The organism is Acidimicrobiales bacterium, from assembly GCA_016716005.1.
Lineage (GTDB): Bacteria > Actinomycetota > Acidimicrobiia > Acidimicrobiales > JADJXE01 > JADJXE01.
This window is the reverse complement of sequence record JADJXE010000001.1, coordinates 111698-227040: the sequence shown is the minus strand read 5'-3', so window position 1 is coordinate 227040 and position 115343 is coordinate 111698. Positions and strand designations below refer to the sequence as shown.

The 115343-nt window shown below is 74.3% G+C and carries 108 protein-coding genes (2 of these 108 running past the window's edge); 51 read left to right on the top strand and 57 right to left on the bottom strand.

Translation table 11 applies throughout. From position 1 onward, the window contains the following. Positions 1-722 carry the 3' portion of a DUF3459 domain-containing protein gene (locus IPM45_01120; protein MBK9178170.1) on the top strand. The gene continues 817 nt to the left of window position 1, outside the view, so 722 of the gene's 1539 nt are visible here — the last part of the coding sequence; its start codon lies beyond the left edge, outside the window; it ends in the stop codon at positions 720-722. A gap of 5 nt (positions 723-727) precedes the next feature. Here the strand turns inward: IPM45_01120 and IPM45_01115 are convergent, their stop codons facing one another. The 5 genes from IPM45_01115 to IPM45_01095 all read right to left on the bottom strand — a co-directional run bounded on the left by IPM45_01115 (position 728) and on the right by IPM45_01095 (position 4314). Then, positions 728-1900: an HRDC domain-containing protein gene (locus IPM45_01115; protein MBK9178169.1), complete on the bottom strand. Its 1173-nt coding sequence runs from the start codon at positions 1898-1900 to the stop codon at positions 728-730. A 79-nt stretch (positions 1901-1979) separates the two neighbouring features. After that, the gene (locus tag IPM45_01110; GenBank protein ID MBK9178168.1) at positions 1980-2537 is read right to left on the bottom strand and encodes a molybdenum cofactor guanylyltransferase; all 558 of its coding nucleotides are present in this window, start codon (positions 2535-2537) and stop codon (positions 1980-1982) included. 103 nt (positions 2538-2640) lie between these two features. Continuing rightward, on the bottom strand, positions 2641-3084 hold the full coding sequence (locus tag IPM45_01105; protein ID MBK9178167.1) for a DUF3151 family protein: 444 nt from the start codon (positions 3082-3084) through the stop codon (positions 2641-2643). A 10-nt stretch (positions 3085-3094) separates the two neighbouring features. Beyond that, the gene (locus IPM45_01100) at positions 3095-3919 is read right to left on the bottom strand and encodes an alpha/beta hydrolase (protein ID MBK9178166.1); all 825 of its coding nucleotides are present in this window, start codon (positions 3917-3919) and stop codon (positions 3095-3097) included. Between the two features lie 5 nt (positions 3920-3924). Next, positions 3925-4314: a VOC family protein gene (locus IPM45_01095; protein ID MBK9178165.1), complete on the bottom strand. Its 390-nt coding sequence runs from the start codon at positions 4312-4314 to the stop codon at positions 3925-3927. A gap of 62 nt (positions 4315-4376) precedes the next feature. Here IPM45_01095 and IPM45_01090 point away from each other — a divergent pair, with 62 nt between their 5' ends. Continuing rightward, positions 4377-5006: a histidine phosphatase family protein gene (locus tag IPM45_01090; protein ID MBK9178164.1), complete on the top strand. Its 630-nt coding sequence runs from the start codon at positions 4377-4379 to the stop codon at positions 5004-5006. Beyond that, positions 5003-5644, top strand: coding sequence for a DUF2889 domain-containing protein (locus IPM45_01085; protein ID MBK9178163.1), 642 nt, complete (start codon positions 5003-5005; stop codon positions 5642-5644). The genes IPM45_01090 and IPM45_01085 overlap by 4 nt, the downstream gene beginning before the upstream one ends. A 94-nt stretch (positions 5645-5738) precedes the next feature. Here IPM45_01085 and IPM45_01080 read toward each other — a convergent pair whose 3' ends face one another. Further along, complete coding sequence (locus IPM45_01080; GenBank protein MBK9178162.1) at positions 5739-6947, bottom strand: acyl-CoA dehydrogenase family protein; 1209 nt, start codon at positions 6945-6947, stop codon at positions 5739-5741. Between the two features lie 130 nt (positions 6948-7077). On the opposite strand from IPM45_01080, the gene IPM45_01075 reads away from it, so the two are divergent. Further along, on the top strand, positions 7078-7728 hold the full coding sequence (locus IPM45_01075; protein ID MBK9178161.1) for a DUF4214 domain-containing protein: 651 nt from the start codon (positions 7078-7080) through the stop codon (positions 7726-7728). A gap of 10 nt (positions 7729-7738) precedes the next feature. Here IPM45_01075 and IPM45_01070 read toward each other — a convergent pair whose 3' ends face one another. Then, the gene (locus tag IPM45_01070) at positions 7739-8317 is read right to left on the bottom strand and encodes a flavin reductase (protein MBK9178160.1); all 579 of its coding nucleotides are present in this window, start codon (positions 8315-8317) and stop codon (positions 7739-7741) included. 11 nt (positions 8318-8328) lie between these two features. After that, positions 8329-9135: a transglutaminase family protein gene (locus tag IPM45_01065; protein MBK9178159.1), complete on the bottom strand. Its 807-nt coding sequence runs from the start codon at positions 9133-9135 to the stop codon at positions 8329-8331. 72 nt (positions 9136-9207) lie between these two features. Here IPM45_01065 and IPM45_01060 point away from each other — a divergent pair, with 72 nt between their 5' ends. Beyond that, entirely contained in the window at positions 9208-10749 is a 1542-nt protein-coding gene (locus IPM45_01060; GenBank protein ID MBK9178158.1) for an AMP-binding protein, read from the top strand. Here the strand turns inward: IPM45_01060 and IPM45_01055 are convergent. Further along, a complete protein-coding gene (locus IPM45_01055; protein ID MBK9178157.1) occupies positions 10692-11039 on the bottom strand; it encodes a hypothetical protein in 348 nt (115 codons plus the stop codon). The genes IPM45_01060 and IPM45_01055 overlap by 58 nt on opposite strands. 62 nt (positions 11040-11101) lie before the next feature. Here IPM45_01055 and IPM45_01050 point away from each other — a divergent pair, with 62 nt between their 5' ends. After that, positions 11102-12121 carry an endo alpha-1,4 polygalactosaminidase gene (locus IPM45_01050; protein MBK9178156.1) on the top strand — a complete coding sequence of 340 codons (1020 nt, stop codon included), beginning with the start codon at positions 11102-11104 and terminating at the stop codon, positions 12119-12121. Positions 12122-12229: 108 nt separating this feature from the next. On the opposite strand, the gene IPM45_01045 is transcribed toward IPM45_01050, so the two are convergent. From IPM45_01045 to IPM45_01025, 5 genes are all read right to left on the bottom strand, one after another. Next, positions 12230-14701, bottom strand: a complete 2472-nt coding sequence (locus IPM45_01045; GenBank protein MBK9178155.1) for a penicillin acylase family protein — start codon at positions 14699-14701, stop codon at positions 12230-12232. 144 nt (positions 14702-14845) lie between these two features. After that, positions 14846-16012 (bottom strand): MFS transporter, encoded by a 1167-nt coding sequence (locus IPM45_01040; protein ID MBK9178154.1) that lies wholly within the window; start codon positions 16010-16012, stop codon positions 14846-14848. After that, positions 16012-16218, bottom strand: coding sequence for a hypothetical protein (locus tag IPM45_01035; protein ID MBK9178153.1), 207 nt, complete (start codon positions 16216-16218; stop codon positions 16012-16014). Before IPM45_01035 ends, IPM45_01040 begins: the two co-directional genes overlap by 1 nt. Positions 16219-16269: 51 nt before the next feature. Continuing rightward, on the bottom strand, positions 16270-16752 hold the full coding sequence (locus tag IPM45_01030) for an HNH endonuclease (GenBank protein MBK9178152.1): 483 nt from the start codon (positions 16750-16752) through the stop codon (positions 16270-16272). Further along, a complete protein-coding gene (locus IPM45_01025; GenBank protein ID MBK9178151.1) occupies positions 16686-17405 on the bottom strand; it encodes a DUF222 domain-containing protein in 720 nt (239 codons plus the stop codon). Before IPM45_01025 ends, IPM45_01030 begins: the two co-directional genes overlap by 67 nt. Positions 17406-18191: 786 nt before the next feature. On the opposite strand from IPM45_01025, the gene IPM45_01020 reads away from it, so the two are divergent. Together IPM45_01020 and IPM45_01015 are read left to right on the top strand one after the other, a co-directional pair. Then, on the top strand, positions 18192-18677 hold the full coding sequence (locus tag IPM45_01020; GenBank protein ID MBK9178150.1) for a DUF2384 domain-containing protein: 486 nt from the start codon (positions 18192-18194) through the stop codon (positions 18675-18677). A gap of 10 nt (positions 18678-18687) precedes the next feature. After that, complete coding sequence (locus IPM45_01015; GenBank protein MBK9178149.1) at positions 18688-19236, top strand: RES domain-containing protein; 549 nt, start codon at positions 18688-18690, stop codon at positions 19234-19236. Positions 19237-19405: 169 nt separating this feature from the next. Here IPM45_01015 and IPM45_01010 read toward each other — a convergent pair whose 3' ends face one another. Beyond that, positions 19406-20830, bottom strand: a complete 1425-nt coding sequence (locus IPM45_01010) for an aldehyde dehydrogenase family protein (GenBank protein ID MBK9178148.1) — start codon at positions 20828-20830, stop codon at positions 19406-19408. Positions 20831-21007: 177 nt separating this feature from the next. On the opposite strand from IPM45_01010, the gene IPM45_01005 reads away from it, so the two are divergent. Together IPM45_01005 and IPM45_01000 are read left to right on the top strand one after the other, a co-directional pair. Next, positions 21008-22288 (top strand): class I SAM-dependent methyltransferase, encoded by a 1281-nt coding sequence (locus IPM45_01005; GenBank protein ID MBK9178147.1) that lies wholly within the window; start codon positions 21008-21010, stop codon positions 22286-22288. Further along, on the top strand, positions 22285-23052 hold the full coding sequence (locus IPM45_01000) for a glycerophosphodiester phosphodiesterase (protein ID MBK9178146.1): 768 nt from the start codon (positions 22285-22287) through the stop codon (positions 23050-23052). Before IPM45_01005 ends, IPM45_01000 begins: the two co-directional genes overlap by 4 nt. A gap of 3 nt (positions 23053-23055) precedes the next feature. Here the strand turns inward: IPM45_01000 and IPM45_00995 are convergent, their stop codons facing one another. After that, complete coding sequence (locus IPM45_00995; GenBank protein MBK9178145.1) at positions 23056-24423, bottom strand: FAD-binding oxidoreductase; 1368 nt, start codon at positions 24421-24423, stop codon at positions 23056-23058. Positions 24424-24495: 72 nt separating this feature from the next. Between IPM45_00995 and IPM45_00990 the strand changes: the two genes are divergently transcribed. The 4 genes from IPM45_00990 to IPM45_00975 are packed head-to-tail and all read left to right on the top strand — an operon-like array spanning position 24496 to position 28807. Continuing rightward, the gene (locus tag IPM45_00990) at positions 24496-26034 is read left to right on the top strand and encodes a gamma-glutamyltransferase (protein ID MBK9178144.1); all 1539 of its coding nucleotides are present in this window, start codon (positions 24496-24498) and stop codon (positions 26032-26034) included. Positions 26035-26058: 24 nt separating this feature from the next. Continuing rightward, positions 26059-26838 (top strand): ABC transporter ATP-binding protein, encoded by a 780-nt coding sequence (locus tag IPM45_00985; GenBank protein MBK9178143.1) that lies wholly within the window; start codon positions 26059-26061, stop codon positions 26836-26838. A 23-nt stretch (positions 26839-26861) separates the two neighbouring features. After that, on the top strand, positions 26862-27671 hold the full coding sequence (locus IPM45_00980; GenBank protein ID MBK9178142.1) for an ABC transporter permease subunit: 810 nt from the start codon (positions 26862-26864) through the stop codon (positions 27669-27671). Next, positions 27668-28807 (top strand): ABC transporter substrate-binding protein, encoded by a 1140-nt coding sequence (locus IPM45_00975; GenBank protein ID MBK9178141.1) that lies wholly within the window; start codon positions 27668-27670, stop codon positions 28805-28807. The genes IPM45_00980 and IPM45_00975 overlap by 4 nt, the downstream gene beginning before the upstream one ends. Positions 28808-28819: 12 nt before the next feature. Here the strand turns inward: IPM45_00975 and IPM45_00970 are convergent, their stop codons facing one another. The 4 genes from IPM45_00970 to IPM45_00955 all read right to left on the bottom strand — a co-directional run bounded on the left by IPM45_00970 (position 28820) and on the right by IPM45_00955 (position 33262). Next, on the bottom strand, positions 28820-30385 hold the full coding sequence (locus tag IPM45_00970; protein MBK9178140.1) for an AMP-binding protein: 1566 nt from the start codon (positions 30383-30385) through the stop codon (positions 28820-28822). Between the two features lie 47 nt (positions 30386-30432). After that, complete coding sequence (locus tag IPM45_00965; protein ID MBK9178139.1) at positions 30433-31107, bottom strand: TIGR00266 family protein; 675 nt, start codon at positions 31105-31107, stop codon at positions 30433-30435. 77 nt (positions 31108-31184) lie between these two features. Beyond that, positions 31185-32129, bottom strand: a complete 945-nt coding sequence (locus IPM45_00960; GenBank protein ID MBK9178138.1) for a tetratricopeptide repeat protein — start codon at positions 32127-32129, stop codon at positions 31185-31187. Between the two features lie 311 nt (positions 32130-32440). Beyond that, positions 32441-33262: a polyphosphate kinase 2 family protein gene (locus IPM45_00955; protein ID MBK9178137.1), complete on the bottom strand. Its 822-nt coding sequence runs from the start codon at positions 33260-33262 to the stop codon at positions 32441-32443. 150 nt (positions 33263-33412) lie between these two features. Between IPM45_00955 and IPM45_00950 the strand changes: the two genes are divergently transcribed. The 7 genes from IPM45_00950 to IPM45_00920 all read left to right on the top strand — a co-directional run bounded on the left by IPM45_00950 (position 33413) and on the right by IPM45_00920 (position 41960). Further along, the gene (locus IPM45_00950) at positions 33413-35113 is read left to right on the top strand and encodes a hypothetical protein (GenBank protein MBK9178136.1); all 1701 of its coding nucleotides are present in this window, start codon (positions 33413-33415) and stop codon (positions 35111-35113) included. A 203-nt stretch (positions 35114-35316) separates the two neighbouring features. Continuing rightward, positions 35317-37020 (top strand): hypothetical protein, encoded by a 1704-nt coding sequence (locus tag IPM45_00945; protein ID MBK9178135.1) that lies wholly within the window; start codon positions 35317-35319, stop codon positions 37018-37020. Positions 37021-37052: 32 nt separating this feature from the next. Beyond that, positions 37053-38009, top strand: coding sequence for an ABC transporter permease (locus IPM45_00940; protein ID MBK9178134.1), 957 nt, complete (start codon positions 37053-37055; stop codon positions 38007-38009). Further along, positions 37990-39018 carry an ABC transporter permease gene (locus IPM45_00935; GenBank protein MBK9178133.1) on the top strand — a complete coding sequence of 343 codons (1029 nt, stop codon included), beginning with the start codon at positions 37990-37992 and terminating at the stop codon, positions 39016-39018. The genes IPM45_00940 and IPM45_00935 overlap by 20 nt, the downstream gene beginning before the upstream one ends. An 11-nt stretch (positions 39019-39029) precedes the next feature. Then, entirely contained in the window at positions 39030-40175 is a 1146-nt protein-coding gene (locus IPM45_00930; GenBank protein ID MBK9178132.1) for an ABC transporter ATP-binding protein, read from the top strand. 2 nt (positions 40176-40177) lie between these two features. Continuing rightward, the gene (locus IPM45_00925; GenBank protein MBK9178131.1) at positions 40178-41266 is read left to right on the top strand and encodes an ABC transporter ATP-binding protein; all 1089 of its coding nucleotides are present in this window, start codon (positions 40178-40180) and stop codon (positions 41264-41266) included. 25 nt (positions 41267-41291) lie between these two features. After that, a complete protein-coding gene (locus IPM45_00920; protein MBK9178130.1) occupies positions 41292-41960 on the top strand; it encodes a TetR family transcriptional regulator in 669 nt (222 codons plus the stop codon). Positions 41961-41988: 28 nt separating this feature from the next. Here IPM45_00920 and IPM45_00915 read toward each other — a convergent pair whose 3' ends face one another. Together IPM45_00915 and IPM45_00910 are read right to left on the bottom strand one after the other, a co-directional pair. Further along, the gene (locus IPM45_00915) at positions 41989-42774 is read right to left on the bottom strand and encodes a hypothetical protein (GenBank protein MBK9178129.1); all 786 of its coding nucleotides are present in this window, start codon (positions 42772-42774) and stop codon (positions 41989-41991) included. Between the two features lie 5 nt (positions 42775-42779). Further along, on the bottom strand, positions 42780-43583 hold the full coding sequence (locus IPM45_00910) for an enoyl-CoA hydratase/isomerase family protein (GenBank protein MBK9178128.1): 804 nt from the start codon (positions 43581-43583) through the stop codon (positions 42780-42782). A gap of 84 nt (positions 43584-43667) precedes the next feature. Here IPM45_00910 and IPM45_00905 point away from each other — a divergent pair, with 84 nt between their 5' ends. Then, entirely contained in the window at positions 43668-45323 is a 1656-nt protein-coding gene (locus tag IPM45_00905; protein ID MBK9178127.1) for an acyl-CoA synthetase, read from the top strand. A gap of 213 nt (positions 45324-45536) precedes the next feature. On the opposite strand, the gene IPM45_00900 is transcribed toward IPM45_00905, so the two are convergent. Together IPM45_00900 and IPM45_00895 are read right to left on the bottom strand one after the other, a co-directional pair. After that, complete coding sequence (locus IPM45_00900; protein ID MBK9178126.1) at positions 45537-46664, bottom strand: hypothetical protein; 1128 nt, start codon at positions 46662-46664, stop codon at positions 45537-45539. Continuing rightward, positions 46661-48211 (bottom strand): glycosyltransferase family 39 protein, encoded by a 1551-nt coding sequence (locus IPM45_00895; protein MBK9178125.1) that lies wholly within the window; start codon positions 48209-48211, stop codon positions 46661-46663. Before IPM45_00895 ends, IPM45_00900 begins: the two co-directional genes overlap by 4 nt. Positions 48212-48401: 190 nt before the next feature. Between IPM45_00895 and IPM45_00890 the strand changes: the two genes are divergently transcribed. Genes IPM45_00890 through IPM45_00865 form a run of 6 tightly spaced genes read left to right on the top strand, consistent with a single transcriptional unit; the run spans position 48402 to position 54811 of the window. Beyond that, positions 48402-49913: an NAD(P)/FAD-dependent oxidoreductase gene (locus IPM45_00890; GenBank protein ID MBK9178124.1), complete on the top strand. Its 1512-nt coding sequence runs from the start codon at positions 48402-48404 to the stop codon at positions 49911-49913. Between the two features lie 19 nt (positions 49914-49932). Further along, the gene (locus tag IPM45_00885) at positions 49933-51228 is read left to right on the top strand and encodes a glycosyltransferase family 39 protein (GenBank protein ID MBK9178123.1); all 1296 of its coding nucleotides are present in this window, start codon (positions 49933-49935) and stop codon (positions 51226-51228) included. Continuing rightward, complete coding sequence (locus IPM45_00880) at positions 51225-52364, top strand: acyltransferase (GenBank protein ID MBK9178122.1); 1140 nt, start codon at positions 51225-51227, stop codon at positions 52362-52364. Before IPM45_00885 ends, IPM45_00880 begins: the two co-directional genes overlap by 4 nt. Continuing rightward, positions 52361-53578, top strand: a complete 1218-nt coding sequence (locus IPM45_00875) for an acyltransferase (GenBank protein MBK9178121.1) — start codon at positions 52361-52363, stop codon at positions 53576-53578. The genes IPM45_00880 and IPM45_00875 overlap by 4 nt, the downstream gene beginning before the upstream one ends. Positions 53579-53621: 43 nt before the next feature. Further along, a complete protein-coding gene (locus IPM45_00870; GenBank protein MBK9178120.1) occupies positions 53622-54383 on the top strand; it encodes a glycosyltransferase family 2 protein in 762 nt (253 codons plus the stop codon). Beyond that, positions 54380-54811: a DUF2304 domain-containing protein gene (locus tag IPM45_00865; GenBank protein ID MBK9178119.1), complete on the top strand. Its 432-nt coding sequence runs from the start codon at positions 54380-54382 to the stop codon at positions 54809-54811. Before IPM45_00870 ends, IPM45_00865 begins: the two co-directional genes overlap by 4 nt. Before the next feature lie 16 nt (positions 54812-54827). On the opposite strand, the gene IPM45_00860 is transcribed toward IPM45_00865, so the two are convergent. Genes IPM45_00860 through IPM45_00840 form a run of 5 tightly spaced genes read right to left on the bottom strand, consistent with a single transcriptional unit; the run spans position 54828 to position 60196 of the window. Further along, positions 54828-55571: a class I SAM-dependent methyltransferase gene (locus IPM45_00860; GenBank protein ID MBK9178118.1), complete on the bottom strand. Its 744-nt coding sequence runs from the start codon at positions 55569-55571 to the stop codon at positions 54828-54830. Then, a complete protein-coding gene (locus tag IPM45_00855) occupies positions 55568-56410 on the bottom strand; it encodes a polysaccharide deacetylase family protein (GenBank protein MBK9178117.1) in 843 nt (280 codons plus the stop codon). Before IPM45_00855 ends, IPM45_00860 begins: the two co-directional genes overlap by 4 nt. Positions 56411-56412: 2 nt before the next feature. Beyond that, complete coding sequence (locus tag IPM45_00850) at positions 56413-57336, bottom strand: GNAT family N-acetyltransferase (protein ID MBK9178116.1); 924 nt, start codon at positions 57334-57336, stop codon at positions 56413-56415. Then, a complete protein-coding gene (locus IPM45_00845; protein MBK9178115.1) occupies positions 57333-58883 on the bottom strand; it encodes a glycosyltransferase family 39 protein in 1551 nt (516 codons plus the stop codon). The genes IPM45_00850 and IPM45_00845 overlap by 4 nt, the downstream gene beginning before the upstream one ends. Next, positions 58880-60196 carry a glycosyltransferase family 39 protein gene (locus IPM45_00840; protein MBK9178114.1) on the bottom strand — a complete coding sequence of 439 codons (1317 nt, stop codon included), beginning with the start codon at positions 60194-60196 and terminating at the stop codon, positions 58880-58882. The genes IPM45_00845 and IPM45_00840 overlap by 4 nt, the downstream gene beginning before the upstream one ends. Positions 60197-60264: 68 nt before the next feature. Between IPM45_00840 and IPM45_00835 the strand changes: the two genes are divergently transcribed. The 5 genes from IPM45_00835 to IPM45_00815 are packed head-to-tail and all read left to right on the top strand — an operon-like array spanning position 60265 to position 68796. Continuing rightward, entirely contained in the window at positions 60265-61542 is a 1278-nt protein-coding gene (locus IPM45_00835) for a glycosyltransferase family 4 protein (GenBank protein MBK9178113.1), read from the top strand. Next, positions 61539-65858, top strand: a complete 4320-nt coding sequence (locus IPM45_00830) for a DUF3367 domain-containing protein (GenBank protein ID MBK9178112.1) — start codon at positions 61539-61541, stop codon at positions 65856-65858. The genes IPM45_00835 and IPM45_00830 overlap by 4 nt, the downstream gene beginning before the upstream one ends. Next, positions 65855-67270 carry an MBOAT family protein gene (locus IPM45_00825; protein MBK9178111.1) on the top strand — a complete coding sequence of 472 codons (1416 nt, stop codon included), beginning with the start codon at positions 65855-65857 and terminating at the stop codon, positions 67268-67270. Before IPM45_00830 ends, IPM45_00825 begins: the two co-directional genes overlap by 4 nt. Next, positions 67270-68304 (top strand): hypothetical protein, encoded by a 1035-nt coding sequence (locus tag IPM45_00820; protein ID MBK9178110.1) that lies wholly within the window; start codon positions 67270-67272, stop codon positions 68302-68304. Before IPM45_00825 ends, IPM45_00820 begins: the two co-directional genes overlap by 1 nt. Positions 68305-68346: 42 nt before the next feature. Further along, the gene (locus tag IPM45_00815) at positions 68347-68796 is read left to right on the top strand and encodes a hypothetical protein (GenBank protein ID MBK9178109.1); all 450 of its coding nucleotides are present in this window, start codon (positions 68347-68349) and stop codon (positions 68794-68796) included. 21 nt (positions 68797-68817) lie between these two features. Here the strand turns inward: IPM45_00815 and IPM45_00810 are convergent, their stop codons facing one another. Continuing rightward, positions 68818-69777, bottom strand: coding sequence for a hypothetical protein (locus tag IPM45_00810; GenBank protein MBK9178108.1), 960 nt, complete (start codon positions 69775-69777; stop codon positions 68818-68820). A 137-nt stretch (positions 69778-69914) separates the two neighbouring features. On the opposite strand from IPM45_00810, the gene IPM45_00805 reads away from it, so the two are divergent. Beyond that, entirely contained in the window at positions 69915-71048 is a 1134-nt protein-coding gene (locus IPM45_00805; protein ID MBK9178107.1) for a prolyl oligopeptidase family serine peptidase, read from the top strand. A gap of 13 nt (positions 71049-71061) precedes the next feature. On the opposite strand, the gene IPM45_00800 is transcribed toward IPM45_00805, so the two are convergent. Continuing rightward, on the bottom strand, positions 71062-71844 hold the full coding sequence (locus IPM45_00800; GenBank protein MBK9178106.1) for a class I SAM-dependent methyltransferase: 783 nt from the start codon (positions 71842-71844) through the stop codon (positions 71062-71064). 120 nt (positions 71845-71964) lie between these two features. Here IPM45_00800 and IPM45_00795 point away from each other — a divergent pair, with 120 nt between their 5' ends. Beyond that, a complete protein-coding gene (locus IPM45_00795; GenBank protein ID MBK9178105.1) occupies positions 71965-72186 on the top strand; it encodes a hypothetical protein in 222 nt (73 codons plus the stop codon). 6 nt (positions 72187-72192) lie between these two features. Here the strand turns inward: IPM45_00795 and arfB are convergent, their stop codons facing one another. After that, positions 72193-72612, bottom strand: coding sequence for an aminoacyl-tRNA hydrolase (arfB, locus tag IPM45_00790; GenBank protein ID MBK9178104.1), 420 nt, complete (start codon positions 72610-72612; stop codon positions 72193-72195). 30 nt (positions 72613-72642) lie between these two features. On the opposite strand from arfB, the gene IPM45_00785 reads away from it, so the two are divergent. The 3 genes from IPM45_00785 to IPM45_00775 all read left to right on the top strand — a co-directional run bounded on the left by IPM45_00785 (position 72643) and on the right by IPM45_00775 (position 75766). Beyond that, positions 72643-73329, top strand: a complete 687-nt coding sequence (locus tag IPM45_00785) for an alpha/beta fold hydrolase (protein ID MBK9178103.1) — start codon at positions 72643-72645, stop codon at positions 73327-73329. Between the two features lie 59 nt (positions 73330-73388). Next, a complete protein-coding gene (locus IPM45_00780; GenBank protein MBK9178102.1) occupies positions 73389-74375 on the top strand; it encodes a threonylcarbamoyl-AMP synthase in 987 nt (328 codons plus the stop codon). A gap of 800 nt (positions 74376-75175) precedes the next feature. Continuing rightward, positions 75176-75766: an HNH endonuclease gene (locus IPM45_00775; GenBank protein ID MBK9178101.1), complete on the top strand. Its 591-nt coding sequence runs from the start codon at positions 75176-75178 to the stop codon at positions 75764-75766. Here the strand turns inward: IPM45_00775 and IPM45_00770 are convergent. From IPM45_00770 to IPM45_00760, 3 genes are read right to left on the bottom strand one after another with little or no spacing between them, the layout of a single operon-like run. Next, on the bottom strand, positions 75758-76450 hold the full coding sequence (locus IPM45_00770) for a nitroreductase family protein (GenBank protein MBK9178100.1): 693 nt from the start codon (positions 76448-76450) through the stop codon (positions 75758-75760). The two genes, IPM45_00775 and IPM45_00770, sit on opposite strands and share 9 nt — an antisense overlap. 9 nt (positions 76451-76459) lie before the next feature. Beyond that, a complete protein-coding gene (locus tag IPM45_00765; GenBank protein ID MBK9178099.1) occupies positions 76460-77242 on the bottom strand; it encodes an enoyl-CoA hydratase/isomerase family protein in 783 nt (260 codons plus the stop codon). A 39-nt stretch (positions 77243-77281) separates the two neighbouring features. Then, positions 77282-79087 carry a glycoside hydrolase family 127 protein gene (locus IPM45_00760; protein ID MBK9178098.1) on the bottom strand — a complete coding sequence of 602 codons (1806 nt, stop codon included), beginning with the start codon at positions 79085-79087 and terminating at the stop codon, positions 77282-77284. Positions 79088-79173: 86 nt separating this feature from the next. On the opposite strand from IPM45_00760, the gene IPM45_00755 reads away from it, so the two are divergent. Next, complete coding sequence (locus tag IPM45_00755; protein MBK9178097.1) at positions 79174-79884, top strand: histidine phosphatase family protein; 711 nt, start codon at positions 79174-79176, stop codon at positions 79882-79884. A 4-nt stretch (positions 79885-79888) separates the two neighbouring features. Here the strand turns inward: IPM45_00755 and IPM45_00750 are convergent, their stop codons facing one another. Next, positions 79889-80974, bottom strand: coding sequence for a Zn-dependent alcohol dehydrogenase (locus IPM45_00750; GenBank protein MBK9178096.1), 1086 nt, complete (start codon positions 80972-80974; stop codon positions 79889-79891). Between the two features lie 81 nt (positions 80975-81055). Here IPM45_00750 and IPM45_00745 point away from each other — a divergent pair, with 81 nt between their 5' ends. Then, positions 81056-81313 (top strand): NifU N-terminal domain-containing protein, encoded by a 258-nt coding sequence (locus tag IPM45_00745; protein ID MBK9178095.1) that lies wholly within the window; start codon positions 81056-81058, stop codon positions 81311-81313. A 20-nt stretch (positions 81314-81333) separates the two neighbouring features. Here the strand turns inward: IPM45_00745 and IPM45_00740 are convergent, their stop codons facing one another. Beyond that, a complete protein-coding gene (locus IPM45_00740) occupies positions 81334-82314 on the bottom strand; it encodes an aminoglycoside phosphotransferase family protein (protein MBK9178094.1) in 981 nt (326 codons plus the stop codon). Between the two features lie 87 nt (positions 82315-82401). Here IPM45_00740 and IPM45_00735 point away from each other — a divergent pair, with 87 nt between their 5' ends. Further along, entirely contained in the window at positions 82402-83331 is a 930-nt protein-coding gene (locus tag IPM45_00735) for a nitronate monooxygenase (protein MBK9178093.1), read from the top strand. A 6-nt stretch (positions 83332-83337) separates the two neighbouring features. Here the strand turns inward: IPM45_00735 and IPM45_00730 are convergent, their stop codons facing one another. Continuing rightward, entirely contained in the window at positions 83338-84258 is a 921-nt protein-coding gene (locus tag IPM45_00730; GenBank protein ID MBK9178092.1) for a heme A synthase, read from the bottom strand. Between the two features lie 58 nt (positions 84259-84316). Between IPM45_00730 and IPM45_00725 the strand changes: the two genes are divergently transcribed. Beyond that, positions 84317-85429 carry a hypothetical protein gene (locus IPM45_00725; protein ID MBK9178091.1) on the top strand — a complete coding sequence of 371 codons (1113 nt, stop codon included), beginning with the start codon at positions 84317-84319 and terminating at the stop codon, positions 85427-85429. 29 nt (positions 85430-85458) lie between these two features. On the opposite strand, the gene IPM45_00720 is transcribed toward IPM45_00725, so the two are convergent. Together IPM45_00720 and IPM45_00715 are read right to left on the bottom strand one after the other, a co-directional pair. Further along, positions 85459-86172: an SDR family oxidoreductase gene (locus tag IPM45_00720; GenBank protein ID MBK9178090.1), complete on the bottom strand. Its 714-nt coding sequence runs from the start codon at positions 86170-86172 to the stop codon at positions 85459-85461. Between the two features lie 68 nt (positions 86173-86240). Then, on the bottom strand, positions 86241-87341 hold the full coding sequence (locus IPM45_00715; GenBank protein MBK9178089.1) for a methyltransferase domain-containing protein: 1101 nt from the start codon (positions 87339-87341) through the stop codon (positions 86241-86243). A gap of 110 nt (positions 87342-87451) precedes the next feature. Here IPM45_00715 and IPM45_00710 point away from each other — a divergent pair, with 110 nt between their 5' ends. Beyond that, a complete protein-coding gene (locus tag IPM45_00710; protein ID MBK9178088.1) occupies positions 87452-88981 on the top strand; it encodes a cell wall-binding repeat-containing protein in 1530 nt (509 codons plus the stop codon). A 52-nt stretch (positions 88982-89033) separates the two neighbouring features. Here IPM45_00710 and IPM45_00705 read toward each other — a convergent pair whose 3' ends face one another. Continuing rightward, positions 89034-90488: an aldehyde dehydrogenase family protein gene (locus tag IPM45_00705; GenBank protein MBK9178087.1), complete on the bottom strand. Its 1455-nt coding sequence runs from the start codon at positions 90486-90488 to the stop codon at positions 89034-89036. Positions 90489-90533: 45 nt separating this feature from the next. Between IPM45_00705 and IPM45_00700 the strand changes: the two genes are divergently transcribed. After that, on the top strand, positions 90534-91958 hold the full coding sequence (locus IPM45_00700) for an NAD(P)/FAD-dependent oxidoreductase (GenBank protein MBK9178086.1): 1425 nt from the start codon (positions 90534-90536) through the stop codon (positions 91956-91958). Positions 91959-92045: 87 nt separating this feature from the next. Here IPM45_00700 and IPM45_00695 read toward each other — a convergent pair whose 3' ends face one another. The 3 genes from IPM45_00695 to IPM45_00685 are packed head-to-tail and all read right to left on the bottom strand — an operon-like array spanning position 92046 to position 94040. Beyond that, a complete protein-coding gene (locus tag IPM45_00695) occupies positions 92046-92423 on the bottom strand; it encodes an SDR family oxidoreductase (protein MBK9178085.1) in 378 nt (125 codons plus the stop codon). Between the two features lie 55 nt (positions 92424-92478). Next, the gene (locus IPM45_00690) at positions 92479-93693 is read right to left on the bottom strand and encodes an aromatic ring-hydroxylating dioxygenase subunit alpha (protein MBK9178084.1); all 1215 of its coding nucleotides are present in this window, start codon (positions 93691-93693) and stop codon (positions 92479-92481) included. Continuing rightward, positions 93693-94040, bottom strand: coding sequence for an NIPSNAP family protein (locus IPM45_00685; protein ID MBK9178083.1), 348 nt, complete (start codon positions 94038-94040; stop codon positions 93693-93695). Before IPM45_00685 ends, IPM45_00690 begins: the two co-directional genes overlap by 1 nt. A 162-nt stretch (positions 94041-94202) precedes the next feature. Between IPM45_00685 and IPM45_00680 the strand changes: the two genes are divergently transcribed. Genes IPM45_00680 through IPM45_00670 form a run of 3 tightly spaced genes read left to right on the top strand, consistent with a single transcriptional unit; the run spans position 94203 to position 96767 of the window. After that, positions 94203-94961, top strand: coding sequence for an SDR family oxidoreductase (locus IPM45_00680; protein MBK9178082.1), 759 nt, complete (start codon positions 94203-94205; stop codon positions 94959-94961). 4 nt (positions 94962-94965) lie between these two features. Further along, positions 94966-95733, top strand: coding sequence for a ThuA domain-containing protein (locus tag IPM45_00675; GenBank protein MBK9178081.1), 768 nt, complete (start codon positions 94966-94968; stop codon positions 95731-95733). 2 nt (positions 95734-95735) lie between these two features. Next, on the top strand, positions 95736-96767 hold the full coding sequence (locus IPM45_00670; GenBank protein ID MBK9178080.1) for a zinc-binding dehydrogenase: 1032 nt from the start codon (positions 95736-95738) through the stop codon (positions 96765-96767). Positions 96768-96779: 12 nt separating this feature from the next. Here IPM45_00670 and IPM45_00665 read toward each other — a convergent pair whose 3' ends face one another. The 7 genes from IPM45_00665 to IPM45_00635 all read right to left on the bottom strand — a co-directional run bounded on the left by IPM45_00665 (position 96780) and on the right by IPM45_00635 (position 100537). Continuing rightward, positions 96780-97274, bottom strand: coding sequence for a hypothetical protein (locus IPM45_00665; protein ID MBK9178079.1), 495 nt, complete (start codon positions 97272-97274; stop codon positions 96780-96782). Further along, positions 97267-97746, bottom strand: a complete 480-nt coding sequence (locus tag IPM45_00660) for a hypothetical protein (protein MBK9178078.1) — start codon at positions 97744-97746, stop codon at positions 97267-97269. Before IPM45_00660 ends, IPM45_00665 begins: the two co-directional genes overlap by 8 nt. A gap of 80 nt (positions 97747-97826) precedes the next feature. Beyond that, positions 97827-98357, bottom strand: a complete 531-nt coding sequence (locus IPM45_00655; protein MBK9178077.1) for a hypothetical protein — start codon at positions 98355-98357, stop codon at positions 97827-97829. A gap of 81 nt (positions 98358-98438) precedes the next feature. Further along, positions 98439-98945 (bottom strand): hypothetical protein, encoded by a 507-nt coding sequence (locus IPM45_00650; protein MBK9178076.1) that lies wholly within the window; start codon positions 98943-98945, stop codon positions 98439-98441. 30 nt (positions 98946-98975) lie between these two features. Then, entirely contained in the window at positions 98976-99488 is a 513-nt protein-coding gene (locus tag IPM45_00645; GenBank protein ID MBK9178075.1) for a hypothetical protein, read from the bottom strand. Between the two features lie 36 nt (positions 99489-99524). Next, complete coding sequence (locus tag IPM45_00640) at positions 99525-100091, bottom strand: acyltransferase (GenBank protein MBK9178074.1); 567 nt, start codon at positions 100089-100091, stop codon at positions 99525-99527. 149 nt (positions 100092-100240) lie between these two features. Then, entirely contained in the window at positions 100241-100537 is a 297-nt protein-coding gene (locus tag IPM45_00635; GenBank protein ID MBK9178073.1) for a hypothetical protein, read from the bottom strand. Between the two features lie 364 nt (positions 100538-100901). Here IPM45_00635 and IPM45_00630 point away from each other — a divergent pair, with 364 nt between their 5' ends. After that, the gene (locus IPM45_00630; GenBank protein ID MBK9178072.1) at positions 100902-101477 is read left to right on the top strand and encodes a hypothetical protein; all 576 of its coding nucleotides are present in this window, start codon (positions 100902-100904) and stop codon (positions 101475-101477) included. Between the two features lie 101 nt (positions 101478-101578). Next, on the top strand, positions 101579-103093 hold the full coding sequence (locus IPM45_00625; GenBank protein MBK9178071.1) for a carboxylesterase/lipase family protein: 1515 nt from the start codon (positions 101579-101581) through the stop codon (positions 103091-103093). Positions 103094-103184: 91 nt separating this feature from the next. Here IPM45_00625 and IPM45_00620 read toward each other — a convergent pair whose 3' ends face one another. Together IPM45_00620 and IPM45_00615 are read right to left on the bottom strand one after the other, a co-directional pair. Beyond that, on the bottom strand, positions 103185-105053 hold the full coding sequence (locus IPM45_00620) for an ABC transporter ATP-binding protein (protein MBK9178070.1): 1869 nt from the start codon (positions 105051-105053) through the stop codon (positions 103185-103187). Further along, on the bottom strand, positions 105050-106831 hold the full coding sequence (locus IPM45_00615) for an ABC transporter ATP-binding protein (protein MBK9178069.1): 1782 nt from the start codon (positions 106829-106831) through the stop codon (positions 105050-105052). Before IPM45_00615 ends, IPM45_00620 begins: the two co-directional genes overlap by 4 nt. A gap of 95 nt (positions 106832-106926) precedes the next feature. On the opposite strand from IPM45_00615, the gene IPM45_00610 reads away from it, so the two are divergent. Continuing rightward, positions 106927-108132: a cytochrome P450 gene (locus IPM45_00610; GenBank protein MBK9178068.1), complete on the top strand. Its 1206-nt coding sequence runs from the start codon at positions 106927-106929 to the stop codon at positions 108130-108132. Positions 108133-108271: 139 nt separating this feature from the next. Then, entirely contained in the window at positions 108272-109804 is a 1533-nt protein-coding gene (locus tag IPM45_00605) for a hypothetical protein (GenBank protein ID MBK9178067.1), read from the top strand. 359 nt (positions 109805-110163) lie between these two features. Here the strand turns inward: IPM45_00605 and IPM45_00600 are convergent, their stop codons facing one another. The 4 genes from IPM45_00600 to IPM45_00585 all read right to left on the bottom strand — a co-directional run. Beyond that, entirely contained in the window at positions 110164-110715 is a 552-nt protein-coding gene (locus tag IPM45_00600) for an SDR family oxidoreductase (protein MBK9178066.1), read from the bottom strand. Next, entirely contained in the window at positions 110703-111860 is a 1158-nt protein-coding gene (locus IPM45_00595) for a cystathionine gamma-synthase (protein MBK9178065.1), read from the bottom strand. The genes IPM45_00600 and IPM45_00595 overlap by 13 nt, the downstream gene beginning before the upstream one ends. After that, positions 111857-113224, bottom strand: a complete 1368-nt coding sequence (locus IPM45_00590; GenBank protein ID MBK9178064.1) for a cystathionine beta-synthase — start codon at positions 113222-113224, stop codon at positions 111857-111859. Before IPM45_00590 ends, IPM45_00595 begins: the two co-directional genes overlap by 4 nt. Positions 113225-113576: 352 nt before the next feature. Further along, positions 113577-115343, bottom strand: the 3' portion of a protein-coding gene (locus IPM45_00585) for a hypothetical protein (GenBank protein ID MBK9178063.1). Its footprint extends 201 nt past the window's final position; the window shows 1767 of its 1968 coding nt (coding positions 202-1968); the start codon falls outside the window, past its right edge — the gene reads right to left on this strand; the stop codon is at positions 113577-113579.

The following is a 115343-nucleotide window of genomic DNA, read 5'->3' as shown; positions in this document are numbered from 1 at the left end:
GCGACGAGCTCCACCTGGCCTTCAACTTCCCGCCCCTCTACGCGCCGTGGGACGCCGCGGCCTGGCGGATCCGCATCGACGAGGTCGTCAGCGAGCTCGACCCGCGGGATGCCTGGCCCACGTGGGTCCTCTCCAACCACGACAACCGACGCCATCGCACGCGGTACGGCTCCGAGCCCCGGGCCCGCGCCGCAGCGGTGCTGCTGCTCACGCTGCGGGGCACCCCGTTCCTGTACGCCGGTGAGGAGCTGGGGCTGGAGGACGCCGTCGTCCCGCCCGGGCGCGAGGTGGATCCCGGGGGCCGCGACGGGTGCCGGGCCCCCATCCCCTGGACCGGTGACCCCGGCCACGGCTGGCCCGGCCCAGCCGAACCGTGGCTGCCCTGGTCGCCCGACCCCGACCATCGCAACGTGGCCGACCTCCGCGCCGACCCGGCGTCGATCCTGCACCTCTACCGGCGGCTCCTGGCCGCCCGCCGGGGCTCTCGGGCGCTCCGCCTCGGCGCCTTCGCCCACGTCGACGCCCCGGACGGGGTGCTGGCGTACCGGCGGGAGGCGCCCGGCGACGAGCGGGTGGTGGTCGTGAACTTCGCCGGGGAGGACCGACCGGTCGCGCTCGCGGGGAGCTGGACGGTCGAGGTGGCAAGCGACGGCACCGGTGAGGGCGCGGCCTACCGGGGCGCCGTGGGGCCCGACCAGGCGGTGGTGCTGCGGCCCGGCTGAGCCGGTCAGCCCTGGAGCGGGCGGGCCGAGCGGGCCTCCAGCACGAGGTTGCCCCGGCCGTCGAAGGCGAGCGCGGCCTCGCCGCGCACCAGCTTGCGCACCGCCTCGCCCGCCAGCTCGGCGCGCCAGCCGTGGGTGAGCCGCCCCGAGGGCGGATCCCCGAGCAGCTCGACCAGGTCGCTGCGGGTGGCCAGGAGGGCGGTGTCGAGCTCGGCGTCGCGGGCCAGCTGGCTCACCCAGGCCGAGACCAGGGTGACCGCAGGGCGCAGGTGGCGAGGGAGATCCTCGCCCCTCGACTCCTGCACCTGGTCGGCCGGCAGGCGGAGCCCCTCGGCGACCGCGGCCAGCAGCTCCTCGCCCACCGGACCCCGCGTGTGGCGACCATCGAGGCCCCGCACCTGCTGGAGCTCGGCGAGGGTCCGGGGCGGGCGTTGGGCGATGCTCACCAGCGCCAGGTCGGGCAGCACCTGACGCACGGGCTGGTCGAGCCGGGCGGCCCGCCGCTCCCGCCACGCCGCCACCGCCTGGGCCACCCCCCTGCTCGTGCCCCGCAGGTGCCGGTGCTCCTTCAGCCGGAGCCAGGCCTCCTCGGGCACGGCACCGCCGACGGGGCGGAGCCGCAGCTCGTCGCACTCGTCCAGCGCCCATCCGAGGCGGCCCCGCTCCTCGAGGCGCTCCACCAGGCGCCGGTGGAGGGCGAGGAGGTGGGCGACGTCGGACGCGGCGTAGGCGCGCTGGTCGGCGGTGAGGGGCCGGCGCAGCCAGTCGGTGAGCCGATCGCCCTTGGGCACCTTGACCCCGAGCTCGCCCGACAGCAGGGCCACCAGCGACGGGGTGCCGTAGCCCACGAAGCCGGCGGCCACCTGGGTGTCGAACAGGTGCGTCGGCACCGTGCCGCACGCCCGGTCGAGCACCTCGAGGTCCTGCCCGGCGGCGTGCATCACCGCGGTGCCGGAGCCGTCGAGCAACCGGCCGAGTGGGGCCAGGTCGACGGCCAACGCGTCCACCAGGGCGACGCCCCGGGGGCCGGCCAGCTGCACCAGCGCCACCTTCGGGAAGTAGGTGCGCTCGCGGTGGAACTCGGTGTCGACGGCGTAGGCGGGCTCGCCGAGCAGCGACTCGACCACCTCGGCCAGCTGCTCCGGCCGGTCGACCCAGCGATGCTCGGTGCCGCTCACCCCGGCACCCGGCCGCTCCGCGGCCCGCTGTCGCTGCTCACCTCGTGGACCTGCACGGCTCCCTCCCGGGGGCAGGAGGCTACGGCAGGTCGTCGGGCCGGTTCACGTTCCGGAGCCACCCCGGGTCCGACAGGGACACCCGGCGGACCGCGAGCCCCGCCAGGGCACGGCGAGGCGCGCGCTCGCCGGCTGCGAAGGCCCGCTCGAGCACCGGGCCGCAACGGCGCCGGTACGCGGCGTGGAGCGGCTCGAGCCGGCCGCGGAGCTCGGGCACCGCGGCGTCGTCGGCCGACCCCAGGGCGGCGACCACCTCTCGGATCCCGGCCGCGTCGACCATCGCCAGGTCGCAGGCCAGAACCACGACCGGGTCGTGGGCGGCCACCCGGAGGGCCGTCAGGATCCCGCCCAGCGGCCCCTCCCCGGGATGGTCGTCGGGGAGCGCGGCCAGGCCGAGCCCCTCCAGCGCGCCCAGGTCGCCGCCCACGGCGAGCACCTCGGCCGCGCCGGCGCCGGCCAGGGCTCGACCGGCCAGCACGGCCATGGGCACGCCCCGCACCGCCAGCAACCCCTTGTCGGCACCCATCCGCGAGCTCCGCCCGCCGGTGAGCACCACCCCGGAGAAGGGCGCCGGGCTCACCCCCGCTCGCACGTGCCACGGCGCCGCGGTTCTCCGTCCCGATCGGCCCGCACAGCGGTCCGTCCCGGACGGGAGACGCGGGATGCCGATCCCCGTGCGGGCGTCACGGGGCGTCGCCGCGCCCGTCGGGGTCGAGCTGGCCCAGGAAGGTGGCGCACCGCTCCTCCTCGTCGCGCTCGCCGATGGCGGCGGCCGCCCGCCGCAGACCGTCGAGGGAGCGCAGGAAGCCGCGGTTCTCCTCGTGCCGCCACCGCACGTAGCCCGACCCGCGCCAGCCGCTGGCCCGCAACCGGTCGAGCCCGCGGTGGTAGCCCACACGGAAGCACGCGTAGCACTCGACGTCGTCCCGTCCGAGCTCGCCCAGGCGCGCCCACCCGTCGAGGAACCGGGGCCAGCGCGCGACCACGGCCGCCACCGCGGCCCGGCGCTCGGCGGCGGGCGCCGCCATGGCGTCGGCCAGCGCGGCCAGCACCTCGGGCGGCTCGGGGTCGAGCACGGTCTCGGGCGGGCCCTCCGACGAGAGGGTGACGGGTCGTTGATCGGCCATGGCCGCAAGCCTACGGAGACGCCCGGCCGGGCCCGTCGACAGGGAGCAGCTGCTGCACGAGGTGCGCCAGCGCGGCGGCGTGCGTGAGGTGAGCGCCGTGGTGCGCCCCCGCCACCTCCACCACCCGCCCGTCGGCCACGTGCTCGGCGATCCAGGTCACGCCCTGGCGGTGGTGCCCGCGCCCCTCGGAACCGCAGGCGGCGATGACCGGGCAGGCCACGTCGGCCGGGTCGAACGGCGCCGGGCCCTGCCGCAGGAAGCGCAGCTCGGCGACCAGGGCGGCCCCCTCCGACCGGCGCTCGGCGCGGGTCCGAGCCGGCAGGCGCTCCCAGCGCTCGTCGCCGATCATCCTCCGGAGGAACCGCTCGGCCGCCTCCTCGGGCCGGGCCGCTGCGGCGAGCACGGTCGCTCCTGCGGTCCCCTCCGGGTACCACGGGAGCCAGGACAGCGGGGGTTCGAACACGACCACGCCGGTGACGAGCTCGGGCGCCCTGGCCGCGGCGGCGAGGGCGATCACCCCGCCGTAGCTGTGCCCCAGCACCACGGCCTGCCGACCGTCGAGCACCGCCACCAGGTCGTCGACGTGGTCGTCGAACCGCCCGGCCGGGCGAGCCCGGCGCGACCGGGCGTAGCCGCGCCGGTCGTAGCGCACGACCGTGCACGCGGCCAGGTGGCGGGCGACCCGCGCCATGCCGGCCGATCGGTCCATGGAGCCGTGCACCAGCACGACGAGGGGCGAGCCCGGTGGTCCGTCGTGGACGACGACGTGCAGGTCCTCGGGCGGGGGTGCCGGTGCCGCCGCGTCGCCACGACCCTCGCCCGCTCGGGACGGCACGCCGGTCAGACCCGCCGCCGCAGGGGATGGTCGTCCGGCACCTGGACCAGCACGAGGCGGTTGCCGGCCGGGTCGGCGACCCAGCCCTCGCGGAGGCCCCACGGCCTGGTCGCCGGCGGCTCGAGCACCTCCACGCCGGCTGCGGCCAGCCGCCCGACCTCGGCGTCGACGTCGGGCACCTGCAGCCAGAGGGTGACGGGGCCCGGCGTGGCCAGCGCGGTGGAGCCCCGGCCGATCTCGAGGAAGCCGCCGCCGAGGAAGAACACCACCCCGGTGACCCTGCCCTCGGCCCCGAACTCGCGGTAGATCCGCAGACCCACCACGTCGCGGTAGAAGCCCACGAGCCCGTCGACGTCGGCCGGGTGGATCAGGACCCGGCTGGAGAGCACCTCCACGGCGGCCACCCTACGCGGGGACTCCGGCGGGCGGGCCGAGCGGGCCCCGTATGCTCCGGCCGATGGAGCTGCTCCTCATCCGCCACGCCCTGCCGATCAGGGTCGAGCACGACGAGGGTGGTCCGCCCGCCGACCCCGAGCTGAGCGAGGTCGGCCGCGACCAGGCCCTCCACCTGGCCGCCTGGCTGCGCGACGAGCGCATCGACGCCGTCTTCTCCAGCCCCATGCAGCGCGCCCGGGAGACGGCGGCGCCGCTGGCGGCGGCCCACGGCCTGGAGGTCGTGGTCGACGACGAGCTGGCGGAGTACGACCGCAACGCCCACTTCTACGTGCCGGTCGAGGAGCTGAAGGCCACCGGCGACCCGCGCTGGAAGGAGGTGCTGGAGGGCACCTGGACCGACGGCGAGGTCGACCCGGCCACCTTCCGCGCCGTGGTGGTGGAGGCGGTCGAGCGGGTGATCGAGGCCAACCCGTCGCGTCGCGTGGCGGTGGTGTGCCACGGCGGGGTGATCAACGCCTACGTGGCCCACGTCCTCGACCTGGGCGATCGCTTCGAGACGGGCTTCTTCTATCCCGTGTACACGAGCATCAGCCGGGTGATGGCGGCCCGGTCGGGCGAGCGGAGCGTGGCGTCGTTGAACGAGACGGCCCATCTGCGGGGCACGGGCCTCCACACGGGGATGGTCCCGTGACCGACGACGCCGACGGGCCGGTCCACCGTCGCACCTACGAGGTCGACGCCTTCGACGAGGGAGACGGGCGGGTCCGCCTGCGCGGCCACCTGCGCGACGTGCGCCCCCGTGGGCTGATCCCCGGCGACCCCGACCCTCTCGTGATCCACGACATGACCGTCGACCTCGTCGTCGACCTGGCCACCTTCGCGATCGTCGAGGCCGTGCCGGTGATGGACGTCCGGCCGAACCTCGAGTGCGACGCCATCCTCCCCCGGTACGACCGGCTGGTCGGCCTGTCGATCGCCCGCGGCTTCACGCACCGGGTGCGCGAGCTGTTCGGCGGTCCGCGCGGGTGCAGCCACGTCACGGCGCTCCTGCAGGCCATGGCGCCGGTGGCCGTCCAGTCGGCCTACACGCTCTCGTGGGGCTCCGACGACGGGCCGGGCGAGGCGCGCCTTGCCGACCCGGCCGAGCGGCGCGAGCGGGCCCGCGAGCGCTTCGAGCGCAACCGCAACACCTGTCACGTGTTCGCGGACGACGGCCCGATGGACGCCAGGGCCGCACGGGGCGACCCCTACGAGCCCCCGATCTGGGCCGCGGAGCGCCTGCGCCGGCTGGGCCGCGACCCCGAGGACTGGATCGAGTTCCTGCGCTGACCCCAGCCGCTCGCGTTCTGTGCACGGCAGGGTTCGGTTTCCGACCGATCCGGTGCACAGAACGGCGAGCCCGAGCGGGCTCGGCCGGCTGGGACTAGTTGCGCGGCACCTTGGTCCAGGGCAGCTCCTTGTCGACCCGCACGTCGCCCGGCAGGCCCAGCACGCGCTCGCCGAGGATGTTGCGCATGATCTCGGAGGTGCCGCCCTCGATGGAGTTGGCACGCGAGCGCAGGAACGCCTTCTGGAGGCTGTCGGCACCCATGGCCGTCTCCGGCCGCAGCATCTCGTAGCTCGAGTAGAGCATCCCGTCGGCACCGAGCAGGTCCATGCAGAGCTCGTAGATCCTCTTGTTGAGCTCGGCGAAGTGGAGCTTGCCGGTGGATCCCTCGGGCCCCGGCACGCCCTTCTGGCGGTTCTGCGAGGCCCGCAGGTTGGTGAGCCGCGACACCTCGGCCTCGCTCCACAGCTGCATGAGCCGGTCGAGGGTGGTCTCGTCCTTGCGCTCGGGCGGCAGGTCCTGCCAGAGCCTCACCGCCGCGGCGATGGGCCCCGAGCCCCTGGGCATCACCGTGCCGCCGATCGACACCCGCTCGTTCATCAGGGTCGTGAGCGACACCCGCCAGCCCTCGCCCACCTCGCCGAGGCGCTCGGCATCGGGGATGCGGACGTCGGTGAAGTAGACCTCGTTGAACTCGGCCTCGCCGGTCATCTGGCGGAGCGGCCGCACCTCCACGCCAGGGGCGTGCATGTCGACGACGAAGTACGTGAGGCCCTTGTGCTTGGGCTGCTCCGGGTCGGTGCGGGCGACGAGCATGCCCCACCGCGACAGATGGGCCAGCGTGGTCCACACCTTCTGGCCGTTGACGACCCACTCGTCACCGTCGCGCACGGCGCGCGACGACAGGCTGGCCACGTCGGAGCCGGCACCGGGCTCGCTGAACAGCTGGCACCAGATCTCCTCGCCCGTGAACAGCGGGCGCAGGTAGCGGCGCTTCTGCTCCTCGGAGCCGTGGGTGACCACGGTGGGGGCACCCATGCCGTGACCGATGGGGTTCCGGTAGTACGGGTTCGGCCCCCCGGCGGCGAAGACCCGTTCGTTGATCGTGCGCTGGAGCTTGGGGCTCAGCCCGAGGCCGCCCGAGCCCTCGGGGAAGTGCACCCACGCCAGCCCGAGATCGAACTGGGCACCGAGGAAGGTCGCCGAGTCGGTGCTCGTCGGCGGGTGCCCCGCCAGCAGCTCGTCGACGAGCTCGACGACGCGCTGCTCGTCGGCGCCGATCGTGACGTCGGTGACGGCAGTCATCAGAGTCCACCCCCCAAGAGACGGTCGGCGGATCCTACCCGAGCGCCGTGCCGGGCCGTTCGGCCCTTCCGCCTCGCCCGGCGCAGTGGCACCCTCGAGGGGCAGGTACCTGCGCGAAAGGGGCACCGAGATGCGACGCACGATCGCCGCGGCCGTCGCCGTGGCCACCCTCCTCGTCGGGCCGGCCGTGACGGGCGCGGCCGCGGCCCCGTCCGGCCCTCGCTCGGCGCCGCCCACTGCCAAGTACTGCGCGCCCGACGAGGGCTCCGTCGCCCGCCTCTACCAGGCCTTCTTCTTCCGGGCCCCGGACTGGGACGGGTTCTGGTACTGGATGGGCGTGTACGACCGCGGCGTGCCGCTGGGTCAGATCGCCGACGGGTTCACGTACTCCGCCGAGTTCCTAAGCACCTACGGAGGCCTGTCGAACGAGGACTTCGTGTGGCTCGTGTACCTGAACGTGCTGGGCCGCGACCCCGACCCCGGCGGCTACGGCTACTGGGTCGACCAGCTGTACCGGGGCCTGCCCTGGGGCTGGATGATGGTGGAGTTCTCGGAGTCGCCCGAGTTCGTCGGCTTCGCCGGGCCGTGCCCGGGCATCGACACCGGGTGGTCGCTGGGTGACCTCATGGACGCGTGCGCGTACGGCGACATGCTCGCCTGCGACTACGTCTACTGGGTGACGCCCAGTGGCAGCGAGGCCGAGTACTACGGGATGACCTGCGGCTACCGCGTCGACCCCGATGCGGGCTACTGCGTGTACCGCTTCGGTCGGTGGTGGTGACCGGGACGGCTCACCCCTCGTCGGCGGGCTCGGGCCCGGCGGCCTCGTAGCCGGCGGCCTCCAGCCGGGCCAGCAGCCGGTCGCGCACCGAGTCACCCGGTTCGCGGGCCTTCTCGCCGGTGACCCGCCAGCCGAGGCGTGACGAGTACAGGAGGGGCGGCTCGCCCAGCCTCCCCTCGCCCACCCCGACGACGCGAGCGAAGAAGAGCTCGTGGTCGATCATGGGCTTGCGGTCGAACACCTCGCAGGCCAGCCAGGCGATGCAGCCCGGGACCACCGGGAGGCCGTCGACCAGCTCGAGCCACTCCGAGGCCACGTGGTGGAAGCGGCGCCCCGGGTACGAGAAGTACTGGCCGACGTCCACCTGGTCGCCCGCCAGGATCGACACCGCGAACCGCCCGGAGGCCTCGATGAGGGGGAACGTGTCGTGCCTCGGGGACACCGAGGCCATCACCACCGGCTCGGCGAAGGCGACCTGGCACACCCAGTGCGAGCAGTAGGCGCGCACCACCCCGCCGTGGGCGGCCCCCACGACCTGGACGCCCTTCATCATCTGTCCCAGGCAGCGCTTGGTTCGCGGGTCGATCACTCCGGTCCTCCTCAGTTGAGCCGGGCCCGCAGGCGGCTCGCCTCGCCGAGGAGCTCGTCGGGCCGCAGCCCCTGGCGACCGGCGTCGGCCGCGGAGGCCACGTCGACGACGAGGACCTCGAGCTGCTCGGCGGCCTCGTCGAAGCGACCGAGCGCGGCCAGCACCCGGGCGAGCAGCTGGCGGTCGGCCGGCGCCGCTCCCGGCATGCGGACGGCGAGCCCGAGCACCCAGGCGAGGGAGCGCCGGTCGCCGGCGCGCAGGTAGATGCTCTTGAGGTTGGCGAGCAGGCGGACGAGGATCGCGCGGCGCCCGATGGGCTCGAGGAACGCCTCGTCGAACTCGGCGTCGGGGCCCAGGACGTCGTGGAAGCGGGCCCGGCACTGGCGTCGGGTGAGCTGGCGGCCACCATCGAAGGCGTCGACGAACACCTCGGGGTCCCAGGTGCGCAGCAGGAAGTGCCCGGGCATCCCCACCCCTGCGAGGGGCACGCCGATCCGGCGCCCCACCTCCATCGTGAGCAGCGACAGCGACAGGGGGATCCCGGTGCGCCGATCGAGGATCTCGTCGAGGAACGAGTTCCTCGGGTCGTAGTAGTCGGCCCGGTTGCCGTGGAACCCCTGCTCCACGAACAGGTGGCGGACGAGGGCGTCGAGCGTGGGCGCCCAGCAGGCGCCGGCGAGGTCGTCGATGCGGGCCAGCTGGGCGGGCACGTCGAGGCCCGGGCGGAGGTGGCTCGCCACCAGGAGCGCCGCCTCGTCCAGCGGGAGGGCCGCCTCGGGCCCCTGCACCAGCTCGCTGAAGCGGGCCACGGGGTCCACGACCGCCACGGTAGCGGCGCGGCCGGTGGTACGGTCGCACGAAGCCCGCTGCTGGTGTTTGGGAGGAGACCCGTGTATCCCGGAGCTCACGTCGCGACCACGCCCGACAAGCCGGCCTACATCATGGGCGGCACCGGACAGGTGGTGACCTACCGCGAGCTCGACGCCGAGGCCAACCGCCTCGCCCGGTTCTTCCGCGACCTCGGGCTGCAGCCCGGCGACCACGTGGCCTTCTTCATGGAGAACAACCCACGGTTCCTGCAGATCGCGTGGGGTGCGCACTACGCCGGGCTGTACTACACGGCGATCAGCTCCCGCCTCACGCCCGGCGAGGTCGAGTACATCGTCAACGACTGCGGCGCCAAGGTGTTCATCGCCTCGTACGACAAGCGGGACGTGGCGTGGGAGGTGCTCAACGGCATCCCCGACTGCAGGGTCCGGCTGATGCTCGACGGCGTCGTCGACGGCTTCGAGAGCTTCGAGGCCACGGTGTCCCGCTTCCCCTCGGAGCCGCTCCCCGACGCCGTCGAAGGCGTCGACATGCTCTACAGCTCGGGCACCACGGGGCGCCCGAAGGGGGTCAAGGTCCCCCTCCCCGCGGTGCCGCTGGGCACGGCGCCCACCCTGCTGCTCCTGGCGCAAGGCCTGTTCGGGTTCGACCAGGACACCGTGTACATCTCGCCCGCGCCGCTCTACCACGCCGCGCCCCTGCGCTTCACCATGGCGGTCAACCGGGTGGGCGGCACGGCCGTGGTGATGGAGCACTTCGACCCCGAGGAGGCGCTCGCGCTCATCGAGCGCCACCGGGTCACCCACTCGCAGTGGGTGCCCACCATGTTCATCCGGATGCTCAAGCTGCCCGAGGAGGTGCGGGGCCGCTACGACGTGTCGAGCCTGGCGTGCGCCATCCACGCGGCCGCGCCGTGCCCGGTGCCCGTCAAGGAGCAGATGATCGCCTGGTGGGGCCCGGTGATCCACGAGTACTACGCCGGCACCGAGGGCAACGGCTTCGTCTACTGCAACTCCACCGACTGGCTCGCCCACAAGGGCACCGTCGGCAAGCCCCTCTTCGGCGAGCTGCACGTCCTCGACGAGGAGGGCAGCGAGGTCCCCACCGGCGAGTCGGGGACCATCTTCTTCGGCAACGGCGGGGAGTTCGAGTACCACAACGACCCGGACAAGACCGCCGGTTCCCGCAACGACAAGGGCTGGAGCACCCTCGGCGACGTCGGCTACCTCGACGCCGACGGCTTCCTCTACCTCACCGACCGCAAGGCCTACATGATCATCTCGGGCGGGGTGAACGTCTACCCGCAGGAGGCCGAGAACGTGCTGGCCATGCACCCCAAGGTGATGGACGTGGCCGTCTTCGGCGTGCCCAACGAGGACTTCGGCGAGGAGGTGAAGGCGGTCGTGCAGCCCGCCGACCCGGCCGAGGCCGGACCCCAGCTCGAGCGGGAGCTGATCGAGTACTGCAAGCACCACCTCTCGGCGATCAAGTGCCCGCGCACCGTCGACTTCCGCGACGAGCTCCCCCGCCACCCGACCGGCAAGCTCTACAAGCGGCTGCTGAAGGACGAGTACTGGAAGGACCACCAGAGCCGGATCATCTGACCGGCGCCGCGCCCCCGTTCGACCAGGCACCAGCTGGACTGGCGGGGGTCAGGTGGTTGGTGGAGGTCGGGTCGCAGGGCAGGCCGGCCGATGAGCCGCCCGCGCTGGTCTCGCCACTCGAGGCGGTGGTCGGCGTTGTCGGTGAGGGTGAAGCCGTCGAGGTGGATGCGCTGGTGGTGGTGCCAGCACAGCCCGGCCAGGTTGGCCTTGCCGGTGGGCCCGGCGAGCTCGACGTGGTGGACGTGCCCGTCGGGGCGGTCGACCCCGGCACCCGGCATGCGTGGTCGCACCGGGCGCTCCGCCCGTGACACGGTTGACTGTGGGTGTGAACGCCGGTGCCAGCCTGCTCGCCGTGGCGCTCGCTGCAGCCCTGCTCGTGGCGGGCGCCTGTGACGACGAGGGGGCCCGCGGCCCTGGTGCGCTGGCCGAGGTCGACCGCTGGCTGTACCTGCTCGCCGTTCCCGTCGAGCCCGACGTCGTGGAGGCGATCGCCGCGTCGAGCCACGACCTGGTGGTGATCGACCCCGCCGTCACCGAAACCGACAGCGCCGACGTACCTGTGCGGGCCATGGTCGAACGGCTGCACGACGCCGGGAAGACCGTCGTCGCCTACGTCGACGTCGGCGAGGCAGAGTCGTACCGCACCTACTGGCAGGAGGGCTGGGGGATCGGTGACCCGGCGTGGATCCTGTCCGAGGACCCCGACGGGTGGGCCGAGAACTACCCGGTGGCCTACTGGGACCCCGAGTGGCAGGCGCTCTGGTTGGACGACGGCGGTCTGGTGGACGTGGTGGCCGGGCTCGGCTTCGACGGGCTCTACCTCGACTGGGTGGAGGGCTACAGCGACGAGGTGGTGGCGGAGGCCGCCGACGCCGACGGGGTCGACCCGGCCGAGGAGATGGCGGTGTGGGTGGGCGCGCTGGCCGACCGGATGCGGGAACGCCGCCCCGGCGCGCTGGTGATCCAGCAGAACGCGGCGGAGCTGGCCGCCACCCGGCCCGACCTCCGGGCCGTCATCGACGGGCTCGCCCAGGAGCAGGTCTGGTTCGACGGGGGTGCCGACGGCGACCCGCCCGGCGACTGCCCCCTCCCCGCCACCGAATTCGACGTCGACGGCGAGGCCTACGTGGAGAGCCTCTCGCCGGCGTGCCGGGCAGAGTGGGAGGAGCACCCGGACTCGACGCTGCACGTGTCGAGCGAGTCGTACCTCTCCGAGCTCGAGGCCCTGCACGCCGAGGGGCTGCCCGTGCTCACCGTCGACTACGCCACGGAGCCGGAGCACGTCGCCTTCGTGCTGGCCGAGTCGCGGGCGCGCGGCTTCGTACCGTTCGTCGGCGTCCGCAGCCTCGACCGCTGGGAGCCACCCCGCTGACCCCGTCCGTTGGAAGGACTGGGCGCGCAAACCGCGCGCAGGCGTCCGACAAGGCGTTGCCGCCGCTGGGGCGACGCCTCCGGCCCGGTCCGCCGGGCCCCGGGGCCGTCAGCCGCCGGACACCTCGATCGTCTCCAGCTCGGGGTCGGCGAGGACGTCCTCCTCGGTGAACAGGACGGGTCGCCACTCCTCGACGGAGAACATGGCTGTCTGGTCCGCGAAGTGGGGCGAATCCGGGTCCTTCGACTGGGAGTAGGCGGCGATGCCCTCGGCGACGGGGCCGTCCTCGGTGAGCTCGATGGCCAGCACGATGGCGGGTCCGCGGTCGCCGCGGTACCCGTCGACGGTGAGGCCGGACGGCGAGAGCCGGTCGGGCTCCGGGTAGGGCTCGAGGGACGACACGAACAGCGCCTCGAAGGTGAGGATGTTCTGGACGCCGTCCGTCCACACGCCGCCGCCGGCGGGGATGCGCTCGTCGCCCTTCTCGATCCACTGGGCGTCGCCGAGCGGCGTCTCCGGGCCGAAGCCGGCCTGCTGGAGCACGAGCACGGCCCGGGCCAGCTTCTCGAGCACGGGGTCGGGGCCCTCGGGTGGCGCCGGGGCGAGATCGCGGGGGGTGCCGAGGGGATCGGCCGGGTCGAAGGGCACGGCCCAGGGGAGCCCGATCTCGGCCGTCGAGTTGACCGTCTGGCTGGTGGAGGTGGTCACCAGCTCCCGCCACACGAGCGCACCCCGGCTGTCGACGTCGAAGCGGCCGTCCCAGACGGCGAGGGCTGCGCAGGCTGGCCCGATGTCGACGGTCTGGCCTTCGACGCTGACGGGCGCAGCTCCCTCGCACCGGGCCACCACCTGGTCGAGGAGCCGCTCGGCGGTGCTCGAGGTATTGGAGAAGTACATCTCCAGCAGCTCGGCGCGGGTGAAGCGCCCGTCCGCGCCGGCCGGCCCTGCAGGGCTGGTGTCCTCGACTTGCGCCACCGCCACCGATCGGGGCAAGAGGGCCCAACCCTCCTCGCCGAACATGGGCGAGTAGCCCTCGAGCCGGGTTGCGGTGTTCACGATCCAGTGGCTCTGGTTGGCGTTCCACACCAGGTCGGTGCGCTCCACCTGAGGCTTCTCGGCGAAGGGCACGAGGCCGGGGTCGCTGGCGGCGGGGTCGTCCACCCACTCGTTGCGGCTGTCACTCCCGTCCAGGAGCACCACGTTCTGGGTGGCCAGCAGCCCGGCGAGGGGGTCGGACGCCACGGCCTCCCGCCAGCCGGCGATCGTGTCCGCGCTCAGGTTGGGGGTGGCCGAGGCGTCGACGTACCACGCCCGGCCATCCGCCGATGCCGCCATGGTGTTCACCCAGGGGATGCCGTCCACCTCGGCGAACACGGCCTGGAACTCGTCCATGCTCGTGGACGTGTTCATCCCGAGCCACTGACTGATCGCCTGGTCGTTGTCACTGTTGGCGTCTCGGTAGGTGAAGGCCTGCTCCGCCGTCCACTCGGCCACGCCGGGGATCTCGGCGACCGGGCCGTAGTGGCTCCGGTAGAGGGTGCGGGTGACGGCCTCGGTCGACCCGTCGGGCCGGCGGACGTCGATGGTGACCTCGACGGGCTCGAGGGCGCGCACCTCGTCGTCGTAGCGGTACGAGAGCGGATCCCCCGGGACGAGGTCGAGGGAGTAGACGGTGAAGCGGCGACCGTTGCCGGCGACGGTGTGGGTCCAGGCCACCGCCTCGTTGAAGCCCACCTGGATACCGGGCATGGCGCCGAACGAGCCACCGTACACGTCGACCTCGCCCGGGATGGTGAGGTGGTTCTCCCGGAACTGGCTGGGCCCCCACCAGCCGAACTGGGGGTTGGTGAGCACCATGCCCCCGCCGCTCTCGGTGCGGTCGGCGCCGAAGGCCCAGCCGTTGCTGGCGTGCACCTCGACGAGGTCCGAACCCGGCGGCGGCAGGTCGGCCAGGGACTGCTGGTCGACCACCGTGGTGTCGACGGGTGAGCCGGGCGGCTGGGCGTTGCCCACGTACTCCGCCAGGGAGGCGCCGCTGCCGTACAGGACGGCGTCGCGCAGGTAGGCGTAGACATCGACGGCGCTGACGGGCCGGATCCACTCGGCGCCGGCGCACCAGCCGGGGAAGCCCTCGGGACCGGCCTCGTCGAGGTACGCGTTGTACCCAGCGGCGTATCCCTCGAGCATCGCCCGCTCGCGGGCCGGCAGGTCGTCGAAGCCCGCCTCGGCCAGCCCGTGCACGTCGAACACGGCGTAGGCGAAGTCGCTCGTGACGTTGGCGTCCCCCTCGCCCGGACCGAGGAAGGCGGCGCGCTCGCCACGCACCTTGAGCACCTGGTCGGCCAGGATGCGGCCCCGGTCCTGGGCCATGGCGTACGCCTGCCCGAAGCCGGCGCTTCCCCAGTCGTCGGCCACCACGTGGGGGATCCCGTACGAGGTGCGGTGGATCGTGGCGCGGTACGCCGCCTCGGCGCCGGCGCCGGCGTCCCCGTCGGCGGTGCAGGCCGCTCCGATCGTCCCGCCCAGCAGCGCGACCGCCGTCGCAACCGCTGCGCCCAGCCTCGTCCGACGGTTGGCCACGACTCCCCCTCTGCAAGCACCACTTCTCGCCGATCACGTGCCCGCGCACCGTCGACTTCCGCGACGAGCTCCCCCGCCACCCGACCGGCAAGCTCTACAAGCGGCTGCTGAAGGACGAGTACTGCAAGGACCACCAGAGCCGGATCATCTGGGGCGCGATCGCAGGCGGCGACGACCCACCACCATCGCCGCTGCGGACGCCAGCGAGCAGATGGCGGCCAGCACCCAGGACCACTGGTACGAGGTGGCTTCGGCGACCACGCCGAACGCCAGCGGGCCGGCCACCGCACCGATGTACGTGCCCGTCTGCGTGATGCCGGTGGCCGCCCCCGGGGCCTCGGGGAAGCGCCGGACGATGGCCAGGTTGAACAGCCCGGGCCACCCCCAGCCGGTGGCGAAGGCGAGCGGCGTGGCGACCAGCATGACGGGCGCCGAGGCGGTGGCGAGGAGCACGAACGCCCCGGCGCCGAGCACCAGCATCACCGCCACCACCCGTAGGTGGCCGCCCTCGCGGCGGTCGGCCCGCACGCCCGAGAGCAGCCGCACCACCAGGCCCACGGCGCTCCCGCCCGCAACCACCAGCCCCGCCGTGCCGTCGGCCAGGCCGGCCGCCACCAGCGCGCTCACCAGGAAGGTGCCCAGGCTGCCGGCCGCGGCCGCCCCCAGGCCGATCCCGAGGCCCAGCACCACCAGGGCGCGCACGTCGGGCCGGGGGCGGTCGCCGGCGGCACCGCGGCCGCGGCGGGGCTCCAGGCCGGGCACGCTGGCGGCGGCGCCCACGGCCAGGACAGCTCCCCCCACGTAGGCCCAGCGCCAGCCGACCGTGAGGGCCACCGCCGGCACCGCCAGGCCCCCGAGCAGGATGGCGGTGGGGATCGCCGACTGCTTCACGCCGAAGGCCAGGCCCTGGCGGGTGGGCGGCACCGACCGGGCGAGGAAGAGGTTCGCGGCCGGCTGGGCCAGGGCGTTGGCCAGGCCGGCCAGCGCCAGCAGCCCGACCAGGGAGGCGAGCGACCGAGCGGCCACCGACACCAGGGCGAGGGCGCCGGCGCTGGCCAGCGCCGCGGCTCGCAGCGAGCGGGTCGAGCCCAGCCGCTCGGTCGCCCGCCCGAAGGCGACCGAGGCGACGCTGGCCGTGGCGAAGAAGGCGCCGACGGCCAGCCCCAGCCCGGCGGCGCCGAACCCCAGGTCGGCCTTCACCTGCACGGCCAGTGCCCCCGTGAGGAACGAGGGCAGCACCCCCACGGTGGTGACCGCGATGGCCGCGAGCAGCGCTCGTACCAGGGTGGGCGCCGGGGCTCCGCCGTTCATCAGGCGCGGAGCTGCTCGCCCATCGCCACCGTGGCGTTCACCCGGTCGTCGAGGCGGCGCTCCACCACCCGAAGGGCAAGGCCCCACGGCAAGCAGTCGACCACCGGGCCGAGGGCGACCTCCTGCCGCGGGCGGAGCTGCGACCAGCCGAGCGTGTTCACGACGTGGTGCACCACCGCCGGGTGCAGCCGGTCGAGGCTCGTCACGGTGGCACCTCCCCTGCCCATTCAACCAGGCACCGGCTTGGCCGGTGGGGGTCAGGTGGTGGGTGGGGGGCGGCCGAGGAGGCGTTGGTGCAGGGCGGGTCGGGTGGTGCCGATGAGCCGCCCGCGCTGGTCTCGCCACGCGAGGTGGTGGTCGGCGTTGCCGGTGAGGGTGAAGCCGTCGAGGTGGATGCGCTGGTGGTGGTGCCAGCACAGCCCGGACAGGTTGGCCTTGTCGGTGGGCCCGCCGTGCTCGTAGAACTCGACGTGGTGGAGGTGCACGGCGGGGCGGTCGCAGCCCGGCACCCGGCACCTGTGGTCGCGGTCGAGCACGGCGCGGGCCAGCCACGCGGGGACGTTGCGTGACGCCCGGCCGATGCCGATGGGCCGGCCGGTCAGCGGGTCGTCGACGTGCACCTCGAGGTCGCCGTCGCACAGCAGACCCGACAGGACCTGGCGAGCCAGGGGGGTCAGGGTCTCGGCCAGGGTGGCGGGGGTGTCGGCCTCGCCGGTGAGCTGGTCGGGGGTGGCGTGCACGACGATGGTGGCCCGCCGGGCCCTGGTCCCCTCGGGGGCTGCTGGGCGGCCCGTTGGCAGAGCGCGTCGGCCATCCGGGCGCCCCAGTGGTCGAGGGTGTCGGCCACCGCGTCGGCCGCCACATCGGCGGCCAGCGGCTCGAGCAAGGCGCGCAGCAGCGCCCCCTCGGCCACCGGGACACGGCCGGTGATGCGGGTCTCCTGGTCGTCGTCGCGCAGGCGCAGGCACCGGCGGGCCCGGGCGTCGACCAGCTGGGCCCTCGACGGGGGCCGCAACGACCGGGCCAGGGCCTCGAGCTCGTGGACGGACCGTCCGACGGCCCCGTCGGCCCACGCCCGCTCGGTGTCGGGGGTGACGAACCGCACCAGCTGGGCGACCTGATCGAACGACAGCACACCCGACCCGAAGGCGTCGGCCACGCCGGGCAGCCCACCGAGGGCCACGGCCACGTCGACGTGCCGGCGGGCGGTGGGCCGCGAGCAGGTGGTGGCCATCATCAGCCAGTCGACCGGGGCGGCGCAGCCATCGACCACGTGCCCGCAGCGGCGGGCCAGCTCGGCCACCGCGGCCAGCTGCTCGCGTCGCAGACCGGCCATCGCCGCCTCCAGCCGGCGGATCCCATCGGCCAGCTCGTCGAGCGTGCCGCGGCCCAACGATCCTCGGGCCCCTCACCCAACGCACCCCAGACGGGACCGCCACCCGGATCGCCCGACCCGGCACCGTCGAGGAGCGGGTCGTGCACACCGATCGCCATGCCAGCACCTCCCGGGGCGCCCACCAGCACTGAACAGGCCAGGCGAACCCAGCGATCAGGGAAGCACCATCACCCTACGACCCACCTGTGTCACCCACCCTCGGAGCCCACCGCCGCTCGGCACGCACGTGGAGGCACACCCGTCGGCCTGCATCGGGAGCGCGTCGATGGGGTTCCTCGCCAACTCCTTCCCGTCGGTCCTGGAGCGATACAGCGCGGCGAGGACCCCCGAGCGCGTCGAGACGCTCCTCCGGGGGCGCCTCGGCCACATGCAGCGCCTCACAGGTCCCGCTCGATGTCGTCCACCCACGACGCGGCGCGGGCGTTGCGCTCCACGTCGGTGAGCTCGCTGTCGACGATGGTGAGGCGGTGGTCGCGTCGGGGGTCGAAGTCCGGGTACTGCTCGACCCGGTCGAGGACCTCGCCGACCAGCTCCTTCAGGTGCAGCCGCGGGTGACGCCAACCCTGTGGCCGAGAGCGGGGGCAAGCGCTGGACGCTGGCGGGCCACCGCATGCGCCACGACCTCGATCGTAGGCACTCGACGGGGCATCGGGAGCGACGCACCGGCTGCGCAGGCCGCGGCCACCCCAACCAGTCGGGTGGAACGCCGGCCACGACGGCCCCACTGCCCTACACTGATCGTTGGGCAGTCGCGCCGGGAGGGACGGCAGTGGAGGGTCTGCGGTGACGATCGAGAGCGCTCGGGAGACGTCGACCACCGGCCTCCCCCCGTCGTCGGGCGGCTCGCCCGGCCGAGCCGGCCGGGCCACGACAGCGAGAGCCACCCCGCACACCAAGGCGCCGAAGGCGCGTGCCATCGCCGTGCGCAGCGGGGCCGCCGACCTGTACCCGGTCCCCGAGGAGGTCGATCGGGTCGTGCGGATCCTCGGATCCAACGCGGTCGCCGACGTCCTCGGCGTGGCCCGCTCCCAGCCCTCCCGGTGGCGATCGGGCCGCGAGCGCATCTCGCCGCCCAACCGGCGACGCCTGGCCGATCTCGACCACGTGCTGCACCGGCTCCTCCTGGTGCTGTGGCCCGAGCAGGCCAGCGGCTGGCTGACGGCCGACAACCCCCACCTCGGCGGCCGCCCCATCGACGTGCTCGCCCTCCGCGGCGCCGGGCCCGTCATCGACGCCATCGACGCCCTCGACCAGGGCGCGTACGCCTGAGCCCCGGCTCGTGCTGCTGTACCGGGTGGTCCCCTGGCTCCCCGACGCACGGGTCGGCGCCCCCGGACATCCCGCCCACGTGCCGCCGGGCGGCGCCGGGCGGGTCGACAACCCCGACCGGTACCAGTGCCTGTACCTGTCCGACGCCGCCGCCGGCGCCGTCGCCGAGGTCTTCTGGTTCGAGCGCGTCTGGACGTCGTCGATGCTGCGGGGACGGCCCTCGCTCCCGGGGAGCGTGCAGGCGATCGCCACCTACGAGCTCCCCGACGACACCCCGATCTGCGACCTCGACGACGCCCACCGCCTCGTCGACCTGGGTCTGCGGCCCTCGCAGGTCGTGACCCGGGACCGGCGGGTCACCCAGGCATGGGCACGGGCGATCCATGCACAGAGCCGTTGGCACGGCGTGTCGTGGTGGTCGTACCACGATCCCCGATGGTCCAGCCACGGGATCTGGCACCTCGACGGCCTCACCCCGATCGAGGTCTCGGCGCTCCGCCTCGACCACCCCGGGCTCCTCGAGGCCGCCGACGTGCTCGCCCGCCAGGTCGAGGGCTGACGGCCACCGGCATCGCCGCCGACGCCGCGCCCGGCGTCACCCCGCCGCCGGCTCGCCCGGGTCGAGGCGCCGGTGGGCGCCGACCACCGGCGCCTCGGCGTTCGACGTCGGCGACCACCGCCCCGTGCTCGCCCTGGAGCCGGGAGGCGGCGGGGGGCTGCCGCCGGGATCAGGGCTGGATGACCACGAGGCGCGCCTCGGTCATCTCGTGCACCGCGTAGGCGGGGCCCTCACGGGTGTTTCCGCTGTCGCGGATGCCGCCGTAGGGCATCTGGTCGGCCCGCCAGGTGGGCACCTCGTTCACCAGGACGCCACCGAAGTCGAGGGTGCGCACCGCCCGCAGCGCGGTGGCCAGGCTGGCCGTGAAGATGGCCGCCTGCAGCCCGTACTCGGTGTCGTTGGCCAGGGCGAGGGCCTCGCCCAGGTCGTCATAGGCCTGGATGGCCACGACCGGTCCGAACACCTCCGTGCGGCACACGCTCATGGCGGGCGAGACGCCGGCCAGCACCGTGGGCTCGAGCACGCCGTCGGCGCGCACGGTGCCGCCCGCGAGGAGCGTGGCCCCGCCGGCCACCGCCTCGTCCACCAACGACACCACCCGCTGGCGCTCACCGGTGGAGATCAGCGACGAGACGTCGGTGGCCTCGTCGAGCGGATCGCCCACCACCAGCGACCGCACCCGCTCCACCAGGGCCTGCGTGAACTCGTCGGCGATGTCGCGGTGCACGTAGATCCGCTGGGTGGAGATGCAGGACTGCCCGGCGTGGCTGAAGCCGGCCACCCTGATCTTGTCGGCCGCCGTGCGCCAGTCGCCGTCGGGCTCGAGGATCACCGGCGAGTTGTTGCCGAGCTCGAGGCTCACCTTCTTGCGGGGGGCCCTCGACGTGATGCCCCACCCGACCGGCGGCGACCCCGTGAAGGTGATCATGGCGACGTCGGGGTGGTCGACGAGGGCGTTGCCGACCACGCCGCCCGAGCCGGTCACCACGTTCAGGTGCCCGGCCGGCAGCCCGCACTCGTCGAGGAGCAGCTCGGCCAGCGCGAGGGCCGACAGCGGTGTCTGGCTGGCGGGCTTCAGCACCACCGGGCAGCCCGCCGCGATCGCGGGCGCCACCTTGTGGGCGACCAGGTTGAGCGGGAAGTTGAACGGCGAGATGGCGCCGACCACGCCGATGGGCACCCGCAGGGTGAAGCCGAGCTTGCCCTCGCCCGGCGAGCTGGCCTCGAGCGGCACCATCTCACCGCTGAGCTTGCGCGCCTCGACGGCCGAGAACGTGCACGTCAGCGCCGCCCGCTCCGCCTCGGCCCGTGCCGTCCGGATGGGCTTGGCCGCCTCCTGGGCGATGATCCGGGCCAGCTCCTCGCGCCGCTCGACGAGCAGCCGCGCCGCGGCGTCGAGGATCTCGGCCCGGCGCCAGGCGGGCAGCGGATCGTCGAGGGCGGCCCGCGCCGCGGCGACGGCACGGTCGACGTCGGCCGGGGTGCAGGCCGGCACCCGGGCCAGCTCGGCGCCGTCGTACGGGGCCCGGACGGGAAACGTCTCGACCCCCCGGTGGCGCTCGCCGCCGATGGGCACCGCTCGGGCCTCGACCATGCCTGGACCTCCTCGTCCGCACCGCGGGCTCGTCCGCCCCCCGGGCTCGTTCCCGGCCCGGGCCGTCGACCCTGTCGGCACCGGATTCTCGCCCATCGATCGGAGCCCCGCGGATACGGTGCGCGACGACGGCCGCCGGCGCCGGCAGCGGCGCCCCGACGAGCGGGGAGGTGACCCATGGCCATGACCGAGGCGATCGAGGAGCTCCTCGGACCCGACCTGCCCATCGCCCTGGTGAGCTACGACGGCGGGCGGATCGGACCGGCCGATCCACCCGCCACCATCGTCGTGCGCTCCCCCGACGCCCTGAGCCGGCTTGTCACCGCGCCCGGCGGGCTGGGCCTCGCCCGTGCCTACGTGGCCGGCGACATCGACATCGAAGGCGACATCTACGCCGTCGTCGCCCTCCGCGACCGCCTCCACGGGCTCCGCCCCACCCCGGGGCAGTGGGTGAAGGCGGCTCGCCTGCTGGCCGCGGCCGGGCTCCGTCGCCTCCCCCCGCCGCCCGAGGAGGCACGCCTGCGTGGCCGACCCCACTCGCGCCAGCGGGACGCAGCGGCGATCGCGCACCACTACGACGTCTCGAACGCCTTCTACCGGCTGGTGCTCGGCCCGTCGCTCACCTACTCCTGCGCCGTGTTCGAGGATCCCGACGACCCGCTCGAGCAGGCGCAGGCCAACAAGCACGAGCTGATCTGTCGCAAGCTCGGCCTCCGGCCGGGTCAGCGCCTGCTCGACGTGGGCTGCGGCTGGGGAGGGATGGTGCTGCACGCGGCCCGCCACCACGGCGTCGAGGCGGTCGGGATCACCCTGTCGGCCCGCCAGGCCGAGCTGGCCGCCGCACGGATCCGCGACGCGGGGCTCACCGGCCGGTGCGAGGTGCGCCACCAGGACTACCGCGAGGTCGCCGACGGGCCCTACGACGCCATCAGCTCCATCGGCATGTTCGAGCACGTGGGCCTGGCGAGGCTGGGCGAGTACCTCGCTCGCCTCCACGGCCTGCTGCGGCCCGAGGGACGCCTCCTCAACCACGGCATCGCCCGGCCGGCCGACACCCGGCCCCGCCTGGCCCGGCGCGGCTTCGTCAACCGCTACGTGTTCCCCGACGGCGAGCTGCACGAGGTCGGCGCGGTGGTGTCGGCCATCCAGCAGGCCGGCTTCGAGGCCCGCCACGTCGAGAGCCTGCGCGAGCACTACGCCCTCACGTTGCGCCGGTGGGTCGCCAACCTCGAGCGGAGCTGGGAGCAGGCCGTCGCCGAGGTCGGCGCCGGCCGCGCCCGCGTGTGGCGCCTCTACCTGGCCGGCTCGGCCGCCAACTTCGAGACCGGGCGCTACCAGATCCACCAGGTGCTCGCGGTGAGGCCGGCGGCGGGCCGCGGCGGCCTGCCGCTCCGCCCCTCGTGGGAGCGTCAGCCGCTGGCCGCCGCCCGAGCGGCGGCGGTCGCAGGGCCGGCGTGAATCCCGGCTTCTCCTACCTCGACCACGCCGGGCCCATCCCCTTCGCCCACCGGGGGGGCGCCGGCGAGCACCCGGAGAACACGCTCCCGGCCTTCGCGGCCGCCGTGGCCCTCGGGTACCGCTACCTCGAGACCGACGTGCACGTCACCGCCGACGGCGTGCTGGTGGCCTTCCACGACCACGTGCTCGACCGGGTGACCGACCGCACGGGGGTGGTCGCCGAGCTGCCCTGGCGGGAGGTGCGCCGGGCGAGGGTGGGTGGGGCGGAGCCCATCCCGCTGCTCGAGGACCTGCTCGGCGCGTTCCCCGACGCCCGCGTCAACATCGACGTGAAGCACGACGCCGCCGTCGAGCCGCTGGCCCGGACGCTCGGCCGCACCACCGCCCTCGACCGGGTGTGCATCGGCGCCTTCTCCGACGCCCGGCTGGCCCGGCTGCGACGGCTGGGCGGCCCCCACCTGTGCACCACCCTCGGCCCGGCCGAGGTGGCACGCCTGCGGCTGGCGAGCCTCACCCACCGGGGCGTGGCCGCCGGCCTGCGGGGCGCCTGCGCCCAGGTGCCGGTGCGCCGCGGTCGCCTCGTCATCGTCGACGAGCGCTTCGTGCGGACGTCGCACTGGGCCGGCATCCCGGTGCACGTGTGGACGGTGGACGACCCCGGCGAGATGCACCGCCTGCTCGACCTGGGCGTCGACGGCCTGATGACCGACCGGCCGGCCGTGCTGAAGGCCGTGCTCACCGAGCGGGGCACCTGGTCGGGCTGAGCCTCACCCCTCCGGCAGGAGCGCGTGCGGGTTGAGGGTGCTCCGCGGGTCGAGGGCGTGCTTCACGGCCCGCATCACCGCCACCTCGTCCGCGCTCCGGCACAGGTGCAGCCACCGGCGCTTGGCCACCCCCACGCCGTGCTCGGCGCTGATGCTCCCGCCCAGGCCGGCGGCCAGCCGGAGCACCTCGCCGTCGACCTCGTCGGGAGGTTCGCCGCCCGGCGCCAGCACGTTCACGTGGACGTTGCCGTCGCCGACGTGACCGAAGAGGTACGTGGTCGCCGCGGGGGCCACCCCGGCCACCACACCCGGCACGGCCCGCACGAACTCGGCGAGGCGGGCCGCGGGCAGGGTGACGTCGAGCTTGTGCGGCACCCCGAGGGCGGCGATGGCCTCGGCGGCCGCGTCCCGGACTCGCCAGAGGCGCGCCCGGCCCACCGGATCGACCGCCACCGCGGCCGCCTCCAGCGACACCCCGGCGGCCGCGAGCGCGGCCCCGAGCGGGCCTGTCTGGTCCTGCTCGCCACCGCTCTCGACCAGCAGGTGCACGGGGCCCCCGCCGCCGGGGGGAGCGAGCAGCCCCAGGTGCCGGCACACCAGCGAGGTGGTGGGCTCCACCAGCGCCTCCACGGCCTCCAGGCCCGCGACGCCGGCGCGGAGGGCGGCCGTCGCCCTCACCGCCGCCTCGATGGACGGGAGGCCGACGAGCACCGTGGCGCGCACCGGCGGCTCCCCCACCAGCCGCAGGCGGGCCGCGGTGACCACCGCCAGGGTGCCCTCGCTCCCCGTGAGCAGCCCGGCCAGGTCGTAGCCGGTGTTGTCCTTCAGCAGCCCACCGAGGTGGACGAGCACCCGACCGTCGGCCAGGACGGCCTCCACCCCGACCACCTGGGCCCGCATCGGACCGTGGCGCACCACGTGCGTGCCGCCGGCGTTGGTGGCGACCATGCCACCGACGGTCGCCGAGTCGCGGGCCGACAGGTCGACCGCGAACCGCAGCCCGGCCGCCGCGGCGTGGGACTGGAGCGCCCGCAGGGTGACGCCCGCGCCGGCGGTCACCTGCGCGGCCAGCGCATCCACCGGGCCGAGGGCGTCGAGGCGGCGCAGGCTCAGCACCACCTCGCCGGCGAGGGGCACGCCCCCGCCCACCAGGCCGGTGTTGCCGCCCTGGGGCACGACGGGCACGCCCTCCCGGTCGCACAGGGCCAGCACGGCGGCCACCTCCGCCGTGCTGGCCGGGCGGACGACGGCCGGGGTCGCCCCGTGGAAGCGACCGGTCCAGTCCACCGCGAACCCCTCGGTGAGCGCGGGCTCGGTGAGCACGTGGGCGGGGCCGACCACCGCGGCCAGCGACCGGATCAGGGCGTCCACCCGGGTAGCGTGCCACCGGTGGCCCGCCCGCCCGCGCTCGCCCCGGCCCTCACCGCCCGCGGCACCGCGGGCATGGTGTGCTCCGCCGACCAGCTGGCCTCGTCGGCGGGGTTGGGGGCCCTCGACCGCGGCGGCACGGCCGCCGACGCGGCCATCGCCGCCAACGCGGTCCTGGCGGTCACCGCTCCCCACCTGTGCGGGATGGGCGGCGACCTGTTCGCCATCGTGCACGAGGGCTCCGGCCGGCCGCACGTGCTGAACGCCTCGGGCCGGGCCGGGAGCGGCGCCGACCCCGAACGCCTCCGTGCCGAGGGGCACCGGTCGATGCCGTTGCGGGACGACGTGCGGGCCGCGCCGGTGCCCGGCTGCGTCGACGGGTGGGTCGCCCTCCACCAGCGCCACGGCCGCCTGCCCCTGGGCGAGGTGCTGGCACCGGCCCGGCGCCTTGCCGCCGGCGGGTTCCCGGCCTCCACCCTGCTGGCCGCGGCCGCACCCCTGCTGGCCGGCGTGGCGGGCGCCGGCGACCTCACCGCCGGGGCGCCCTACCCGCCGGGCCACGTGGTCCGCCGTCCCGGGGTCGCCCGGGTGCTCGACCTGGTGGCCGCCCTCGGTCGCGACGGCTTCTACGGCGGCGAGGTCGGTGCCGCCCTCCTCGAGGCGGGTGCCGGCGAGTACGCCGAGAGCGACCTGGCCCGCCCGCAGGCCGACTGGGTGGACGCCCTCGGCCTGCGCGCCTGGGGCCACGACCTCTGGACGGTGCCCCCGAACTCCCAGGGCTACCTGACCCTGGCCGGGGCGTGGATCGCCGACGGTCTCCCCCTGCCCGACGACCCCGACGACCCCGAGTGGGCGCACCTGCTGATCGAAGCCGCTCGCCAGGCCGGCCACGACCGCCCCGCCGTGCTGCACGAGCACGCCGACGGCGCCGGCCTGATCGCCCCGGAACGGCTGGCTCCGAGACGGGCCGCCGTGGACCCCGCCCGGGCCGGTCCCGGGCCGGCACCCACCGCCGCCGGCGACACGACGTACCTGTGCGCGGTCGACGGCGCCGGCACCGCCGTGTCGCTCATCCAATCGAACGCGTCGGGCTTCGGCTGCCACGTCGCCATCGGCGACACCGGCGTGCTGCTCCACGACCGCGGCATCGGCTTCTCGCTCGAGCCCGGCCACCCGGCCGAGTACGGCCCCGGGCGCCGCCCGCCCCACACGCTCGCACCGGCCCTCGTCACCGGCCCCGACGGCGGGCTGCGCCTCGTGATCGGCACCATGGGCGGTGACAGCCAGCCCCAGATCCTGCTCCAGCTCATCGCACGGGTGCTGGTGGCCCGTCAGTCCCCCGCCCGGGCCGTGACGGCCGGGCGGTGGGTGCTCGCCGGCACCGGCTCCGACGGCTTCGACACGTGGCTGCGACCCGACCGGGTCCGCGTGCGGGTCGAGGCCAACGCCCCGCCGTCGTGGGCGGGCGAGCTCGAGCGCCTGGGCCACACGGTCGAGCGCCTCCCTGCGTTCGACAGCCGGGTCGGCCACGCCCAGCTGATCGACGCCGGCGGGGCGTCGCTGGCCGGGGCCGCCGACCCGAGGTCCGGCGCCGCGGCGGCGCTCGGCCGCTGACGGGCCCTCGGTAACGTCGCAGGCGTGGCCGTCGAGCTGGACGCCGAGCCGAGCACCGCCCGCCACGCCGTCTCCCTCGTCGGCGTCGGCGTGGTCTTCCCCGACGGCACCCACGCCCTCGACGCCGTCAGCCTGTCGGTGGCGCCCGGCGAGATCGTGGCCGTGGTGGGGCCGTCCGGCTGCGGCAAGTCGACCCTGCTCCGGGTGGTCGCCGGGCTCCAGCGCCCGTCGGGTGGGCGCGTCGACCTGGGCGCCAGCCGGCTGGGCTTCGTGTTCCAGGACCCGACCCTGCTGCCCTGGCGCACCGTGCTCGGCAACGTCGAGCTCCCGGCCGAGCTGCGCCGCCTCCCCCGGGCCGAGCGGCGCCGGCGGGCCCGGTGGGCGCTCGACCTGGTGGGCCTGGCCGACGTCGCGCCCGCCCACCCGCGGGCCCTCTCCGGGGGGATGCGGATGCGGGTCTCCCTGGCCCGGGCCCTGGCCCTCGCACCCGACGCGCTCCTCCTCGACGAGCCCTTCGCGGCCCTCGACGAGCAGCTGCGCGAGCGTCTCGACGCGGAGCTGCTGGCCCTGCAGCAGTCGCAGGGCTTCGCCGCTCTCCTCGTCACCCACTCGGTGGTCGAGGCCGTGCACCTGTCGAACCGGGTCGTGGTGCTGTCCGCCCGGCCCGCGCGTCCCGTCGCCGTCGTCGACGTGCCCTTCGGGCCCGATCGGCCGCCGGAGATCCGCTACGAGCGCGCCTTCGTGGAGGTGGCGCGAGAGGTGTCCGCCGCCCTCCGGGCCGGTTCGGGAGGGCAGGCACCGTGACCGGGCCGGGTCCCTTCCCCACCGTGGACCGCCGCTCACGGACCGGCCGGGCCGTCCGCGCGGTCGTCCCTCCCCTGGTCGCCCTGGTGGCGCTGCTCCTGCTGTGGGACCTGGCGAGCCGCTTCCTGCTCGACCCCGATCGCCGATTCTTGCTCCCACCGCCGTCGGCCGTGCTGCGCGAGGGGTTCCTGCGCTGGGAGCACCTGCACCCGCTCCTCGACGCGCTGTGGCTCACCGCCCGCGTGGCCATGGCCGGGCTGGCGCTGGCCACCCTCGTCGGCGTGGGGGCGGCCGTCGTGATGAGCCAGGCGCCGTGGATCGAGCGCTCCGTGTACCCCGTCGCGGTCGCCGTGCAGGCCGTCCCCGTGCTCGCCCTCGTGCCCCTTATCGGGCTGTGGTTCGGCTTCGACTTCGCCAGCCGGGTGGTGGTCTGCGTGCTGGTGGCCGTGTTCCCGATCCTGGCCAACACCCTCTTCGGGATCGTGTCGGTCGACCGGGCGCACCACGACCTGTTCACCCTGAACGGCGCCGGGCGGCTCACCAGGCTCCGGAAGCTGCAGCTGCCGGCCGCGCTCCCCGCGCTGCTCGTCGGCCTCCGCATCGCCGCCGGTCTCGCCGTGGTGGGGGCCATCGTCGGCGACTTCCACTTCCGCCGGGGCCAGCCCGGGCTGGGGATCCTGATCGACACGTACCGCGCCCGCCTCCAGTCCGAGCAGCTCTTCGCCGCCGTGATCCTGGCGTCGCTGCTGGGCATCGCGGTGTTCTGGGCCTTCGGGGTGCTGGCCCACCGGCTGGTCGGCTCCTGGTCGGAGACCGGCCGGCCGGAGCCGTGAGCCACCGGCGTATCGCCGGGCCGGCCACGCTGGCCCTGCTGCTCGCCGCGTGTGGGGCGGGCGACGACGGCTGGTCCGCCGCCCGCCACGGGCCGCTCGCCGGGGCGTGCCCCGACCCCGTCGTGATCCAGACGGAGTGGAACCCCGAGGCCGAGTACGGCGCCGTCTACCAGCTGGTGGGTCCGGACCCCGTGGTCGACGCCGGGGCCAAGCTGGTGCGGGCCCCCCTGGTCGACGGCGGCCTCGACACCGGCGTCGACGTCGAGGTGCGCGTGGGCGGCCCGGCCATCGGCTTCCAGTCCGTGTCGGCGCAGCTCTACGAGGACCCCGACGTGCTGCTGGGGATGGTGAACACCGACGAGGCCATCAGGCACGCCGGCGACCTCCCCACCGTCGCCGTGATGGCCCCCTTCGACGTCAACCCGATGATGCTGATGTGGGACCCGGCCGCGCACCCCGGCGTGCACGGCATCGCCGACCTCGGCGTCGAGGGGGTCACCGTCGTCTACTACGAGCCCGACACGTACATGCTCTGGCTCGTCGGCGAGGGCTACCTCTCCGCCGAGCAGCTCGACGGGGGCTACGACGGCACGCCGGCTCGCTTCGTGGCCGAGGGCGGGGCGATCGCCCAGCAGGGCTTCGCCACGGCCGAGCCCTACATCTACGAGCACGAGGTGCCCCAGTGGGGTCGCCCGGTGGCGTTCGAGCTGGTCGAGGCCACCGGCTACGAGCCGTACCCCTTCGCCCTGTCCGTCCGCCGCGACCGCCTCGAGGAGCTCCGGCCGTGCCTGGGGCTCCTGGTGCCGGTGCTCCAGCGGGCCCTGGTCGCCTTCCTGGCCGACCCCGGGCCGACGCTGGAGCTGATCGTGGACCTGGTGGATCGCTACGCCACCGGGTGGGTGTACTCGGCCGGCGTGGCCGAGTACTCGGTCCGCCAGCAGCTCGAGCTCGGCCTGGTGGGCAACGGGGGCGACGCCACCGTCGGCGACCTCGAGGCCGCTCGCGTGGACCGGCTCGTCGAACGGCTGGTGCCGCTGCTGGAGGCCGACGGCGACGACGTGCCCGACGGCCTCGACGCCTCCGACCTCGCCACCGACGAGTTCATCGACCCGTCGATCGGCCTCCCCGGGGGCTGACCGGGGGTCGCCTCAGAGGACGCGGCTCTCGTGACCGACCCAGAAGGGCGCCCGGAGCTCCCGCTTCAGGATCTTGCCGGAGCCCGTGCGGGGCAGCTCGTCGATGAACGACACCGAGCGCGGCACCCGGTAGTGGGCGAGGTGCTCCCGGGCGAAGGCCACCACGTCGGCCTCCGAGAGCCCCGACCCGGGCCGGGGCACCACCACCGCGTGCACCGACTCACCCCACTCCTCGCTCGGGATCCCGAAGACGGCCACGTCGAACACGTCGGGGTGGTGCTCGAGGGCCGACTCGATCTCGGCCGGGTAGATGTTCATCCCTCCGCTGATCACCATGTCCTTCTTGCGGTCGCAGATGAACAGGTAGCCCTCGGCGTCGCGGTAGGCGATGTCGCCGACCGTCGTCCACTCGCCCCGGCGGTCTGCGGCCGTCTTGTCGGGAGCCTTGTAGTACTCGCTGAACACGCTGGCCGAGCGCACGAACAGCTCGCCCGTCGCCCCTGGCTCGGTGACCTCCACGCCGTCGTCGTCGAACAGGGCCACCTCGACGAGCGGCGCCGGCTGCCCGCACGAACCCGGCTTGCGGAGCTGGTCCTCGGGCCGCAGGACCGTGTTCACGCCCAGCTCCGTCGACCCGTAGACCTCCCACAGCGAGTCGGCCGGGAAGTCGGCGACGAAGGCCTGCTTGAGCGTCGACGACCAGGGCGCGGCGTTGGCGACCATCACCCGCATGCTCGACCGGTCGTAGCGCGACATGACCTCCCGGGGCAGGTTGCAGACCAGCCGGATCGGCGTCGGCGCCGAGAAGGTCGTCGTGACGCGGTGGCGGTCGACCAGCCGCAGCCAGTCCTCGGGGTCGAACTTGCGCTGGGTGACGGCGGTCATGCCCAGCGCGTGGGCGATGCCCAGCCAGCCGCCCGGTCCGGAGTGGTACAGCGGACCGGTCGTCAGGTACACGTCGTCGGCGGTGTAGCCGAACACGCCCAGCAGGGCCGCCGTCTGCTGGGGGCTGCCGACCCCGCGTCGCACCGCCCCCTTCGGCTTCCCGGTGGTGCCCGACGTGTAGATCATCGTGGCCGCGGCCCCGCCCGCGGCCGGCGGCGCCGGTGGGGTGGCGGGCGCCTCGGCCGCCAGCGCGTCGGCGTCGAGCATCCCGTCCGGGGCCGGCCCGTCGAACACCAGGTAGGCGCGCACCGCGTCCAGGTCGGCCCGGATCCGGTCGAACAGCCCGGCGAACTCGGCGTCGACGTACACCAGGGCGGCGTCGGAGTTGTCCACGACGTACGCGGCCTCCTCGGCCGACAGGCGGTAGTTGAGGGGGACCGCCGTGGCCCCCACCTTGCGGGCGGCGTGCACCATCGCCACCACGCCCGGCGAGTTCTGCCCGCACCACACCACCTTCGTGCCGGGCCCGGCGCCGAGGTCGACGAGCACGTGGCCGAGGCGGTTGGCCCGCTCCTCGAGCTCTGCGAAGGTCCACGTGGTCACCGCCCCGCCCGGGCGGTCGTCGATCACGGCCGGCTTGTCCGGGCGCGCCAGGGCGTGGACGGTGAGGATGTCGGGTGTCGGGTCGGCCACGTTCGTTCCCCCCTGGTGTCGGCGTGGCGTGCTGGAGAGGTGTGCCGCTACGACCGCTGGGTCGGGAGCAGCGGCGTGATCCAGTCGATGAAGCCCTGCGGGCTGCGCGTCTGGATGTAGATCCGTCCGGGTCCGGTGAGCTGCACCACCAGGCCCTCGCCGCCGAGCAACGTCGACTTCCAGCCGCCGAACTTGTTCACCGCGTACTGCACGGTGTCGGCGAAGGCGACGACGTGCCCCGAGTCGACCGTGTAGGTCTCGCCGGCGGCCAGGTCCCTGGCCTCGATGGCGCCGTAGCTCGAGACGAGCAGCGTGCCGGCGCCGGTCACCTTCAGCAGGAACAGGCCCTCGGCGCTGAAGAAGGTCTTGGCGCCCCCCCACTTGGTGTCGACGTCGACCGTCGCCGCCGACGCCAGGTAGCAGCCCGACGTGAGCAAGACGGTCTGACCCGACAGCTCCCACACCACGATGTCGCCGGGGAGCGCCGGCGCGAAGGTGATCTCGCCCGCGGTCGACGCGGTGAAGGTGTTCATGAAGAAGCTCTCGCCGCCGAGGACCGAGCGCTTGAGGCCGGCCATCACGCCACCCCGGCTCTGGGTCTTCACCTCGACGCCTGCCGACATGCCGACCATGGCGCCGGCCTCGGCCACGACGGACTCGCCGGCATCCAGCCGGACCCGAGCGAGGGCGAACGCCGGGCTGTAGCTGATCTCCGTGTGCACGGCTCCACCTCCGGGACCGACCCGCGCCGAGCCCGGCGCACCCTAGACCAGCGACCCGGCGGACCGCCCGGAGGCGCTCAGGTGCCCGACGGGGCGCCCACGCCCGCCGCCGCAGCGGCCCGGCGGTGGGCGTCGGCCTCGTCGTCGCGACCGAGGCCCCCGAGCACGATGGCCAGGTCGTGGTCGCAGGCCGCCGCGTTCCGCGGCCGGCCCGACGCCGCGAAGACGGCGCGAGCTGCCTCGAGGCGCGGCACCGCCTCGTCGGGGCGGCCGTCGTCGGCCAGGGCCACGCCGAGGTTCTGGTCGCACCCGGCGGCCTCGATCTCCTGGCCGGTCGCGGCGAAGATCGACCGGGCCTCGAGCAGGCGCTCCACCGCGTCGTCGTGCCGGCCCTGGTCGTGCAGCACAGTGCCGAGGTTGAACGCGGTCACCGCGACCTCGCGGCGGCGCCGCCGCTCGAGGAAGATGCGCCGGGCCTCGAGCAGCTGGGGCTCGGCCTCGTCCGGCCGGTGCAGGGCCGCCAGCACCAGGCCCAGATCGTGGCGGCACGCGCCGGCCGCGACCACCTCGTCGGCCTCGAGGTACGCCTCGGCCGCGGCGAACAGCCGGTCGGCGGCGTCCTCGAGGTAGCCGAGGCCGCGCAGCACCGTGGCCAGCTGGGCGTGGCACCGGGCCCGAGCGGTGGGCGAGGCCAGCGCCGCGTCGAGCGCCGCGCTGGCCTCCTCCAGCCGGTCGCAGGCCTCCTCGGGATGGCCCAGCTCGACCAGCAGCCGCGCGGCCAGACGGTCGCAGGCTCCGACCTCCTCGGGCGCCTCGAAGTCGCCGTAGAGCACCCGCGCCGCCTCGACCGTGTCGAGGGCCTCGCCCGGCTCGCCCCGCTGTCGCAGCGCCAGGGCCAGCTCGACGAGGGCGCGGGCCTGCTCCCAGGCATCGCTCGCGGCCTCGGCCGCGGCCCGTCGGGCCGCCAGCTCGGGGTCGTCGCCCGGTCGTGTCTGCACCTGTCTGTTGCCGGTGTCGGCCATGTCGCCCCCGTCGGCGCCGCCCCGCCCGGTCGCTTCCTCCCGGGTGGAACGGCCGGCGCTCCGCTCGCCACCCGGCAGTCTCGCGCCACCAGGGGGGTCCGTCGCCAGCGACCGCCACGGCCGTCGGGGTCGCGCCGCCGGTGCCCGGCTGCCACAGCCCCACCGTCCCGATCGCGCGCACGGCTCCCGACGCGTCGCCGGCGCGATCGAGACGGCGGCCGTCCGCTCTCGATCGCGCGCACGACTCCCGACGCGTCGTCGGCGCGATCGAGACGGGCGGGGGCGGGGGCGGGGGCGGCCGGGGCGCCGCTTCAGTCGATCACGACGCCGGAGAGGTCCTCCGGGTTCGCCGGGATCTGCGGGTCGAGCCCGCGGAGCGCGTGCACGAGCAGCGACCCGACGGCCACGTTGCGAACCCACTTGTGATCGGCCGGCACCACGTACCACGGGGCCCACGCCGTCGACGTCTCCTCGATCGTCTCCTCGTAGGCCCGGGTGTAGTCGTCCCAGCAGGCCCGGTCGTCGAGGTCGCCGAGGCGGAACTTCCAGCGCTTCTCCGGGTCGTCGAGGCGCGCCTGGAGCCGCTCGCGCTGCTCGTCGCGCGACAGGTGCAGGAACACCTTCACGGTCGACGTGCCCTCGTCGGCGAGCATCCGCTCGAACTCGCGCACGTGACGGAACCGCCGTCGCCACACGTCGTCGGGCACCGACCCGCGCACGCGCCCGGCCACGATGTCCTCGTAGTGGCTCCGGTTGAAGATGCCGATCTCGCCCCGGGCCGGGCACACCGCGTGCACCCGCCACAGGTAGTCGTGCGCGAGCTCGGCGCCCACCGGCACCTTGAACGACGCCACCCGGCAGCCCTGCGGGTTCACGCCGCTGAACACGTTGCGGATCGTGCCGTCCTTGCCCGACGCGTCGAGCCCCTGCAGCACCAGCAGCAGGCTCCGGCCGGCCTCCGCCCAGAGCCGGTTCTGCAGCAGGGCCAGCTCCTGGCGGTGGCCCTCGAGCAGCTCGGCCGCCTGCTCCCTGCTCTCGAGCCCGAGGCTGTCGCTGGGGTCCCGCCGTTGCAGCCGTGGCGGTTCGCCCGGCTGCACGAGGAGATCAGCCAGCCCGTCGATCCCGGCGCCCATCGGCGCCGACCGTAGTGCCCGGGGCGCGTCGGCCAGGGGCTCGGGCCGTCGCGGGGAGCCGGGCGCGACTGCTACCTTCCCCGCACCGCATGTGCCACATGTCACGTCCGGCCGTCGGGCAGTGGCAGCGGCGGGAGGAGGGGGAACGCGATGGGCAAGCGGATCCGTCCGGGGTCGCACGCGCTGGCCTGGAGGATGCTGGCCGCACTGCTGGCCCTCGGGCTGGTCGCGGCCGCGTGCGGCGGCGATGACGACGACGACGGCAGCGCCGGCACCGACGCCACAGCCGGCGGCGGGACCACCGCGACCACCGAGGTGGCCGGCGAGCCCGTGCCCGGGGGAACCCTGGTGTTCGGCCTCGAGGCCGACACGTCGAGCCCCTGGACGCCGGCCAAGTCGGTGATGGCCGTGTCGGGCCATGCCGTCGCCCGGGCCGTCTACGACCCGCTCATGCTCCTCGCCGAGGACGGCACGCCGGTGCCGAACCTGGCCGAGTCGGTCGAGCCCAACGACGACTACACCGTCTGGACGATCACGGCCCGGCCCGGGATCACGTTCCACGACGGCACGCCCTTCGACGGCGCGGCCATCGCCGACAACCTCACCCGCCAGAAGGCGAGCTTCCTCACCGGCAAGATCCTGGCCGACGTGCAGACCGTCGAGGTCGACCCGGCCGACCCCATGAAGGTCGACGTCACCATGAGCCGGCCGTGGGTGGCGTTCCCGATCTACCTCACCGGGCAGGTGGGCTACATGGCATCGCCTACGTGGCTGGCGGCGGCCGACAGCGACCCGGGCCTCGAGGGCCAGCCCGTCGGCACCGGCCCGTTCGTGTTCGACTCGTACCAGGTCGGCCAGAGCTTCAAGGCCACCAAGAACCCGGACTACTGGCGGGAGGGCTACCCCTACCTCGACGCCATCGAGTTCCGCATCATCCCCGACGGCAAGACCCGCCAGAACGCCCTGGTGGCCGGCGACATCACCATGATGCACACGGGCGGCGGCGAGGTCATCGACTTCTTCCGGGGCCAGCCCGACCAGTACCCGATGCCCGAGATCACCAGCTGGGCCGAGACGACGTACACCCTGCTGCACGTCACCCAGGAGGGCTCGCCCCTCACCGACCAGCGGGTGCGGTGCGCGATGGCGTACGCCCTCGACACCCCGACGATCAACGAGGCCACCGGCGCCGGCGTCGCGCCCATCGCCAACGGCCCGTACTCGCCCGAGCGCCCCGGCTACCTGGAGGACACCGGCTTCCCCACGTACGACCCCGAGCAGGCCCAGGCCCTCGTCGACGAGTACGAGGCCGAGAACGGGCCCATCCAGATCACCTACACCGTCACCACCGACACCACCGGCCTGCTCACGGCCCAGCTGGTCCAGCAGTACCTGCAGGACGTCGGCATCGACGTCGAGCTGGGCCAGATCGAGCAGGGCCAGTTCATCGTCACCGCCCTCCAGGGCGACTTCCAGGCCTTCGGCTGGCGCAACCACGGTGGGCCCGACCCCGACCAGGACTACATCTGGTGGCACTCGTCCACCGCGCTCCCCGTGGGCCAGCTGGCCCTCAACTTCGGGCGCATCAAGGACCCGGTGATCGACGAGAACCTCGACATCATCCACGGCGACCCCGACCCCGCGGCCCGCACCGCGGCCGCCGAGGCGATCAACCGCCAGTTCGGCGAGCAGTGCTACGACCTCTGGGGCTCCTGGACGGTGTGGGGCCTGCCCCACGTCCCCGAGGTGATGGGCATCGACGGGTTCAGCGCGCCCGACGGCACGCCCACGGCGGTGAGCGCGTGGTTCCCGGGGGCGATCAACCCGCAGAGCGTGTGGCTGGCCCAGTGACGCCCCGTCCGGGCCGGTGGTGGGCACGCGCCACCGGCCCGGCCGTCGAGCGGTGGGGCCGCCGCGCGGCTAGTTGACAGGATGGCAATTGCGCCCTACGGTCGCCGGTGCCGGCTGTGCCGGCCGTCACAGGCGGCCGGGAGGCGGTCTTGAGTGCAACGCCGGGGCAGGGCGCCCCGGCCGGATTCCTTCGGGGGGAGTGGATGCCGGTGCGGTCACGCTCGGGGTCTCGCACGCTGGTCTGGCGGTTGCTCGCCGTGCTGCTGGCGTTGGGTTTGGTCGCGGCTGCCTGCGGCGGTGACGACGACGACAGCGGCGGCGGGGGAACCGACACCACCGCCGGCGGGGGCGGCACCACCGAGACCACCGAGGCGGCCGGCGAGCCGACCCCGGGCGGCTCGCTGGTGATGGGCATCGAGGCCGACACCTCCAGCCCGTGGACGCCCTCCAAGGCCGTGTGCGCGGTCTCGTGCCACGCGGTGATGCGCGTCGTCTTCGACCCGCTCACGCTGATCGACGAGGACGGCAACGTCATCCCGAACCTGGCCACGGTGGAGCCCAACGCGGACTTCACCGTCTGGACCATCACGGCCCGTCCGGGTGTCACGTTCCACGACGGCACGCCCTTCGACGGCGCCGCCATCGCCGACAACCTCACCCGCCAGCAAGCCAGCTTCCTCACCGGGAAGGTGCTCAGCGACGTCACGGCCATCGAGGTCGACCCGGCCGACCCGATGAAGGTGAACGTCACCATGAGCCGCCCGTGGGTCGCCTTCGACTACTACCTGTCCGCCCAGATCGGCTACATGGCCTCGCCCACGTGGCTGGCGGCCGCCGACAGCGACCCGAGCCTCGAGAGCCAGCCGGTCGGCACCGGCCCGTTCGTGTTCGACTCGTACCAGGTCGGACAGAGCTTCAAGGCCACCAAGAACGCCGACTACTGGCAGGAGGGCTACCCCTACCTCGACTCGATCGAGTACCGGATCATCCCCGACGGGAAGACCCGTGAGAACGCCCTGCTGGCCGGCGACCTCGACGTGATGCACACCACCACGGGCGAGACCATCGCCACCCTGCGGGAGCAGGCGGCCGAGTACCCCATGATCGAGGCGGCCCGGTGGGGTGAGACCGGCTACTGGCTGATGCACGTCACCCAGGAGGGCTCGCCCCTCACCGACCAGCGGGTGCGGTGCGCCCTCGCCTACGCCACCGACGTCGAGACCATCCGCCAGGCCACCGGCGCGGGCGTCGCGCCCATCGCCAACGGCCCCTACTCCCCCGAGCAGGTCGGCTACCTGGAGGAGACCGGGTACCCCACCTACGACGTGGAGCAGGCCAAGGCCCTCGTCGAGGAGTACGAGGCCGAGAACGGGCCGATCGAGCTCGCCTACGCCACCACCAACGACGCCACCAACCTGCAGACGGCCCAGCTGATCGAGCAGATGTGGAAGGACGCGGGGATCGACATCTCGATCGACCAGATCGAGCAGGGCCAGTTCATCGTCACCGCCCTCCAGGGCGACTTCCAGGTCTTCCTGTGGCGCAACCACGGGGGGTCCGACCCCGACGGCCAGTACGTCTGGTGGACGTCGGACAACGCCCTCCCGGTGGGCCAGCTCGCCCTCAACTTCGGGCGCATCAAGGACGACGTGATCGACGAGAACCTGGACATCATCCGCACCAACCCGGACCCGGCCGCCCGCCAGGCCGCTGCGGAGGCGATCAACGAGCAGTTCGCCGAGCAGTGCTACAACCTCTGGGGCACGTGGACCATCTGGGCCATCCCCCACACCACCAGCGTCATGGGCATCGAGGACTACGTGAGCGTCGACGGCACGCCCGTGGCCGACGCGGTGGGCACGACCTCCGGGTCGTTCTTCCCGCAGTCCGTCTGGATCCAGCAGTAGCCCGCTAGCGGCGTCGAGGCCGAGGTCCAGCCATGCGCTACGTCCGCCAGAAGGTCATCCAGCTCGTCGTCGTCCTGCTGGTGGTCAGCTTCCTCACGTTCCTCATGATCAACCTCCTGCCAGGCGACCCGGCCCTCACCATCACCGGGCCGGGCGCCTCGCAGGAGCAGATCGACCAGGTCCGCGAAGACCTCGGCCTCGACAAGCCGCTGCCCGTCCGCTACCTGACCTGGCTGGGCAACGCCCTCCAGGGCGACCTGGGCGACTCCTACGCCAGCAAGGTGCCGGTGTCGCAGCTCATCCAGGAGCGGCTCCCCATCTCCATCCTGATCATGGCCTACGCCATGCTCATCGCCCTGGTCGTGGCCATCCCGCTGGGGGTGCTCACGGCGTACCGCTCCGGCGGGGTGTTCGACCGCTCGTCCAACACCATCACCTTCGGGCTGCTCGCCATCCCCAACTACATCCTGGGCGTGCTGCTCGTGTACCTGTTCGCGCTGCAGCTGAACTGGTTCCCGGCGCTGTCGAGCTACGTCGGCTTCTTCGACGACCCCGTCGAGCACGTCCGCACCATGATCCTGCCCGCGCTCACGCTGGCCCTCGGGCAGATCGCGGTGTACCAGCGGCTGCTGCGCACCGACATGCTGGCCACCCTCCAGAACGACTTCATCACCATGGCCCGGGCCAAGGGCATGCCCACCCGGCGCATCCTGCTGTTCCACGCCCTGCGGCCCTCCAGCTTCTCGCTGCTGACGGTGGCCGCCGTGAACGTGGGCGCCCTGATCGGCGGAGCCGTGATCGTCGAGCAGATCTTCGGCCTGCCCGGCATGGGGAACCTCATCGTCACGGCGATCTTCCAGCGCGACTACGTCGTCGTGCAGGGCGCGGTGACCGTCATCGCCATCGGCTTCGTGCTCGTGAACTTCCTGGTCGACATGCTCTACGCCGCCCTTGACCCGAGGATCCGCCATGCCCGAGCCATCGCCTAGCTCGACGTCGGACGAGGAGGTCCTCCTCCAGCCCGACGGCCCCGACGGCCCCCTCGAGGACCAGCTGCGGCCGACCTACGAGGACGAGCGCCTCGAGCCCGAAGGCGACATGGAGGGGCCCGAGGCGATCTTCAACGAGCCCGCCGGCGTCTACCGCGTCGAGGCGGTGGCGAGCGGTGGCATCCAGCCCAGGAAGAAGCGCGTCAAGGTCACGTTCTGGATGGCCGCGGCCTGGCTGGTGGTGCTCACGCTGGTGGCCGTCTTCGCCGACGTGCTGCCCTTCGTGAAGAGCTACCAGAAGATCTCCGCCGACCTGGCCCAGGCCCCGTCGGCCGATCACTGGTTCGGCACCGACCAGCTGGGCCGGGACATCTTCAGCCGGGTGGTCTACGGCGCCCGCGTGTCGCTCAGCATCGGCTTCGTCGCGGTGTTCTTCGGCATCATCATCGGCGGGCTGCTCGGGCTGGTGGCCGGCTACTACCGGGGCCGGCTGGAGTCGACGATCGTCTCGGCCATGGACGTGATGCTGGCCTTCCCGGCGCTGATCCTGGCCCTCACCATCGTCACCTTCCTCGGTCGCAGCACCTGGAACGTGATCATCGCCCTCAGCATCCTCGCCATCCCGGCCCTCACCCGGATCGTGCGGGCGAACACGCTCGTGTTCAGCCAACGCGAGTTCGTGCTGGCAGCCAAGTCGCTCGGCGCCAAGAACGGGCGGGTGATCTTCCGCGAGGTCATGCCCAACGTGGTCCCGCCCATGATCTCGTTCTCGCTGATCGCCATCGCGGTGGTGATCGTGGCCGAGGGCGCCCTGGCCTTCCTCGGGCTGTCGGTCCAGCCGCCCACGCCCACGTGGGGCTTCATGATCAACGAGGGCCGCGAGGAGCTGTCGGACGCGCCCTGGATCTCGCTGATCCCCGCAGCCGTGATGTTCGTGACGATCCTCTCGCTCAACCTGCTCGGCGACATCTTCACCGCCCGCTTCCAGATCAAGGACACCGGCCTGTGAGCCGCAAGCAGATCCTGGCCACCTTCGCCGGAACGCGGGCCCCCACCTCCGGCCCGCTGCTCACGGTCGAGGACCTCCGGACCCACTTCCACACCGACCGGGGGACCGTGCGGGCCGTCGACGGCGTGTCGTTCACCCTCGACCGGGGCCGGACCCTCGGGGTGGTGGGCGAGTCGGGGTCGGGCAAGACGATCCTGTCCCGGTCGATCATGGGCTTGCTCCCCCGCCGCAACACGATCCGCTCCGGCAAGGTCGTCTACAAGGGCGTCGAGATCAGCGCCCTCTCCGTGTCGGAGATGCGCCAGGTGTGGGGCACCGAGATGGCGATGGTGTTCCAGGACCCGATGACGTCGCTGAACCCGGTGATGAAGATCGGCCAGCAGATCACCGAGTCGCTCACCCACCACCTCGACATGCCGAAGGACGCGGCCAAGGAGACGGCCCTCGCCCTGCTCACCTCGGTCGGGATCCCCGAGCCGTCCCGACGGCTCAACGAGTACCCGCACCAGCTGTCGGGTGGCATGCGCCAGCGCGTCACCATCGCGATCGCCCTGGCCTGCGGCCCCAACCTGCTGTTCGCCGACGAGCCCACCACGGCCCTCGACGTCACCGTGCAGGCCCAGATCCTCGACCTGCTGGGCGATCAGCAGCGTGATCGCAACATGGCGATGATCCTCGTCACCCACGATCTCGGCGTCGTGGCGGGCCGCGCCGACGAGATCGCCGTCATGTACGCGGGCAAGGTCGTGGAGAAGGCGCCCACCCCGGTGCTGTTCTCGGAGATGCGGATGCCGTACACCGAGGCCCTCATCAACTCGATCCCCAAGATCGGCGACCCCAGCCACACCCGGCTCCTGGCCATCGGGGGCCGGCCGCCCGACCTGGTCAACCCGCCGCCGGGCTGCGCGTTCAGCCCCCGCTGCCCCTATGCGCAGGACAAGTGCCGCCAGGAGGCGCCACCCCTGCGCGAGGCCGAGACCCCCGGGCACACCTTCGCCTGCTGGTTCCCGGTCGGCACCCCGGAGGGTCACGAGGCCTTCGACCGCAACGTGGCCGCCCGCGTGCCCGCGGCGCTCGCCCTCGCCGACGGCAGCGGGCCCCGGCAGCACCCCGGCTCGCCGGCGCCGGCGCACGCGGCCGAGCCGGTGGTGGTGTAGCCGTGGCCGGCAGCGGCACCGCCCACCTCCGCGACCCGCAGGACGCCCTCCTGCGGGTCGAGCACCTCGTCGTCGAGTTCCCCGTGGGCCGCACCGGGCTCAAGGTGAACGCGGTGTCCGACGTGAGCATCGACGTGCTCCCCGGCGAGACCCTCGGCCTCGTCGGCGAGTCGGGCTGCGGCAAGTCCACCACCGGGCGGGCGATCATGCAGCTCCCGCCACCCACCGGCGGCAAGGTGTTCTTCGAGGGCACGGAGGTCACCGGCCTGAAGGGTGAGCAGCTCCGCGCTCTCCGCCCCAAGATGCAGATGATCTTCCAGGACCCCATCTCGTCGCTCAACCCGCGGCGCAAGGTGGGCGACATCGTCGGGGAGCCACTGAACATCTGGGGCGCCCCCAACGGCGCCTCGAAGGCCGAGCGGGTCCGGGAGACCCTGGAGGCCGTGGGCATCGACCCCGACACCGCCTCCGACCGGCGGCCACACCAGTTCTCGGGCGGCCAGTGCCAGCGCATCTGCGTGGCCCGGGCCCTGGTGCTCGACCCCAAGGTGATCATCTGCGACGAGCCCGTCTCGGCTCTCGACGTGTCGGTGCAGGCCCAGATCCTCAACCTGCTCGAGGACATGAAGGCCCGCTACGGGCTCACCATGATCTTCATCGCCCACGACCTGGCCGTGGTGAAGAACGTGTCCGACCGGGTCGCGGTGATGTACCTCGGCAAGATCTGCGAGGTGGCGCCGCCGGACCTGCTGTACAGCGAGCCGGCCCATCCCTACACGGAGGCGCTGCTCAAGTCGATCCCGGTCCCGGATCCGTCGGTCGTGCCCGATCCCGAGGCCGTGATCCAGGGCGAGCTGCCGTCGCCGCTGTTCCCTCCGAGCGGGTGCCGGTTCCGCACCCGCTGCCCGAAGGCCCAGGAGCGCTGCGAACAGGAGGAGCCGCAGATCCGGCAGGTGGGCGACGGCCACTTCGTGGCCTGCCACTTCCCGGTCGGGAGCGAGACGCGCGCCGAGCCCGCCGTCACCCCGCCGGTGCCCACGGACCCACCAGCGGCCGGCGTGGGCGGCCCGCCGGCTGCGCCCACGCCGTAGCGCGGCCGAACCCGGGCACCGTTCGTTGGACCGCACCGTCCGCAGCCGCACCCGGCTCGACCGGGAGACGCGACGGGAGCAGATCGTGGAGGCGGCGGTGGTGGTCCTGCACGGCCGCGACCCCGCCGACGTCACCTTCGAGGAGATCGCCGAAGCCGCGGGCGTGTCACGGGCCCTCGTGTACAACTACTTCGGCGATCGGCACGGGCTGATCGCCGCGGTGTACCTGCGCAACGTCCGCCACCTGCAGGCCGAGATGGGCCGGGTGCTGGACGGCACCGAGACCATGCACGACGCGGTGGCCAAGATCGTGCGCGCCTACCTGGTGTACGCCCGCTCGCACCACCTGGCGGCGACCGAGACCATGGGCGCCGCCCTCACCCACCCGGCTTCGTCCCCGCTCCCCGAGCTGCGGGTGGGCCAGGAGGAGAGCCTCCGCCTGGTGGCCGACCGCCTGGGCGGCGGCGCCGAGGCCGAGCTCGTCGCCCGCGGGGTCATCGCCCTGGTGGAGGCGGCCGTGCTGGGCTGGGTGGAGCAGCCCCAGATGGAGCTCGACCGGGCCGCGGAGCTGATCGTGGCCCTGGCCTGGTCGGGCCTGGCCGGCCTCGAGCAGCTCGGGTGGCACCTGCCCTCGCAGTGGGGCGACGCCGGCGTCCCGGCCCCGGCCCCGGCCCCGGCCCCGGCCGGCTCCTGAGGCGACCGCCCGCCACGCCGCTCCCCGGCTAGCTCCCTCCGGACGGCGCGCCGTCGTCGGAGAGCGAGATCACCGAGCCGGGCGGCACCGAGCGCTCGGTCGAGGTGACCTGGGACACGGCCCCGTCCCTCGCCACCACGGTGGTGTTGTCGCACCCGCCGTCGACCCGCGACTGGTACGTCACCGTGAGCCGCTCGGGGCGGCGGACCTCGCCCGCCGCGGTGCGGCCCTCGAACCCGCTCCAGCGCACCTCCACCGACGGATGCTCGCAGCGGGCGAACACCTCCGACCAGACCACCGGCCCGGTCAGGCGGTCGCCGGGGGCGACGAGGTCGCGGACGACCACCGGCACACCGCCCACCTCGTCGATCACCTCGCCCCGCCACGCTCCCGCGCCGGCCGGCGAGATCCGCAGCCGGTAGGGCCGGCCGGGCTGCCAGGCCAGGTCGCGGGTGTTCGGGTTGCGGGTGGCGCTGGGCAGCGCCGACGGCAAGCTCCCCCGCAGCTCGCCGCCGCCGTCGAGCGGGTCCCGGTAGCCGCCCCAGTTCACGGCCCGGCTCCCCGGGTGCGACGGGTGCCACTGGAGGCCGAGGTGCGCAGCCCCCCGAGGGCGGTGCCCGTCGTGGAACCCGGCCTGGAGCGCCCAGAAGTAGAGCCGGGGCACCGCGGGGGCGACGACCACCTCGAGCCGGACGCTCACCTCGACGAGGGGCTCGGCGCCGAGCGGTCCCCACCAGAGGTGGAACGACGACGCCCCGTTGGCCGACCGGGGGTCGCCCGAGACCCGCGGGCCGCCGACGCGCCACCACCGCACGGGGATCAGCGGTCCTCGAAGTGGGGCGGGCGCTTCTCGAGGAAGGCGGCCACCGCCTCGCGCATGTCGGCGGTGAAGGTCGTCAGGATCTGGGTGCGGTTCTCGAGGTCGATCCCGGCGTGGAGGCTGGGCACCTCCAGGTTCGACCACATGACCTCCTTCGTCATCCACACCCCGAAGGGGCTGTTGGCGCAGATCTCCTCCGCCTTGGCCAGCGCGGCGTCGACCACCTGCCCGTCGGGCACCACCTGGGTGACGAGCCCGATCCGCTCGGCCTCAGCGGCGTCGATGAGCCGGCCGGTGAGCAGCAGCTCGTGGGCCCGAGCGGCCCCGACCAGCCTGGGCAGCAGCCAGCTCACCCCGATGTCGCAGCCGGACAGCCCGATGCGCACGAACGCCACGTTGAACCGGGCCGACTCGGCCGCGATCCGGATGTCGGAGCCGAGGACGAGCGCGAAGCCCCCGCCCGCAGCCGGGCCGTTCACGGCGGCGATCACCGGCTGGGGCAGGGCCCGCAGATGGGGGATCAGCCGGGCGATGTGCTGCTGGGCCCGCATGCCCGACTGGGGAGTGCCGAGCCCCTCGATCCCCGGGGCCTGACCGGACCCCTTCAGGTCGAGTCCGCTGCAGAAGCCACGGCCGGAGCCGGTGAGCACCACGGCCCGGCAGGCTCGGTCGTGGGCCACCTCGTCGAGCGCGGCGTGCAGCTCGGCCACCAGCTCGTGGCTCATGGCGTTCAGCCGCTCGGGTCGGTTGAGCGTGCAGACGGCGATCTGCGGGGTGACCTTCTCCAACAGCACGGTGGGCACGGGCGGCTCCTCCTGGGCGGGTCGGCTCAGCCTCGCGCGGGGTCGGCGCGTCCGCCCGGCCGGGGCCCGTACGCTCTGCTCCCCGTGGAGCTGAACCTCCCCCTGCTGCACGAGGCCGTGGCGGCCGAGGTGCCCGAGCGCGAGTGCCTGGTGTGGCGCGACCGAAGGCTGTCGTGGCTGGCGTTCACGGAGCGGTCGCGGCGTGTGGCGGCCGTGCTGCACGCCCACGGGCTCGGGTGCCGGCGGGAGCGGGCCACCCTGGCGGGTTGGGAGGCGGGGCAGGACCTGGTGGCGCTCTACCTGCACAACGGCACGGAGTACCTGGAGGCCATGCTCGGCGCCATGAAGGCGCGGGCGGCGCCCTTCAACGTCAACTACCGCTACACGGCCGAGGAGCTGGCCTACCTGCTGGGCGACGCTGCCGCCGCCGCCGTCGTGTTCCACGGCACCTTCGCCCCCACCCTGGCCACCGCGCTGGCGGGGTCCGAGCCCCCCCGGCTGCTGCTGCAGGTCGACGACGGCTCGGGCGAGCCGCTGCTCCGCGGGGCGATCCCCTACGAGGACGCGCTGGCCGGCGTGTCACCTGCGCTGCCGCCGGCCCTGGAGGCCTCGTGGTCGCCCGACGACCTGTACGTGCTGTACACGGGGGGGACGACGGGACGCCCCAGAGGGGTGCTGTGGCGCCAGGCCGACTTCCTGGTGGCCGCACTGGGCGTCCGCCGCCGTGACGGCACCGACATCGAGACGGTCGCCGAGGTCGCCGACGCAGCACGGCGCGGGGGGCCGCGGGCGCTCCCGTCGCCTCCCTTCATGCACGGCGCCGCCCAGTGGAACGCGATGAGCGCCTGGCTCGCCGGCGGCACGGTGGTGATCCAGGACCGCACCGACCGCTGGGACGCCGGCGACGTGCTGGCCACGGCCGAGCGTGAGCGGGTCACGTCGCTGCAGATCGTGGGTGACGCCTTCGCCCGGCCCCTGATCGACGCGCTGCGACGCCGCCCCTACGACCTGTCGGCGCTGCGGCACCTGACCAGCGGGGGCGCCGTGCTGTCGGCGTCGACGAAGCAGGACCTGCTCACTCTCCTCCCCCAGGTGGCGGTGGTCGACATCGTCGGGTCCTCCGAGTCCGGCCGCCAGGGCATCACCACCAGCACGCGAGAGGCCGGCGCCCGCACCGGCGTGTTCGATCGCTCGGCCGGGGCGTGCGTGGTCGACGCCGACCGCCGGCGCATCCTCGAGCCCGGCGACCCGGAGGTCGGCTGGCTGGCCCAGTCGGGCCGGGTGCCCCTCGGCTACCTCGGCGACCCGGCGAGGACCGACGCCACCTTCCCGGTGATCGACGGCGCCCGCTGCGCGGTGCCCGGGGACCGGGCCCGGCTGCTGGCCGACGGGAGCATCGAGCTGCTGGGCCGCGAGTCGGTCACGATCAACACCGGCGGCGAGAAGGTCTTCGCCGAGGAGGTCGAGCACGCCCTCAAGCACCACCCGGCGGTGTACGACGCGCTGGTGGTCGGCCGGCCCAGCGACCGGTGGGGACAGGAGGTGGTCGCCGTGGTCCGGCTCCGGCCCGGTTGGGCGGCCAGCCCGGAGCTGGAGGGCGACCTGCGGGCCGAGTGCGGACGCCACCTGGCCCGCTACAAGCTGCCGAAGGCGTTCGTGTACCGCGGCCACATCGCCCGGAGCCCGAGCGGCAAGCCCGACTACCGCTGGGCCCGCGCCCAGCTCGACGAGCCCGCCTGATCCCCCCGCACGCCCGCGTCTCGAACGCGCTCACGCCGTCCCACACGCCGCCGACGCGACGCAGACCCCCACGCCCGCGTCTCGAACGCGCTCACGCCGTCCCACACGCCGCCGACGCGACGCAGACCCCCACGCCCGCGTCTCGAACGCGCTCACGCCGCCCTACACGCCGCCGACGCGACGCGAACGCGGGCGCGAGCGCGAACGGAGCCGCTAGGGCACGTAGGCGCCGGTGAGCGCCAGGGCCGTCAGCCCCACCAGGCCCCCGGCGCACACGAGGTACGCGACCTGCTCGGCCAGCGGGCGCCGGGTGAGCACCGCCAGCGCCAGCACGATCGGGAACGCGTTCATGGCGTAGCGCTCGAGCGAGTTGAGGTTGTCGGCGCTGAGGGCCATCACGAGCACCGCGGCGGAGTAGAGGCCGTACGACACCGGCAGCCACCGGAACACCAGCACGACGAGGACGACGAAGGCGATCGCGAACGGGAGGTGGAGCCCGTCGCCGAGGCGCTCGGCACCGAACAGGTCGCCGATCCCCTGGCCCAGCCGGGTCACCGGGTCGACGGCCTCACCCCGGAACTGCTCCTGCACCCGGAGCGGCTCGAGCCAGTCCCCGAACCGGGCACCGGCCCACGCCAGGTACGCCACGGTGCCCACGGCCGGCCCGGCCACCGCCGCCGCGCGCGCCGGCCAGCCTCGCCACGCCACCCCTCGCGCGCCCCGCAGCACCTCCACCAGGGCGGGCAGCACGAGCAGCAGGCCGATGGGCCGGCTCACGCCGGCCAGCGCGCCGAGCAGGCCCGCCACCCACCAGCGCTCGCGCCGGAGCGCCAGGAAGGTGCCCATGGCCAGGGCCAGCATGAGGGCCTCGGCGTAGGCGAAGGCGAGCACGAACGCCGGCGGCAGCAGGGCCAGCAGCCAGACGGACCGCCTGGCCACCGCCCGGTCGCGCAGGTCGAGCAGGGCCAGGCGGTGCAGCACCAGCCCGGCCGCCACCGCGGCCGCGTTGGCGACGACGACGAGACCCACGGCCGGGCGGCCGGCGGCGAGCAGGCCGACCAGGCGACCGAGGAGTGGGTAGAGGGGGAAGAAGCGCAGCGCCTCGGCCGGCAGCGTGCGGTAGCCCCCCTCGGCGATCTGGCGGTACCACTCGCCGTCCCACATGAACAGCCCCTGGTGCAGCTGGAGGGGCCGATCGCCGGGCACCAGCCGGTCGGCGATCACCACCGCCACCAGGGCACCCACCGCGATCAGCACGCGGGCGACGGCCCACGACCAGGCGGTCTCCCGCAGCCCTCCTTCCTCCCACCAGCCGCGGAGGGAGGCGCTCCCCCGGCTCACGGCCCCGAGAACCGGGTGAGGGTGGCGGGCTCGAACACCTCGCCGTCCGCCGCCACCACGGTCTCGACCGTGGGCTTGCCTGCCGCCAGCGCCCGGAAGAGCGCCTCGCAGTCGTCGCCGAACGTGCGGTAGCCGCCCTGCCAGACGAGCCAGACCGCGTTGTCGGGCCCGGCCAGCTGCAGGAGCTCGTCGGCGAAGGCCGCCGGGTCGGCCGCCTCGTTGCGCGCCGCGTACTCCCGCCAGTCGACCAGCCCGGGCGCGTCGCCGGTGGGGTACGCGAGCGCGGCCACGTCGTCGCGCAGGCCCCGGCTGAACGCCGGGCCGAGCTGGTCGGGGCAGTACGCGACCACGTCGCCCGCGGCGGCCCCGGCGTCGATGGCGGCGACGACGTCACCTCCCTGGGTGCGGTCGTCGACCACGTTGCGGTAGCCGCCCAGCAACCCGAAGGTGGCGGCCACGGCCAGGACCGCCACCCGCACCCAGGGCGCCCGGAAGCGGGTCACGCCCACACCGGCGGCCAGCACCACGAGGGGGAACACCACGGCGGCGTAGCGCGAGGCGTACGCGCTGGACGTGACGTAGGCGGCCACGACCGCCAGGACCAGCGTCGTGGCCACCACGGCCAGCTCGGTGCGCACCTGGGGCACCGTGCGGAGGTCGACCTCGATGGTCCGCCGGTCGACCGCCCGACCGAAGAGGGCGAGGAGCACGAGGACGACCACCACCACCCCGAGCAGCTGCCCCTCGCTGTCGGGGCCGCCGCCGAAGTCGACGACGGTGACCATCAGGACGGCGGTGGGGCGCATCGGGCCGGCCCACGGCGTGCCGGTGTTCTGCGCCTGGCTCCAGAAGCTCGGGAGCCACGGGAGGATCATCAGCGCCGCGCCGACCGCCATGGCCGCCAGCGCCCGCAGGGAGGCCCGGCGGGAGCCCGGGCGGCGGGCCCGCCCCAGCAGCACCAGACCCACGGCGGCCAGCAGGTACGCAGACCAGTAGTGCGTCAGCAGCAACGACCCCGCGACCACGGCCAGGCCGGCGAGGCGGGGCCACGTCGACCGCTCGAGGCACGCCCCGAGGAGCAGGTAGCCGGCGAGCACGAGCGCCATCACCAGCGCGTACATGCGCACCTCGGTGGCGTAGCGGATCGCGTACGGCGACGACGCCAGGAGGATCGTGGTGGCCCACGCCGCGCTGGTGCCGCCGAGGCGCCGGCCCGCCAGCCACGCCAGGGGCAGGCAGGCGACGGCGGCCAGGCCCGAGAAGGCCCGCACCGCGGCGTCGCCGCCACCCACCATCGCCGACCAGCCGTGCAGCAGCACGTAGTAGAGCGGGGGGTGGCCGTCGCGGCGGAGCGCCTCGGGGATGTCGCCGAGCGGCAGGCGGGCGATGTTGACCGACAGCGCCTCGTCGAGCCACAGGGGCGACCGGGTGAGGAAGCGCAGCACCAGCCCGGCCGCCAGCACGACCCCCACCGCGACGGCCACGAGCACCACGGGGGGCGACGAGCGCCGCGAGGTCGCGACGTCGGTGCCCCGGGTCGTGCGCACGACCGGTGATCGTAACCCTGCCGTCACGGCCGCCTCCCGCCCTGGGCGGGACCGGCGGGAGCCGGCCCGGCCCGGGCCCCTGCGGGGATTCGGCCCGGCCAGGGGGCCCTCACTATCCTGGGTGGTACCCGGACGCGGGCCAGACGGCAGCTCGTCTCTCTCCGCGCCCAACGATCGCTGGAGAGACCGCATGGCCGACCCCACCGGCACCACGTCGGGCCCCGCCCGGGGCAGCAACGTCGTGATCATCGGCGCCGGCCCCGCGGGGCTCACGGCTGCGTACAAGCTGGCCCGGCGAGGCGTCACGTCGACCGTGCTCGAGGCCGACTCCGTCGTCGGCGGGATCAGCCGCACGGTCGAGCGCGACGGCTGGCGCTTCGACATCGGCGGCCACCGCTTCTTCACCAAGGTGCAGCCGGTCGAGGACCTGTGGCACGAGATCCTGCCCGACGAGGACTTCCTGATGCGCCCCCGGATGAGCCGCATCTTCTACCGCGGCAAGTTCTTCGACTACCCGCTCAAGGCCATGAACGCCCTCGGCGGCCTGGGCATCTGGGAGTCGTTCCTCTGCGTGATGTCCTACGTGTGGGTGCGGATCAAGAAGCCCAAGGACATGACCACCTTCGAGGGCTGGACCGCGTCACGGTTCGGCTGGCGGCTCTACCGCATCTTCTTCAAGACGTACACCGAGAAGGTCTGGGGCGTTCCGGCCACCGCGATCCAGGCCGACTGGGCCGCGCAGCGCATCAAGAACCTCTCGCTGTTCAACGCCATCGTGAACTCCCTGCTCCCGAAGCGGAACCAGAAGGACATCACCTCGCTGATCGAGGAGTTCCAGTACCCGAAGTACGGGCCGGGCCAGATGTGGGAGGTGTGTCGCGACAAGGTGGAGGCGGCAGGGACCAAGGTGCTGATGAACACCGGCGTCGTGAGCATCCACCACGCCGGCGGCAAGGCCGTGGCCGTCACCGCCGAGACCGACGGCGTGACGACCCGCTACGAGGCGAGCGACATCGTGTCCTCGATGCCCATCAACTCGCTGGTGAAGGCCATGGATCCCGCACCTCCCGCGCACGTCCTGGGCGCAGCCGACGGCCTGAAGCACCGTGACTTCCTCACCGTGGCCCTCGTCGTACCCGAGCGGTTCGCGTTCCCCGACAACTGGATCTACGTCCACTCCCCCGAGGTGAAGCTGGGCCGGGTGCAGAACTTCGGCTCCTGGTCGCCCTACCTCGTGAAGGAGGGGCGCACCTGCCTCGGCCTCGAGTACTTCGTGAACGTGGGCGACTCGGTGTGGGAGATGGACGACGACGACCTGGTGGCCATGGGTGCCCAGGAGCTCGCCCGGCTCGGCCTCATCACCGACACGTCGATGGTCGAGGCGGGCTACGTGGTCCGCATGCCCAAGGCGTACCCGGTCTACGACGCCAGCTACCGCGACAACGTCGACGTGCTCCGCGAGTGGCTCGGCCACCACGCCTCCAACGTCTACCCCGTGGGCCGCAACGGCATGCACAAGTACAACAACCAGGATCACTCCATGCTCACGGCCATGCTCTCGGTGGAGAACATCCTCGACGACGCCGGCCACGACGTCTGGATCGTGAACGTCGAGCAGGAGTACCACGAGGAGGGCGAGTCGGTGGAAGGCGGTCCCCGGGAGACCGGCACCGGTCGTGCCGCTCCCGTGATCTCCGCCTGACGCGGCGCCCGTCGGCGACGTGGGCCGGGGGGGCACGTTCGAGAAGCGCCTCGCGCTGATCGTCGTCGGCGCGCTCGCCCTGCGGGTCCTCTACGTGCTGCTGGCCAAGCGCGACGAGCCGGTGATGGGCGACGCCATCTTCTACAACGCGGCGGCCAACACCCTGGCCGACCTCAAGGGCTTCGTCGATCCCTTCCACCCGGGACGGCAGGCCGCCGACCACCCGCCCCTCACCATCGTGTTCCTCGCCCCGGTGTCGCTGCTCAGCGGTGACAGCCTGCTGGCGCAGCGCCTCGCCATGGCCACCGTCGGCGCCGCGGGCGTGGCGGCCATCGGCCTCCTCGGGCGGCGGGTCGCCGGTGAGCGGGTCGGGCTGCTCGCAGCCGCCGTGGCGGCCGTCTACGCCAACCTCTGGATGAACGACGGCCTCGTCATGTCGGAGTCCCTCGCCACCGTCGGCGTGGCCGTGGTGCTCCTGTGCGTCTACCGCTTCCTCGCCCGGCCCTCCGCCAGGGCTGCAGCCCTGCTGGGGCTCGCACTCGGGGTCACCGTCCTGGCCCGGGCCGAGGTGGCGCTGCTGCTCCCCCTGGTGGTGCTCCCGGCGGCCCTGGGGGCACGGGAGCTGAGCCGCGCCGAGCGCTGGCAGCGGCTGGCGATCTCCACCCTCGTGGCCGGCGCGGTGGTGGCGCCGTGGGCGCTGTACAACCTGGCCCGGTTCGAGGAGCCGGTGGTCATCTCCACCAACGACGGCCTCACCCTGGCCGGCGCCAACTGCGAGTCGATGTACTACTCGGGCGGCATCGGCCTGTGGGACCTGCGCTGCGCGCTCGACCTGGTGCCGGGGGGCGACGAGCGCGCCTTCGGCGACCAGAGCCAGGTGTCGGCCCACTACCGGGATCACGCGGTGGCGTACCTCCGGGACAACCTCGACCGGCTCCCGGCCGTGCTCGCGGCACGCGTCGGGCGGGTGTGGAGCGTCTACGAGCCCGGCCAGATGGTCTGGTACAACCAGGGCGAGGGGCGGGAGGCCTGGGCGTCGCGGCTCGGCCTGTGGCAGTACGGCGCGCTGCTGCCCCTGGCCGTGGCCGGCGCCGTGGTCCTCCACCGGCGAGGCGTGGCGATCTGGCCGCTCGTGGCCACGGTGGTGCTGGTCACCCTCACCGCGATGGCCTTCTACGGGCTGGCGCGCTTTCGCGTCCCAGCCGAGGTCGCCATCTGCGTGCTCGCCGCCGCCGCCCTCGACCAGGGCTGGCGACTGCTCGAGCGCCGACGGGCCGCCGGCCGGCGCGCCGACCGGGAGCCGGCGGTCGTATGAGCGATCAGCGGGACGGGCAGGGCGCGGCCCCCCGTGCCTTCCACCTCGGCTACCGCCCCGAGCTGGACGGGCTGCGGGCCGTGGCCGTGTTGGCCGTGATGGCCTTCCACGCCGGGCTCTCCTTCGCCGCCGGGGGGTTCCTCGGCGTCGACGTGTTCTTCGTGCTCAGCGGCTTCCTCATCACCAGCCTGCTCCTCGAGGAGCGCCAGGTGCGCGGGGGCATCGCCCTCGGACGCTTCTACGCCCGGCGGGCCCTGCGTCTGTTCCCCGCCCTGGTGCTGGTGGTGGTGGCCTGCCTGCTCTGGACCGGGCTGGCCGAGAGCTCGGCGGTGTTCGTGCAGACCGCCAAGGACGCGGGGATCACCGCGGTGTACGCCATGAACTGGATCGCGGCCCTCACCGACCGACCGCTGCTCGGGCTCCTCGAGCACACCTGGTCGCTGGCGATCGAGGAGCAGTTCTACCTCGTGTGGCCCCTCACCCTGCTGGTGCTGCTCGGCGGCCGCCGCACCCCCCGGGCCGTGCTCGTCTTCTGCACCGTCGCACTGGTGGGGGCGCCGCTGCTGCGGTTCGCCCTGCTCGACGGGCCCGGCACCTACGCACGGGTCTACAACGGGCTCGACACGCGAGCCGACGCCCTGCTCGCCGGTTGCCTGGTGGCCACCCTGTACACGCTGCGGCTGCTCCCCGGCCCACGGGCCCTGCGGCCCTGGCTGCAGGTGCTGGGCGGCGCCGCGGCCGTCGCCCTGCTGGTGCTGTTCCGCTACTCGGCCCGCGACCTGTTCCTCTACCGGTGGGGGCTCACCCTCGCAACGGTGTCGGCTGCGGTGCTGATCGCCGCCCTGGCCGCAGCCCCGGGCGGGCTGCTGGCCCGCCCGCTGCGGCTGCGGCCCGTGGTCTGGGTGGGGCGTATCTCCTACGGCCTGTACCTCTGGCACTGGCCCGTCTTCGTGATCGCGAACCAGGGGCGACTGGGCTGGGGCCTGTGGCCCACCACCGCGCTGCGCGTCGCGCTCACCTTCGCCTTCGCGACGGCGTCGTTCTACCTGTGGGAGCGGCCGTTCCTGCGCCTCAAGAGCCGCCTGGGCGGCACCGCGTCGGCCAGCGGCCGCCCGGCCGTGGCGGTGGCCGCGTGAGCCCCACGCCCCCGGTCGACACCCCGGGCGTGGTCACCCACTTCCCGAACCTCGACGCCTACCGGGCCATCGGCATGACCATGGTGCTCATGGCCCACACCGCCTACGCGACGGGGTGGAGCTTCAAGCCCGGCATCGGCCCAGTGCTCTCCCGCATGGACGTCGGCCTGCCGCTGTTCTTCGTCATCTCGGGGTTCCTCATCTACCGGCCGTTCGTGACCGCCGACCTCCGCGGGCGGTCCCCCGTCGCCAACGGGCGGTTCTACCGGCGCCGGGCCCTGCGCATCGTGCCCGGCTACTGGTTCGCCCTCACCGTCGTCATCGTGTTCTTCGGGCTGCAGATGCAGAACCTCGGCGACTGGCTCGTGTACTACGGCTTCGCCCAGACGTTCGACCCCGACCGCGCCTTCGGTGGCATCACCCAGGCCTGGAGCATCGGCGTGGAGGTCACCTTCTACGCCCTGCTCCCCCTGTGGGCCTGGCTCACCCGCAGGGTGACTCGGGGCCTGGCGCCGCTGCGCCGGAGCCAGGTGCTGCTGGCCGGCGCCGCCCTGCTCTACCTGGGCGGGGCCGCCTTCCGCGTCGCCGTGGTGTGGTCCGACCCCTCGTGGGCGCCGCGATCGGTGTTCTGGCTGCCGATGCACCTCGACTTCTTCGCCATCGGCATGGCCCTGGCCGTGGTGAGCGCCCGTGAGGCCCTCGGCCTGCCGGGCTGGCGGTTCACCGACCGGTTCGCACGCATGCCCGCGGTGTCCTGGCTGGTGGCGCTGGGCTTCTTCGCGGTCGTCACCCGGTTCCAGCCGCCGCCCCAGCCGGGGGTGATCGCCGGGAAGGAGTACGTGTCGCGCCAGCTCCTGTACGGGGCGGTGTCGCTGTTCTTCCTGCTGCCGGCCATGTTCGGCGAGCAGCACCGCGGGGGCGTGCGGGCCTTCCTGCGCCTCCGCCCGCTGGTGTTCCTGGGCACGGTCTCGTACGGCTTCTACCTGTTCCACCTGGCCGTGCTCGAGAAGGTCCAGGACGCGGTGGGCGCCGGCCCCTTCCAGGGGAACGTCTGGCAGATCACGGCGCTCACGTTCGCGGGCAGCCTGGTGCTGGCCTCCGTGAGCTTCTACCTGGTGGAGCGGCCGTTCCTGCTGCTGAAGGATCGGCGCCTCCGCGAGGTGCTGCGCTTCGGCCCGTGGGCCCGGCGCGCCGAGGTGCTCAACGAGGCCTGACGGCGGAGGTCCCGACCAGACGGGCGCCTACGCTGGTCGGGCCATGCCTCCCTCCGACACGTCCGCCACCCCGGCACCCCGCGGCACCGGTCGCACCCTGGTGATCATCCCCGCGTGGAACGAGGAGGAGGCCCTTCCCGCCGTGCTGGCCGACCTCGCCCGGGTCGTGCCCGACCTCGACGTCGTCGTGATCGACGACGGGTCCGCCGACCGCACCGCCGCGGTGGGCCGTGCCGCCGGCGCCACCGTCCTCCAGCTGCCCTTCAACCTCGGCATCGGCGGCGCCCTCCGCACCGGCTTCCGCTACGCCGTCGACCAGGGCTACGAGCGGGGCGTGCAGTTCGACGCCGACGGCCAGCACGATCCCCACGAGATCGCCAGCCTGCTGGCGTCCCTCGACAGCGGCGTCGACATGGCCATCGGGAGCCGCTTCGCCGGCAAGCCGACCACCTACGACGTCGGACGGGTCCGCCGTCGGGCGATGGGCGTGCTGCGCTTCGCGGTGAAGCAGTTCTCGGGCCAGAGCTTCACCGACACCAGCTCGGGCTTCCGCGCCTTCTCCCGGCCCGTGCTCGAGTTCTTCGCCCGCACCTACCCGTCCGAGTACATGGAATCCGTGGAGGCCCTGCTGCTGGCCTGCTCGGCCGGGTTCCGGGTGGCCGAGGTACCCGTGCACATGCGGGGCCGCGACGCCGGCGCGCCCTCGACCAGGCGCTTCCGGCTGGCGTACCACTACGTCCGGTTGCTGCTCGTCATCGTCGTGAGCGCCCCTCGCCGGCGCCGCCTGCAGGAGATCCCCTCATGAGCGACCGCGCCCACGTGCTCGTCATCCTCGTCACCGCCCTGACGCTGCTGTTCATCCTGCGCCTCGTGCGCCACCGCCAGATGCGGGCCAAGTACGCCATGCTGTGGCTGCTGGTGGGGATGGCACTGCTGGTGCTCGCCATCGCACCGTGGCTCCTCGAGCCCGTCTCCCGGGCCGTCGGGATCGCCTACCCGCCGGCCATGTTCCTGCTCGTGGCCATCGCGTTCCTGTTCGTGGTCGTCGTGCACTTCAGCTGGGAGCTGTCGCGCCTCGAGGATCGGTCTCGCAAGCTGGCCGAGGAGCTGGCCCTGCTGCGCACCGAGCTGGCCCGGCGCGACGTCGCCGAGGACGCCGAGGCCGCCGCGTCCGTGCCGATGTCGGCCGTCGCCAAGGGTTCTGCGTCCGAGATGGCCCGGGAACCGGACTGATCCGGCCGCGGAACCCTCAGCGGGGGCGGCCGGTCACCGGCCGGGCGACCACGATCAGCCCGTCGGCACCGAACGGGGCACCCAGGCGGCCGAGCAGGCGTTCGAGGCCCAGGACGGTCCGGGCGGCCAGGACGAGGGCCCGGGCCCGCGCCCCCGGTGCCGCCAGCTCCTTCACGGCGGGCACGTAGGTGGCCGTGCCGACGGTGTCCCAGCCGTGGCGGGCGAGGAGCGCGGTGAGCGTGCGCCACGTGAACATCACGACGTGGTCCGGGTGGTTCACCTCGAACCCGGCGAGCGAGGCGGCCACGTTGAGCAGGCCGTAGGCGTTGGGCGTGCTGAGCACCAGCACCCCGTCGGGGGCGACCAGCTCGTGGACGCCCTCGAGGAACGACCCCGGGTCGTCGAGGTGCTCGATCACCTCCCCGGCCAGGACCACCTCGGCCTTCGCCAGCCCGAGGGCCCGGAGCGCCGCCGGGTCGCGGCAGTCGGCCGTGTGGGCCTCGAAGCCGCGGGACCGGGCGTCGGCGACCCCGTCGGCGTCGAGGTCGATCCCCACCAGGCGGTCGGTGACCCGGGCCAGGTGCCCGTGCAGCCACGTGCCCGCCTGCTCCTGCACGTTCCGACAGCCGGCGTCGACGAAGCCGATGTGCACCGTGCTCCGCCCCCTGGCCAGCGCGCAGAGGTAGGGGATGCGATCGACGACCCGCGCCTGCGGGAGCCGGTGGAGCATCTGCTGCTGGGTGAACTCTCCGGTGCTCACGGGCGCTCCTGCGGGCCGAAGGCGGTCTGCGGGGCGGCGGCCGACCCGACCCGCTCCCCGAGCGGCGGCCCGGCCCGCCCGGCGAGCAGCCGCTCCACCCTGGTCAGCATGCCCCGCCGGTTCAGCCACAGCAGCCGGCTCCCGAGCCGGCCGGCGTCGGGGACCACCCAGTAGGGCTCGCCCGCGTCGAAGTCGTAGGGGTGGCAGTAGATCCACGGGGTGGGGCCGGCCGAGCCCGAGGCCAGGCCGGCGCGCACCACCGCCCACGGCAGCACCCGCAGGTACACGCCACCCAGGAAGGGCACGGCCAGCGGCCCGGCCCGCAGCAGCGGGCACGGCAGCTCGACCAGGCCGCTGGGCCAGGTGAACGGCACTCGGGGGGCACCGGGCCAGCCGAACAGCGGGTTGCGGGCCGCCAGCACGCTGGAGGAGTACGTGAACCCCACCTCGCGCAGCACGTCGGGGGCCCATCGCGACCCTGGCACCAGCGAGAAGGTGGGCGCCCGGAAGCCGAGCACCGGCCGGCCAGCCAGGTCCTCGAGCAGCGCCCGCCCCCTGGCGGCGTCGGCGCGGAGCTCGGCCGGGTCGAGGGTGGTCAGCGGGACGTGGCGCCAGCCGTGCAGCCCCAGCTCGTGACCGCGGGCCGCCACGTCGCGCACCAGGCGCGGCTGCTCCTGGGCCACCTCGCCCACCACGAAGACGGTCGCCCGCACCCCGAGGTGGTCGAGGTGGTCGAGCAGCCGCCGGGTGACGTCGGGGAACCGGGCCGGCACGTCGGCCGACGGGCGGTGGTCCTCGAGGTCGAGGGTGAACGTGATGGCGGCGCCGGACTGAGGCACGGTCAGTAGGCGTCGAGGTCGAGGAACTCGAAGGTGTCGAGGGCCAGGGCGTCCTGGTCGACGTCGGCGGCCAGGCCCCGCAGGATCAGGTTGAGCGGCGACGGCTGCAGCCGCCGGGGCGGCCGGACCCCGCGCACCGCGACGTGGGCGTTGAACCCCGCGTACACGGCGTAGGGGGCGCGGTGGTGCCGGCAGATCGCGGCGATCATCTGCCGGGTCGACGAGCGGGCGGGCGGGCGGGCGCGGGGCAGCAGCTTGAGCACCACCGCGGCCGGGATCCCGAAGCCCTTCGACCGGGTGCTCACGGCCAGCAGGTCGGGAGAGGCGTGCACCACGTAGCTGGTGTGGGGGCACGAGAGCCGCCAGCGCAGGTACTCGGGCGTCCAGCGGTTGGCGGGATGGGTGGCGGGGAGGCTGTCGAGGTCGGCCGCGAAGGCGGCGAAGGCGGGCGACCCGAGGAAAGCCGGCGTGACCGGGTGGTGCGTGATGCCCCGCGTCCGGGTCCCGAGCGGCGCCACGACCCGCACGGGCAGGGGCCCCCACAGGCGCCACCCCATGTACTTGACGACGGCCCCGACCGACTTGTCGTTGGCCACGCCCACCACGAAGCGGTAGCCGCGCGCCGCCGCCTCCTCGTAGATCTCGAGGCCGATCTGGGTGAAGTAGCCCTTGCGCTGGGTGCCCGACCGGACGACGGCGTTGAGCGAGAACACGCAGGGCACGGACCCGTCGGCGTCCCGGTACTCCTGCGGGATCACCGCGTAGTGGGCGACGCGCACCCCTGCGTCGTCGATGCTGCGCTGGATGGCCGTCCCGTGGGGGTTCTCCTCGTAGAGCCAGCGCAGGTAGGCCTCGTCGGCGAAGCGCGGGTCGGGCAGCTCCGCGTCGAGCAGCTCGGTGCTGGCCCGCAGGTCGTCGGCGGTCACGGCTGCACGCCCACTGGTTCCTCCCCACGCTGCGACACGGCCTCGGGAGACGCCGAAGACCCCTCGCCCGGCCCGGTCCGCGCCGGCCATCGGCGGCGCAGGATCGCGTCGATCCCGACCGCGGCGGCGGCCACCAGGGCGACGTCGGCGGGCAGGCGGTACCGGAGGATCCCGAAGCTGGTGGCCGCGGCGATCGTGACCACGGCCGCCATGCCGAGCAGCGGGCTGAGCGGGAGCCTGCGCCGACGCAGCACGACCAGCCCGTAGACGGCGGGCGCGAGCAGCGCGTAGTACGCGACCAGACCCAGGCGGGTCGGCCACACCCCACGGCCCTCGATCTCGGCGTCCCAGCGGATGGTCTGCAGCGGCCGGTAGACGTTCCAGAGGCGCCCCACCCGCGCGGCGACGACCACGGGGAAACGGGCGAGGTGGTCCCTGGTGTACTCGATGGCCTGCCGGCGGGGGATGGCGTCGCGCTCGCTCTCGTCGAGCTCCAGGGGATCGGGCCAGGGCCCGGTGAAGCACGTGGCCCAGTAGCCGGTGTACTCGCCGTAGAACGCGGTGTCGCAGCTGGCGGCCGACAGCACCGCCCCCGTCGAGGAGGTGAGCAGCACCGGTTCCCGGAACCGGGCGAGGTTCCAGCCGACCCACGGCGCCATCACGGCCGCGCCCACCGCGCCGGTGACGGCCACCAGCGCGACGCGCCGCCGCCAGTCGAGCTGCTTCAGCCCCAGCAGCACCAGCGGGAGCACCGAGAAGGCATACAGCAGGACGGTCTCGGCCCGGGTGAGGGCGAGCACGGCGATGGCGCCGCCCAGCATGCCGGCGCGCAGGAGGGTGGGCCGGTCCCACAGCCGGTACCCGAGCAGGATCACGAGGGCGGCGAGGGGGGCCACCAGCGACTCGGACATGAGCATGCCGTCGTTCGCCCACAGCACCGGGTAGAGCGCGCCGATCCCGCAGGCGAGCAGCCCGGCGCGAGGGCCGCCGAGGCGCAGCGCGACCAGCCCGAGCAGCGGGGCGACGCACGCCCCCACCAGCGAGAGGACCAGGCGCTGGGTGGTGGCCGACTCGCCACCGAGCGCCGAGACCGCGCCGACGAACAGGGGGTAGACCGGCGGCTTCCCCGCGCTCTGCTCGTAGAACGGCTCGGGGAAGGTCGCGAAGCCGGGATCGGTCACCGACGCCAGGAAGGCCGCCGGGTTCACGAACCAGTGGCCCCGGACGATCAGGTTGCCCTGCAGGTACCCGAACAGCGCGTCGCCCCAGACGCGAAAGCACCCGTCGGGGCCCTCGTCCTCGAGCAGGCGCGGCACCTGCAGCCCGTCGTCGGGGTTCACTCCCGGCGCGGCCACGACCTGTTCGGGCACCCGACCGGTCTGCACCTCCGGCACCGGGCACGTGGGCCGAGCCTCGAGCACGACGTACCACCGCAGCCCGACGCCCAGCGCGAACAGCAGCGCCAGGACCACCCAGAAGCGGCGGCCCGGGCCCGAGCGCCGCGAGGCCGCGGGGCTGGGGGCCGATGCGTCGAGCAGGGTGGTCACGGTGCCATACCGGCGACCGCCGGCTCCCGGGCGGGCGGCTCGTCCCCGTCCGCGGGCGCGCTCGACCGCGCCCGCACGAAGGCGTCCACGCCCACGCCGGCCAGCACCACGAGGGCCACGTCACCGGGGACCCGGTAGCGGGTGATCCCGAAGCTCACCGCCGCGGTCAACGTGGCGACGGCCAGGAGGGCCACGAACGGCACGATCGTGACCCCGCGCCGGTGCAGCACGTACAGGCCGTAGCCGGCCACGGGGACCAGCACGTAGTACATGGCGAGCCCCGCCCGCGAGGTCCACAGCCCCCGGCGCTCGAAGAAGGTGTCGAAGCGGATCCCCTGGCCGGGACGGAACACGTCCCAGAGGCGGCCCACCCGGGCCGCCACCACGACGGGCAGACGGGACGCGTGGTCGCGGGCGTAGGTGAGGCCCTGCCGGCGCCCGGCGCGCTCGGCGACCGACTCGTCGCCCTCGGGCCAGTCCTCCAGGGCACAGTCGATGTGCCAGTAGCCGAGGAACTCGCCGCCGTAGGTGCGGTCGCAGTTGGCGATGGCGAGCACGAACCCGGCGCCGTTGGTGACCAGCACGGGCCGGTCGAACCGGGCGTTGTTGTAGATCACCCACGGCGCCAGCACCGCGAGCCCGGCCGCACCGGTGAGGGCCACCAGCGCCAGCCGCCGGCCCCAGGGGAGGGTCCGGACCAGGAGGAACAGGGGCAGCGCGAGCAGCCCGAACAGCGCCAGGGCCTCGGCGCGGGTGAGGGCCGCGAGCGCGATGATCGCCCCGAGCACGAGCGCCCGGCGCGCGTCGGGCCGCTCTCTCGCCTCGTAGGCCGCCAGGAGCACCAGGGCGAGCATGGGCACGTAGAGCGACTCGTTGAGGAGCATGCCGTCGTTCACCCACAGCACCGGGTACACGGCCGCGAGCGCCGCGGCGACGAGGCCGGCCCGGTCACCGGCCACCTTGCGGCCGACCAGCCCGAGCAGGACCACCCCCAGCACACCGAGGAGGGCCGAGGCCAGGCGGTGGGCCAGCACCGAGGTGCCGCCCAGGGCGGACACGACCCCGAGGAAGACCGGGTAGGCGGGGGGCCAGCCGGCGGTGGGCACCAGCTCGCCGGTGGCACGCCACGCGAACGGGTTGGCGAACCACAACCCGTCGGCCAGGGCCCGTCCCTGCCAGTGGTAGTAGAAGTTGTCGCTGAACCCCAGCTCGAGGTGCCGCTGGGCCAGCAGGACCACGGCGAACCGCACCAGCAGCGCCGCGACGGCCACCACGGCCAGGCGGGCGGGGAAGGTCCGCAGGCGTCGCCGCACGACCGCTGATGGTAGCCCCGCGGTCGAGGCCCCCCGGGGTGCGCGCCGGGGCCTGCCGTCCAGCCCGGATGCCCGCACCGGGGCCGCCGCCCTGCTGGGAGGGGCTGGGGCCGGTGCCCTATGCTCTCTCCTTCGTGCGCGAGCCCATCGAGCCTCCCGTGTCGGAGGGCGCCATCGCCAAGCTGGGCGACGTCGCGGCCGCAGCCGGCCTGCGGCGGATCCACATCCTCGCCTGGCGCGACCTCGACGACGTCGAGGCCGGGGGTTCCGAGGTGCACGCGGCCACCGTCGCCCGCCTGTGGGCCCAGGCCGGCATCGAGGTGTCGATGCGCTCCTCGTTCGCGCAGGGACACCCCGCCGTGATCGAGCGCGACGGCTACCGCGTGGTGCGCAAGGCCGGCCGCTACCTGGTGTTCCCCCGCGCCGTGCTCTCGGAGCTCTCGGGCCGCAGCGGCCCCCGCGACGGGCTGGTGGAGATCTGGAACGGGATGCCGTTCTTCTCCCCCCTGTGGTGCCCCGGGCCCCGCATCGTGTTCCTGCACCACGTCCACGCCGAGATGTGGCGCATGGCGCTGCCCCCCAACCTGGCCCGCGCCGGGGAGCTGCTCGAGCGCCGCCTGGCACCGCCTCTCTACCAGCGGTCGCGCATCGTGACCCTGTCCGAGTCGTCGCGCCGCGAGCTGGTGCACGACCTCGGGCTCCGGCCCGATCGGGTCACCGTGGTCCCCCCCGGCATCGACCCCCGCTTCACGCCCGGGGGCGAGCGCTCGGCCCGGCCGCTGGTGGCCGCCGTCGGCCGCCTGGTGCCGGTGAAGCGGTTCGACCTCCTGATCCGCGCCGTCGCCGACGCCCGGGCGCACATCCCCGACCTCGAGCTCGAGATCGTCGGCGAGGGCTACGAGCGGCACGCCCTCGAGCACCTCGTCGCCGACCTCGGTGCCGAGGGGTGGGTCCGGCTGGTCGGGCGGGTCGACGACGCCGGCCTGGTCGACCTGTACCGGCGGGCCTGGGTCGTCGCCAGCACCTCCCTGCGGGAGGGGTGGGGCATGACCCTCACCGAGGCGGCGGCCTGCGGCACGCCCGCGGTGGCCACCCGCATCTCGGGGCACGAGGACGCCGTGGTCGACCGCTCCACCGGCCTGCTCGTCGACGACGAGGCGGAGCTGGCCGGCGCCATCGAGCGGATCGTCGCCGACCGGGCCCTGCGGGAGCGCCTCGGTGCGGCGGCCCTCGCCCGGGCGGCCACGCTCACGTGGGAGGCCACCGCCCTCGGCACCCTCGAGGCCCTGGCCGACGAGGCCGGACGCAACCGCCTGCACCGGCTGCGGGGCCGCGTCGGCGCATGACGCCCGCGCGGAGCCGGCTCCGGCGAGCCGCTCCCACCCTCCTCCTGGCGGCGGTCGCCTACGTCCCGCTGCTGCTGACCCGCCCCGGGCGGGTGGGGGCCGACACCAAGACGTACCTGTACCTCGACCCAGGCCGGCTGCTGGGCCGGGCCGCCTCGCTGTGGGACCCGAACATCGGGCTGGGGACCGTGAGCCACCAGACGATCGGCTACCTGTTCCCGATGGGGCCGTTCTACTGGCTCCTCGACACGCTGGGCCTCCCCGACTGGGTCGCCCAGCGGCTGTGGCTCGGCACCGTGCTGTTCGCGGCGGGCGCGGGCGTGCTGTTCCTGCTGCGCACCCTGCGCTGGGAGGGCGGCGGGGTGCTGGTCGCCGCGCTCGCCTACCAGCTCAGCCCGTACGTCCTCCACTACGCGTCGCGGATCTCGGTGATCCTGCTGCCCTGGGCCGCCCTGCCCTGGCTGATCGCGCTCACCATCCGCTCGGTGCGCCAGGGCGGCTGGCGATGGCCCGCACTGTTCGCGCTGGTGGTGCTGTGCGTCGGGAGCGTCAACGCCACCGCCCTGCTCCTGGCCGGGATCGGACCGCTGCTCTGGCTGGTGTTCGCGGTGTGGGTCGACCGCGAGGTGAGCCTGGGCCGGGCCCTGGCCGCGGCCGCCCGCATCGGCGTGCTCACCGTGGGCGTGTCGCTGTGGTGGATCGCGGGCCTGCTGCTGCAGGGCAGCTACGGCATCCCGATCCTGCGGTACACGGAGACCTACGAGGTGGTCGCCGACGCGGCGCTGGCGCCCGAGCTGCTCCGCGGCCTCGGGTACTGGTTCTTCTACGGCAACGACAAGCTGGGCCCCTGGATCCAGCCGAGCGCGGCCTACACCGAGCGGCTGGCGCTGCTCGCCGTGAGCTACCTGCTCCCCCTGCTCGCCTTCGCCGCCGCCGTGCTGACGCGGTGGCGCCACCGCCCCTTCTTCGTGGCGCTGGTGGTGGTCGGCACGTTCGTGGCCGTGGGGGCGCACCCTTACGGCGATCCCTCGCCGCTGGGCGCCCTGTTCAACGCGTTCACCCAGCTCGACGCCGGCCTGGCCTTCCGCAGCACGCCCCGGGCGGTCCCCCTCCTGGCCCTCGGCACCTCGGTGCTGCTGGGCGCCGGGGTGGCCGCGGTGGGGCGGCGCCTCCCCCGGGCGGGCACCGTGGCCGGCGTCGGCGTGTGCCTGCTGGTGGCCGTGAACCTGCCCCCGTTGTGGCTCGGCCAGGTGGTCGACCGCAACCTCGACCGCCCCGAGGAGCTGCCCGCGCACTGGCCCGAGGCCGCCGCCTGGCTCGACGCCCGAGGCGACGGCACCCGGGTGTGGGAGCTGCCGGGCAGCGACTTCGCCTCGTACCGCTGGGGCAACACCGTCGACCCCGTGACACCCGGCCTGATGGACCGGCCCTACGTGGCCCGCGAGCTCATCCCGTGGGGCTCGCCGGCCTCGGCCGACCTGCTGAACGCCATCGACCGGCGGATGCAGGAGGGGGTGTTCGAGCCCGCGTCGCTCGCCCCCATCGCCCGGATCATGGGGGTCGGCGACGTCGTGCTGCGCAACGACCTGCAGTTCGAGCGCTACCGCACGCCCCGGCCCGACCTGCTGTGGCAGCAGCTGCGGGGCGCGCCCGGCTTCGAGGAGCCGGTGGGCTTCGGCGACCCGGTCGCCAACACACCGGTCCCGGCGCTCCCCCTCGTCGACGAGATCGCGCTGGGCGCGCCGGCCGACCTGCCCCACTCCTCCCCGGTCGCCGCCCTGCCCGTCACCGATCCCCGGCCGATCGTGCGCACCACGTCGGCCGAGCGCCCCCTGGTGCTCGCCGGCGACGGCGAGGGCCTGGTCGAGGCGGCGGCCGCCGGGCTCCTCGACCCCGACCAGGTGGTGCTGTACGCGGCGTCGATGGCCGGCCGGCCCGACCAGATCCAGCAGGCCCTCGACGACGGTGCCGACCTGCTGGTCACCGACTCGAACCGTGCCCGCGGGCGGCGGTGGGGCACGGTCCGGGAGAACACCGGCTACACCGAGCGGCCCGGCGAGGCGCCCTTGCGCGACGACCCGAGCGACAACCGCCTCGACCTGTTCCCCGGTGCCGGCGACGACGACGCCACCGTCGCCCTCCAGCGCGGCGGGGCCACGGTGTCGGCCACCGCGTACGGCAACCCCGTCACGTTCACCGCCGGCGACCGGGCCATCGGCGCCCTCGACGGCGACGTCACCACCGCGTGGAAGGTCGGGGCGTTCGACGACGTCACCGGCGAGCGCCTCCAGATCGTGCTCGACCAGCCGGTGACCACCGACCGCGTCGCGCTCCTTCAGGCGCTCGGACCGCTGCAGAACCGTTGGATCACCGAGGTCCGGCTCCGGTTCGACGGCGGCGACCCGGTCAGCGCCGCCCTCGGCCCCGAGTCCCGTGGCGAGCCGGGACAGGTGGTGACCTTCCCGCCCCGCACCTTCACCACCCTCGACATCGAGATCCGAGAGACCGACATCGGCCGGCGTCCCCGCTACGACGGCGTGAGCGGGGTCGGCTTCGCCGAGGTGGGCATCGGCGACCTCCGGCTCACCGAGGTGGTCCGCCCCCCCACGTCGTTGCTCGACGCCGCGGGGGCCTCGTCGATCGGGCACCGCCTCACGTACCTGCTCGCCCGCCAGCGCTCCGACCCCCGCGAGCCGGTTCGCGACGACGAGGAGCGCAGCCTGATCCGGCTCCTCGAGCTGCCCGTCGGCCGCTCGTTCCACCTCACGGGCACGGCGCGGCTGTCTGCGCTCGTCCCCGACGAGGACGTCGACGCGCTCCTCGGCGTGCCCGGTGCCGACGCAGGCGGGGTGACGGCCTCGTCGTCGGGCCGGCTCCCCGGCGACCTCGGGGCCCGCGCCGCGTCCGCCCTCGATGCCGACCCCGCCACCGCGTGGATGCCGGCGCTGGGCCCGCAGGAGGGCGGCTGGATCGAGGTCGAGCTCCCCTCGCCGATCACCCTGGACGGCCTCGACCTGTCCCTCCTGGCCGACGGCCGGCACTCGGTCCCGACCCGCCTGGGCCTCGAGGTCGACGGCCGGCCGGCCGGCACGGTCGAGCTGCCCCCGGTGACCGACGGCGAGCCCGGCTCGGTGACCGAGGTGCCGGTGACCTTCCCGGCGGTCAGCGGCTCGACGCTGCGGTTCACGGTCGATGCCGTCCGCCCGGTGACGTCGATCGACTGGTACTCGGGCCTGCCCGTCACCCTGCCGGTGGGCATCGTCGAGCTCGGCCTCGACGGCGTACGGATGCCGGCGCTCCCGGCAGAGCTGCCGGGCACGTGCCGCGACGACCTCCTCACGATCGACGGCGAGCCGGTGCCGGTGCGGATCACCGGCACGACCGCGGACGCGGTGGCCCGGGACGGCCTCGCCGCGACCACCTGCGACCCAGACGGCGGCCCCGTGCGGCTCGACGCCGGCAGCCACCTGCTCCGCACCGCCCAGGGCCGGGACACCGGCATCGGCGTCGACATCGACCGCCTGGTGCTGGCCTCCGAAGCGGGTGGGCGGCCGGCCGTCTCGCCGGCGCCGCCCGTGCCCGCCGGGCCGACCGTCGAGCTGGTCGACGAGGGGCGCACGGCCACAACCGTTCGGGTCACGGGCGCCGACGACCCCTACTGGCTGGTGCTCGGCCAGAGCTTCAACGCGGGGTGGCAGGCGACCGTGGACGGCGGCGGGTCGCTCGGCGACCCCCGGCTGGTCGACGGCTTCGCCAACGGGTGGCGGGTCGATCCGGCCACGGTGGGCGCCGACGCCGTCATCCACCTGCGCTGGGCCCCCCAGGGGATCGTGAGGTTCGGGCTGGCCGGGTCGGCGGTCGCCGTGGGGGCCTGCATCGTCCTGCTCGTCGTGGGCGGTCGGCGCCGCCGCCCGGTCGACGAGCAGCCGCCCGAGCGGCCGGAGCCCGTCGACCCCCTCGATGCCGGGGGAGCGCCCCCGCCCACCCGCACGGTGGCCGTCGCCGGGGTCACCGCGGGGCTGCTGGCCGCGCTGCTGATCGGGCCGCTGGCCGGCGTGCTCGTGGCCGGTGGCGCCGTGGCCGCCCTCACCACCCGGTGGGGCCGGGTCGCCGTGCGCGTTGCGGCGGTGGGTGCCCTCGCCCTCGCCGCGCTGTACGTGCTCGTCCAGCAGTACCGCCACCAGTACCCGGCCGACTTCATCTGGCCGAAGAACTTCGAGCGCACCCACCTGCTCGGCCTGCTGGCGGTGGCGTTCCTCGCGGTCGACGCGATGGCCGGCCGCCTGCGGCTCGCGCCGGCAGGCGCCGAGCGGTGAGCTTCAACTCGATCCAGTACTTCGTGCTGCTCGGCGTCGTCTTCGCCGTCTACTGGCAGCTGCGGCACCGCTGGCAGAACCTGCTGCTGCTCGCCGCCTCGTACCTGTTCTACGGCGCGTGGGACTGGCGCTTCCTCAGCCTGCTCATGATCTCCACGGCGATCGACTACGCCGTCGGCCTCAAGATCAGGGCGACCGAGGACGAGCGGACCCGGCGGGGGTGGCTCGCGGCGTCGATGACCGCGAACCTCGTGATCCTCGGGTTCTTCAAGTACTTCGGCTTCTTCGTGGAGAGCGGGGCCGCCCTCTTCGCGCGCCTCGGGTTCGACGTGGGTGAGCCCGTGCTGTCGATCGTGCTGCCCGTGGGGATCAGCTTCTACACGTTCCAGTCCATGTCGTACGCCATCGACGTGTACCGCCGGGAGCTCGAGCCGACCCGCAACCTGCTCGACTACGCCACCTTCGTCGCCTTCTTCCCGCAGCTGGTGGCCGGCCCCATCGAGCGGGCCAGCCGGCTGCTCCCCCAGATCACCCACGAACGACGCTTCCCCGACGGCGAGCAGCTGACCTCCGGCATCACCCTGATCCTGGTCGGGCTGTTCAAGAAGGTGGCCATCGCCGACGTCATGGCCCCGCTGGTGAACCAGGCCTTCGGCTCGGCCGGGACCGCCAGCGGCTTCACCGCCCTGGTGGGCGTGTACGCCTTCGCGCTGCAGATCTACGGCGACTTCTCGGGGTACTCCGACATCGCGCGCGGCTCGTCGCGCCTGCTCGGCATCGAGCTGATGGTGAACTTCCGGGAGCCCTACCTCTCGCGGAGCATCACCGAGTTCTGGCGCACCTGGCACATCTCGCTGTCGACGTGGCTGCGCGACTACCTCTACGTGCCGCTCGGGGGGAACCGCCGCGGCAGGCTCCGCTCGTACGTCAACCTCATGGCCGTCATGCTCATCGGCGGGCTCTGGCACGGCGCGTCGTGGACGTTCGTGGCGTGGGGCGGGATCAACGGCGCGTACCTCGTGGCCGAGCGCGTCGCCGCCGACGCCGGGACGGCCCGGCACCGCCATCCCATGCGGCGGGTGCCCACCCTGCTCAAGATCCTCGTGACCTTCAACCTCACGTGCCTGGCCTGGGTGTTCTTCCGGGCCGCGTCGTTCGCGCAGGCCGGTGAGATCCTGCAGGCGATCCTCACCCGCTTCGGGGGGCCGGTCGACGTCGACACCGTGGCCCTGCTGGTGTTCGCCGCCGCCGCCGCCCTGGTGCTCGACCTGGCCACCCGGGCCAGCGAGGACGACGCGCCCATCGCCGCGCTGTCGCCGGCGTGGCGGGGCGCAGCCGCGGTCGCGCTGATCGTCCCCATCGTCGTGTTCGCGGGCGGCACGCCCGTGCCGTTCATCTACTTCCAGTTCTGATGCGCCGCGGCCTGCTGATCACGCTCGGCGTCGTGGCCCTCGGGCTCCTGCTCGCCGAGGGGGCGGCGAGGGTGCTCGCCCCCTACCTGCCCGAGCCACCCCTCTGGCACGACCGGGCCACCGCCGTGAAGGCGAGCCAGATGGACGAGCTTGCCTCGGGGGGCGGTTGCGTGCCGGTGGTGTTCGTGGGCAACTCGATGACCCGCGACGCGCTGGTGCCCGAGGTGTTCACCGCGGCCGACCCCGCCCGGCGCCCGGCCTACAACGCCGCCCTCGACGCCGCCACCCCCGCCCTGCTCGAGCGGTGGGTGACCGACCAGGTGGTGCCCCGCCTGCACCCCGACACCGTCGTGATCGGGCTGTCCAGCTTCGACCTCAACGACAACGCGTCGATCGGCCGGGCCGCGCTGGCCGGCTACGAGGAGGCCCCACAGTCGCGCTCGGACGTGTGGGGTCGGCTGCAGGCGCCGTTCCTCCGGTGGTCGGACCTGGTGCGCTACCGCACCGAGCTGCGTGACCCCGGGGTCGTGTGGGGGGCCCTGGGGCGCCTCCGGCGCCAGCAGCGCGAGCCCCGCGACGGGCCGGAGGGCATCCCCGGCATCCTCGGCCCCCTGGGCGAGGGCCTCTCGCGGCGCGACCAGACCTACACCGGCAGCCCCGGCGTGCAGCAGTTCGTGCGCTCCGAGCTGCTCAACGACTTCGCCGTCGGGGGGCGCCAGGTGCGTGCCCTCCACCGCACGGTGACGACGCTGCAGGACGAGGGCGTGCAGGTGGTGCTCCTGCTGCTGCCCGTCACCGACGACTACGTCGCGCTGCATCCCGAGGGCTCGGCCGACCACGACGCCTTCGTGGCCGCAGTGGAGCAGGTCGGCCGGGAGACCGGCGCCACCGTGGTCGACGGTCGCGAGGTGGTGCGCGACCCCACCTCGTTCGCCGACACGCACCACCTCAACGCGCAGGGCGCCGACCACCTCAGCTCGGTGATCCCCGGCCTGCTCCCCGACCCGCCCCGTCCCGTCGCCTGCGAGCCGTAGGCCGCCTGGCGGCAGGACCGGCGGGGTGCCACGATCCCCGGCATGAAGCGCCTCGCCCTGGTCCTGCTCGCCGCCGCCCTCGTGTTCGCCGCCTGCGGCGGTGACGACGACGACGGCGGCTCGGCCGGCACCGCCGCCGAGGGCACCACGAGCACCGACGGCGGCGCGTCCGGCGGCGCCGACCTGTCGGGTCTCACCACCTACGCCACCATCGCCGAGATGCGCGACGCCCTGGTGGCCGATGGCATCGCCTGCGAGCTCGAGTACGAAGGCCTGCGCGACGCCGAGAAGGAGGTCAGCATCTGCACCATCGAGGGCGAGTTCGCGCAGCTGACCGTCTGGCTCGACCCCAGCATCGTGGAGGACCTGGTCGGCGCGTCCGACGGCACGCTGGCCGTCGGGGCCAACTGGACCGTCGACGTCGACACCGCCGCGACCGCCGAGACCGTGGCCGAGGCGCTCGGCGGCGAGGCCCCTCCCGTCGCCGGCTGACGGGCCGCCCCGACAGCCCGTTCAGCCGAGGGGCGGTGGGCACTCCTCGGGCGGGTAGGGCGGATCGACCCGCCAGTCGCCCCGCGGCCAGCCCGGCGCCAGCCGGATGCCCCACTGCTCGGCGATCCACGCCAGCACGGGCGCGGCCAGGCGGGCCGAGCCGTCGACGCACAGGTGGAGCCCGTCGAGGTTGCGCCAGCGCACGAGGCGCCCGCCCTCGTCCAGGCCGAGATCGGTGTAGCCACCGTCCGGGCCCGCCAGCGCGGCGGCACCGTCGAGGTACGTCAGCTCGGGCCAGGCCGGCTCCAGGTCGCGGTAGGCACGGTTGAGGACCGCGAACTGCACGCTGCGCAACCAGTCCGAGACCGCAGGCATGCCCACCCACGCCACGTCGGCACCCCGGCTGGTGATCAGCCGCATCCAGGGCTCGAGCACCTGCGACGTGTAGACCGGCTGCCAACCGGGATCGAGGGGTGACAGGCCCTGGCGGGTGCCCTCGCCCCCCACCACCATGTTCTCCCAGGTGCCCACCAGCAGCACGATCAGCTCGGGATCGCTCTCGTCGAGCCGGCGCTGCCACAGCACCTGGATGGTCGCGTCACGGGCGATGCTCGGGTTCAGGACGAACTCGGCCCGGGCCTGGCCACCGTTGTTCAGGGCCCACAGGAGGGGCTCGGCCAGGTCGTAGGCGACGGAGTCGCCGGTGACGATGACGCGCAGGGGGTCGTCGGCGGTGGGCCGGCGACCGCCGGGCGGGAGCGGGAGGGTGGTGGACGTCGTCGAGGTCGTCACCGCCGGGAACGACGAGGGCAGCGAGCCGCGGGCTGCGGCCGAGGTGGTCGCGGCCAGCACCGCGTCAGCCGGATCGGGGACCGTCGACGCCCCTGCCGCCGCCGCGGCGACCAGGGCCCCCGTCGCGACGAGCAGGACGGGCAGCAGGAAGCGGGCTCGGGCGGCGCGCAGGGCGCGCGGTGCTCGCACGAGGGGAAACCCTGCCGCAGTCGCACCCCGCGGGGCAAGGCACCTCGCTGCGGGCTCCCTCCTGCCGATCAGACCCCCGTGCGCCCCGTCACGCCCCCGCCACCGCGATCGCGCCGCCCGCGACTAGGAACTCCGCCGTGCGCGCCGCGCTGAGAGCCGGGTTCGTCGCCCTCGCGCTGGTCGCTGCGGCCTGCGGCGGGGACGAGCGGGAGGTCGCACCGGTGTCGGCAGTGCCCGCGAGCCCCGGCGCACCCGGCGACGTCATCTCCGCCGAGCCGATCGACGCGCCCGACGGGGCCAGGGCGTGGAGGGTCGTGTACCACTCCACGGGGCTCGACGGCGCCGACATCGCGGTCACCGGGATGGTGGTCGCGCCCGACCGGGAGCCGCCGCCCGGCGGCTTCCCGGTGGTGAGCTGGGGCCACCCCACGCAGGGCACGGCCGACCGGTGCGCACCCTCGGTCGACGGCACCGACAGCATCACCCTCCTCGAGCCCCTGGTCGAGGCCGGCTACGTGGTGGCGGCCTCCGACTACGAGGGGCTCGGCACGACCTCCCCGCACCTGTACCTGGTGGGCGACAGCGAGGGCCGGAGCGTGCTCGACGCCGCCCGGGCGGCCCAGCGTGTGGCCGGCAGCGGCGCGTCGCCCACGTCGCCCGTGGCCCTGTGGGGCTTCTCCCAGGGCGGCCACGCCGCGCTGTTCGGCGGGGAGCTGGCCCCCGCCTACGCTCCCGAGCTCGACCTGCGGGGGGTGGCCGCCGCCGCGCCGGTGAGCGACGTGGGGTCGTTCGCGGCCCGGGCCGAGGGGTGGCCGGAGCAGTTCGGGGTGCTCGTCACCATCGCCTACGCCTTCCACCACGCCTACGACGACCTGCGCATCGGCGACGTCCTCACGCCCGCCGCCGTCTCCGACCTCCCGCTCCTGGAGCAGACGTGCCTCGACCGCGTGCTGGCCGTCTACGACCGCCCGACGGCCGAGGTGCTCAAGCAGCCGCCGGCCACCGCCCCCGGCTGGCCGGCCCGCTTCACCGAGAGCCAGGTGGGCAACCGTCCGATCCCGGCGCCGGTGCTGGTGATCCAGGGCACCGACGACGTGATCGTGTACCCCGACACGGTCGCCGCCATGGCCCAGCGCCTGTGCGCCAACGGCACCGCCGTCGACGTTCGCCTGAAGCCGGGCGAGGGGCACGGCGTCGCTGTGCAGGGCGATCTGCTCCCCTGGCTGGCCGAGCGGTTCGCGGGCGCCCCGGCCGCCTCGACGTGCCCCTGACGGCAAGCGGCGGTCAGCGACGGGGCGAGCGCGCCACCCCGAGCAGCACCTCGGTGGTGGGGGTGATGACCTCGGTGGTCGTGAAGTCGTCGGCGGTGATCCCCGAGGTCCCACCCGACATCGAGCCCGACAGCAGCCGGTACGCCACCCGGCGGGCCGTGGCGTGCAGGGCCACGTAGTACCGGCGGGGCAGCCGATGGCGCAGGTCGAACACGTCGAGGGCGAGGAGCCGTCGGCCGGCCCGGCGGCGCTGCTCGAAGTCGGCCTTCACCGCTGCGCTGCCGTCGAGGCCGATCACCTGCACGTCGTCGAAGGAGCGCCCGAGCATGGCGCGCAGCCCGTCGGGCTCGAACAGGTGGACGTGGTAGGGGTTCTCGAAGTCGGCCGGCGCGTTGGGCGTGAGGAAGAAGGCGGCGCCACCCGGCGCGAGCACCCGGCTGACCTCGGCCACGTGGCCCTCGGGCCGCTCGAAGTGCTCGATCAGGTGCGAGGAGCACACCCAGTCGAAGGCGCCGGTTCGCAGCCCGATGCGCGCGCCGTCGCAGCAGGCGGTCTGGAGGCCCCGCGGGCCGTAGGTGGTGCGGGCCGCCGCCGCCGTTGCCGGGTCGTAGTCGATGCCGACCACGGCGCGGCCACCGCCCAGGAAGCCGGCCGTGCCGTCCCCGAGCCCGCAGCCCACGTCGAGGAACCGGCCGGGCCCGATCCGCTCGAGCACCTGGCGGTAGCCGGCGGCGTGCAGGCCGAGCAGCGAGTCGGGCGTCTGGCCCTCGATGGGCCGCTCTCCGGTGAGCTTCACGTGATCTCCGGGCCGTCGCGGGCGGGACCCGCCGAGTCTACGGGCGCCTGTGGACAGGACGCGAAAGACACAGGGTTGTTCCCCTGGATGCCCACAGGGAGGCATCCGTACCGTGCGGGCATGTCCTTCGAGGTGCTGCTGCTCGACGAGTCGGCCGAGCGGATCGACGAGGCCGACACCTACCGCCAGGAGGGGCCGCTCACCACCTTCTTCCGCACCGGTCCGGGCCGGACCGTGGTCGACGCGTGGAGCGAGCGGATCGCCAGCTTCCGGACCACCGAGATCCGCCGGATCCGGCGCGTCGACGAGGCCCCGGCCGGCCGCCTCCGCGCCGTCGAGTAGGACCGCCTACTCGTCGACGTCGGGCGAGGGCCGGCGGCGAGCCGCCTTCCGTCGGCCCTGGCGGCGCTTCTCCTCGAGGCGGCGGCGCTCGGCCGCCGGCGACGGGGTGGTGGCGACCCGCCGGCGCTGCTCGCGCAGGGCCACCTCCAGACGCGAGCGCAGCCGCTCGAGCGCGAGGTCGCGGTTGCGGGCCTGCGAGCGGGTGTCGGACGCGACCACGCGGACCTCGGGGCCCAGCCGCTCGAGGAGCCGGGCCCGCTGGCGGGGGCCGAGCGAGCCCGATCGGGCCACGTCGAACACCACCTCGGCGCGGGTGTTGGCGGTGTTGGCGTGCTGGCCGCCCGGACCCCCGCTGGCCGAGAAGCGCCACACCAGCTCGTCGAGGGGGATCCGGCAGGTGCGGGTCACGCGCAGCTCGTCGGCCACGGCGGCACGCTACGCGTACGCTCCCTCCTCGTGCCCGATCCCCCGGTCGTCCTCGTCCACGGCTTCGGCGGCTCGTTCGCCACCACCTGGCAGGGCCCCGGCTGGGACGCGCTGCTCGTCGACGCCGGGCGCCGGGTGATCGGGGTCGACCTGCTGGGCCACGGCAGCGCGCCCCGCCCCCACGACCCCGCGGCGTACGTCGACCTGGGCGCGCGCGTGCGCGCCGCCCTGCCCGCCGAGGGCAAGGTGGACGCCATCGGCTTCTCCCTCGGCGCCCGCACCCTGCTCGAGGTGGCGACGTCGCTCCCCGAGCGGTTCGAGCGGCTGGTGGTGGCCGGGGTCGGCGACAACCTCTTCCAGGACGTCGACGTCGAGCCGGTCGCGCGCGCCGTCGAGGGCGGGGGCGACGCCGGCGACCCCCAGCTGGCCCGCCTGTTCGCGCAGTACGCCGGCGCACCCGGCAACGACCCGGCCGCCCTCGCCGCCTGCCTGCGCCGTCCGGTCGGCCCCCTGGATCCAGCGGCGCTGGCCGTGGTGACGTGCCCCGTGCTGGTGGTGCTGGGCGAGCGCGACTTCGCCGGCCCGGCCGGCCCCCTCGTGGCCGCGCTCCCCGACGCCCGCCTCGTCACCCTGCCGCGCGTCGACCACTTCGCCACCCCGGAGGCGTTCGGGTTCATCGACGCGGCCCTCGGGTTCCTCGGGGCCGTTCCGGCCTGACCGTCCCGGCCGGACCCGGCGACGCGAACGTGGCCACCACCGAGCCGCCTCTCGACCCCGTGCTCGACGCGGCCGTCGAGCGGGCGGTGGCCGCGCTGCGAGGCGGCGGCCTGGTCGCCTTCCCCACCGAGACCGTGTACGGCCTGGGTGCCGACGCGTCGAGCCCCGCCGCGGTCCGCCGCATCTTCGCGGCCAAGGGCCGCCCACCCAGCCACCCGCTGATCGTCCACCTCGGCGACGCCGGCCTCGTCGACACCTGGGCCGTGGACGTGCCCCGCGACGCCCGCCACCTGGCGGACGCCTGCTGGCCGGGTCCCCTCACCCTGGTCCTGCACCGGGCTGCCCTGGTGCCCGACGAGGTGACCGGAGGCCGGGAGACCGTCGGCCTGCGGGTGCCCGCGCAACCCCTTGCGCTGGCGATGCTGCGGCGCTTCGGCGGTGGGGTGGCGGCGCCGTCGGCGAACCGCTTCGGGCGGGTGAGCCCCACCACCGCGGCCGACGTGGCCGCCGATCTCGGCCCCGCGGTCGACCTCATCCTCGACGGCGGACCGTGCACCGTGGGGGTGGAGTCGACCATCGTCGACCTCACCGGCCCGACGCCGACGGTGCTGCGCCCGGGTGGCATCCCCGTCGACGCCCTCGAAGCGGTGCTCGGCCGGCCGGTGGCGTTGGCGGCCGGCGGCGAGAGCCGAGCGCCCGGCATGCTCCCCTCCCACTACGCGCCGGCGGCCAGGGTGGAGCTCGTCGCGGCGGCCGACGTGGCGGCCCGGGTGACCGCCCTGCTCGAGGCCGGGCACCACGTCGCCGTCCTGTCCGAGGCCGCCGTCGCCCTCCCACCGACAGCCGTGGCCCTCCCACCCGTCGGTGACGCCGAGGGCTACGCCCGCGCCCTGTACGCCCACCTCCGGCTGGCGGATCGCCTCGGCGCCGACGTCGTCGTGGCCGTGCCGCCGGCCGAGGTGGGCATCGGCGCGGCCGTCTGCGACCGCCTCCGCAAGGCAGCCGCCCCCCGCGACGCCCCCGGCGACGAGCCCGAAGGGCCCTAGTGTGACGGGTATCACGAACACACGTTCGATCGGGTGTGGTAGGCTGACGGCATGGCGGTCGGAGTGGGCCAGGCGCCGGAGCGGGCGGCCGAGCAGGTGCTCGGGCGGGTGCTCGGGCGGTTGCGCGAGCGGGTTCGCCACCTGGTGCACGGCCTCGACGGCGGGCCGGGCGGGGGGTCGGGTGGCGGGCCGGGCGGGGGGTCGGGTGGCGTCGCTGATGAGGTGCGGCTGGCGTTCGACCGCCTGGACGAGGCGGCCCTGATCCTGGCGGTGGTGGATGCCGACGAGCTGGCCGACGGCGAGCTCGACGATCTGGTGGTGGGGCTGCAGGTGCGCCACAGCCGCCTGGAGGGCGTGAGCGCGGGGTTGGTGGCCCGCTGGGATTCCCGGGGGGTGTGGGCCGGCGACGGGTCGCGTGCGGCCGGGGCCCGGCTGGCCCGCGACGCCCACCTGTCGCCGGGAGGGCCGGGCCCGCCTTCGTCGGGCCCGCCGGTTGGGGGAGATGCCTCGGGTGGCGTCGGCGCTGGCGGCCGGGGTGATCGGCCCCGATCACGTCGACGTGCTGGCCGGCCTCGACGGGCCCCGCACCCACCAGGCGTTCGTGCGCGACGAGGCGGTGCTGGTCGGCCAGGCCGAGGGGCTGTCGTTGCGGGACTTCCTGCGGGCGGTGGCGTACTGGCGTCAGCAGGCCGACCCCGACGGTGCCGACGCCGACGCCGACCGTTCGGCCGCCGACGTGTACCTGTCGGTGGTGCGCACCTTCCAGGGCAGCTTCGACGTGCGGGGTCGGCTGGACGCGGGTGTGGGGCACCGCGGTGCAGGGCGAGCTGCAGCGCCTGGAGGACGAGCTGTACGCCGACGACGTGGCCGAGGCCCGCGCCCGGTTGGGCCGCGACGAGGTGGGGCCGGGCGAGCTGGCCCGCACGCCGGCCCAGCGGCGGGCCGCGGCGCTGGTGCGCATGGCCGAGCGGTCCCGCAGCGCGCCCGCTGGTGGGCGCCGGCCCGAGCCGCTGGTCACGGTGGTGGTCGGCCTGGACGACGCGGTCGGGCACCTGTGCGAGCTCGACGACGGCACGGTGCTCACCCGAGCGCAGTTCCTGCCCCTGCTGGAGCGGGCCGACATCGAGTCGATCGTGTTCGACTCGGCCCAGCGGGCCCTGTCGGTCAGCGTCCGCGAGCGGTTCTTCACCGGGGCCCTGCGCCGGGTGATCCAGGTGCGCGACCGCCACTGCCAGCACCCCTCGGGCTGCGACGTGCCCGCCGGCCGATGCCAGGTCGACCACATCGTGCCCTGGGAGGCCGGCGGGCCCACCACCCAGGCCAACGGCCGGCTCCTGTGCGGCCCCCACAACCGGGCCCGCACCGCACGGCCACCACCCCGCTCACCCTGACGGCGGACCGGCCGACGTGAAGCGCGTGCCCGGCGGGTCGACGGCCCACGCGGCCACGTCGCCCCACGCGTCGTCGAAGACCAGCTCGGCGAGCGGCCGGCGGCGCACCGGCCCGTGCCCGCCAACTGGCCTCCCGAGCGGGATGGTGGCCGCGATGCCCACGCCGTCGGGGATCGCCAGGAGGTCACGGAGCTCGGCCTCGACCAGGCCGTGCCACATGGTCATGACGCCCCCGTACCCGAGGGCGCGCGCCGCGAGGAGGAGGTTCTGGCACGCGGGGTACACGGAGGCGCCCTCGAGCGGGTTCGGGGCGCGGTGGCGGACGAGGCAGGCCAGCACCACGACGGGCGTCTCCTCGAAGCGGTCGACGAACTCCTGCATGGCCCGGGCGGCCCGGGCCTTGGGCGACGCGGGATCGACCCCGCTGCCCTCGCCGTAGCCGTCGGCCACGGCCTTGGCGGCCCACGCGGCGCGGAACGCCGAGCCGAGGATCGTCTTGGCCTCGCGGGCGCGCGGGCCGTCGCGCAGCACCACGAAGCGGAACGGCTGGCGGTTGGACCCCGACGGCGCTCGCGTCGCCGCGAAGAGCATGGCCGCCAGGTCGGCGTCCGGGATGGGATCCGGGAGGAACCGGCGGATGGCCCGGGTGGTGGCGATGCCCTCCAGGAGCCCCACGTCGCCCATCGTGCCCGCCTAGCGGCCCGTGAACTCGGCCGGCCGCTTCTCGAGGAAGGCGGCCATGCCCTCCCGGAAGTCAGCGGAGCGGAAGAGGGGAAGCAGCTCCAGGAAGACGTGCTGGACGTGGTTGGCGAAGGCCTCCTCCTGGGCCGCGCGCATCATGCGCTTCGAGGCCCGAACGGCCAGCGGCGCCGACGCCGCGACCTCGGCGGCCAGGGCCATCGCCCGGTCCATCAGCTCCTCACCCGGCACCACCGCCGACACCAGCCCGAGGTCGAGGCACTCCGTCGCGCCCAGCGTGCGGCCGGTGAAGATGATCTCGGCCGCCTTCGACCACCCGACCAGCCTCGGCAGGAGCCACGTGCCGCCGCTCTCGGGCAGGATCCCACGCCGGCAGAACGCCGCGGCCAGCTTGGCGGTGTCGGCCGCGAGCCTGATGTCGCAGCCGAGCGCGAGGTCCATGCCGTAGCCCGCGGCTCCACCGTTGAGGGCGCAGATCGTCGGGGTGTCGACCTCGTGCAGGACCACCGGCGGTGCGGTGCGCAGCTCGAGCTCGTTCACCGCCGCTCCCACGGTGAGCCCCTGCCCCGACGACTGGTCCTTCAGGTCGAGCCCGGCGCAGAAGCCCCGGCCCGCACCGGTGAGCACGATCGCCCGCACGGCCCGGTCGCGGTCGGCCTCGACGAGGCGCTCCGACAGCTCGGCGAGCATGGCGCCGGAGATGGCGTTGAGCCGGTCGGGGCGGTTCAGGGTGAGCACGGCCACGTGGCCGTCGGTGTCGTAGAGCAGGTCGCTCACGGGGTCCTCCTGGGGTCGGGTCGGCCGGAGCCGAGAGGGTCAGGGGCAGGCCAGCCAGACGGCCATCGGTCCCACGCCGCGGTTGGCCCACACCGCGTAGGGCACGGCGCGCAGCCGCACCGGCGTCCGGCCCGGTCCGGCGCCGGCACCGGCGCCGGACGAGTGCGGGCGGTAGAGGCGGTGGTCCGGATCGGGCGACCAGCCGGCCCCGCTGAGCACGGTGACGCCGCCCAGGAGACCCGGGTCGTGCTCGGCGGTGAACGCGACGGCGGGGTCGATCGCCGCCTCCAGCAACGCCACGCCGGGGTTGTCCACCTGCTCGAAGCAGTACACGAGCGGCCCGCGCCGCAGGGCCACGGCCCCGCGTGCGTCGGCCACGCGCGGGTGCGCGGCGAGCAGGGTCGGCTCCAGGGGCAGGTCGATCTCGACCTCGTCGCCTGCTGCCCACCGGCGCCGAACCTCGACGTGGCCGGGGCCGTCCACGGCCACTGGGGCACCGGCGGCGCGCACCGACGGATCCGTGCACCACCCCGGCATCCGAAGCCGCAGGGCGGCCTCGCCCTCCGGCGCCCGCTGCACCGTGAGGCGGGCGTGGCCCTGCCACGGCAGGCCACCGTCGACCCGCACCGACCAGCCCCCGTGCTCCACGCTGGACGCCACCCAGAGGTGCACCCACAGGTCGTCCCCGGCCTGGCCGTACAGCATGCCCGGGAGCGACGCGAGGAGCCGGCTCACGTTGGGCGGGCAGCACGTCACGTCGAACCACCCGCGCCGGTGGGGCGGGTGCCACTCGAGCATCGCCCGGGCCTGGAAGTCGTAGGGAGAGGCCCACGGGTCGGCCTCGCCCTCGGCCGCGCTGGCCAGGGCGTTGGCGTAGAACCACTCGTCGCCGCCCAACGACACGGCCGCGGCCACGGCGTTGTGCAGCACGGTCTCGAGGTGGTCGGCGGCCCGCACGTCGCCGGTGACGACCAGGCGGCGCCAGGCCCAGCGGGCCGCGGCCACGGCGGCGCAGCTCTCGGCGTACGCGGCCTCGGCCGGCAGCTCGTAGGGGCGGCCGACGGCCTCGCCGAGCCAGCGGCCACCCACCCCTCCGGTGACGTAGCTGCGGGTCCCGACGAGCGACGCCCACAGCCGGTCGGCGGCCGCCGCGAAGCGCTCGTCGCCGGTCTCGGCGGCCACGTCGGCGATCCCCGTCGCCAGGTAGAGCATGCGCACGGCGTGGCCCCACAGCTCGCCCAGCTCCAGCCCGCCGGCGCGCTCGCAGAAGCTCGCGGCCAGCGCCACGTACCGATCGTCGCCGGTCTCGCGCGCCAGCTCCACCAGGGCCAGCTCCACCTCCGGGTGGCCGTCGACCCCCGGCCGTCCGCCGGGGCCGAACTCGCGCACCAGGTGGTCGGCCAGCCGGACGGCCACGTCGAGCAACCGGGGGTCTGCGGTGACCCGGTGGTGGGCGACGGCCGCCTCGAACAGGTGCCCGGCGCAGTACAGCTCGTGCGACCCTGCGAGGTCGCCGTAGCGCGAGGCGGCCCGGTCGCCCACGTACCACGTGTTCAGGTAGCCGTCGGGCTGCTGCGCTGCGGCCACCAGCTCGACGACCGGGTCGAGCAGGTCGAGGCGCCCTGCCCACGCGGCCGCCTCCATCCACTTGTAGAGGTCGGAATCGGTGAACCACAGGCCTCGCCGGGCGACGTCGGCACCCGCCAGCCGACGGAAGGCGTCGAGCACCCCGTGCTCGTCGAGCCGGGCCAGCAGGCTGGGCAGCCCCACCTCGGCGAGCGCCCTGCGGCGCGGCGCCCAGAAGCCGTCGTGGAGCGCCACCGACCCCACAGGGACCCCGGGCACCAGCGCACCCCTGCTCGGGCCCACGACGGGGCCGCTCACGGCGCGCCCCGGCCGGGGCACCCGCCGGCCGCCGCTACCGTTCCCCCGTGCCCGACACCCGCTTCCAGAGCACGGAGGCCGTGCCCCAGCCCGGGGTGCTCGCCTCCGAGGACTACCCCACCGAGCTGCTCCTCATCCGCCACGGCCGCTCGGCCGACGTGGTGCCCGGCACCCGCGAGGCCGGCGACCCGCCACTGGCCGGCGAAGGGGTGATCCAGGCCGAACGGCTGGCCCGGCGGCTCGCCGACGTGACCCTCGACGCGGTCTACGCCTCCCACCTGAAGCGGGCCGTCGACACGGCCCGCCACCTGGCGGCGCCCCGCGGCCTCGAGGTGGTGCGCGTCGACGACCTGCAGGAGGTGCTGCTCGGCGACTGGGCCGAGGGCGAGTTCCGGCGCCGCGCCGCGGTCCGCGACCCCGACTGGCTGGAGTTCGCCCGGTCGGGCCGGTGGGACCGCGTGCCCGGCTCGGAGGGCGACGACGCCCTGCGGCACCGGGTGCGCAACGCCGTCGACGAGATCGCCGACGCCCACCCGGGCCAGCGGGTGGCCATCGTGGCCCACGGAGGCGTGATCAACGCGTACCTGGCCGACCTGCTCGGCCTCGAGCGCTCCTTCTTCGTCACGGTGGAGAACACGTCGGTGTCGATGCTGCGGGCCCGGCCCGGGGTGAGCGGCGCGGAGGGCCGCATCGTGGTCACGGTGAACGACTGCCACCACCTGTACGACCCCGTGCTCGGGCCGGCCCGACGGCACTGAGCGATCAGTCGAAGACGATGACGCTGCGGGCGACCTCGCCGGCCTTCATGGCGTCGAAGCCCTCGTTCACCTGCTCCAGGGTGATCCGGCGCGACACCAGCTCGTCGAGCTTCAGGCGGCCCTGCAGGTAGAGGTCGACATACGTCGGCATGTCCAACCGGAACGACCCGGAGCCCATGTTGGAGCCCTGCAGCCTCTTCTCGAACAGCAGGTCGACGCCGTGGAGCTCCACCATGGTGCCCACGGGGATCATCCCGATCACCGTGGCGGTCCCCCCGTTGCGGAGCATCTGGAAGGCCTGCTCGGCGGTCTGCTTCAGCCCGATCGCCTCGAACGAGTAGTGCACGCCGCCGCCCGTCAGCTGCTGCACCTGCGCCACTGCGTCGCCGGCCGACGCGTCGACCACGTCGGTGGCGCCGAACTGCCTCGCCAGCTCCAGCTTGCCCGGGAGCATGTCGACTGCGATCACGCGAGCCGCGCCGGCCAGCACCGCCCCCTGCACCGCGTTCAGCCCGACGCCGCCACACCCGATCACGGCCACCGTGCTGCCGGGGGGCACCTTGGCGGTGTTCACCACCGCCCCCACCCCGGTGTTGACGCCGCAGCCGATCAGCGCGGCCCGGTCGAGCGGCATCTCCTCGGGGATCTTCACGACGGCGTTCTCGTGCACCAGCATCTGCTCGGCGAACGACGACATGTCGAGGAACTGCCAGACGGGCGTGCCGTCGGGCAGGCTGAGCCGCTGGGGCCCGTCGAGCGGGCGCCGCACGGCGCTCTTGTCGCAGAGCGAGGGGCGTCCGCCGAGGCAGTACTCGCAGGTGCCGCAGAAGACGGCCAGGCAGGTGACGACGTGGTCACCGGGCGCGACGTACGTGACCTGGTCGCCCACCGCCTCGACCACACCCGCGGACTCGTGGCCCAGCACCGTCGGGCACGGATAGGGGTACGCGCCCTCCATGAAGTGGAGATCGCTGTGGCAGAGCCCGGCGGCGGCCGTGCGGATCAGCACCTCGCGCGGCCCGGGCGCGTCGATCCGGACCTCGTCGATCTCGAGCTCCGACGGGATGGTGCGCAGGACCGCGGCCTTCATCGTCCCCCCTGGATGGTCGTGTGCCGCTTTCCTACACGCGAGGCCACGGGGTGCGCACGTGCGCCGGCCTACGATGCGCCCATGGCCTCCGCCACCCCGTCCCCCACGCCCAACCCGAACGCCATGAAGTTCACGCTCGACGTGCGCCTCGACGGATCGATGAACGTGGGCTCGGCCGAGGCCGCCGCCGGCAACCCGTTCGCGGAGGCGGTGTTCGAGGCCGGCGGCGTGGCGTCGGTGTTCGGGGTGAACGACTTCGTCACCGTCACCCGCGAGCCCGGCGCCGACTGGGACCCGATCGTGACGGCGGTGCAGCAGGCAGCGGCCCGCCACCTGTAGCGGCCGCCGCCGGCGGGCCGTCACCAGGTGAGGGCGAGCAGCGGGCTGTGGCCCTGCACGATGCGGCGGATGCGGGCGTACGGGTGGTGCGGCGGCAGCTCGCGGGGCGGCACGCGAGGGGGGTGGCGCAGCAGCAGGGGCACGTCGTACGACAGGCTGAACAGCGCGATTCGCTCCTCGAGCCGGGGGTGGGAGAACAGCGCCGGGTAGGCCTGCTCGAGCCACGACACCACCCCGCGGAACTGCCGGCGGTTGAGCGACGACGCGTAGTCCTCGGCGACGTGGAGCGCCGGCTCCTCGCAGAAGCGCAGGATCACCTCGAGGTCGAGGTCGGGCGGGCCCGAACGGGCGTGCTCGAAGTCGAGCACGCCCGTGATGCGGCCGTCGCGCCACAGCAGGTTCTCGAAGTGGAGGTCGCCGTGCACCAGGCCCCACCGGTGGCCGTCGTCGAGCGCCGACGCCGATCGGCGCACCAGGGCCGTCGCGTCGTCGAGCACCTCGCGCTCCACGTTCGGCAGGGCGCGGGCGCGCACCAGCAGCTCGAGCAGCCGTGACGGCGGGAGCTGGTGGGGGGCCTCGACGCCCCCCTCGGCGATCACCGAGGTGATCGGGCCCCACGGGCCCCGCTGCGAGGAGACCGCGTGGATCGACCGCAGCACGCCGCCCACCTGGCGCACGGCGTCGGCCCGCTCGTCCTCGCGCAGGCCGGGCCAGGCCCGCGCCAGCACCTCGCCCGGGAGGCGCCGCTGGAGCAGCCACTCCCCGAAGGGCGCCCGGCCGTAGCCCACGATCGGCGGGTAGGGGATGTCGCGGGGCAGCAGCTCGGCCACCTCGACCTCGTTCTCCAGCCGGCGACTGGAGGGGTGCGGGGTGATGCGGATCACGTAGCGGTCGGTGAGCCACACCTCGTTGGCCGACCCGGGGGCGCGCTCCAGGGGCTGCGTGTCGGACAGGCCGGCGGCGCGGAGCGCGAGCCGGGCTCGGAACAGGCCGGTGGGCACCGCCGCCAGTCTGGCCCCTCCGCAGGGCCACGGCTCCCACGCGACCGCGTTCGTGCCCTCCCGCGGCGGTTCGGGCAGGCTGAGGGCATGCGCACCCGGATCACCGACCTGCTCGGCATCGAGTACCCGATCGTCCAGGCCCCGATGGGATGGATCGCCCGCTCCCAGCTGGCGTCGGCGGTGTCGAACGCCGGCGGCCTCGGGATCATCGAGACGTCGTCGGGCGAGCTGGACGTCATCCGCGAGGAGATCCGCCGGATGCGCGACCTCACCGACAAGCCGTTCGGGGTGAACATCGCCCAACTGTTCGTGCGTGACCCGTCGATCGTCGACTTCGTGGTCGACCAGGGGGTCCGGGTGGTCACCACGTCGGCCGGTGACCCCACCCGCTACACCGCCACCCTCAAGGCGGCCGGCCTCACCGTCTTCCACGTCGTGCCGACCTTGAAGGCGGCGGGCAAGGCCGTGGAGGCCGGGGTCGACGGCCTGGTCGTGGAGGGAGGCGAGGGCGGCGGCTTCAAGAACCCCCGCGACGTCGCCACCATGGTGCTGCTGCCCCTCGTGTGCTCCCGGTTCGACGTGCCCGTGATCGCCGCCGGCGGCATCTGCGACGGGCGGAGCATGGCCGCCGCCTTCGCCCTCGGCGCGGACGGCGTGCAGATGGGCACCCGCATGGTGTCGGCGGCCGAGTCGCCCGTCCACGACAACTGGAAGCGGGCCATCGTGGCCGCAGCCGAGACCGACACCGTGTTCCTGAACCGCTTCTCCCGCCCAGGCCTCCGGGCGCTGCGCACCCAGCGCACCGAGCGGCTCGAGCGCGAGGAGCACGTGGGCATGGAGGAGTTCGCCACCGCCATGGAGCTCTACTTCGGCGGCGACCTGGAGGCGTCGGTCGCCCTCGGCGGCCAGGTGATGGGCCGCATCGACGAGGTCCTCCCGGTGGCGGAGATCTTCCGGCGCTCGGTGGAGGAGCTCCGCGAGGCCGCCGAGCGCGTCAGCCGGGTCGCCCGGTCGTAGGCACCCTCAGCGGGCGGCGAGGGCCGTCTCGGCCGGCACCTCGGCCGGCCGGGGCGTGCGCTCGACGACCACCAGGTTCAGCCACACCGCCGTCGACCACACCAGCACCGCTCCGGCGACGTGGAAGGCGACCAGCGCCGCGGGCACGCCCGTGAAGTACTGCGTGTAGCCGATGGCCGCGTTGAGCACGAGGGCGCCCAGGAGCCATACCGTCGACCGCCGCACCACGCGTGGGGCCTCGGCTCGACGCAGGAGCAGGAGCAGGGCGACGGTGAGCAGCACGAGGAGCATCACGCTGGCGCCGTGCACCCGCGCCACGTCGGGGAGGAAGTAGGGCAGGCGGTCCACCGACTCGTCGCCGCCGTGGGGCCCGGCGCCGGTGACGATGGTGCCGGTGATGACCACCAGGCAGGCGTTGGCGAACAGCACCCGGATGGCCACCAGCAGGTCGCGGCTCACCAGCAGGTGCGCCGGCCCCTGCGGCTGGCCGGCCTTGCGGTACAGCACCAGGGCGTTCCAGAGCAGGACGATCGACACCAGGAAGTGGGCGATCACGATCGGCGGGGTGAGGTGCCAGAAGACCACGAACGCCCCGATCAGGATCTGGGCGACCACGCCGGCGACGAGGCCGAGGGACCACCACGTCAGGTCGCGCCGGCGTGGCGTGCGCACCAGCGAGCCGAGCACGGCCAGGATCACCGCGACCGACACCAGCCCGGTGACCAGCCGGTTCACGAACTCGATCATGGCGTGGTACTCGGCCTTGGCGTGGAACTGGGTCTCGTAGCAGGTGGGCCAGTCGGGACACCCGAGGCCGGAGCCGGTGAGGCGGACGGCCGCGCCCGACACCACGATGAAGGCCAGCGCCAGGAAGGCCACGAACGTGATCCGCCGGTACGCGGCTGGCGAGAGTCGCGGGGGCTGCACGCCACGATGCTACGCGGGGCTGCGACACCGGCTGACATCGGCCCCGTAGGGTGTCGCCGTGCTGAACCCGCTCGACGACTACCCGGTCCACCAGACGCCCCAGCCGATCGCCCACCCGGCCACCGGTGACCTCAACGCCTACGACCGCTACTTCTTCAACGGCTACGACCCCGACCGGGGGTTCATGTACGGCCTGGCCATGGGCCTCTACCCCAACCGCCACGTGATCGACGCGGCCTTCAGCGTGGTCCACGACGGGGTCCAGACGTCGGTGTTCGCCAGCGGGCTGGCCCCCGACGACCGCACGCGCACCCATGTGGGGCCGATCGCGGTGCAGGTGGTGGAACCGCTCCGGGTCATCCGGCTCCTGGTCCGCTCGCCGGAGCACGGCCTCGAGGCCGAGCTCGAGTTCCGGGCTCGCACCCCCGCCCTGGAGGAGCCCCGCTTCACCCTCCGCCAGGGCACCCGCACGGTCTTCGACTACACCCGCCTCACCCAGTGGGGCACCTGGGACGGCTGGGTGCGGATCCAGGGGCGGGGCGAGCCGGTCTCGGGGCTGCTCGGCTCACGCGACCGGTCGTGGGGCATCCGGCCGGTGGGCGAGCGGGTGCCGGGCGCGCCCGGGCCCACCCCCCAGTTCTTCTGGCTCTGGGCTCCGCTGCACTTCGACGACGCCTGCCTCCACGCCGACGTGCAGGAGTACGCCGACGGTCGGCGCTGGCACGAGTTCGCAGCGATCGCGCCCCTCCTCGAGCACCCCGACGAGCCCGCCTTCGACCCGGCCGGGCGCATCGAGGCCATGCGCACCCTCGAGCACCGGATCACCTGGCGGCCGGGCACCCGCCGGGCGGCGGCCGCCGAGCTGGTGCTGGTGCCATGGGGCGGCGAGCACGAGGTCGTCGAGCTGACGCCGGTGCTCGACTTCCAGATGCTCGGGATCGGCTACCTCCACCCCGACTGGGGCCACGGCCACTGGAAGGGAGAGGCGGCGGTGGGCGGCGACTCGTGGGTGCTCGCCGAGCTCGATCCGCTGGCCCCGCAGCACGTCCACGTGCAGCAGCTGTGCCGGGCCCGGTGGCGGGGCCGCGACGGCGTGGGGGTCCTGGAGCAGCTGGTGATCGGCCCCCACGAAGCCTCGGGGTTCGGCTCGCTGTTCGACGGGGCGCCCTGACCGGCCCCGCCACCCGCGACGGCCCGCCCTCAGGTGTTCTGGGCCGTCATCCCGCCGTCGACCACGAGCACCGCGCCGTTCACGTAGCTCGCCGCCGGCAGCACCAGCGACAACGTGGCCTGGGCGACCTCCTCGGGCTCCCCGTAGCGCTTGAGGGGCACCCGCCGACGGGCGAAGGTCGCCTTGGCCTCGTCGGGGATGAGGGCGGTCATCCCGGTGTGGATGGGGCCGGGGCACACGCAGTTCACGTTCACCCCCACCGGGCCCAGCTCGACCGCGAGCGAGCGGGTGAGGCCGATCACGCCGTGCTTGCTGGACGTGTAGGGGCTCAGGTACGCGGTGGCCCCGAGTCCCTCGGTGGACGCGATGTTGACGACCCGCCCCTCCCGGTGGCGACGCAGGTCGGCGAGGCACGCGCGGATCATCCGCACGTGGGCGGTGAGGTTCACGGACAGCGTGGTCGCCCAGGCCTCCTCGAAGACGGCGTCGTCGCCCTCGAGTGGCGCCGGGATGCTCACGCCGGCGTTGTTCACGCAGATGTCGACCGGCCCGAGGATGTCGCGCACCTGCCCCACCACTTCGCGGATGGCCCGCGGGTCGCGCACGTCGAGCGGCCACCCGGCCGCCCGGCCGCCGGCCTGGCCGATCTCGGCGACCACGTGGTCGACCGCGGCCGTGTTCTGGTCGACCACGGCGACCCTGGCCCCCTCGTCGGCGAACAGGTGGGCCGTGGCCCGGCCCATCCCGCTGGCCGCGCCGGTCACGATCGCCACGCGCCCGGCGATCGACCGGTTCCCGTGGGTGAGGCGGGTCACGGGCGCACCTCGTAGAAGGCGTTCACCGGGTGGTCGATCTCGAGCCGCCGGAACCGGGAGAAGCCGGCCTCGCCGGTCATCGCCCGCGCCAGCTCCTCGTGGAGGCCGAGGGTGCCCAGGCCGGCCCCTCCCGGTGCCGACAGGGCCGACGACATGCAGCTCAGCACCGAGATGCCGTACATCATCGACGCCAGCGGGTTGGCGGCCGCGTTCTCGGCGAAGGAGCCCTTTCCCTTGATGTCGGCGATCAGCCACGTGCCGTCGGGCTTCAGGGCGGCCCGCACCGCGCGCATCGCGCCGGCGGGGTCGGTCATGTCGTGCAGCACGTCGAAGGTGGTCACCAGGTCGAACGAGCCGTCGCTTGGGAGCGGGTCGAGACCCGCGTCGTGGAACGCCACGTTGGCGAGGCCGCTCTCGGCCAGGTGGGTCTCGGCCCGGGCCAGGGCGTAGTGGGAGATGTCGTAGCCGTGGAAGCGCGACGCGGGGAAGGCCGTGGCCATGGTGAGCAGGGCGAACCCGGCGCCGCAGCCCAGGTCGGCGACCCTGGCCCCGGCCTTCAGCCGCTCCACCACGCCGTCGAGGGCCGGCAGCGCCGCCGGCACCAGGAAGTTCCGGTACCAGGGGGCGAAGCCCCGCTCCACGCCGCGGGCGCCCTCGGGCCCGAGCGCGTCGTAGGGCAGGCCGAGCCCGGAGCTGAACGAGTGCGGCAGCCGCTCGAGCACGCCCATCGTGGCCGGCATCTCGTCGAACATGCCCATGCCGAAGGCGGGGTGCTCCTCGTCGGCGGTGACGGCGACGGCCTCGGTGGTGAGCCAGAACCGCTCGGCGCCGTCGGCCCCCGCCTCCCACGCCACCAGGCCGGCCGCGGCCTGGTTGTGGAGCCACTCCCGCACCCACCGTTCGTGCAGCGCGGTCGCCTCGGCCAGCTCGACGCTCGTGGACGGTCCCCGGGCGGCCAGGGCCCGGTACAACCCGAGGCGGTCGCCCAGGTGCACCATGGCCGCGGTGACCGCACCTTCGAGCTTGGAGAACAGCAGCAGGCTGTAGCCCAGCAGGCGGTCGGGATCGATGGCTTCGAGGTGGTGGTGGGTGGTCACGATGGGCAGGATGGCACGAACGTCCGGACGAGCGCCCGCCCGCTGACCTAGCGTTGGGCGTGGGAGCAGGGGCGATCGGGCCGCCGGCACGCACACGGGAGCGGACGATGGTGGCAGGCAGGCGGCTGAGGAAGGTGGCGGCGGCGCTCGCGCTGGCGGCCACGACGACGGCCCTCGCCGCGGTCGCGACGTCCCCCACACCGGCCGGCGCCGAGCCCGCCACGTGGCTCGACCACGTCTCGGGCGAGGACCGCTACGTCACGGCCGCCCTGCTCAGCCAGAAGGGCTGGCCCGGCGGCGCGCCGGCGGCCGTGGTCGTCAGCGGCCTCCATCCCGCCGACGCCTTCGCCGCCGCCACCCTCGCCGGCGCGGTCGGCGGCCCGGTGCTGCTCACGCCCCCTGATGCCCTGGGGGCGGTCACGGCCGCCGAGCTCGACCGCCTCGGCGCGCCCTCCGTCTACGTGGTGGGGGCGCCCTCCGACGCGGTCGTGGGTGCCATCCAGGGCAGCGGGCGCACCGTGGTGCGCCTGCGGGCCGGTGACCGCTACGGCACCGCCGACCTCGTGGTCGAGCAGGCCCTGGCGCTGGGCGCCGACCCTTCCACCGTGCTGGTCGTCGGATCCACCGACGCCCAGAGCGCCCTGGCGGCCAGCGCGCTGGCCGCCGCCTTCAAGCTGCCGATCCTGCTCACGCCGCCCGACGGTGGCGGGCTCGCCGACCGGGTGGCCCGGCTGGGCGCCCAGCGGGTGTGGCTGATCGGGGCGGCGGCGTCGCTCCCCGACGGCGTCGTGGCGCCCCTCCCGGGCGTCGACCGCCTCACCGGCGCCGACGCCACGACCATGTCGGCCGCCGTCGCCGATCGGGCGGTCGGGTTGGGCATGACGGGGCCGCCGCTGCTGGTCAGCGCCTCCTCGTACGTCGACGGGCTGGCCGCCGGGCCGGTGGCCGCCTCCCGCCACGCCCCGGTGCTGCTCACCGACGGCATCGAGATGTCCCCCGCGGTGCTCGACTGGCGGGCCCGCCATCCCGACGCCCGCGCCGTCACGGTGGTGGGCGGCTGGCTGGCGATCGGGCCGCTCGCCCGGTGCCAGCTCGAGGACGGGAACCCGCGCTCGCTCCGCTGCGCCGAGGAGGAGCTGAGCCGCCAGGGCTACCACATGGGCGTGAACGGCCGCTCCGACACCCAGGACCGCTTCGGGCTGTTCGCCTTCCAGAAGGTGGCGGCCCTCCCCGTCACCGGCCAGCTCGACGAGGCGGGGTGGCAGCGGATGCTGCAGGCGCCGCCGCTGCCCGCGCCCCGCCGGCCCGACCTCGAGCCCGACCACGTCGAGATCGACCTCGCCCACCAGCTGGTCCTGCTGGTGCGGGCCGGTCGCACCGTGAACGTGTGGCACACGTCCACGGGCAAGCCGTCGACGCCCACGATCGTCGGGGTCTTCCGCTTCTACGAGAAGCGCAACTACCGCCAGTCCGACAACATGTACCGCCCCTCGTACTTCATCCGCGGGTACGCCATCCACGGGTACCCGTCGGTGCCCCTCTACCCGGCGAGCCACGGGTGCGCCCGCGTCTACGACGGCGACATGGACGTCATCTGGGACCACATCTGGATAGGCGAGCAGGTGGCCACCTACCGCTGACGCGCGCCAGGGCCGCGCCGCCACGGCCATGTGCGGGCGCCGGCGGCCCGTCTCAGCCGGCGAGGTTCACGTAGATCTGCTTGGTCTCCAGGTAGGCGTCGAGCGCGTAGGGGCCCAGCTCGCGCCCGATGCCCGACTGCTTGAAGCCGCCCCACATGGCCTCCGACGGCGCCGGCTGGCTGTCGTTGATCCACACCACCCCGGCCCGCACCGCCCTGGCCGTGCGGAGGGCCTTGGCGAGGTCGCGGGTCCAGATCGCCGCGGCCAGGCCGTACTCGGTGTCGTTGGCCAGGCCCACCACCTGGTCGACGTCGTCGAAGGCCAGCAAGGCCATCACCGGCCCGAAGATCTCCTCGCGGGCGATCCGCATGGAGTGGTCGACGTCGACGAAGATCGCCGGAGGCACGAAGAAGCCGCCGGCCAGGGTCGGGTCGTCGGGCCGGCGGCCCTCGGCCGCGAGCGTGGCGCCCTCCTCCCGACCGATCGCCAGGTAGGACTCGACCCGGTCCTGCTGCTCCTTCGACACCAGCGGGCCCATGGTCGTGTCGGGGTGCAGGCCGCTGCCCAGGCGGATGTCGGCGACCTGCAGGGCCATGGCCTCGAGGGCGCGCTCGAACACGGGTCGTTCCACGAAGACCCGGCTGCCGGCCGAGCACACCTCGCCCTGGTTGGCGAAGATCCCGGCGCACGTGCCGGCGATGGCCGCGTCGAAGTCGGCGTCGGCGAACACGATGTTGGGCGACTTGCCGCCCAGCTCGAGGGTGACCCGCTTCAGCCCCTCCGACGCCTCGCGCATGACGATCTTCCCGACCTCCCTGGAGCCGGTGAAGCTGATCTTGTCGACGGCGGGGTGGGCCACGAGCGGTGCCCCGGCCGCGGGGCCGAACCCGGTGACGACGTTGCAGGCGCCCGCCGGCAGACCGGCCTCGGCGAGCAGGCGGGCCAGCTCCAGCGCCGTAAGCGGCGTCTGCTCGGCCGGCTTGAGCACCACCGAGCAGCCGGCGGCCAGGGCCGGTGCCACCTTCTGGCTGGCCATCAGCATCGGGTAGTTCCACGGCACGATCAGCCCGCACACCCCGACGGGCTCCTTCACCACCAGGCTCAGGGCGTCGGGGCCGACCGGCGGGACGTCGCCGCTGATCTTGGTGGCCCAGCCGCCGTAGTACTCGAACAGGAAGGCCACCTCGTCGATGTCGGCCCGGGCCTCGGCGAGGGGCTTGCCGCAGTCGCGCACCTCCAGCTCGGCCAGGCGGTCACGCTCGGCCCGCACCAGCTCGGCCGTGCGGAGCAGGACCCGGGCCCGCTCCCGCTCGGGGGTCCGCATCCCCCAGGGCCCCTCGTCGAAGACCCGCCGAGCAGCCGCGACGGCGCGGTCCACGTCGGCTTCGGTGCCCGACGGCACCGAGGCGAGCACCGCGCCGGTCGCCGGGTCGATGGTGTCGAAGCGATCGCCGTCACGGGCCTCGACCCAGTCGCCGTCGATGAACATCCGCCGCTCGTCGGCCATCTCGATCCTCCCGGAGGCTGCCTGCAGGGGCGATGATGGCCGATCATGCCTCCCGCCGCGCCCGACGCCGTCGTCGTGGGGGCCGGGCCCAACGGCCTGGCCGCCGCCGTCACGCTCGCTGCCGCAGGCCGTTCGGTGGTGGTCTACGAGGCCGCCGCCACCCCGGGCGGCGGATGCCGGTCGGCCGAGCTCACCCTGCCCGGCTACGTCCACGACGTGTGCGCCTCGGTGCACCCGCTGGGCGCGGCGTCGCCGTTCCTGCGTTCGCTGCCCCTGGCCGACCACGGGCTCGAGTGGGCCCATCCCGAGATCCCTCTCGCCCACCCCCTCGACGACGGCTCCGCGGCCGTGCTCCAACGGTCGCTCGACGCCACCGCCGCCGGCCTCGGGGCCGACGGAGCGGCCTGGCGCCGCCTGGTGGGCCCGCTCCTGCAGCGCTGGGAGCCCCTGCTCGACGGGCTCCTCGGCCCGCTGCTGCCGCCCCGCGCCCCGTTCGCCATGGCCCGCTTCCTCCCGGGTGCCCGGTCGGCCCGGGCCGTGGCCGAGCACCGGTTCCGCGGCGAGGCCGCCCGCGCGCTGCTGGCAGGCTGCGCCGCCCACGCCTGCCTGCCCCTGAGCCATCCCTTCACGGCCGGGCTGGGGCTGGTGCTGGCCGTCACCGGCCACGCCGTGGGCTGGCCCGTCGCCCGCGGCGGCTCGCAGCGGATCGTCGACGCGCTGGTGGCCCACCTGGCCGCCCTGGGCGGCGAGGTGGTGTGCGGGCACGAGGTGCGTTCGCTCGCCGACCTGCCCCCGGCTCGGGCCACCCTGTTCGACGTCACGCCGCGGCAGCTGGCCCGCATCGCGGGCGACCGGATGGCGCCGCGCGCCCGGCGCCGCCTCGAGCGGTACCGCTACGGGCCCGGGGTGTTCAAGCTCGACTACGCGCTGGCCGGGCCCGTGCCCTGGACGGCCGGCGCCTGCCGCCGGGCGGCCACGATCCACCTGGGCGGCACCCTCGCCGAGATCGGCCACGCCGAGGCCGAGGTGACGGCCGGCCGCCACCCGGACCGCCCGTACGTGCTCGCGGCCCAGCAGGTGGTGGCCGACCCGTCCCGCGCGCCGGCCGGCCACCACACCCTGTGGGTGTACTGCCACGTGCCCAACGGGTCGACGGTCGACATGACCGAGCCCGTCGAGCGCCAGCTCGACCGCTTCGCGCCGGGCTGGCGCGACCTGGTCCTCGCCCGCAGGGCCACCACGCCCGCCGACCTCGAGGCTTACAACGCCAACGACGTCGGCGGCGACATCGCCGGCGGCGGGCTCGACGGGATGCAGGCCGTGGTGCGGCCGGCGCCCCGCCTCGACCCATACCGCACCGCCCTCCCCGGCGTCTACCTGTGCTCGTCGTCCACGCCGCCGGGCGCAGGGGTGCACGGCCGGTCGGGCTGGTTCGCGGCCCGGGCCGCGCTCCGCCGCGAGCTCCGCTGATCCCCCCCGCCCGCCGGTCCCCCGATTCTGTGCACGGTCACGACCGGGAAACGGTGGTGACGGTGCACAGAACGGCCGGGGCGACCCCTACTGGGCCTGCGGGTCGTAGTGGATGCCGGGCACGCCGAGCTTCCACTCCTCGCGCGGCAGGGGCGCCAACCCCTCGTACTGCTCACCGATCGGCGGCACCGCGGCCTTGGCCGCCTGGCAGGCGGGGGTGACGAACTCGTTGCCCCCCTCGGCGAGGATCGAGGCGATGTTGATGATCGAGCCGCCACCCTCGGCGAGGAGATGGCGCCCCACGGCCCGGGTGTAGTGCCACACGCCCATGAGGTCGACGTCGACCACCCGGCGGAAGGTCTCGGTGTCGAAGTGCTCGCTGGCCAGCCCCCGCAGGTCGGAGATGCCGGCGTTGTTCACCAGGACGTGGATGCGGCCGTGCTCGGCCACAGCGGCATCCACCACCCGGGCCACGTCGGTCCAGCGCCTCGCCCCGGGCGCGGGTCTCCTCCAGCATCGCCTATCGCTCCACCAGGTGATCGAGCAGCGGTGGCACCCGCAGCTCGTCGGGGATCCGCTCGGGGCCGATCACCCGGTCGACCCAGGCGTGCACGTGCCAGATGCGCCGCTCCTGGTACGACAGCGGCACGCCGCCGTGCGCGGCCGCCTCGATCGAGCGCTGGATGGGCTCCATGTTGCGCTCGTCCTCCTGCATCACCACGTCGAACCCGGCCCGCCGGGCCTCCCACACCGCGGGTGGGTCGCCGTCGCCCCAGTCGGGCGCGAACCAGACCACGTCGAGGCGTGTCGTGCCCACGTCGACCGGCCGGAACACCAGGAACGGGAAGCCGGTGGTGTCGAGCGGCGTGATCAGGTCGGGGAAGAGCCCGTAGGCCACGTTGGCCTCGGCGAACAGGGGGTCGAGTCCCTCGATCTCCGGGAGGCCGAGCGTCCGGGGGCCCGCGGCCAGCACCTCCGGGCGGATGGGGGTGACCATCCGGGTGTGGCCGTGGTCGAGCAGGCCCATGGTGGCGCCGCGATGGTCGAGGAAGCCGGCGACTGTGCGGGGGTGCACGGTGCGCAGGTGGTACACCTCGAGGAAGGCCTCGGCCGTCACCTTCCAGTTGCACGCCACCGTCGACGTGCTCCGGGCCAGCATCCGCAGGGGTGCGGCCGCCAGCTCGGGGAGGTCGCGGGCCACGGGCGCCAGCCACTCGCTCAGGGGGACGGCCTGCGGATCCAGGTTCACGAAGAGCCAGCCGCCCCACCGCTCGCACCGCACCGGCACGAGGCCCCGGTCCTCGGGGCAGAGCCCGGCGAAGTCGCGCTCGTCTGGCACCCGCACCAGCCGGCCGGCCAGGTCGTACGCCCAGCTGTGGAACTGGCACCGGAGCTGGCGCTCGCAACCCCGCTCGTCGCGCACCACGGGCGCCCCGCGGTGGCGGCAGCTGTTGTTGAAGGCCCGCACCGCGCCGTCGTCGCCCCGCACCAGCACCACCGGCACACCGGCCACGTCGAGGGCGACGAAGGAGCCGGGCTCGGGGAGCTCGCTGGCGTGAGCGGCGTAGAGCCACACCCGCCGCCAGAGCCGCTCGCGCTCCAGCTCGAAGAACGCCGGATCGGTGTAGCGGCCGAGAGGGAGGTCGGGCAGCGCGGGCCAGCCCTCCGGCGGCGCCGTGCGGGCCGTCTCGTACGCCATCTCCTCCCTGATCCGCTCGACCGTGGCCGCGTCCATCAGCCCACCGACCCGTGGCCGGCCCGGCGGGCGTAGGCCGTGGGCGTCATCAGCGCCAGGACCTCGTCCTCGGTCACGGCCGACAGCTCGGCGTACCACCGACCGAAGTCGGGGTGGCCGCTCACGGCGGCGAGCACCGACTCGACGGCATCGGCGTCGGGGAGCTCCCACAGGTCGATCACGGTGTTGAGCCGGCCGACCGTCGTGGTCCACGCACCCACCAGCCGCCAGCCGGCCTCCTCCAGCGCAGGAACCATCTCGGCCAGGACCGCGTCGAAGCGGCCCATCATCCCCTGCCGGATCTTCAGGGTCACGTGCAGGAACACCTGCCGCTCGGCGTTCGTCATGGCTGCCTCTTCAGGTCTCGGGGGGAGGAACTGGCCGGTGCTCGCGCTCACGCCCACCGATGCCCGACGCCGCCCCCGCTCCGACGCCGGCACGGTACTAATTGATCGGCAAGAATGCCGCCGGGCGCCGGCTCGGGCCGGACGCCCAGGCAGGGGGGGACCATGGATCTGGGGCTGCGTGGGTCGAAGGCGATCGTCACCGGCGGCCGCCGGGGCATCGGGCGGGCGACGGCCGAGCTGCTCGCGGCCGAGGGCTGCGACCTGGCGATCTGCGCCCGCGACGGGGCAGGGGTGCAGGAGGCCGTGGGCGAGCTGTCGAGCCACGGCACCAAGGTGATCGGTGCCGGCGTCGACGTCACCGACGGCGACGCCTACCGGGCGTGGATCGCCGGTGCGGCCGACGAGCTCGGCGGTCTCGACATCTTCGTGCACAACGTGAGCGCCGCCGCGGGCGGTGGTGAGCAGGGCTGGCGCGCCAACCTCGAGCTCGACGTGTTCGGCCTCACCCGCGGCCTCGAGGCCGCCCAGCCGCACCTCGAGCAGAGCGACCACGCCGCCGTCGTGTGCCTGTCGAGCATCGCGGCCGTCGAGGAGTTCGCCGGCCCCGGGTCGTTCGGCCCCATGAAGGCGGCGTTGACCGTGTACGCCTCCAACCTCTCGCAGGCGCTGGCACCCAAGGGCATCCGGGTGAACACGGTGTCGCCGGGCCCGGTCGAGTTCGAGGGCGGCAACTGGGACGTCATCAAGCAGCACCTCACCGCCTTCTACGACGCCACGGTGGCCAAGATGCCGGTGAAGCGCCTGGGCGATCCCGTCGAGGTCGCCCGCGCCATCGTGTTCCTGGCGAGCCCGGCGGCGAGCCTCGTCACCGGGGCCAACCTGGTGGTCGACGGCGGCTACACCCGCCGGGTGCAGTTCTAGGCCCGTGGCGCGAACCGACGCCTACCTGGTCTGTGGGGGCCGCTACCACGACATCGACTTCGCTCGCCTCGAGCTGCTGAAGCTGCTCGCCGAGCTGCCGGACGTGAAGACGAGGGTCGCCGGCGACTTCCGCGACACCGGCGCCATCGCCGGCTGCGACCTCCTCGTGACCTACACCTGCGACGTGCGCCCCTCACCCGACGAGCAGGAGGCCCTGCGCGCCTGGGTCGCCGGCGGGGGCCGCTGGCTCGCCCTGCACGCCACCAACGCCGCCTTCGAGCCGCCCCCCTCGTTCCCCGGCACCTTCGCCACGCCCCGCGCCTTCCCGGTGTTCGCCGAGGTGCTGGGAAGCCAGTTCCTGTCGCACCCGGCCATCGCGCCCTACACGGTGACGGTGTCCGACCCCTCGCACCCCCTGGTGGCCGGGATCGAGCCGTTCGAGGCCACCGACGAGCTCTACCTGTGCGAGTACCACGGCGACCTCCACCCGCTGCTCGAGACCCGGTGGACCGGCACGACCGTCGGCTTCGAGGAGGCCGAGTGGACCGCCGACGAGCCCCGCCTGGTGATGTACGAGCGGCCGCTGGGCAAGGGAGCCGTGCTCTACCTCACGCTCGGGCACTGCCGGGGCCGCTACGACATGCAGGAGTTCGTGCCCGAGTGGCCCGTGGTCGAGCGGGGCTCGTGGGAGCTCCCGGTGTTCTACGAGCTGCTGCGCCGCGGCCTGCGCTGGGCCGCTCGCTCCCCCGAGCCGGCGCCGGCCGGAGGCTGAGCGTGCTCGCCGGCCTCGTCACCGGGGCCCGCTCCGTCGAGCTGGTGGAGGTGGCCGAGCCGTCGGCGGTGCCCGGCATCGCCGTGGTCGACGTGGCCCGCTGCGGCATCTGCGGCACCGACGTGCACGCGTTCGTGTCGGGCGAGCCCTACAACCCTGCGATCTGCGGCCACGAGTGGACCGGGCGGGTGCGGGCCGTCGGCCATGGCGTTCGGGGGGTGTCCGAGGGGGACCGGGTCGTGGGGGCGGTGCCGGCCGGGTGCGGGCACTGCCCCGCCTGCCGGGCAGGCCACGCCGACTGGTGCCAGGGCGTGTTCGCCAGCATGGTGGGCCTCGACGCCCTGGCCCCCCCGCACGGAGGCTTCGCCCGCGCCGTCGCGGTCGACGCGGCCCGGCTCGTCCCGGTGCCCGACCGGCTCACCGACGAGCAGGCGGCGCTGGTCGAGCCGACCACCGTGGCCGTGCACGCCGTCGACCGCACCGGCATCCGCCTCGGCGACGTGGTGGCCGTGGTCGGCGCCGGCCCGATCGGGCTGCTCGCCCTGCAGTGCGCGCGCGCTGCCGGAGCGGGGAGGCTCGTCGCGGTCGAGCCCGACGAGGGGCGGCGGCAGCTGGCGCGGCGGCTGGGTGCCGACGAGGCCGTCCCGCCCGAGCAGGCCGGCGTCCGGGTCCTGGAGGCAACCGACGGTCTCGGCGCCGACGTCGCCCTGGAGTGCGCCGGCATCGGGCCCACGGTGCAGTCCTCGGTCGACCTCGTCCGCCGGGGGGGCACCGTGGGGCTGGTCGGGGTGGCGACGGGGCCGGCGACGATCGTGCCCGCGGCGTGGGTGGTGAAGGAGGTGCGGGTGGTGGCCAGCCTGGGCTACCGCCGCGACGAGTTCACCACCGCGATGGATCTCATCGCCGACGGGCGCGTGCAGGTCGACCCCCTGCACACCGCCACCGTCGGCCTCGACGGGCTCGCGGCCGCCTTCGCGGCCGCGGCCGACGACCCGACCGCAGCCGTGAAGGTCCTCGTCGACCCCTCCCGCTGAGACGCCCCGCTCTCAGCCGCTGGGCTGGACCGCCTGGGGGCAGGTGTCCATCACCCAGGCGTTCACGGTGTCGTTGGCGGCGTTGATGTCGGGATCCTGGGCCAGCTCCTGGAAGCCGGGCTCGGTCGAGAAGGCGTCGGGATCGAAGCCCGAGTCACCGGCCAGGGCGTAGATGTCGGCGATGCCGGCCACCACCACGGCGTACTCGTCGGCGATCTCGGCCGGCGCGACGGCGAGGGCCTCCTGGGAGAGGCGCAGGCCCTCTGCCAGCGACTCCTCCACGCCGGCGGCGTCGGTGGCCGTGCCCAGGCCGTCGGCGGCGTCGGCGGCGTCGAAGTAGAACCCGCAGAAGTCGCTCGCCTCGCCGGCGACCGAGGTGTCGCTCGCGCTGTCGGTGGTGGCGTCGGCACCGTCGTCGTCATCGCCGCAGGCACCGGCGAGCAGCGCGACGGCGACGGCGAGGCCGACGACCGCCCACCGGGGTCGGGCGGCGCGCAGGCTAGCCACCGGTGGTGTCGGTGGAGCCGCCGTCCGAGGGGAGGCCGCAGTTCTGCTCGTCGTAGGCGGTCACCCGGTCGCCGGCCTCGGTGACGGCCTCGTCCTGGCTGATGGCCAGGAAGTCGCTGTCCTCGCTCATGGCCGCGATGTCCCAATCGGTGGCGTCGCCGATGTCGACGACCTGACCCAGTGCGTCGGTGAGCGTCTGCACGTCGGCTTGGATCTCCTCGGGCGCCACCTCAGCGGCCTGCTGGGCCAGGTCGTACTGCTCGTTCACCAGGCGCTCGAACTCGGCCGGGTCGCTGGCCGTGCCGGCCTGCTGGCCGATGTCGTCCAGCTGCACCGCCAGGGCGCAGTACTCCTCGACGGACCCGCCGCCGGCGTCGTCATCGTCGCCGCATGCGGCCAGACCGCCGACCGCCAGGGTGCCGGCGAACAGCAGGGCGAGGCCCCTGCGGGGAGCGGAGAGGTGCGGGGCCATGCGGGCCACCTTCCAGTCGGGGAGCAGGACCCGCAGAGCCTAGGCGGCGCCACGGCCACTGGCCGAGATGCCCCGGGGCCTCACGGGATCAGGCCGCACTCCGCGATGTCGAACGTCGTGATCCGGTTGAGGGCGTTGGGCGTGTCGCCGGCCACCAGCAGGCTGCGGAAGGCGGGATCGGCGACGGCGGCCCCGTAGTCCCAGTCCGCGGCCTCGAGGGCGTCGACCAGCTGGCTGAAGTTGTCCGCGACCGTCGCGTAGTCGGCGGCCAGCTCCTCGGGGGCGACCGCGGCCGCCCGCCGGGTCGCGTCGTACTGGGCCGTCACCACGGCCTGCACCGCTCCCGGGTCGGCGGCCTCGGGGTTGTTCCCCAGCAGCGTGTCGGTGTCCCTGCGGGTGGCCTGCAGTGCCGTTGCGGCCTCGCAGTAGTCGGCGTAGGCGCCCGAGAAGGTGGTGGCCGTGGTGGCCGTGGTGGTCGACGTCGCGGGCGCCGCGGTCGTGGTGGCCGAGGTGTCGTCGTCGTCGCCGCACGCGGCCAGGGCGACGACGGCCAGCGCGCCGACGACCAGGGCCGCACCGAGCCGACGGATGCGCGGTCGTGCTGTGGTCATGAGTCCTCCGGTGGGGGTCGCACCCTGGCAACCGGGCGACCGTACGCACCCCCCGCGCGGGGGGCAAGGCAGGCCTGCGGTTCACGCCCCGCAGCTCGACGCCACGAAGTCGTTCACCTCTCCCTGGGCCGAGGTCATGGCCGGATCGGTGAGCACCTGCCGTGCCTCGGGTGACGACAGCACGGTGGCGTCCCATCCGTTGGCCGCCAGGAGCCCGGAGATGGCATCGGTGCCGCCCACCAACGTGGCGATGGCCGCCTTCACCTCGGGCGGGGCGAGGGCCTCGGTCTGCGCCTCGGCGTCGAGGTAGGCCCGCCAGGACGCCTCGAGCGCCTGCGGGTCGTCGGAGCTGACGTTGGCGATCCGCGCCGACGCATCCTGCAGCCGCACCAGCGATGCGCAGAACTCGGCGTGCTCGAGGCTGTCCGGCCCGGCGGCCGCGACCGTGGTGCTGGACCCGGCCTCCGAGGTGGGGACGCTGCTCGCCGCCGGCGCGGACGCGTCGTCGTCGCCGCAGGCGGCCAGGCCCAGCACCGACAGGACCGTCGCGGCGGCCACCAGCGCGGCCCGGCTGTGACGCAACGACACGCTGCACCCCCCTCGTCGAAGGGGCCGATGCTAGGTGGCCGAGGTGGTGGCGGTGGGCGCGGCCGACGCCGGCGGGGCGCTGGGTCCGGGCGGGCACTGGCGGGCGACCGCGTCGGCCACCAGCGCGTCCGACCGGGTGTAGTCGGGGTCGTCCCGCACGGCCGCGAACTCGGGGTCGCCGGCGGCCGCCTCGGGATCCCAACCGTGCCTGGCCAGCACGTCGACCAGGCGCTCGGTGCCGTCGCGCAGCGTGGCCAGGTCGTCGGCCACCTCGGTGGGAGCGCCGGGCTGTGCCGCTCGAACCGTGTCCTCCGCCGCCCGGTAGGCGCGCTCGAGACCGGCCGGCTCGGCGGGATCGGCCGCGGCCACGGCGGCACCGGCGTCCACCATGGCCCGGGCGCGCTCACACCAGGGGCTGGCGGGCTCCTCCTCGGGCCCGGAGCAGCCCGCGGCCAGCGCGAGGGCGGCGACCAGGGCGAGGCAGCGCGCGGCCGGCCGCCCGACCGGGCGCGCACGCCCGAGCTGGGACGCAGGTCGCAACATGGGGGGCCTCCTCGGCGAGGTGGACGGCCGGGGAGGCTACCCGGCGGACCCGGCGGGCTGGATCCAGCCCGCCACGGGATCCCACCGGCGCACCACCCGGGCCGGCACGCCGACGACCACGCTCCGGTCGGGCAGATCACCGGTCACGACCGACCCGGCGCCCACCACCACGTGGTCGCCGATCCGGGAGCCCGGCAGGATCACGGCCCCCGTGCCCAGCCAGCTGCCCGACCCGATGTGCACGGGCTCCTCGCCGGCGTGCTGGACCCCGATCGGGAGGTCGACGTCCCGGTAGTCGTGGTTCTGGTCGGTCACGTAGATGTGCGGTCCGGTCCAGACGTCGTCGCCGATGACCACCTCGAGGTGGGCCACGATGCTGCTGCCGCGGCCGATCACGCAGCGGTCGCCGATGACCAGGACGGGGTCGGTGACCATCTGCTGGCCGGGCGCCATCCCCACCGACAGCGCCGAGTGCGGCCCGACGATCGTGCCCGCGCCGATGCGCATCCAGCGCTCGCCGAAGAGCGCGTCCCACGGGAACACGATGGCGCTGCCGTCGCCGAAGGCGCCGAACCGGCGGGCTCGGCGACTGCGCGGGCCCATGGAGCCGAAGCGGATCGCCTCGTCCCAGCCCCACTGCACGACCCCGCCGACGAGGGCGCGGAGCGCGGGTGGGAGGCGATCGGGCATCGCCGCAGGCTAGCGCCGCGGCCGACGCCGTTCCCCGTGCGGCTGGTCGGCCCGACGCTCTGCTACTCGATCCACAGGGTCTCGAGGAGCACCACGGTGGCGAACAGCGCCGGGAACACCGACAGCGGGAGCCACAGCAGGGTCCACCGCTCGTGCGTGGACTTCGCGACGACCGCCAGCGCGAGGGCGACGAGCGACGCCAGCAACCCGCCGATCAGGGAGTAGCCGGCGAGGTACCCGATCCACGTGTCGCTGATGGCGTCGTCGCCTCCGATCGCGTACGCCACGGCGAGCATCGCGTACGACACCACGATCACGACCACGACGGCCGCTGCGAGTCCGACCGCCCACCGGGCCACGCGACCATGCGCGGGACCCCCGGAGACCGATGCGTGCCCTGGAACGGGAGCAACAGCCACCGATCCCACCTCCTCTCACCCACCTCTCGCGGGTCTCACGTTCGGTGAGAGCGGCACGTCCTTCCACCAACAGTGTGCGCTCGATCCTCCAGGAGCGACAGGGGGGGAGGACCCGCCGGAGCGGCTGCGACCGACAGGTCGGGGCGGGCACGGCCGACCGTGCCGATGAGATCGACCGGCTGGAACGAGATCCTCACCGTCCACGTGCCGGCCGCCGCACCGGCCGTCGGACCCGGGCAGCCGCCGACTGGCCGAGCCACCGCCGGTGCGGGACGCTGGTGGGCGCGCACTCGAGGTGGAGGGCATGACGGAGCAGGGTGACACCATGCCGGTGGTCGACGGTCCGGACGACGAGCCCGGTTCGGTGCGCGCCCCCCGCTCCCGGTGGAGCGCGATCGGGAAGGTCGCGGCCGGCGTGGTGATCGCCGGCTTCACCGTGATGTGGCTGTACGCGGCGTCTCCCTGGTCGCGCCGGGAGCCTCCGGCCACGCTCGACCACCCGGCGTACGCCGAGCAGGCCCAGGCCGTGTGCGAGGAGGCGCTCCGGCCCCTCGACGACCTGCCCTTCGCGTCCGAGATGGGAAGCCCCCAGGAGCGGGCGGTGCTGATCGACCGGGCCAACGAGGTGGTCGGTGAGCTGATCGTGCGCCTCCGCACCATCGAGCCGGTGGGCGCCCACGACCAGGAGCTGGTCGACCAGTGGCTGGCCGACTGGGACGAGTACCTCGACAACCGCGAGGCCTACGCCGACACCCTCCGTGCCGGCCGCGACGAGCCCTTCCGGGTGACCGGCTACGACGGCGAGCCCCTCGACGGCAGCATGAACTGGTTCACGCAGGTGAACCTCATGCCGGCCTGCGCGACGCCCGGCGACGTGTGAGGCGAGGGCGTGGCCTCCTTCCTGGAGCGACGCCCGCCCCGGTTCACGGGCCGCTGAGCAGGGCACCGAGCGGCCGCCGGGCCGGCCGGTAGCCTCACCCCATGGACGCACCGGTCGTCGACACCGCCTGCGGCCGCCTCCAGGGCCGACGCGACGGCGCGCTGGTGGTGTTCGCCGGCGTCCCCTTCGCGGCGCCGCCGGTGGGCGAGCGGCGGTTCCAGCCGCCCCAGCCGCCCGCACCGTGGGCGGGGACCCGTCCGGCCCGTGCGTTCGGGTCGGCCGCGCCCCAGAACCCGTCGATGATCGAGCGCTTCGTCGGCTCGCGGGGCGGCGGGACGAGCGAGGACTGCCTCAGCCTCAACGTGTGGACACCCGGCTGCGACGATGCCCGCCGCCCGGTGATGGTGTGGATCCACGGAGGTGCCTTCCTCACCGGGTCCGGGGCGGCACCGTGGTACGACGGCGCCTCGCTGGCCGCCGCCGGCGACGTGGTCGTGATCACGGTCAACTACCGGCTGGGCGCTCTGGGCTTCCTCCACCTGGCCGAGCTCGGGGGCGAGCGCTTCGCCGGCTCCGCCAACGCCGGCATCCTCGATCAGGTGGCCGCCCTGCGCTGGGTGCACGAGAACGTCAGCGCCTTCGGGGGCGACCCCGGCAACGTGACCGTGTTCGGCGAGTCCGCCGGGGCCATGAGCGTCGGCACCCTCCTCGGGCTGCCGGCCGCCGCAGGGCTGTTCCGGCGGGCCGTCCTGCAGAGCGGCGCCGCCCAGAACGTCCTCGGCCCCGAGGCGGCCACCCGCACCGCCCGCCTCGTGCTCGCCGAGGCCGGCGTCGACCCGCACCGACCGGCCGAGCTGCTGCACCTCCCCGTCGAGCGGCTCCTGGCCGCGCAGGCCGCCGTCGTCGCCCACGGGGGTGCCGCGACCCTCCCGTTCCAGCCGGTGGTCGACGGAGCGACGCTCCCCCGGCCGCCCGCCGACGCGGTGGCAGACGGGTCGGTCGCCGGGGTGTCGGTGCTGCTCGGCACCACGCTCGACGAGATGCGCCTGTTCACGGTGCTCGACGCGACCCTTGCCGACCTCGACCACGACGCGCTGGTCGAGCGCTGCCGCCCGTTGTTCGGCGACCGGGCCCACGACGCGGTCCGCACCTACGTCGACAACCGGCCGGCCGCTCCCCCGGCCCAGGTCTGGTCGGCGATCCTCACCGACCAGGTCTTCCGGCAGCCCGCGATCCGCCTGGCCGAGCGCCAGGCGGCCCACCAGCCGGACACGTGGATGTACCTGTTCACCTGGCCCTCGCCGGCGTTCGGCGGGGCGCTCGGGGCGTGCCACGCGGTGGAGATCCCCTTCGTGTTCGACAACCTGCACCAGCCCGGCGTCGAGCTGTTCACCGGCGACGGCGAGGAGCGGGCTGCGCTGGCGACCACGACGCGGGACGCCTGGCTCGCCTTCGCCCGCACCGGCGACCCGAACCACGCCGGGCTGCCGGCCTGGCGACGGTACGACCCGGCCGAGCGGTCCACCATGCTGCTCGGCCTCGACCCGGCGAGCGCCGACGACCCCTTCGGCGACGAGCGGCTGCTCTGGGCGGCAGCCGCTGGGGCGGCCCGCTGAGCGCTGGTCGTTCTTCGGCCGTCTCACCACCGCCAGGGTGGTCGATCGGCCAGAGAACCCCGACCCCGCGGGCGGTCTCGCCGACGGTCCGCTAGATCCCGGGCGGCGATGAGGCCGGCATCGTCGTGCCATGCCTCCACCCCGCCACCAGCTCCGCGTACACGCCGCCGGCAGCGACCAGCTCCTGGTGCGAGCCCAGCCCCACGAGTCGCCCCTCGTCGAGCACGGCGACCAGGTCGGCCCGCTCGGCCGTCGCCAGCCGGTGGGCGATCACCACCGACGTCCTCCCCCGCGCCAGGCTCTCCAGCGCCCGCTGGATCCGCACCTCGGTGGCGGGGTCGACTGCGGAGGTGGCCTCGTCGAGCACCAGGCACGGCGGGTCGGCGACGTAGGCCCGGGCCAGGGCTACCAGCTGGCGCTCGCCGGCCGACAGCCGATCACCCCGCTCGCCCACCTCGGCGCCGAGCCCGCCGGGCAGGCCGGCGAGCCACTCCTCGAGGCCGAGCTCCACGAAGGCCAGGCGGACGTCGTCGTCGTCGGCCCCGGGGCGCCCGTAGCGCACGTTGTCGCCCACCGTGGTGGCGAACAGGAACGGCTCCTGGGGGACGATGACGAGCGACGACCGCAGGGAGTCGGTCGCCACGTCCCGCAGATCCACACCGGCCACCAGCACCCGGCCCTCGTCGGGGTCGACGAGCCGGGTCAGCAGCCGGGCCAGCGTGCTCTTGCCGGACCCGGTGGCCCCCACAACGGCCAGGCGGGTGCCGGCCGGCACGACCAGGTCGAGCCCCCGCAGGGCCGGGGCGGGCGAGCCCCGTGCGCCGCTGCGGGGCGGGTAGGTGTAGGTGACGACCTCGAAGACGAGTGCCGGCGGCCCCGGCGGCAGCACGACGCCCGGGTCGGGCTCGACCACGTCGACGGGAGTGTCGAGCACGTCGAGCACCTTCCGCCAGCCGGCCACGGCGGTCTGCGTGTGGTCGAGCAGGTCGGTGAGCTCCGCGACCGGCTCGAGGAACAGCTGCACGAGGAACACGAACGCGATCAGGCTCCCGGGGGTCAGCCCGCCACCCGGGCCCAGGGCAACGCCCGTCACGACCACGGCGGCCACCGCCAGGGCCGCGAACAGCTCGCCCGAGGGGAACAGCACCGCCGCGATGCGCGACACGTGGATCTGGGCCGCCCGCTCGGCCCGCAGCGCGCCGACGACGTCGTCGGTGGTGCGCTGGCGCAGGCCGTAGGCACGCACCACGGCGGCTCCGCCGATCACCTCCGACACCGCGGCGAGCACGTCGGCGATCCGGTCGCGGAGCTGGTCGTAGCCGGCCACCAGCCGGCGTTGCAGGACCCGCAGCACGATGCCCAGGGGGAGCACCGCCAGCACCGCGACCGCGGCCAGTCGGACGTCGTAGACGAGCATGGCGACCAGCACTGCGAGCATCACCGCTGCGTTCACGAGCCAGGCCACGCCGCCCCACGCCAGGAACTGGCTCACCGACTCCACGTCGCTCGTGATCCGGCTCACCATCACGCCGCGGCGCTCCTCGCTGTGATGGGCGAGCCCCAGCCTGAGCAGATGCCGCTGCGCACGGGTGCGGAGCCCCCACAGGGCGGCCTCGCCCGTGGACGCGAGCCGGCGCTGGGTCGCCCGGTTGGCGGCCGCGGCGATCAGGACCACGAGCGCGCCCAGCCCTCCGAGCAGCGCGATCACCCCGGCTCGAACCTCGTCGGCGGCGATGCCCCGGTCGATCATCTGCTGCAGGAGCACCGGCGTCACGACCCGGCCGGCCCCTCCGACCAGGGCCAGGGCCACGGTGCCGCCCAGACCGTGGCGCAGCTCGGGGCTGGCGCGCCAACCCCGGCGGAGCACGTCGAGGGCCCGCAACCCCTCACGGGCATGGCGATCCTCGGCGATGCCGACCGCGTCCTCCGCCACCTCGTCGGCCGACAGCACCCCGGTCATCGGTGACGGTCCCGCTGGTAGGCCTCGACCAGGTGGCGGTAGGCCGGCACCTCCTCGAGCAGCTGCTGGTGGGGACCCCGTGCCACGAGCCTGCCCTTGCGGAGGAACAGGACCTCGTCGGCCAGGGCGATCGCCGCCGCGCGCGAGGCCACCAGCACCACGGTGGGGCCACCGGGCCGGGTGAGCCGGGACAGGATCCTGCCCTCGGTCACCGGGTCGACGCTGGAGGTGGCGTCGTCGAGCAGCAGGAGCCCGGGCGTGCGGGCGAGGGCGCGGGCCAGTGCGATCCGCTGGCGCTGACCGCCCGACAAGGTGGCGCCCCGCTCGCCCAGCCGGGTCGCGGCCCCGTGGGGCAGGTCGGCGACGAACCGGTCTGCGTCGGCGCGCCGCAACGTCTCCACGATGCCGGCGGGAGCGAGCGTGCCGGCCACGTCGACGTTCTGCGCCACCGTGCCACCGAAGAGGAACGGGTCCTGGAAGGCGATGGCGACCCGGCCCGCGCGGTGCACCGGGTCGAGCCCGTCCGCTGGTGCGTCGTCGAGCACGACCCGCCCCTCGTCGGGCGCCAGGAGCCCGGCCAGGACGAGCAGCAGCGTGGTCTTGCCCGCTCCCGTGGGCCCGACCAGCGCAACGGTGGCACCGGGTCGGACCGTGAACGAGACGTCGGCGAGCACCGGGCGGGCGCCGCCGTGGGCGACCGTGACCCCCTGCGCCTCGACCCGCGCCGGGGCACCGGCACCGGCACCGGCACCGGCCGCCTCCGGCGCCCCGGCCTCCGGTCGGGCGGGCAGGGCGAGGATCGCCTCGATGCGGTTCCACCCGGCCACCGACCGGGGGAGGTCGCCGAGCACGAACCCGATGAGCCGCAGCGGCCAGATCATGAGCGTGAACAGGCTCACCGCCCCCACCAGGGTGCCGACGGTGACGGCGCCCTCCTGGATGCGCCACGCGCCCACCACCACGACCAGCACGGTGGCCAGCGCCGGCACCGCGTCGAGCGTGGCCTCGAACCCGGCCCGCAGGTGCGCCACGTGGACCTTGGCGTCGCGCAGGTGGCCCGCCCGGTCGGCGAAGCGCTCGGCCTCGCGCTCCTCGGCGCCGAGCACCTTGATCACCAGCGCCCCCTCGAGGCTCTCGTGGGCGGCCGCGGTCACGCTGCCCACCAGGTCCTGGGCCCGCTCGGCCGGCGTCGCGACGCGACGCTGGTACACCACGTTCACCGCCACCAGCGTGGGGAACACCACGAGGGCGACCAGCCCCAGCACCCAGTCGCTGGCGAACAGCCAGGTCGCGGCCACGACCACCAGCACGACGACGCCGGTCGCGAACGGCAGCGGGCCGAGCACCTCCGTGGCCGCCTCGGGATCGGCGTGGGCATGGGCGAGCAGCTCCCCGGACGGGCGCTCCCGCAGCCACGCGAGGGGCTGGGCCTGCATGCGGTCGACGACCTCGCCGGCCAGCGTCGTGCGGACGCTCGCCTGGGCGATCGACGCAGCCGTGCGTCGCAGCACCACCCCTGCCGCCCGCGCGACGCCCACGCCGACGATGGCGGCCGCCGCCAGGGCCGCCGATCGCGCCGAGAACGCCCCGCCGTCGAAGCGGGGGGTGATCACCTGGTCGACGATCCGCGCCAGCACCGCGGAGGTGGCGACCGACGCCACCGCGTACACGGCGGCGCCGAACACCGCGACCAGGAACGGCACCGGGTGCAGCGCGACCTCGCGCCGGACGATGCCCAGGCCCCGCCGGAGCATCGCGGCGCCGGGGGTGGGATCCACGGGCCCATGATGGCCGACGGCCCGGTACGGGCGACCCCGCATTCGGCGGGCTGCCATGCTGGAGTGAGCGGCCCGTGTGCGGCCCGGGGGGACCGATGGACGACGGCTGCGACTACGACCCGTTCTCCGCCGAGGTGCGGGCCGACCCGGCTCCGTACCTGCGCCACCTGCGGGAGCGCTGCCCGTTGCACCGCACCGAGTTCGGGGAGCGTGGCTTCTACACGGTGAGCCGCCACGCCGACGTCACCGAGGTGCTGCGGCAGGCCGAGCTGTGGTCCACCCGGTGGGGCCCGGGGCCCGAGCACCAGGCCCGCCGGGGCGACGGCATGCTCCTCAACGCCGACCCACCGCTCCACGCCACCCAGCGACGCATCGTCAACGTCGCCTTCACCCCACGGATGGTGGCCGAGCGCGAGCCGAGGATCACCGCCATCGCCGCCGAGCTGATCGACGGCTTCGCCCACCTCGGCCGGGCCGACCTGGTGGAGGCGTTCGCGTACCCGCTCCCCGTCATCGTCATCGCCGAGGTGCTGGGGGTGCGGCCCGAGCACCGGGCCACGTTCAAGCGCTGGTCCGACGACATCGTGGCCGGCCTCGGCGCGCAGCCGGGCAAGGCCGAGGGCGCGGTGCGCGCCTTCGCCGAGTTCGGCGAGTACTTCGCTGCCCGCATCGCGGACCGCCAGGAGGCGGTGGCCCGGGGCGACGCCCTCCCGGACGACCTGGTGTCGGGCCTGGTGACCGCCTCGTACGAGGGCCGCACGTTCACCCTCACCGAGATGCTCGGCGTGCTGGTGCAGCTGCTCGTCGCCGGCAACGAGACGACCACCTCGCTCATCACCAACCTGGTGTTCCGGCTGCTCGAGCACCCCGACCAGCTGGCCCGTCTCCGCGAGCACCCCGAGCTGGCCGAGCAGGCGGTGGAGGAGAGCCTGCGCTACGACGCGCCGGTGCAGGGCCTGTTCCGAACCAACACCGCACCCACCACGCTGTGCGGTGTCGACCTGCAGCCCGACACCAAGGTGCGGGTGATGTTCTCGTCGGCAAACCGCGACGCCACCGTGTGGGAGCGGCCCGACGCGTTCGACATCGGGCGCGACCTGACCACCCTGAAGCGCCACTACGGCTTCGGCTTCGGCGTGCACTACTGCCTGGGCGCGCCCCTCGCCCGCCTCGAGGGCCGCATCGCCGTCCGCCTCCTCCTCGACCGCCTGCCCGGGCTGCGCCTCGACGGCGAGCCCGTCCTGGTGGAGCCGTTCCTGTTCCGCGGCTTCACCCACTTCCCGGTCGCCTGGGAGACCTGAGCCCTCGCCCCTCGCCCGCCACCTCGCGTGGTTGCGCTCCCACCTAGCGTGAATGGTGCGGATGCATCATGGCAGTGACCACGCCGAGTGGTACGAGGGAACCTGGAACCGGGCCGTGTGCGGCTCCAGGAGGCCCTCTATGCGTCACCACCCCATCTTCGGCGGCACCGGCCTCGTAGCCGGCACCCTCCTCGTGCTCACCCCCACACCCGCCAGCGCAGGCGCCACCCCCCCGCTGCGGCTCCCCCCGCCGGCCACCGCCACCACCCCCCGAGCCGCCGCCACCCTCAGCTGGGCACCGGCCCCCGACGCCGTCGCCTACCAGGTCTGGATCGACGGCCAACTGGTGGCCACCACCACCGACCCCGCCTGGGCCGGCGACCTCCCCGACGGCACCCACACCGTCGTCGTCGTCCCCGTCCACGCCGATGGCACCACCGGCACCCCCCTCGCCTTCCAGGTCCTCACCACCACCACACCCACGCTCGGCGCCCTCACCCTCGTCATCGCCATCTCCACACCTTCTCGCCCGGTCATCGTCAACCCCCTCACCCCGCCAGCGCCACCGCCCCCACCTCCCCCTACCTACGTCGACTGCACCGGCATGACCACCGGCGACGACCAGTTCATCGGCACCGACGCCCGCGACCGCTGCGACGGCCTCGCCGGCAACGACATCATCCACGGCGACGCCCTCGGCGCCCCCGGCACCAGCGACGACCACCTCATCGGCGGCCCCGGGGGCGACCAGATCTACGGCGACGGCTGGAGCCAAGGCGGCTCCGGCAACGACACCATCGACGGCGGCGACGGCGACGACTCGCTGTACGGCGACACCTACTACGGCCCCGGCTCCGGCAACGACGAGCTTGATGGGGGAGCGGGAGACGACTACCTCTATGGGGACGGCCGCGACGCCGGATCCGGCAACGACATCATCGACGGCGGGCCCGGTGCGGACGTCATCAGTGGCGACAGCGTCTACGGCAACGGATCCGGCAACGACACGATCACCGGCGGCGACGGCGACGACATCATCTACGCCGACACGTCGGGCACGCACGCAGACCCGCCTACGGGCTCGGGCGACGACTGGGTCGACGGCGGCAACGGCAACGACCGCATCTGGGGCGACAGCGTGACCGGTCCCGGCACCGGCAACGACACCATCTACGGCGGGCCCGGCGACGACGACATCTGGGGCGACAGCGAGTACGGGACCGGATCCGGCAACGACACGATCTTCGGCGGCGACGGCTATGACGACATCGACGGTGGCGGCGGGAACGACACCATCGACGGCGGAGCGGACAACGACTACCTCTGGGGCGGGACCGGCGACGACACGATTCTCGGCGGCGACGGGGACGACACGCTGCGCGGGTACGACGGCAATGACACCTTCGACGGCGGACCCGGCAACGACGACATCGCCGGTGGCGACGGGAACGATGTGATCGACGGCGGCGACGGCAACGATTACCTCGTCGGCAACTACGGCGACGACATCGTTCGGGGTGGGCCCGGCGACGACATCGTGTACGGCCTCGACGGGCAGGACATGCTCTACGGCGGCCCCGGCTCCGACAAGTTCCGGCCGGAAGAGTACGCAGCCGGTGAGGTGATGGACTACAACCCGGGTCCTCCGGACTTCGACTACCTCGGCACCTGAAGCCCGGGCGGTGATCAGCGCGGCCCCGGCCCTGTTGCCGGGGCCGTTGCGCGTGAAGACGCTTCCGCGGACACGTTCTCGATCTCCTCGATCAGGAATGCTGACCGGCGCCCCCGACCGGCCGAGGAGCCTACGGGCCCGCAGGCGACGTGCCCGCAGGCTGCGGCGGTTCTCCTCCGAGCTGGCCCGGGCCCGGCTCGGCGGCACACGCGACCTCGAGGTGTGACGTTCACCAGCTGGGACGAGGCCGCCCGAGCTCGAAGCGGTGCTCCTCAACGGACCCGCCCGGGCCCGTCGGATCGGGAACGAGCGGGCTTCCGCGGAAACGTTCTCGACCCGTTCGATCAGGAATGCCGCCCTCAGCGATCGTCGTCGGCGGGGTGGTGGCGGCCGGCCATGGCGTGGAAGCCGCCGTCGGCGTGGACGATCTCGCCCGTCACCAGCCGGGCCATGTCCGAGAGCAGGAAGCAGACCACGTCGGCCACGGGCTCGGGGTCGTCGGGATCCCAGCGCAGCGGCGCCGCGCTCTCCCACGCCTCGGTGAGGTGGTGGAAACCGGGGATGCCCGACGCCGCCCGGGTATGCAGCGGGCCGGCAGCCACCAGAGTCACGCGGATGCCGGCCGGACCGAGGTCGCGTGCGAGGTAGCGAGCCGTGGAGCGCAGCGCCGCCTTGCACACGCCCATCCAGTTGTGGGTGGGCCAGGCCCGGTCGTCGGCGTCGAAGTCGAGGCCCACGATCCCCCCGCCGTCGGGGCCGGTCCCCACCGACGTGAGGATGGAGGCGAGCGCCGAGAGGCTCCAGGCGCTGGTGCGGAAGGCGAGCTCGACGGCGGCGGGCCGAGCGAGGTGGGCGGAGCGGTCGGTGAGCCTCGCCGGCCGAGCGACCTCGAGACCGGTCAGGTCAGGAATGCGAGGGCCTGGTGCAGGTCGGCGAGCAGGTCGTCGACGTCCTCCAGGCCCACCGACAGCCGCACCAGCGACGGGTCGACGGCCACCGGCGAGTCCGCGGTGGACGAGTGCGTCATGCGGTAGGGGTGCTCGATCAGCGACTCCACCGCCCCCAGCGACTCGGCCAGGGTGAACAGGCGGGTACGCCCGCACACCGCCACGGCCGCCTCCTCCCCCGCCCGCACCGTGAAGCTCACCATGCCCCCGAACCCCCGCATCTGCTTCTGGGCCACGTCGTGGTTGGGATGCGAGGGCAACCCCGGGTAGGCCACCGACCCCACCGCCAGGTGGGCCGCCAGCCACTCGGCGATCAGCCCCGCCGACTCGCTGTGGCGGTCCATGCGCACCGCCAGGGTCTTCACGCCCCGCAGCACCAGGTAGCAGTCGAAGGGCCCGGGCACGGCGCCGACGGCGTTCTGCAGGAACCCGATCCGCTCGGCCAGCGCATCGTCCGACAGCGCCACGAAGCCGCCAACCACGTCGGAGTGACCGCCGAGGTACTTGGTGCTCGAGTGCACCACCACGTCGGCCCCCAGCGCCAACGGCTGCTGCAGGTACGGCGTGGCGAAGGTGTTGTCGACCACGCACCGAGCCGCGCGCTCGCGGGCGAACGCCGACACGGCGGCGACGTCGACGATGCCGAGCGCCGGGTTGGTGGGAGTCTCCACCCACACCAGGCGGGTCTCGTCGCGCCACGCCGCCTCCAGCGAGGCCCGGTCGGTGAGGTCGGCGGTCGAGAACGTGAGCCCGGCCGGGGCCAGCACCCGGGCCACCAGCCGGTAGGTGCCTCCGTAGGCGTCGGCCGAGAGCACCACGTGGTCGCCGGGCGACAACGTGCGCAGCACGGCGTCCTCGGCGGCCAGCCCGGAGGCGAACGCGAACCCGTGGGAACCACCCTCCAGCGAGGCCACGCACGCCTCCAGCGCGGCCCGGGTGGGGTTCCCCGAGCGGCCGTACTCGTAGCCCGCGTGCTCCCCCACGGCTCGCTGGGCGAACGTCGACGACGTGACGATCGGTGGCACCACGGCGCCGGTGGACGGATCGGGGTCCTGGCCGGCGTGGATCGCCCGGGTGCTGAAGCCGAGCCCGGCGCCCGGTCCGGTCACGGCGTGCGCTGGGCGAGGAAGCCCAGCACGTCGGACCGGGTGAGGATGCCCACCGGGTGCCCGGCGTCGAGCACCAGCACCGCGCCGCCCTCGCCGAGGCGGTCGACCACGGACTCGACGGGCTCGCCCGCCCCCACCATGGGGAGGGGCGGCTCCATCACGTCGGCCACCGGCCGCTCGAGCGCGCCGGGGTCGCGGACGGCCAGGTCGAGCAGCGACCGCTCCCGCACCGAGCCGGCCACCTCGGCGGCCGCCAGCGGCGGCTCGGCCTTCACGACCGGCAGCTGCGACACCTCGAACTCCTGCAGCAGGGCGATGGCGTCGCGCACCAGCTCCTCCGGGTGCACGTGCACGAGGGCGGGCAGCGCCGCCCCCTTCCGCTCGAGCACGTCGCCGGCGGTCTGCTCGCCCAGCCGGAGGAACCCGTAGTCGGCCATCCACCCGTCGTTGTACAGCTTCGACAGGTAGCCCCGGCCGGAGTCGGGCAGCAGCACCACCACGACGTCGTCGGGCCCCAGGTCCTTGCCGACCTCCAGCGCGGCCCACAGCGCCGTGCCGCACGACCCGCCCACGAGGATCCCCTCCTCGCGGGTGACCCGCCGGGCCGTGAGGAACGAGTCGCGGTCGCTGACCATCACGACCCGGTCGATCACCGAGGGGTCGTAGGTGTCCGGCCAGAAGTCCTCGCCGACCCCCTCGACCAGGTACGGCCGCCCGCTGCCCCCCGAGTACACGGACCCTTCGGGATCGGCCCCGATGACCTGCACGGCGGGGTTCATCCGCTTGAGGTACCGGCCCGCGCCGCTGACGGTGCCGCCCGTCCCGATGCCGGCCACGAAGTGGGTGATGCGCCCCGCGGTCTGCTCCCAGATCTCCGGGCCGGTGGAGGCCTCGTGCGAGGCCGGGTTCACCGGGTTGTGGTACTGGTCGGGCCGGAAGGAGCCGGGTATCTCGCGGGTGATGCGCTGGGCGACCGAGTAGTACGAATCGGGGTGGTCGGGGGCCACCGCCGTGGGGCACACGATCACTTCGGCGCCGTAGGCCCGCAGGAGGGCGACCTTCTCCTGGCTCATCTTGTCGGGCATGGTGAACACGCAGCGGTAGCCCCGCCGGGCGGCCACGATGGCCAGGCCCACCCCGGTGTTCCCCGACGTCGGCTCCACGATCGTGCCGCCGGGACGCAGGAGCCCCTCGCGCTCGGCCGCCAGCACCATGGCCAGCGCCGGGCGGTCCTTCACGCTGCCGCCCGGGTTGAGGTACTCGAGCTTGGCCAGCAGGTGGCAGCGGAGGTGGCGCGCCGTGCGGTCGAGCCGCACCAGCGGGGTGCCCCCCACGAGGTCGAGCAGCGAGTCGGCGACCTGCATGGGGGGGCCCGGGTCGCTGAGGGCCCGCACCTCCACGCCCGCGAGGGGGCCCTCGGCATCGGGCGCCTCGTCGCTGTACAGCACGACGGGGAAGCCCAGCACCGACAGCTCGGCGGCCACCTCGGCCGCCACCGCCGCCGGCCCGACCACGCCCACCTCGCGGGGCAGGTGCGAGCGCAGGTCGGCCACCAGGCCGGGATCGAGGTGCGCCGTCGACGTGCCGGCCAGGTGGAGCGCCCGCACGCGGAGACGCTCGGGCACCGGGGCATCGCCCACCACCACCAGCACGTCCACGGCAGAACCCTACCTGGCTGGTCGGGATTCTCCGTCAGGCCCCACGATCGGGCCCTCGCTACGGAGCCACGTCCTGCGCGCTCACGGTGGAGCTGTTCCCGCCGAAGTCGACGATGGTGAGGTCGACCGCCACCTGCGTCCCCGACGGCACCGGCTCGAAGCCGTACTGGAGGTTCGGCAGGTCGGCGAAGAGGCCGACGTCGTTGGTGGGGATCCACTCCGACGAGCCGTCCGGGTACACGTTGAAGATCACCGGGATGATCAGCCCCTGCGGGTCGGCGTAGAGCTCACCGTACGAGCCGGTCTCGGGGTCGACCACGTAGTACGTCTCCTGGAGGACGTCGCCGGTCTCCGGGTCGACCACGATCGAGAGGGACACGTCCTGGTAGTTCTCTGTGCCGATGTCCTCGGGCGCGAGGTAGAAGAGCGGCACGTCGACGGTCGCCAGGCCGGACTCGGGCTCCTCGCTGAGGCTGAAGTACGCCTGCGAGGTGTCCTCGCCGTCGGTGATCGTGAAGTACGTGAGGTCGTAGATCCCGGCGGCCAGGCCGGAGCCGTCGGTCGACCAGTCGGCCGGCTCGTCGCCGTAGTACACGAGCGAACCGTCGTTGGCGTCGAGGTAGCCGTACTGGATGTAAGCCTCGGCGATGTTCGGCTCGGCGGCCGGATCGAACGAGCCGGCCAGGTTGAGCCCGTCCGCGTCGAAGAAGTAGTCGGCCAGCCCGTCGGGGTTGAGGAACTGGGGCAGCGCCTCCGCGGGGATCTCGTCGCCCGCCTGGAAGTAGGCGCCGAGCAGCTGCACCCAGCCGGCGGCTGCGGCCACGGCCTGGTAGTCGCCGTTCGCGGCCTCGGCCGTCGGCGGGAAGTACACCGACAGGCCGGTGGCCGCCTGCGTCGCCGGCCCCGCGACCGAGTACACGACCGCGTCCTCGAGGGCCGCCAGCACCTCGGCGGCACCGGTCGAGCCGCCCCCCGACTCCTCCAGGCCCTTGGCCAGCCCGCCCAGGTCGGTCAGGTAGCTGTCGAGGGTGGGGTCGGGGTTCGCGCCGAACCCGAGCGTGCGGGTGCGCACCGCACCCAGCGCCGGCGCGACGGTCGCGATGTCGCCGGCTGCGTCGACCGACAGCCCGCCGACGGCCTCGTCGAGCGCCGGCACCTGGGACAGATCGACGAGGGACAGGGTGATCTCGGCATCCTGGCCCTCGGCGACGCCCTGGGCGAGGAAGCCGTCGGCCAGGGCCGTGCCCAGGGTGACGGCGTCGGCCGACGGGTCGTCGGCGAGCACCTGCAGCGAGGCGTAGTCCCAACCGTGCCCCGGCTCCAGCTCCTGCGACGCCAGCAGGTAGGAGGCGTACGGCTGCGCCGTGGCCGCGACCTCGTAGGTCGCCATGAGGCACGCGTCGAAGCCGAGCAGGTCGAAGGAGGCGAGCCCGGCGCGCTGCAGGCCGTCGGCCAGGGCCTGGTCGAGGTCGGCCAGGTCGAGCACGTCGCCCGACGACTCGTCGGGCCCGACGCCGGGCCAGCCGGCGCCGTGGTCCCACAGCACCAGGGCGTAGTGCTCGGCCGGGTAGTTGGTGACGCCGTACTCGATGAAGTCGGCGAGCGTCGCCGGGTCGCCCATGTCGAGCTCGCCCAGGTCGTCCTTCTCCACCAGCTCGCCCGGCGCGACCTCGACCAGCTTGCTCGACGTGAACTCCGGCAGGTTCAGCACCTCGCCCTCGGCGTAGCCCTCGGCCCGGTCGACCAGGCTGACGATGTTCAGCCCGTCCTGGGACCCGACCTGGGCCATCTCCATGAGGTCGAGCAGGGCGAAGGGCTCCAGGTC

What these genes read in the sequence shown, in the direction of transcription:
- IPM45_00590 (MBK9178064.1), bottom strand. Translation starts at nt 113,224, where the DNA reads ATGCAGGTCGCCGACTCGCTGCTCGACCTCGTGGGGGGCACCCCGCTG.
- IPM45_00745 (MBK9178095.1), top strand. Translation starts at nt 81,056, where the DNA reads ATGGCCTCCGCCACCCCGTCCCCCACGCCCAACCCGAACGCCATGAAG.
- IPM45_00750 (MBK9178096.1), bottom strand. Translation starts at nt 80,974, where the DNA reads ATGAAGGCCGCGGTCCTGCGCACCATCCCGTCGGAGCTCGAGATCGAC.
- IPM45_00685 (MBK9178083.1), bottom strand. Translation starts at nt 94,040, where the DNA reads ATGACGAACGCCGAGCGGCAGGTGTTCCTGCACGTGACCCTGAAGATC.
- IPM45_00640 (MBK9178074.1), bottom strand. Translation starts at nt 100,091, where the DNA reads ATGGGCCCGCGCAGTCGCCGAGCCCGCCGGTTCGGCGCCTTCGGCGAC.
- IPM45_00610 (MBK9178068.1), top strand. Translation starts at nt 106,927, where the DNA reads ATGGACGACGGCTGCGACTACGACCCGTTCTCCGCCGAGGTGCGGGCC.
- IPM45_00865 (MBK9178119.1), top strand. Translation starts at nt 54,380, where the DNA reads ATGAGCGACCGCGCCCACGTGCTCGTCATCCTCGTCACCGCCCTGACG.
- IPM45_00945 (MBK9178135.1), top strand. Translation starts at nt 35,317, where the DNA reads ATGCCGGTGCGGTCACGCTCGGGGTCTCGCACGCTGGTCTGGCGGTTG.
- IPM45_00720 (MBK9178090.1), bottom strand. Translation starts at nt 86,172, where the DNA reads ATGGGCCGGGCCACGGCCCACCTGTTCGCCGACGAGGGGGCCAGGGTC.
- IPM45_00625 (MBK9178071.1), top strand. Translation starts at nt 101,579, where the DNA reads ATGGACGCACCGGTCGTCGACACCGCCTGCGGCCGCCTCCAGGGCCGA.
- IPM45_00880 (MBK9178122.1), top strand. Translation starts at nt 51,225, where the DNA reads ATGAGCGATCAGCGGGACGGGCAGGGCGCGGCCCCCCGTGCCTTCCAC.
- IPM45_01010 (MBK9178148.1), bottom strand. Translation starts at nt 20,830, where the DNA reads ATGGTCGAGGCCCGAGCGGTGCCCATCGGCGGCGAGCGCCACCGGGGG.
- IPM45_00795 (MBK9178105.1), top strand. Translation starts at nt 71,965, where the DNA reads ATGTCCTTCGAGGTGCTGCTGCTCGACGAGTCGGCCGAGCGGATCGAC.
- IPM45_01075 (MBK9178161.1), top strand. Translation starts at nt 7,078, where the DNA reads ATGCGACGCACGATCGCCGCGGCCGTCGCCGTGGCCACCCTCCTCGTC.
- IPM45_00705 (MBK9178087.1), bottom strand. Translation starts at nt 90,488, where the DNA reads ATGGCCGACGAGCGGCGGATGTTCATCGACGGCGACTGGGTCGAGGCC.
- IPM45_00815 (MBK9178109.1), top strand. Translation starts at nt 68,347, where the DNA reads ATGAAGCGCCTCGCCCTGGTCCTGCTCGCCGCCGCCCTCGTGTTCGCC.
- IPM45_00820 (MBK9178110.1), top strand. Translation starts at nt 67,270, where the DNA reads ATGCGCCGCGGCCTGCTGATCACGCTCGGCGTCGTGGCCCTCGGGCTC.
- IPM45_00680 (MBK9178082.1), top strand. Translation starts at nt 94,203, where the DNA reads ATGGATCTGGGGCTGCGTGGGTCGAAGGCGATCGTCACCGGCGGCCGC.
- IPM45_00935 (MBK9178133.1), top strand. Translation starts at nt 37,990, where the DNA reads ATGCCCGAGCCATCGCCTAGCTCGACGTCGGACGAGGAGGTCCTCCTC.
- IPM45_00770 (MBK9178100.1), bottom strand. Translation starts at nt 76,450, where the DNA reads ATGGGCGACGTGGGGCTCCTGGAGGGCATCGCCACCACCCGGGCCATC.
- IPM45_00660 (MBK9178078.1), bottom strand. Translation starts at nt 97,746, where the DNA reads ATGGCCCCGCACCTCTCCGCTCCCCGCAGGGGCCTCGCCCTGCTGTTC.
- IPM45_00735 (MBK9178093.1), top strand. Translation starts at nt 82,402, where the DNA reads ATGCGCACCCGGATCACCGACCTGCTCGGCATCGAGTACCCGATCGTC.
- IPM45_00630 (MBK9178072.1), top strand. Translation starts at nt 100,902, where the DNA reads ATGACGGAGCAGGGTGACACCATGCCGGTGGTCGACGGTCCGGACGAC.
- IPM45_00890 (MBK9178124.1), top strand. Translation starts at nt 48,402, where the DNA reads ATGGCCGACCCCACCGGCACCACGTCGGGCCCCGCCCGGGGCAGCAAC.
- IPM45_01005 (MBK9178147.1), top strand. Translation starts at nt 21,008, where the DNA reads ATGGCCATGACCGAGGCGATCGAGGAGCTCCTCGGACCCGACCTGCCC.
- IPM45_00830 (MBK9178112.1), top strand. Translation starts at nt 61,539, where the DNA reads ATGACGCCCGCGCGGAGCCGGCTCCGGCGAGCCGCTCCCACCCTCCTC.
- IPM45_00950 (MBK9178136.1), top strand. Translation starts at nt 33,413, where the DNA reads ATGGGCAAGCGGATCCGTCCGGGGTCGCACGCGCTGGCCTGGAGGATG.
- IPM45_01105 (MBK9178167.1), bottom strand. Translation starts at nt 3,084, where the DNA reads ATGGCCGATCAACGACCCGTCACCCTCTCGTCGGAGGGCCCGCCCGAG.
- IPM45_00955 (MBK9178137.1), bottom strand. Translation starts at nt 33,262, where the DNA reads ATGGGCGCCGGGATCGACGGGCTGGCTGATCTCCTCGTGCAGCCGGGC.
- IPM45_00960 (MBK9178138.1), bottom strand. Translation starts at nt 32,129, where the DNA reads ATGGCCGACACCGGCAACAGACAGGTGCAGACACGACCGGGCGACGAC.
- IPM45_01040 (MBK9178154.1), bottom strand. Translation starts at nt 16,012, where the DNA reads ATGAACGGCGGAGCCCCGGCGCCCACCCTGGTACGAGCGCTGCTCGCG.
- IPM45_00620 (MBK9178070.1), bottom strand. Translation starts at nt 105,053, where the DNA reads ATGACCGGGGTGCTGTCGGCCGACGAGGTGGCGGAGGACGCGGTCGGC.
- IPM45_00605 (MBK9178067.1), top strand. Translation starts at nt 108,272, where the DNA reads ATGCGTCACCACCCCATCTTCGGCGGCACCGGCCTCGTAGCCGGCACC.
- IPM45_00870 (MBK9178120.1), top strand. Translation starts at nt 53,622, where the DNA reads ATGCCTCCCTCCGACACGTCCGCCACCCCGGCACCCCGCGGCACCGGT.
- IPM45_00940 (MBK9178134.1), top strand. Translation starts at nt 37,053, where the DNA reads ATGCGCTACGTCCGCCAGAAGGTCATCCAGCTCGTCGTCGTCCTGCTG.
- IPM45_00645 (MBK9178075.1), bottom strand. Translation starts at nt 99,488, where the DNA reads ATGTTGCGACCTGCGTCCCAGCTCGGGCGTGCGCGCCCGGTCGGGCGG.
- IPM45_01080 (MBK9178162.1), bottom strand. Translation starts at nt 6,947, where the DNA reads ATGACTGCCGTCACCGACGTCACGATCGGCGCCGACGAGCAGCGCGTC.
- IPM45_00835 (MBK9178113.1), top strand. Translation starts at nt 60,265, where the DNA reads ATGCCCGCACCGGGGCCGCCGCCCTGCTGGGAGGGGCTGGGGCCGGTG.
- IPM45_00990 (MBK9178144.1), top strand. Translation starts at nt 24,496, where the DNA reads ATGGTGTGCTCCGCCGACCAGCTGGCCTCGTCGGCGGGGTTGGGGGCC.
- IPM45_00700 (MBK9178086.1), top strand. Translation starts at nt 90,534, where the DNA reads ATGCCTCCCGCCGCGCCCGACGCCGTCGTCGTGGGGGCCGGGCCCAAC.
- IPM45_01090 (MBK9178164.1), top strand. Translation starts at nt 4,377, where the DNA reads ATGGAGCTGCTCCTCATCCGCCACGCCCTGCCGATCAGGGTCGAGCAC.
- IPM45_00655 (MBK9178077.1), bottom strand. Translation starts at nt 98,357, where the DNA reads ATGACCACAGCACGACCGCGCATCCGTCGGCTCGGTGCGGCCCTGGTC.
- IPM45_00690 (MBK9178084.1), bottom strand. Translation starts at nt 93,693, where the DNA reads ATGGACGCGGCCACGGTCGAGCGGATCAGGGAGGAGATGGCGTACGAG.